We start from the raw sequence: 113288 nt of genomic DNA, 5'->3' as shown, positions 1-113288 counted from the left end.
CAAAAAGAGGTTTGGCTATCGTGTCGCGTTCATGTCGAAAGCGCTGCTAGAACAATGATCGAGGGGGCGAGCGCCCGTCCGGAAGCACTCTTCCCGGCGCGCAGCCCGAAGCGCGAAGCATGACCACGGCACTGTCTCCAGTGCAGCCGAACCGAGAATTCCCGTCCCATGAGCGAGCTCAAAATTTACAACACGCTGGCGCGTGATAAGCAGACCTTTTCCCCGATCGAACCAGGCAAGGTGCGCTTGTACGTGTGCGGCATGACCGTGTATGACTATTGCCACCTCGGCCATGCGCGCGTGATGGTGGTGTTCGACATGGTGCAGCGCTGGCTGCGCAAGTCCGGTTACGACGTGACTTATGTACGCAACATCACCGATATCGAAGACAAGATCATCAAGCGTGCGCAGGAAAACGGGGAATCGATCTACCAGCTGACCGAGCGTTTCATCACGGCCATGAACGAGGATGCCGACGCCCTGGGCGTGCAGCGCCCCGACCATGAGCCGCGCGCCACCGACTACGTGCCGCAGATGCTGGAACTGATCGGCAAGTTGGAGCGCAACGGCCTGGCCTACAAGGCGACCGACGGCGACGTCAATTATTCCGTGCGCGACTTCCCCGGCTACGGCAAGCTTTCCGGCAAGTCGATCGACGACCTGCGCGCCGGCGAGCGGGTGGATGTCAACACCGGCAAGCGCGATCCGCTCGATTTCGTGTTGTGGAAGGCCGCCAAGGAAGGCGAGCCGGACGAAGCCAAATGGGATTCGCAATGGGGCTGTGGCCGGCCCGGCTGGCATATCGAATGCTCGGCCATGTCCAGCGACCTGCTGGGCGACCATTTCGACATCCACGGCGGCGGCCAGGATTTACAGTTCCCGCATCACGAGAACGAGATCGCCCAGTCCGAAGGGGCGCATCGCCACACCTTCGTCAACTACTGGATGCACAACGGTTTCGTGCGCATCGACAACGAGAAGATGTCGAAGTCGCTCGGCAACTTCTTCACCATCCGTGAAGTGCTGCAAAAGTACGACCCGGAAGTGGTGCGCTTCTTCATCCTGCGCGCGCATTACCGCAGCCCGCTGAACTATTCCGATGTCCACCTCGACGATGCCCGCCAGGCATTGACGCGCCTGTACACCGCGCTCAAAGACGTGCCGCCGCAGGAAGGCGCGCTGGATCCGGACGAGGCGCATGCGCTGCGCTTCGCCGAGGCGCTCAACGACGACTTCAACACCCCGGTGGCGGTTTCGGTGCTGTTCGAGCTGGCCAATGAAGTCAACCGCAGCCGCTCGCCGCAGCATGCGCGCCAGTTGAAGGCGCTGGCCGGCGTGCTCGGATTGCTGGAACGCGCGCCGGACGAATTCCTGAAAGGCCGCAGCGGCGCGCAGGAAGACGGCCTGGACGAAGCGCAGATCGAAGCATTGATCGCCGCCCGCAAGGCGGCCAAGCAGGGCAAAAACTTTGCCGAGGCAGACCGCATCCGTGCGGAGCTCACTGCTGCCGGCATCATTCTGGAAGACAAACCGGGCGGGCTGACCGAATGGCGGAGAGCTTGATTTGAATACCATCAGAAAAACAAGCCCGGTCGATCCGACGCTGATCGTCCCCGGCTATTGGGAAGAAGCCAAGGCCGAGCTGATGAAGCGCGACCGCATCATGCGCAAGATCATTCCCCAGTTCGGCGATCTGCAACTGACGGTGCGCGGCGACGCCTTCACCACGCTGGCGCGTTCGGTGATCGGCCAGCAGATCTCGACCAAGGCGGCCAATGCCGTGTGGCAACGCTTTTTGGAGGCCTGCCCCAAATGTACGCCGGCCCAGGTGATCCGTACCGGCCTGGACGGCCTGGCCGCCTGCGGCTTGTCCAAGCGCAAGGCCGAGTACATCCTCGACCTGGCCAACCATTTCAAGGCCAAGACCGTCCATCCCGACAAATGGATCGAGATGGAGGACGAGGCCGTCATTGCCGAAATGATCCAGATCCGCGGGATCGGCCGCTGGACAGCGGAGATGTTTTTGATATTTAATCTGCTGCGCCCCAACGTGCTACCGCTGGACGACTTCGGCTTGCTCAAGGGCATCAGCATCAGTTATTTCTCGGGCGAGCCGGTCTCGCGCAGCGATGCCAGGGAAGTCGCCGCGAACTGGGAACCGTGGCGCACCGTTGCCACATGGTACCTCTGGCGCAGCCTCGATCCGCTGCCGTCGGACTACTGAACGATACAAGGCCGCGAGGGCAGGAGTGGCCGCTGGTGTATACTCCGCTCCTCGCAAGATTGAAGGCAAACCGATGACGAAGCCGTACCCCGCATGGCGCGGGCATCGCGGCATACCATCGGACTTGTTGAACAAAGGAACACAATGAGTAAATCGACAACGACTTTTCTGGGCTTCGAGCAGGCCATCGCCGAGCTGGATGCCAAGATCGAAGAGTTGCGTTTTGTGCAAGACGACTCGGCCGTCGACATCTCCGAAGAGATCGAGCGCCTGGTCAAGAAGAGCCAGCAACTGACCAAGGACATCTACGCCAAGCTCACGCCCTGGCAGGTTTCCCAGATCGCGCGCCACCCGCAACGTCCGTACACCATGGACTACGTGCGCGAAATCTTCACCGACTTCCACGAACTGCATGGCGACCGCACCTTCGCGGACGACCAGTCCATCGTCGGCGGCCTGGCCCGTTTCAATGGCCAGGCTTGCATGGTGATCGGCCACCAGAAGGGGCGCGACACCAAGGAACGCGCCATGCGCAACTTCGGCATGCCCAAGCCGGAAGGCTATCGCAAGGCGATGCGGTTGATGAAGGTCGCCGAAAAATTCAATTTGCCGATTTTTACCTTCGTCGACACCCCGGGCGCGTTTCCCGGCATCGATGCCGAAGAGCGCGGCCAGTCCGAAGCGATCGGCCACAATCTGTATGTGATGGCCGAGCTGAAGGTGCCGCTGATTGCCACCATCATCGGTGAAGGCGGTTCCGGCGGCGCGCTGGCGATCGCCGTGGGCGATTCGGTGCTGATGCTGCAATACGCGACCTATTCGGTGATCTCGCCGGAAGGCTGCGCTTCCATCCTGTGGAAGACCGCCGACCGCGCCGCCGACGCCGCCGAAGCGCTGGGCCTGACCGCGCATCGCCTCAAGGCGATCGGCCTGATCGACAAGATCGTCAACGAACCGCTGGGCGGCGCCCACCGCGACCCCAAGCAGATGGCTTCGCTGTTGAAGCGCGCGTTGTCGGATACGCTGCGCCAGTTCCAGGGGATGAAGACCAAGGAACTGCTGGCCGCCCGCCACGAAAAGCTGATGGCCTACGGCAAGTTCAAGGAACTGAACTCGGCCGAATAACACCGGCCAGGCCTTGCACAGGCTCTGCTACCGAGCGCCAGCGATCCCGGTCGCTGGCGTTTGTCGTTTCTGAGGACGGTTTCCCGGCCGCCCCGCTTGATTACCGATCCTCCCATTTCCAAGGCCATGTCCGATTTCGCCAACCCACCCGATCCTTTGCGTTCTGCGCCCAAAGCGGCGCAGGCCATGCAGCAGGCGCTAGGCGCGTTGCTGGCGGCGCTGCCGGCCGGCGAGCGTCCGGCGGCATTGGCCGTGGCGTACAGCGGCGGCCTCGATTCCTCGGTGCTGCTGGATGCCGCCGCGGCGTTCTGCGCCGCGCATGGCCTGCGCTTGCTGGCGCTGCACGTGCATCATGGATTGAGCCCGAATGCCGACCAATGGCAGCAGCATTGCCAGACGCGCTGCGATGAACTTGGGGTGCCGTTTTTCGCCGAGCGCGTCAGCCTGGCCGGCGTTGCCGACAGCGGCGTGGAAGAGGCCGCACGCGTGGCGCGCTATGCCGCGCTGGGCCGTATGTGCCGCGAACATGGCGCCGGCATCCTGTTGACGGCGCACCATCTGGACGACCAGGCGGAAACGGTATTGCTGCAACTGCTGCGCGGCAGCGGCCTGGCCGGCATGTCGGGCATGGATGCCTGCAATGCCGCTGCGGCGTTGCTGGGCGACGACGCCACCCTGATCGCCCGCCCGTTGCTGGGCATGACGCGCGCGCAACTGGAACAATACGCCGCGGCGCACAGGATCGAGCATATCGAGGACGAGTCCAACGCCGATGTGCGCTATGCGCGCAACGCCTTGCGGCATGGCGTGATGCCGGCACTGGCCAGCGCCTTTCCGGGATTCCAGCAACGCCTGGCGCGCGCCGCCGGACACGCGCAGGGCGCGCAGGAGTTGCTACGCGAGGTCGCGGCGCAGGACCTGGCGCGATGCCGCCATGGCGAACATCTGCTGATGCCGGCCCTGCGCCAGTTGAGCCAGCAGCGCTTCTTCAACCTGATGCGCCACTGGTTCGCCTTGCGCGGCATGCGCATGCCGTCGGCGGCATGGATGCAGGAGATGCGCGCGCAACTGCTGCAGGCGGGCGAGGAGGCGCAACTGTGCGTGTCGCATCCGGACGGCGAGGTGCATCGCTATCGCGACCGCGTATTCCTGGCGCCGCGTCGCACGCCGCCGGCCGAAGGCGAGGTGATTCGCCTGGCATGGAGCGGACAGGCGCAATTGCGCGTCGATGCCTACTACGGCTGGCTGCGATTCGAACGCATCGGGGCCGGCGATGCGCGCCCCGGCATCGATGCGGCATGGTTGGCGCAGCAGCCGTTGGCGGTGCGCGGCCGCGATGGCGGCGAGCGCGTGAAGCTGGCTGCCAACCGTCCGGCGCGCAGCCTCAAGCAACACTTCCAGAGCGCCGACGTGCCGGCCTGGGAACGGCCTTACCTGCCGTTGCTGTTTGCAGCCGATGAACTGGTGTTCGCCGCCGGCATCGGCATGGATTGCGCGCATTTCTCCGCCGGCGGCGAGCGCATCATCATCGGCTGGCAGGCCGACTGAACGGCGCGCGCCGAAGAGAAAAATTCCAGGCGAAAAAATGCCGCATCATGCCTTGCGGCGATGATGCGGCACCCCAGTCATCCCTGACATGGATGGAGCGCGCGACGGCGCTCCGGTGATGCTCTTTGCGTTACCGCTTACTTCTTGGCGCTGTCGGCAGCCGGCTTGACGTCGGTGGCGCCGCCAACCTTTTCGGTTGCCTTCTTGGCGCTCTTCTTGCCAGCCTTCTTCACGTGATGCGCCTTGGCCTTGGCGGCGGTTTCAGCCTTGTCCGCAGGTGCGGCAGCCGGGGCGGCAGCGGCAGGGGCTGCCGCCGCAGCGGCCGGCACGCCGGTCTGGGCGAATACCGGCAGGGTCAGGGCCGACAGCAGGGAAGCGACGATGATGGCTTTGGTTTTCATGGTGTAGTCCTTTCAAGATCCGGATATGTCATCCGTGATGCGTCAATAATGGATAGGTGCTGCGGTGTTGCCGTCGCGGCGCGTCTTCCGTGCGTTGCGCCGCGCTCCGGCGATGCTGCGAAATTACTTGGCCTTGGCGGCGTCGGTTGCCGGCTTGGCTTCGGCGCCTGCGGCTGCCTTCTTTTCATCTTTCTTCTCGGCCTTCTTTCCAGCCTTCTTCGCAACCTTGTGCTTGGCGTGCGAGGTCTTTGCCTTGGGCGCGGCATCGGTCGCGGCAGCCGCAGGGGCTGCGGCCGGAGCGGCGGCGGTGCCGGTCTGTGCGAACACCGGCAGGGCCAGGGCGGTCAGCAGGGAGGCGACGATGACGGATTTGGTTTTCATGGCAGTTCCTTTTGAATGTGGAGGTTTTACGCTCGGCGTCTGATTTCGCGTTTGCCGTGATGATCGCGGCGCCTTACTCCCAATAACGAACTGCCGATCCGGAAGACGACATGAAAGTGTTTCATTTCATCGCGGAAGTGTAAGCAATCGTTGCTGCGTATTTTTCGCCGCCGCGCTGCGTTTTCGTAGCGCCGCTTGCCGGCGGCGAACAGGAATTCGGGGAATCTTTATAATGACGGACTCCCTTACCGCCTCATCGGAATTTCTCATATGGCCTATCAAACCTGGTTCGCATTCTTTGTCGCCGCTTGCGTGATCGCCGTCTCGCCCGGATCGGGCGCGGTATTGTCGATGAGTCACGGCCTGAACTATGGCGTGCGTCGCACCAGCGCCACCATCCTCGGGCTGGAGATCGCGCTGGTGGTGATCCTGGTCATCGCCGGCGCTGGCGTGGGTTCGCTGTTGGTGGCATCCGAAGCCGCCTTCAATACGATCAAGGTGTTGGGCGCTGCCTACCTGATCTATCTGGGCTTTTCGCAATGGCGCGCGCCGGTGGCGGCGGAAAAGCCGGAGGGTGAAGCGCTGGATGCGGCCAATGCCAGTGCGGTGGCCGTGCGCGGCCAGGCCTGGTGGCAGCGTTGCATGACCGGTTTCCTGACCAATGCCACCAACCCCAAGGGCATCGTCTTCATGGTGGCGGTGCTGCCGCAATTCATCGACCACGACCGTCCGCTGTGGCTGCAACTGCTGGTGCTGGCGGTGACCATGGTGGTGGTGGACCTGGTGGTGATGCACGGCTATGCGTTTGCCGCCAGCCGCTTGCAACGCTTTTTCCGCAACCCCAAGGCGATGAAGGTGCAGAACCGCTTTTTCGGCGGAGTGCTGATGCTGGTCGGCGCCGGCCTGTTTTTCTTCAAGCGTACGGCGCACTGAGCGTATGCCGTCCTAAGCGTCGCTTGCAAACGCCGCAGGCAAGGAGTTGCAACGCGGACAGCGGCGTTTTGTGGCGGCCTAAACGACAAGCCCCGGCATGCCGGGGCTTGTCGTTTGCAGCATTGCCGACGGCAGTCGGCGGGTGCTTACTTGCCTTTTTTCAGGCAGGAAGACATGAATGCCTTGCGCTCGTCGCCCTTCTTGCCGGCGGCATCGGCATTGCACTGCTTCATCTTGTCTTGCTGCGTCATGGGTTGGGCGGGCTTGCTGGACAGGCAATCCTTCATGAAGGCCTTGCGTTCGTCGCCTTTCTTGCCGGTGGCGTCCTTGTTACAGGCAGCCATCTTGCTTTGTTGCGCATTCTCCGCCATGGCGGGGGTAGCCAGCAGCAGCGGGGTGGCCAGTGCGAAAGAGGTAATAGCGATCAGCATTTTTTTCATTGGAATCTCCCTGAACAGTGTGGATTCGGGCCTGTTCCCGTCGGAACCTGAGAGGCTGGCTGCTTGCGCTCATGGATCCAATGGTAACGGCCCTTGGGATGCCCGCATGGACCAGCGGTCCGCAGACGAAGGCATTACAGCATGAAAGCTTGCGCCTGCCTAGCGGCAGTATCGCTCAACGCACGCAGGCAAGATCGCCTTCCGGGCAGCCGGACAATGCCTGGAGTTCCCTGGTGCGCTGGCGCGTCTTGTCGGCCAGGCAATTCTGCAGCACCATGCCGCCGGCGGAACCGCCCGCCGCGTTTGAACTTTCGAACCGGCAGGAAAGGTCTCGATACTTGAGCCAGGCCAACTGCACATCGCGGATCTGGTTTTGCTGCGCCGGGCGTAGTTTGGCGCGGTAGGCGAGATAGGTTGCATTGAGTTCGGCGTCGGCCTGGCTGAGATCCTGGCCGGCACAGCCGTTCATGTCGGCCTGGGTGGCGGCCTTGTTGCAATCCAGTGCGTAAGCGCCGGCGCTGGCGCCGCACAAGGGCAGCAGGGCCAGCAGCAGGGCGAAGCGGATGGATGGTGTCATGAATATTTCTCCGGAAAGGCTGGCGCACAGGGGACGGCCGGCATGTTCATGCAGGAAATGAACGGCATCGGTTGGGGGCATGTGCGTCCAACGGGATAAAATCGGGTTTTGCTTGTCTTAGCTTGTGTTAGTGAGTTGTTGTCCGCGCTCTTCTGTGCGCTGCGCAAACTGGTTCTTAGAAGAGCAGGCCGGGCCGAGGTTCTCGGCCAATTGCAACAAGCCGTTTCTGATTGCTGAAAGGAGTGCCGCCAATGGGACTGAGCTGGATGTCCGCCCTCAAACTGATTCCCTGGGGAGACGTGGTGCAAGCCACGCCCGGGATTGTGCGCGGCGCCCGCGATCTCTGGTCGCGCACGCGCCGCGCCAAGTCGGAATCCGACGCGCACGACGGCACGCCGCTGGCGCCAGGCGACACCGCGCAACTGGCCGCGCGCATCGAACAACTGGAAGCTGAACAGCTGGAGGCGAGCCGGCTGATCAACACGCTGGCCGAACAGAACGCCCAACTGGTTGCCACCCTCGATGCGGTACGGCGGCGCACGCGGGCGCTGATGGCTGGTTGCGTATTGCTGGCCGTGGGGCTGGCGGCCTTGTGGCTGCGCTGATTGCCGCACGCTTGTCCCGCCGCCAGCAAGATCGGCGGCATCGTATTACCATAGCGAGGTTTTCAATGGCCTGTTCAACGGCCTGTTCTTGGCCCAGGCTGGCGGCGCAATGCCGTTTCGGTTTTGCCGCTGAAAACCAGAACGCCAGGCCTGTCCGTTTTCGCTGGTTGCGGCGGACGGCTATTTTCCTCCCTCCTGTTTCCGAAAGGACTTTCCCATGCTGAAATCGCAAGGTTACGCTGCACACAATGCAACTTCCCCATTGGCGCCGTTCAGCTTCGAGCGGCGCGAGGTCGGAGCGCACGACGTGCAGATCGACATCCTGTTCTGCGGCGTTTGCCATTCCGACCTGCACATGGCGCGCGACGAATGGAAGGGGACTGCCTTCCCGGTAGTGCCGGGCCACGAGATCGTCGGCCGCGTCGCCAAGGTCGGCGCGCATGTCACCAGGTTCAAGGTCGGCCAGATCGCCGGCGTCGGCTGTATGGTGGATTCCTGCCAGACTTGCGCAAGCTGCGGCGAAGGCCTGGAGCAATATTGCGAGAACGGCTTCACCGGCACCTACAGCGCGCCGGACAAGGTCAGCGGCGGCTATACCTACGGCGGCTACTCCAACAACATCGTGGTCAACGAGAAGTTCGTGCTGTCGGTTTCCGACAAGCTGGACCCGGCCGGCGCCGCGCCGCTCTTGTGCGCGGGCATCACCACCTGGTCGCCGCTGCGCCACTGGAAGGTCGGCCCCGGCCAGAAGGTCGGCATCGTCGGCCTGGGCGGCCTGGGGCACATGGGCGTCAAGCTGGCGCATGCGATGGGCGCGCGCGTGGTGCTGTTCACCACTTCGCCGGACAAGCGGGAAGACGCGCTGCGCCTGGGCGCCGATGAAGTGGTGGTGTCCAAGGACGCGGCGCAGATGGCCGCGCATGCCAACAGCTTCGACTTCATCCTCAATACCGTGGCCGCGCCGCACAATCTGGATGCCTTCATGGTGCTGTTGAAGCGCGAAGGCACCATGACGCTGGTCGGCCTGCCGGAGCATCCGCACCCGTCGCCCTCGGTGGCCAACTTCATCTTCAAGCGCCGCCACCTGGCCGGTTCGCTCATCGGCGGCATCCAGGAAACCCAGGAAATGCTGGATTTCTGCGCCGAGCACGGTATTCACTCCGACATCGAGATCATCAAGATCCAGGACATCAACCAGGCTTACGAGCGCATGCTCAAGAGCGATGTGAAGTACCGCTTCGTGATCGACATGTCGTCGCTGGCAGCCTGAACGACGCAAGCCAAGGAGCGGCGGCCTGCCGGCCTTGTGGCGGCAGGCCGCTTCCTTATTGTTTTGGGTCTCATCGACCTTACTTCGACCTGGAATTGACCACGGCATGTTTGAACAAGCACTGCGCATGACCCGGCGCGACTGGCGCACCGGCGAGTTGCGCTTCCTGCTGATCGCATTGATCGTCGCGGTGGCGGCGCTGTCTTCCGTCGGCTTCTTTGTCGACCGCATGCGCGCGGGCATGACGCGCGACGCCCATCAGTTGCTGGGCGCCGACCTGCTGGTCGCGGCCGACCAGCCGATGCCGGCGCAATGGCTGCAGCAGGCGCAAGAGCGTGGCCTGGCGCAGGCCCAGACGGTCGTGTTCCCCAGCATGGCGCAAGCCGGGAACGGCGAGCAGGCGCGCTCGGTACTGTCGTCGATCAAGGCGGTCACGCCGGGTTATCCGTTGCGCGGGCAGTTGAAGCTGCACGGCGCGGACGGCGCCGACCGGGTTGCCGCCGGCATTCCGCAGGCCGGCACCGTCTGGGTCGATCCGCAGATATTGTCCGCGCTGGATGTGCGCGAGGGTGGCATGCTGAGGCTGGGCGACAAGGATTTCCGCATCGCCGGCATTATTTCGGTGGAACCCGACCGCGGCAGCGCGTTTGTCAATTTCGCGCCGCGCGTGATGCTGGCCGACAGCGACCTGGCCGCCACCAACCTGGTGCAGGTGGGGTCGCGCGTGACCTACCGCTTGCTGCTGGCGGGCGCGCCGGAGCCGGTCAAGGCCTTCCAGCAGGAAGTGGAGCGGCAGATCGAGGCGCAGAAGATGCGCGCCGTGCGCATCGAATCGCTGGAGAACGGCCGCCCTGAAATGCGCGCCACGCTGGATCGCGCCGAGCAGTTCCTGTCGCTGGTGGGATTGTTGTCGGCCATGCTGGCAGCGCTGGCGGTGGCCATGGCGGCGCGCCGTTTCATGATGCGCCATCTGGATGCCTGCGCCATGCTGCGCTGTTTCGGCATGACGCAGAACGAAGTCACGGCGCTGTACCTGATCGAGTTCGTGCTGGTCGGCCTGGCCGCCAGCGCCATCGGCGTGGCGCTCGGCTATGCGGCGCATCTGGCGCTGTTGCAATGGCTGGGCCGCTTCATGCCGACCGCATTGCCGCCGGCCGGCTGGCAGCCGGCGCTGCAGGGTATGGCCACCGGCTTGCTGTTGCTGGTGGGCTTTGCGCTGCCGCCCATCCTGCAACTGCGCAACGTGCCGCACAACCGCGTGATCCGGCGCGAGCAGGGCACGCCGCAGACGCTGACGGTGCTGACCTATGTGCTGGGCACGCTGGTGTTTTCCGGGTTGCTGCTGTGGCAGGCCGGAGACCTCAAGCTGGGCTTGTTGACGGTGGCCGGTTTCCTCGGCGGTTTCGGCCTGTTTGCGCTGGTGGCGTGGCTGTGCCTACGCGCCTTGCGTGGGTTGCGCGGCCTGTTCGACAGCCAGAGCTGGCGCTTCGCCATCGACGGCTTGCAGCGCCGCCCGGCGGCGGCCGTGATGCAGGTGGTGGCGCTGGGACTGGGTTTGATGGCCTTGCTGCTGTTGACGGTGATTCGCGGCGACCTGGTCGGCGCCTGGCAACAAGCGACGCCGCCGGATGCGCCCAACCGTTTCGTGATCAACATCCAGCCCGACCAGCGCGCGGCGGTGACCGGCGCACTGGAGCAGGGCGGGGTCGCCCAGCCGCAGCTGTATCCGATGATCCGCGGCCGCCTGGTGCAGATCAACGGCCGCCAGATCAGCGCGGCCGATTACAAGGAAGACCGCGCCAAGCGCCTGGTCGACCGCGAATTCAACCTCTCGACCATGAAGGACATCCCGCCCGGCAACAGCATCGTGGCCGGCAACTGGTACGACGACAGCAAGCCGGAAGCCTCGGTCGAGCGCGGCCTGGCGCAGACCTTGGGGATCCGGCTGGGGGACCGGCTGCAGTTCGATATCGCCGGCCAGCTGGTGGAGGCGCCGGTGACCAGCCTGCGCAAGCTGGAATGGGGCTCGCTGCGGGTGAACTTCTTTGTGATCATCAACCCGCAAACGATGCGCGATGCGCCGCAAAGCTGGATCACCGCCTTCCATCTGGCGCCGTCGCAGGAAGCGCTGGGCAATACGCTCACGCGCGATTTCCCGAACCTGACCGTGGTCGATATCGGCAACGTGCTGCGCCAGATCCAGGAGGTGGTGGGGCAGGTGATTTCGGCGGTCGAATTCCTGTTCCTGTTCACGCTGTGCTCCGGTGTGCTGGTGCTGTACGCGGCGCTGGCCGGCTCGCAGGACGAGCGCGTGCGCGAGGCGGGCTTGCTGCGGGCGCTGGGCGCGACGCGGGCCGAGCTTTCCCGGGCGCAACGCATCGAGGTGCTGCTGGTGGGTTCGGTGGCGGGTTTGCTGGCGGCCAGCGGCGCGGCCGCCATCGGTTGGGCGCTGGCGCATTACGTCTTCAATTTCGACTGGACGTTCAGCCCGCTGGTATGGATTGCCGGCATGGCCATCGGCGCCGGGTGTTCGGCCCTCGGCGGCTGGGCCGGGCTGCGCCATGTGCTGGGCCGCCCGCCGCTGCAGACGCTGAGGGAGGCGTGATCCGATCCAGGTCAAGATAGCGCCGAAAGCCGCCGCCACGCCGCTTTGAGAGGGCTATACGGGCCAGCGGTGGCGGGCGCGCTGCGGTATCATGGCGGTCTTATGCAAATCGAAGATCCCAATCAGCCGACCACTTTCGACCTGATCGGCGGCGCAGGGAAACTGCGCGAGATGGTCGACCGTTTCTACGACCTGATGGACCTGGAGCCGGAGTTCGCCGGTATCCGCGCGCTGCATCCGCCTTCGTTGGACGGCTCGCGCGAAAAGACCTATATGTTCCTGTCCGGCTGGACCGGCGGCCCCAACCTGTACATCGAGCAGTTCGGCCATCCGCGCCTGCGCGCGCGCCATTTGCCCTTTCCTATCGGCGTCTCGGAACGCGACCAGTGGCTGCGCTGCATGGCGTGGGCGATGCAGGATGTCGGCTTGCCGGAGGAATTGCAAAAGCGCCTGCTGGCGGCCTTTTACCAGACCGCCGACTGGATGCGCAACAAGGCGGAGTAAAACGTCTTGCGCTTGCGCCGCGCGCCGCAATCGCGCACCATGACATATCTTTCTTCCAAGGCCTGTGGCAGCGATGCGCGGGCCGCCATTTCTTTTGCTCCATGACATCCTTTGAACTGATACTCGCCGGCCTGGTGGCGGTCGGCATCGTGCTGCAAATCCTGGTGCTGCTGCGTTCCGGCCGCAAGGACGATAACGGCGCCGAGGCCGCCTTGCAGCAGCTCAAGCTGGACCTGCAACGTCACCAGCAAGATACCGGCGAGCGCATCGAACGCGAACTGCGTAGCCAGGTGCAGGCCAGCGCGCAAAGCACGCGGCAGGAGCTGGGCGCCAATTTCGCCCAGTTGCAGCAGACGCTGGCCACGCAGATCTCCAGCGTGGCGACGCTGCAGAACAACCAGATCGACGGCTTCGCCCAGCAACTGGTCAAGCTCAACGAAACCAATGCCCAGCAGCTCGACGGCATGCGCCAGTCGCTGACGCAGCAGGCGCAGGTCAACCGCGAGGAACAGGCGCTGTCCTTGAAGCGCTTCGGCGATACCCTGAACCAGCAATTGTCGGCGCTGACCGAATCCAACTCCCAGCGCATGGCCGAGGTGCGCGCCACGCTGGAGTCCAAGATCAAGGATCTGCAGAATGACAACGCGCAAAAGCTGGAAGAGATGCGCAAGACCGTGGACGAGAAACTGCATGCCACGCTGGAGCAGCGCCTGGGCGAGTCGTTCAAGCTGGTGTCCGACCGCCTGGACAAGGTGCACCAGGGCCTGGGCGAGATGCAGCAGCTGGCCACCGGCGTGGGCGACCTGAAGCGCGTGCTGACCAACGTCAAGACGCGCGGCACCTGGGGCGAAGTGCAGCTGGAGATTTTGCTGGAGCAGATGCTCACCCCCGACCAGTACGCCAAGAACGTCGAGACCGTGCCGGGCAGCGGCGAGCGGGTGGAGTTCGCCATCCGCCTGCCGGGCGCCAAGGACGATGCGACGCCGGTATGGATGCCGATCGATGCCAAGTTCCCGAAGGAGCAGTACGAGCGCCTGGTGGACGCGGCCGAGCGCGCCGATGCCGACGGCGTGGCGACCGCCAGCAAGGAGCTGGAGCGCGCGGTGCGCGGCGAAGCCAAGACCATCGCCGAGAAATACCTGTCGCCGCCGCTGACCACCGACTTCGCCATCCTGTTCCTGCCGACCGAAGGCCTGTATGCGGAAGTGATGCGCCGTCCGGGCCTGTCGGATGACCTGCAGCGCACGCACCGCGTCACCATCGCCGGGCCATCGACCTTGTCGGCGTTGCTCAACAGCCTGCAGATGGGCTTCCGCACGCTGGCGCTGGAGAAGCGCTCGTCGGAAGTGTGGCAGGTGCTGGGGGCGGTCAAGACCGAGTTCGGCAAGTTCGGCGATGTGCTGGCCTCGACCAAACTTGCGCTGGAACGCGCGGCCAGGAACATCGACCAGGCCGAAACCCGCACGCGCCAGATGACGCGCAAGCTCAAGTCGGTCGAAGCCTTGCCGTCGGAGAGTGCGCAGAAATTGCTGGGAACCGAAGAGCTGGATCTGGGGGACGACGCCGAAGGCGTTTGAGGCCTGGATGGCAAAACGGATGGGAAGAAGGACGGCTTGCCGTCTAATGCCGTTCAGTTAAGCGCTGAACGGCATTTTTGTTTGTGGAGGTTTGTGGAGGCCAGACGCCGTTCGCCCTGAGTAGCTGCGCAGCAGCGTATCGAAGGGCAGGCGAGGCCGCTGATGCTGGCGCGCTGGCTTCGATACGGCCCTGGCGGGCCTACTCAGCCCGAACGGACTCTGTGAATTGGCCTTAACTGAACGGCATTACGGTTTGCTGTTCCTTTTCTATTCTTGGCACTGCATAGGCGCATCAAACCAGGCCGTCAAACACCACCACCGACACTTCTTCCCCTGCTGCCACATCGCCGCGCTCATGTTCCAGCTCGATGATGCAATTGGCATCAGACATCGAGCGCAGGATGCCCGAGCCCTGGGTGCCGGTGAGCCGGACCGACCATACGCCTTGTGCATCGGGCGCGAGAATGCCGCGCTGGTATTCGGTGCGGCCGGTCTTCTTGCGGATGGCGCCGGCCGATCTCACGCGCAGGCGCGGCAGCGGCGATGCTTCGGCGCCGGCCAGGCGCAGCAGGGCGTCGCGCACGAAGAAATAGAAACTCACTGTCACCGCCACCGGATTGCCTGGCAGGCCGAACAGGTAGGCGTCGCGGCCGTTGGAGGCGATACGGCCGAAGGCCAGCGGGCGGCCGGGACGCATGCCGATTTTCCAGAACAGCATGTCGCCCAGGCTGGCCATGGTCTGCTTGGTGTAGTCCGCGGCGCCGACCGAGACGCCGCCGGAGGTGATGACCGCGTCGGCTTCTTCGCAGGCGCTGCGGAAGGCGGCTTCCAGCGCGGCCGGGTCGTCGCCCACCACGCCCAGGTCGAGGATGTCGCAACCCAGGCGCGTGAGCATGCCGTGCAGGGTGTAGCGGTTGGAGTCGTAGACGCAGCCCGGGTCGAGCGGCTCGCCCACCGAGCGCAATTCATCGCCGGTGGAAAAGAAGGCCACGCGCAGGCGGCGCTGCACCGGCACTTCGGCAATGCCGAGCGAGGCCAACAGGCCGATGTCGGAAGGGCGCAATTGCCGGCCGCGCGGCAGCGCCACGGTGCCGATGGCCAGGTCTTCGCCGCGCAGGCGGCGGTTGTCGCCGGGGCGCACGCGGCCGGCGGGGATGGTGACGCCGTGCCGGTCGGCATCGGCGGTCAATTCCTGCGGGATCACGGTATCGCAACCGGCAGGCATGGGCGCCCCGGTCATGATGCGCACGCATTGGCCGCGCAGCACTTCGCCATCGAAGCTGGCGCCGGCATGCACCGCGCCGGCGATTGCCAGGCGCACCTCATTGCCCGCGGCGATATCTTCGCCGCGCATGGCGTAGCCGTCCATGGCCGAATTGTCGTGGGCGGGCACGTCGATGCGGGAGACGATATCTTGCCCCAGCACGCGGCCAAGGGCGCTGCGGATGGCGACTTTTTCTACCGCGTCGATGGGGCGGATGAAATCATGGATGACGCTTTGCGCTTGCGTCACCGTCATGGCATTGGGATCGTAGCCGCTGATGCAACTGATGATGTCGTCGAGGGAGTGCGGGGAAGTCTGGGTCATCGTTCTTGTTCGAGCCGCTGCAGTTCCAGCCCGGTGTTGATATTGCAGAAGGCGCGTTCGTCGGGGAAGTCAACTTCCACGCATTGCAGCGTGGCGAACCAGAATTCCATCTTGCGTTCGCCGGCGGCGAGGTAGGCGTTGAGCGAGGGCAGGGTCGACTTCCTCAGCAGCGAGCATACCGGATGGGCTTGCCTGCTGCCGTCTTTTCCGGTGACGACGAAGGCGGCATCGGCGCCGCTGGCGATCAGTTCATCGGCCAGCCGCGCCACCAGGTCATAGGGGATGAGCGGAGTATCGCAAGGGGCGGTCGCCAGAAACGGCGTGGCGCAGTGCGAGAGACCGCATTGCAGGCCGGCCAGGGGGCCGGGGAAATCGGGGGCGAGGTCGTGCCAGATCGGATAACCGAAGGCGGCATAGCGCTGCTGTGAGCGGTTGGCGTTGACCGCCAGGGTGCAGACCTGCGGCGCCAGCCGTTCCAGCACATGCTGGGCGAGCGGTTTGCCGTGCAGCTCTTGCAGGCCCTTGTCGACGCCGCCCATGCGCGTGCCGCGCCCGCCGGCCAGGACGAGGCCGGTGATATGGCTGGCAACGATGGCAGGTACGGCGGACATGATGCGGTTGGTTGAAAGGGGGGGGGGGGCGAGGCTTAGCCGCCGATGTACGACATTTCGACCTTGCGCCGCGCGCGCGCGTCTTGCTGCTCGCTGCGCAATTCGGAATAGCGGTCGCCGCGCCGATGCCACAGCCGGGCAATGGCGCCGGCGAGCTCGGCATCGCTGCCGCCGTTGCGCACGATGCCGCGCAGGTCGTGGCCTTCGCTGGCAAACAGGCAGGTGTAGACGCGGCCTTCGGTGGACAGCCGGGCGCGCGAGCAATCCTGGCAGAAGGCGTGGGTAACGCTGGAGATGACGCCGATTTCGCCGCTGCCGTCGGCATAGCGCCAGCGTTCGGCGGTTTCGCCGGTGTAGTTGGGATCGGCTTCGACCAGCGGCAATTCGGCGGCGATGCGGCGCACCACCTCGTCGGATGGCACCACCTGGTCCATGCGCCAGCCGTTGGAACTGCCCACGTCCATGTATTCGATGAAGCGCAGGATGGCGGACGTGCCCTTGAAACGGCGCGCCATCGGCAGGATCTCGTGGTCGTTCAGGCCTTTCTTGACCACCATGTTGATCTTGAGCGGGCCCAGGCCGGCGACATGCGCGGCCTCGATGCCTTCCAGCACGCGCGCTACCGGGAAGTCGACGTCGTTCATGCGGCGGAAGTTTTCATCGTCCAGCGAATCGAGCGAGACGGTCACGCGCTTCAGGCCGGCATCCTTCAAGGCCTGGGCCTTCTGCTTGAGCAAGGTGCCGTTGGTGGTCAGCGTGAGGTCGATCTCGCGTCCCTCGGGCGTGCGCAACGCGGCCAGCATCTCGACCAGGCGTTCGATGTTCTTGCGTAGCAGCGGCTCGCCGCCGGTCAGGCGGATCTTGTGCACGCCATGCGCCACGAACTGGCGCGCCACACGGGTGATTTCCTCGAAGGTGAGCAGGGCGGAATGCGGCAGGAACTGGTATTGCTTGTCGAATACGTCCTTGGGCATGCAATAGACGCAACGGAAGTTGCAGCGATCCGTCACGGAGATGCGCAGATCGTGCAGCGGCCGCCCCAATGCATCGGCCAGCAGGCCGACGGGCTCCGCGGGAACCGGCAACAGGGCCGCCCCCAGGCTCAATGGCACGGCTTGCCGATAATCAACGATGGGAATGACGCGCTTGTTCATACGGGCTGGCTGATACAGATGTGTAACGATAGCACGGCTGGCAACACCGAGTAGATGCACAATTGTGCATATTCGCTATTTCCCGCAGGCATGGGCAGACATGGGGCGGCAGCGCTTCCATGCGGCAAGGGACTTTGCCGGCCGTGGCGGCATGCTGGCGCTTGCCTGGCAGCATGGCGCCGGCGCCACTGTATTTGCCTGACGGGTGCTCAACTGTAACCCGTCGCCTCCGATAAAAGAAAAAGGGAGCCGAAGCTCCCTTTTTCATCACTGCTCAAGCCAATCAGCGGCGCGTCTCAACCTGGACCAAAGGTTCGGTCGACTGGGGCGGCAGCGGCTTGCGTTCGCGCGGCACACGGGGCGGCGTCACGAAGTTGGCCGCGGCTGCCTGTGCGGCTTGCAGCTTGACCGGGTCGGTCGTGGCCAGGGTCAGGCCGGCCTGGGACAGCATCTGGTTCAGCGAATCCCACTGTGCCGGATTGCCTGCGGCTTGCGCCGGGGCTTTCTGGACCGGTGCGGCCACGCTTGCCACGGCTGCATCCGGCAAGCTGATCGGCTGCGGCGCCGGCTGGGCGCTGGCGGGTTCGGCGGCTTGCACCAATTCCAGCGGCGCTTCCGATGCGGCCGGGACGGCAGCGGGAGCCTGGACCGGTTCGAAGGCCGGCGCCGGAGCGAAGCTGGCGTCGATGGATTGCGCCGGCGGCTCGATCGGTTCGCTGTGTGCGAATACCGCTTCGGTCGCTTCGGCTGCTGCCGCGGCGACGGCTTCCACCGAATTCACGCCGCTTTCAACCGTGGCTGCGCTTTCAGCAGGTGCCGCAACCGCAGATGTTTCAACGGCAACGGCAGGCGTTGCAACCGGCGGCGCTGGCGGAACCGGCGATGCTGCAAAGGAGGCTTGCGCGATGGCGGCATCGGCCGCTTCGCCAGCGGCGATGTCGGCTTGGCCGATCACTGCTGCGGCAGAGACGTTGTCGGCGCTCTCAACGGCGTCGGCATTGCCTGCTTCCGAACCTTCTTCAATCACGTTGCCGTTTTCGTCGCGTTCGCGGCGATGACGGTTGCGGCCGCCACGACGGCGGCGACGGCGCGGTTCGGCGCCGCCTTCGGAGGCTTCCGCGCCTTCGCCGGCTTCGACCTGTGTGCCTTCAACCTGGACGGCTTGCTCGTCGGATGCGATCGCTGCCGTTGTGGCGGCGACTGCCACTCCCGCGGTGGCGGCGCCGGCTGCCAGTGCGGCTTCCAGCGGCAGGCCATCTTCGGACTTGGCCTCCTTGTTGCGTTCGCCACGCGGGGCGCGCGGTTCACGCGGCTGGCGCGGTTTGCGTTGCTCACGACCTTCACGGCCTTCGCGGCCTTCACGCGGTTCACGAGCTTCGCGCGGCTCGCGGCGATTTTCCTTGTTTTCCAGGCCTTCACGGGCCAGGGCCTCACGCGGCTCGCGCGGTTCACGGCCTTCGCGCGGCGGACGCGGCGAACGTTGCTGCTTGCCTTCGATGGCGTCGCCGGTCTTGAGCTCCGGAGTAGCCTGGTTGCCGTCACGGTTGCGCGCATTGCGCTCGCCGCCGCGTTCATTGCCACGCTCATTGCCGCGTTCGCTGCGGTTGCGGTTACGGCCGTTACGGTCGCGGTTGTTGCGATCGCCTTCGCGCTTGGCCGGCGCCTTGGCTTCGACCGGGGCCGGAGCGGCGACCGGGGCGACAGGCTTCTTGCGGAAGAAGCTGAAGATCTTGCCCAGCAGGCCTGCTTCCGGCGCCAGTGTCGGCGGCGGCACGGGCGCGGGTTCGGGAGCCTTGCGTTCGACGATCGGGGCAGGCTGGTCCGGGGTGATGCCCTTGACCACGGCTTCCTGGCGCGGCTTGAGGTCTTCCTTCTGGCGCTTGCTGTAGCCGATGTCGGTGTCGGCCTGCTCGGCCATGGCGTAGCTGGCTTGGGCGTCGTCCAGGCGCGGATCGTCGTGCTTGATCCGTTCCATCTTGTAGTGCGGGGTTTCCAGGTGCTTGTTGGGGATCATGATGACCGTCACGCGGTGGCGCGTTTCGATCTTCAGGATTTCGCCGCGCTTCTCGTTCAACAGGAAGGCGGCCACGTCGACCGGCGCCTGCACGTGGATGGCGGCGGAGTTTTCCTTCATCGCCTCTTCCTGGATGATGCGCAGGACTTGCAGGGCGGAGGATTCGGTATCGCGGATGTGGCCGGTGCCGTTGCAGCGCGGGCAGGTCACGTGGCTGCCTTCGGACAGCGACGGGCGCAGGCGCTGGCGCGACAGTTCCATCAGGCCGAAGCGCGAGATCTTGCCCATCTGGACGCGGGCGCGGTCATGGTGCAGGGCGTCTTTGAGGCGGCCTTCGACTTCGCGCTGGTTCTTGCTGTTCTCCATGTCGATGAAGTCGATCACGATCAGGCCGCCCAGGTCGCGCAGGCGCAACTGGCGGGCCACTTCGTCGGCCGCTTCAAGGTTGGTGTTGAACGCGGTGGTCTCGATGTCGCTGCCGCGGGTGGCGCGCGCCGAGTTGACGTCCACCGAGACCAGGGCTTCGGTGTGGTCGATCACGATGGCGCCGCCGGAAGGCAGTGGCACGGTGCGCGAGTAGGCGGTTTCGATCTGGTGTTCGATCTGGAAGCGCGAGAACAGCGGCACGTCGTCGCGGTAGCGCTTGACGCGGTGGATCATGTCCGGCATCACGTGGGCCATGAACTGCTGGGCCTGGTCGTGGATGTCGTCGGTGTCGATCAGGATTTCGCCGATGTCGGGCTGGAAGTAGTCGCGGATGGCGCGGATGACCAGCGAGGATTCCTGGTAGATCAGGAAGGCGCCCGATGTCGATTGGCCGGCGCCTTCGATGGCGCGCCACAGTTGCATCAGGTAGTTCAGGTCCCACTGCAGTTCGTCGACGTTGCGGCCGATGCCTGCGGTGCGGGCGATGACGGACATGCCGCCGGGCAGGTCCAGCTTGTCCATGGTTTCGCGCAGTTCCTGGCGGTCTTCGCCTTCGACCCGGCGCGAGACGCCGCCGCCGCGCGGATTGTTGGGCATGAGCACCAGGTAGCGGCCGGCCAGGGAGATGAACGAGGTCAGGGCCGCGCCCTTGTTGCCGCGCTCTTCCTTTTCGACCTGGACGATGATTTCCTGGCCTTCGCGCAGCGCTTCCTTGATGGTGGCGTTGCGCACATCGACGCCTTCCTTGAAGTAGGTGCGGGCCACTTCCTTGAAAGGCAGGAAACCATGGCGTTCTTCGCCGTAGTTGACGAAGCAGGCTTCCAGCGAGGGTTCGATGCGGGTAATGACACCCTTGTAGATGTTGGACTTGCGCTGTTCGCGTCCGGTCGTTTCGATATCGATGTCGATCAGTTTCTGACCGTCAACGATGGCTACGCGCAGCTCTTCCTGCTGCGTAGCGTTGAACAACATACGTTTCATGTTTTCACTCCGGGATCCGAAGATCCTTCAAATGGCGCCGTCCGGTTGCGGAGTCGGCGCCAAAAGTACAGGGGATGTACGCGAGAACGGAAGTGATCGGGAGAGGGAATTGCCTTACTGTGTGGAGTGCAGTTTATAAAGCACTCAAGCACAACGGGGCGCGGATGCGCTGGACGGGAACGCCGGGCAGCGCCGTATCCGCGCCCGGCGTTCCGCAATAAGCGGTCGCACGGTCTGCTGCGGACGGTAAGCTGGTCTGTGGAGCCAAACGATTCATGTTTATATGGGTTGGCGACGGCGATCGGGTTCAACGCATCAACCGGCAAGCTTCGCGGCGATCCGGTTTTGGTTCGCGGCCCGGCCCGGGCAAAGCGCTGCAAATCGCGGCCGGCCATGTGGGCCAACCGCTTGTTGCGCTGCTTGCTGCCAGCGGGCTGTGCGCTGCGATCCAGAATCCGGGGCACCGGATGCGAGTCTTGCCAGACTTTTATCCTGATGATCCAAACAATTCTGTTCCACTTCCAAGTGCGTTATCCGATTGCAACTGCGGTGCAAACTGGACTCGCGCAGGGAAGATGCGTACTCGTTTCGAGGCCTTGTTAATCTGTCGAGCGGCATTTACGGCTGCTTGATCTGGCTTGATCGAGCCGTCGCAGCGCCGTTTTGGGCGTCTGCAGTGCCGCACGTCGTCATTTTCGGGGCCCCCTTCGTCAATTTTGCAATTCGCGAGGCTGACGAAGTCTCCTCTTGTGTAGAATGTTCCTTTTTATTCTACTGACGCGGTTTTTTGACCAGCGTCGAACGATTATATATTCAAAATGAAGGACTTAGCGAGATTTTCTAGGGGGGCTTCTGAATCCGCCAAAGCGGCGGCGGCTCCCCGGAACGCAGCAGGCTCGCACAGCGTCCCTCAAGTGCAGTTGCTGACCATTTCCGAAGAAGACGCCGGACAGCGGATCGACAATTTCCTGCTGCGGATCTGCAAAGGCGTTCCCAAGAGCCATATCTATCGTGTCCTGCGGTCGGGGGAGGTGCGCGTCAACAAAGGCCGCATCGACCAGACCTACCGCCTGGCCGACGGCGATGTGGTGCGCGTTCCTCCAATACGAGTTGCAGAAAAGCAAGAAATTGCCGTTCCTGGCGCCGAATTCCGGATCTTGCTCGAAGACAGCCATATGCTGGTGATCGACAAGCCGGCCGGCGTGGCGGTGCACGGCGGCTCGGGCGTGAGCTACGGCGTGATCGAGCAGTTGCGCGCGGCGCGTCCGCAGGCCAAGTTCCTGGAGCTGGTGCACCGGCTCGACCGCGACACCTCCGGCGTATTGCTGATTGCCAAGAAGCGCTCGGCCCTGACCAACCTGCACGACCAGATGCGCGACGGCGTGACCGACAAGCGCTACCTGACCCTGGTGCGGGGCGATTGGAAGAATGCGCGCCAGCACATCAAGTTGCCCTTATTCAAATACAGTACGCCCGACGGCGAGCGGCGAGTGCGGGTGCAGGCCGACGGCCAGGCGTCGCATACGGTATTTTCCCTGTTGCAACGTTTCGGCGAATTTGCCCTGCTGGAGGCCGAGCTCAAGACCGGCCGCACGCACCAGATCCGGGTTCACCTGTCGTCCAGCGGCTTCCCGATCGTGGGGGATGACAAGTACGGCGATTTCGCGCTGAACAAGGCGCTGCAGAAGGCAGATGGCAAGCGCATCGCCTTGAAGCGCATGTTCCTGCATGCCTGGCAGATCAGTTTTACCCATCCCGACAGCGGCCAGACCGTGACGCTGAAAGCGGCCTTGCCGGCCGAATGCGAGAATTTCCTGCGCAGCCTGCAGGATGTCGGCAGCGATCCGGTATGGTCCGGCGAGTCTGTCGGAGCCGCAGGCGACTGAAGAGCGGTGCCGTGGCGCGCCGGATATGATACTTTCTGGCCGGCATTGGCAATGATGCATGTCTGCCCGGTGATCGTCACGATACCGGCGGGCTTGCCCAGAATGAACGGAAAACATGGCTAGAAAGCAATTCGACCTGATCGTCTTCGACTGGGACGGTACCCTGATGGACAGCACTTCGACCATCGTGCGCTGCATCCAGGCGGCGGCGCGGGATCTGGGGCTGCCGATTCCCGACAAGAGCGCCGCCTCCTACGTGATTGGCCTGGGCCTGCAGGACGCCATGCAGGCGGCCATCCCCGACGTCGACCCGAAATACTACCCGCGCATCGTCGAGCGCTACCGCCACCATTACCTGGGGCAGGACAAGGATCTCACGCTGTTCGACGGCGTGCCCGAAATGCTGGCCGACCTGTCGCAACAAGGCTATTTCCTGGCCGTGGCCACCGGCAAGAGCCGGGTCGGGCTGAACCGCGCGATGAATACCACCGGCCTGTTGTCGGTGTTCGACGCCACCCGTTGCGCCGACGAGACCTTTTCCAAGCCGCATCCGGCCATGCTGCAGGAGCTCACGCGCGAACTGGGGCAGGACATGGGCCGCACGCTGATGATCGGCGATACCACCCACGACCTGCAGATGGCCATCAACGCCAGTGCCAAAGGCGTTGCGGTGGAGTTCGGCGCGCATCCGGTGGCCCAGCTGGCAGCGCTCAATCCGCTGTTTTCCGCCAAATCGATCCGCGAGCTGCACCAATGGCTCACTGACAACGCCTGAGGCCGCATGCACTTCCGATCGGGTGGCGGCATCGTGCCATCGCCTTCCGCCACTGCCAGACCATTGCCGACGCCATGAGCAGCCATACAGAAATCGACATTTGCGCTTCTTCCGAGATCGAGGAGGGCGGCCGCGGCAAGCGCTTTCCGGTGCTGGTGCGCGGCGACGACGCCAGCGGCTTCGTGGTGCGCTATGGCGGCCAGGTGTATGGCTACCTGAACCGCTGCGCGCATGTGCCGGTGGAGCTGGACTGGGCCGAAGGCGAATTCTTTGAATCCAGCGGCCTGTATCTCATGTGCGCAACACATGGCGCGGTTTACGCGCCCGATACCGGAAAATGTGAAGGCGGCCCTTGTACCGGCGCGCATTTGCGTAAGATCATGACGGTGGAGCGGGATGGCCGGATTTACTGGCGTCCGGACGAACTGGTCAAGGCTGCCGGGGCATGAGCCCCGGGGCAATCCGCGAAGGCGCATGAGAAGCGCCTTTCGTTTTGAGTGAGCATATGAGCAATAACGAATTCGAAAATCCCCAATCGCCGCCGCCGGCCGGCGCTACGCCGGCCCCGGAAGCGGCTGCCACGCCCAAGCCCGGTCGCGACGACAAGAAACATATCGGCTGGGAACGCGACGTGCTGGAAAAGCTGGCGCTGTTCGCGGTCAAGGAACAGCAGGCGCGGCGTCGCTGGAGCATTTTCTTCCGCATTGTGATCCTGATGGCCATCGTGTTCGGCATCTGGATGGCCTTCACCTTCGGCAAGACCGAGAGCGAACCGCTGGGCAGGCACACCGCGCTGGTGGAAATCAAGGGCACCATCGAATCCGAAGGCCAGGGCTCGGCCGGGGTGGTGATCCCGGCGCTGGACAAGGCCTTCGCCGCGACCGATTCGGTCGGCGTGATCCTCAAGATCAACAGCCCCGGCGGCAGCCCGGTGCAGGCCGGCATGATCAACGACGAGATCACCCGCCTGCGCAAGGAATATCCGAAGAAGCCGATCTACGTGGTGGTCGAGGAAATGTGCGCCTCCGGCGGCTATTACATCGCTGCCGCGGCCGACCGCATTTACGTCAACAAGGCCAGCCTGATCGGTTCGGTCGGCGTGCTGATGGACGGGTTCGGCTTCACCGGGCTGATGGACAAGCTGGGCGTCGAGCGCCGCCTGCTGACGGCCGGCGAGAACAAGAGCTTCCTCGACCCGTTCAGCCCGCAAAGCGCCAAGCAGCGCGAATATGCCCAGGCCATGCTGGACGAGATCCACCAGCAGTTCATCGACGTCGTGCGCCAGGGCCGCGGCGCGCGGCTGAAGGAAACTCCCGAAACCTTCTCCGGCCTGGTGTGGACCGGTTCCAAGGCGGTCGAACTGGGCCTGGCCGATGGTTACGGCACGGTCGACAGCGTGGCGCGCGATGAGATCAAGGCTGAGGACGTGGTCGACTACACCCAGGCCGAGAAGCTTTCCGAGCGTGTGCTGAAGAAGTTCGGTGTGGCTTTCGGGGCAGGTGTTGCCAAGACCCTGATGTCTGCATCTCCGCCTGCGTTGCGTTGAGCGCTGAGCGCTGAGCGCCGAGAGCGGAAAATGGAAGGCCGGCTGATATTTCAGCCGGCCTCTGTTTTTTTACTCAAACATCCCGTAATCCCGTAATCCCGGATATCTCAATCGGCCAATAACAAGAACACCGTCGGTTTCTTATGGAAATCCGGTCCCTGGCCAGTCGCCAGCGCGGTTTTCCATTGTCCCGCCGTCTGCGTGCGCACCGACTCCGTCGGCAAGCTCAAGTCGGTCGCCACGCACACCAGCGTGTTGCCCTGGCAATGACTGGCTAATGCCTCCAGCATGGCGGCATTGCGGTAAGGCGTTTCGATCAGCAACTGGGTCTGCTTTTCCTTGCGCGAGCGATCTTCCAACTGGCGGATGCGTTTGCCGCGCGCATCGGCATCGGTGGGCAGGTAGCCATTGAAGGCGAAGCTTTGGCCGTTGAGCCCGCTGGCCATCACCGCCAGCAGCAACGACGACGGGCCGACCAGCGGACGCACCTGGATGCCGTGCCGGTGGGCCAGGCGCACCAGGTTGGCGCCGGGGTCGGCCACTGCCGGCACCCCGGCTTCGGAAATCAGGCCGCCGTCGCGCCCTTCAAGCAGCGGCGCCAGCAAGGCCGGCAAGGCCGAGGCGTCGGTGTTGACGTGCAGTTCGGCAATGTCGATTTCCTGGATCGGCTTGGACAGCGCGTGGCGGCTTCCCAGCAGTTTGAGGAAGGCGCGCGTCGTCTTGGCGTTTTCGGCGACGAAATAATCCAGGCGCGCGGCCGCGACTTGCACTTCGCGCGGGATGATGGCGTCCAGTGGGTGCGGCGCGCCATCTTCCCCGGAAGGCATGTCGACAGGGCCGAGAGTGTTGGGAATCAGATAAAGAATGCCCGGCATCGGAGGAAATTGAATAAATTGTATAAAATAATATTTGCGCCGCCATGCTGCATGCGGCATCGTCATTTTACAGGCCACGCGCGGCTTTGCGGGCGGCGGCCATGGAAAGAGGGCACGGACGATGCGCCGTATGGCGCCTGCGGCGCGCCAAAGTGTCATTAAACTGTCACGTAAGCCGATTATCTTGTCTGCTCGGTCAGGGCCGGTCAAATCGTTTTAAGTATTTTTAAGCATCGTCGGGCGATCGCGCCTGCTCGGAAGGGAATGAATGTTTGCAGCGGTAGATCTCGGTTCCAACAGCTTTCGTTTGCATATCGGAAAATATGAAAATGAAGGCATCCGCGTCATCAAGAGCGCGCGCGATCCTATCCGCCTGGCGGCCGGCATCGACAAGAACGGTTACCTCACCGAGCAGGCCTGCAAGAGCGCGCTCGACTCGCTGACCCGTTTCCGTGCCATTTTGCGCGACTACTCGCTGGACGCGGTGCGCGTGGTGGCGACCAATACCCTGCGTGTGGCCAGGAATGCGCACGAGCTGCTGCCCGAGCTGGAGCGCGCCATCGGTTATCCGGTCGAGATCATCTCCGGCGAGGAGGAAGGGCGCCTGATCTACATGGGCGTGGCCGGTGTGCTGGCCGAGCCCAATGAAGAGCGCATGGTGATCGACATCGGCGGCGGCTCGACCGAGGTCGTCCGCGGCCTGGGCGGGCATATCCGCCATGTCGAATCCTTCGGCATCGGCACCGTCAACCAGAGCCTGGCGTTTTTCCCGGATGGCGCGATTACCGCGGTCGCGTTCGAACGCGCGATCCTGTCGGCGCGCTCATATGTGGAGGATGCGGTACACCTGTTCAGTTTCGATGGCGGCGTCAACATCTATGGCTCGTCCGGCACCATACGTGCCATCGCCGACACGATCGCCCGCAACGGCATGGGCGATGGCCGCGTCACCTTGCCCGGCCTGGAAGACCTGATGCAGCGCCTGATCGATTTCGGCCATGTGAGCCAGATCGAGCTGGATGGCATGAAGCCCGACCGCGCCGGCGTCATCATGGGCGGGCTGGCGGTATTGATCGGTTTCATGCAGGAATTCGGCATCGAGGTCGTCACGCCGGTGGAAGCCGGGTTGCGCATGGGCGTGATGTGGGACCTCCAGCTGCGCGCCACCAAGGCGGACCGGCGCGACATGTCGGTGGACGATTTCTGCCGCCGCTTCCATGTCGACGCGGCGCGCGCCCATGGCGTGGCCGACACGGCGCAGGGGTTTTTCCAGCTGCTCAAGCCGGCCACCGATTCCTATGCGCGTTACCTGCACTGGAGCGCCTTGCTGCACGAGGCGGGGCTGGTGGTGTCGCCCACCGGTTACCACAAGCATTCGTCTTACCTGATCGCCAATGCCGACCTGCCGGGTTTCACCACCCGCGAGCAACGCCTGATGAGCACGCTGATCCTGGGGCAGAAGGGCAACCTGAAGAAGATCAGCGAGATGCTGGCCGATGTCGATTTCGCCAAATCGGTGCTGGCGCTACGGCTGGCGGTGATGTTCCGGCATTCGCATATCACGCTTGACCTGGATAAGGTGAAGGTCAAGTTCAAGAGCAAGATCGAGCTGGAAATCCGGCGCGACTATGTCAAGGAGCATCCCAGCATTTCCTTCTGGATCCAGAAGGAACAGGAGTGGTGGGCCGGCATCGGCGTCGATTTCGCGCTGAAGGTATTGGCCTGAGCTGAGAGCGCGGTTTTCTGCTGTGAATACAATCCCCCTGCCGGTCCACGACGGCAGGGGGATTTCGTTTTGGGAAGAGCGATCGAATGTTTTGGAACATTGCGCAGGCATTCCGATTTGAATGGTAATGGTTCTTATTTGTGTTATAGTCGCCGTCGGTTTCCGATGCGGGCCGGCGCAAGCGCCGCATCAATGCCCATATACCAATAACGAGGCATCGCACGATGCCATTTCGCGGATTGCCTCCCACGCCAAAATGAAGCCCGGATACGCCGCGGCATTCGATCAATTTTTTGGAAAAGGATGGTCCATGTTCTCTCGTCAACTCGTGGTCGGCGCTTTGCTGGCCGGTACCGCACTGTCTTCCGTCGCCCAGGAGAAGGTGATCAACCTCTATTCGGCACGCCACTATCAGACTGACGAAGCGCTCTATGCCGATTTCACCAAGACCACCGGCATCAAGATCAACCGCATCGACGGCGACGACGCCGGCATCGTCGCCCGCCTCAAGAGCGAAGGCGCGTCCAGCCCGGCCGACGTGATCCTGCTGGTGGATGCCGCGCGCCTGTGGAAAGCGCAAAGCGAAGGATTGTTCCAGCCGGTCAAGTCCAAGGTGCTCGATGAACGCATTCCGGCCAACCTGCACAGCAAGGAAGGCAGCGACGGCGCCCAGTGGTTCGGCTTCTCGACCCGCGCCCGCGTGATCGTCTACAACAAGGCCAGCGTCAAGCCGGAAGATGTGGACACCTACGAATCGCTGGCCGATCCGAAGAACAAGGGCAAGCTGTGCACCCGCAGCGGCGCGCACCCATACAACGTCTCGCTGTTCGGTTCCCTGCTGGAGCATAACGGCGCCGCCAAGACCGAGGAAATCCTCAAGGGCATGGTCGCCAACCAGGCGCGCCAGCCGGTGGGCGGCGATACCGACCAGATCAAGGCAGTCGGTTCGGGCGAGTGCGGCGTGGCCATTTCCAACTCCTATTACGTGGCGCGCCTGCTGCGCTCGACCAAGCCTGAAGACGTGGCGCTGATGGAGAAGGTCGGCATCGTCTGGCCCAACCAGAAAAGCTATGGCGCCCACGTGAACATCGCCGGCGCCGGCGTGGCCAAGCATGCGCCGCACAAGGCCGAGGCGGTGCAGTTCCTGGAATACCTGGCCAGCGACAATGCGCAGCGCTATTTCGCCGAAGGCAACAACGAATGGCCGGCGGTCAAGAGCGTCAAGACCGATAACCCGGCATTGCTGAAGATGGGGCCGTTCAAGGCCGAAGTGATCAACGTCGGCGCGGTCGGCGCCAACCAGCAGAAGGTGTTGCAGATGCTGGATCGGGTCGGTTACAAGTAACTCCTGACAACGTCTGAGGTTATGGCAGAAGGCCGGCATTTGCCGGCTTTCTTTTTGGGATGAACCTTACGCGGTGCGAAACGGATTGCGCTCGTTGAGCTCGCTCATGTAGTCGTCGATGCCGCCGCTTTCGCGCTGCAGGAAGTGTTCCACCGCATCGTAGAAGCCGGGATGCGCCAGCCAGTGCGCCGACCAGGTTTTTTGCGGCAGGAAGCCGCGCGCCATCTTGTGCTCGCCCTGGGCGCCGCCTTCGAACCAGGCGATCTTCTCGGCGATGCAAAATTCCAGAGGCTGGTAGTAGGCCGTTTCGAAATGCAGGCAGGGCACATGCTCCAGCGCGCCCCAGTAGCGGCCGTACAGCGTGCTGCGGTCGTACACCGTGAGCGAAGAGGCGATGGGTTTGCCGTCGCGTTGGGACACGGTCAGGAGCAGGTTGTCCGGCATGGCCTGGCCGATGCGCAGGAAAAAATCGAGATTGAGATAGGGCGTGGAGTAATGCGCGGCGTAGGTATGGCGGTAGCAGCGGTGGAAGAAGCGCCAGTGGGCTTCCTCGATTTCCTTGCCGTGCAGGGTGAGAAAGCGCACGCCTTGCTCGGCCACCTTGCGCCGTTCGGCCAGGATGTTCTTGCGTTTCTTGCGGTCCAGCGTGGCGGCGAATTCGTCAAAGCTGGCGTAGCCCTCGTTATGCCAGTGGAACTGCACGCCGCTGCGCAGCAGGAAGCCGGCATCGGCCAGCGCCTGGGCCTGCTCCGGTGGCGGATAGAGGATATGGGTGGAGGAGTGCGCCCCGTCCTGCTGCAAGGCTTGCAGCGCCGCCAGCAACGCCGAGCGCGCCGGTTCGTCGCATGCCAGCAGGCGGCTGCCGCGTACCGGCGTGAACGGAATGGCCGACAGCAGCTTGGGGTAGTACGCCAGGCCGTGGCGTTGGTAGGCCTCGGCCCAGGCCCAGTCGAACACGTATTCGCCGTAGGAGTGCGATTTCAGGTACAGGGGCAGGGCGCCGGCCAATTGCTCTTCATGCCAGACGGTCAGGAAATGCGGTTGCCAGCCGGTTTCGGCGCAGGCTGCGCCACTTTCGTGCAGCGCGTGCAGGAAAGCGTAGGAAAGGAAGGGATTGGCTTCATCCTGGACGGCAACCAGGCCGTCCCATGCCGCTTGGCCGATCTCGGCCAGAGAAGAAACGATTCGCGTGCGATAATCCATTGACTGCAATTGAGGTAGCGTTGCCTGTTTCTTCGGTTGCCATTTGCGCTTGCCGCAGCAAGGCATCGAACAGGCATTCTACGCAAAATGAAAAAACGCGTCGCAGGCGCGGCAAACGGATGCCATCAGGCAGCGGAAAATACGACATGCAAAGCGAATTCTTCAATCTGTACAGCCACGGCTTCGCCCGCGTCGCGGTGGCAGTGCCCCAGTGCAAGGTGGCCGATCCCGGCTACAACGCCGCGCGCACCATCGAGCTGGCCGAGCAGGCCGCCGCCGCAGGGGCGGTGCTGGTTTCCTTCCCGGAGCTTGGGCTGTCGGCCTATAGCTGCGAAGACCTGTTCCAGCAGCGCGCCTTGCTGGACGCCTCGCTGCAGGCCTTGCAATCGGTGCTGGACGCCTCGCTGCGCGTGCCGGCCGTGCTGATTGTGGGCATGCCGCTGAAGGTCGACCACCAGTTGTACAACTGCGCCGTGGTGGTGTCTGCCGGCCGCATCCAGGGCGTGGTGCCCAAGAGTTACCTGCCCAACTACAGCGAATTTTACGAGGCGCGCCAGTTCAGCAGCGCCGATTGCGCCGTTACCCGTCGCGTGTACCTGCTGGGCCAGGACGTCGCATTCGGCAGCCAGTTGCTGTTCGACATCCGCAATATCCCCGATTTCCGCTTCCATATCGAAATCTGCGAAGACGTCTGGGTGCCGATCCCGCCGTCTTCCTTTGCCGCGCTGGCGGGCGCGACGGTGCTGGTGAACCTGTCGGCGTCGAACATCGTGGTCGGCAAGTCCGGCTATCGCCACCAATTGGTTTCGCAGCAGTCGGCGCGTTGCCTGGCGGCTTACCTGTATTCCTCGGCCGGCAACGGCGAATCGACCACCGACCTAGCCTGGGACGGCCAGGCGCTGATTTATGAAAACGGCGAACTGCAGGCCGAGTCCGAGCGGTTTGCCGAGCAGGCCCACGTGATCTATGCCGACATCGACCTGGAACGCCTGTCGCGCGAGCGCTTCCACCAGACCACGTTCGGCCAGTCGGTGCGCCGCCATGCCGATGAAGTGCGCAAGTTCGAGGTGGTCGGTTTCGAGGTTGACGTGCCGCAACAGAAGTCCCTGCCGCTCAAGCGCCGCGTGGCGCGCTTCCCCTACGTGCCGGCCAATAATGCGCAGCGCGACGAGCGTTGCCGCGAGGTCTACAGCATCCAGGTGCAGGCGCTGGTGCAGCGCTTGTCTTCCAGCAATATCAAGAAGGTGGTGATCGGCGTGTCCGGCGGGCTCGACTCCACCCATGCGTTGCTGGTGTGCGCCAAGGCGATGGACAAGCTGGGTCTGCCGCGCACCCATATCCTGGCCTATACCATGCCCGGCTTCGCCACCAGCAGCCGCACGCTGGTGCAGGCGCACAAGCTGATGGAGCAGGTCGGCTGCACGGCGCAGGAAATCGACATCCGCCCCAGTTGCGAACAGATGCTGAAAGACCTGGACCATCCATATTCGCGCGGCGAGCCGGTGTACGACATCACCTTCGAAAACGTGCAGGCGGGCGAGCGCACCAACCACCTGTTCCGGCTGGCCAACCACAATGGCGCCATCGTGATCGGCACCGGCGACCTGTCCGAGCTGGCGCTGGGCTGGTGCACCTATGGCGTGGGCGACCACATGTCGCATTACAACGTCAACGCCAGCGTACCCAAGACCCTGATTACCCATCTGGTGCGCTGGGTGGCCGAATCGGCGTCGTTGGGGTTGACGCACCCGGAAGTGCTGATGCAGATCCTGGAAACCGAGATCAGCCCCGAACTGGTGCCGGGCGCCTCGGCCGGCGAGCCCGGCCAGCGCACCCAGGATTTCATCGGCCCCTATGAGCTGCAGGACTTCAACCTGTACTACATCCTGCGCTACGGTTTCACCCCGGCGAAGGTTGCCTTCCTGGCGCATACGGCCTGGCGGGATCGCGAGGCCGGGCACTGGCCTGACGGGCTGCATGGCGCGCATAACGAATACACGCTGGCGCAGATCAAGAAAAACCTGGGCATCTTCCTGTTCCGGTTCTTCAAGACCAGCCAGTTCAAGCGCTCTTGCGTGCCCAACGCGCCCAAGGTCGGCACCGGCGGCTCGCTCTCGCCGCGCGGCGACTGGCGCGCTCCCAGCGATTCCGAGGCAACGGTCTGGATGGATGGACTGGAGCGGATACCGGACGCGGACGCCTGAGCGCCGGTTGCCGCGCATCGGGGGCGCGAGCGATTTTCAGGCGGCCTCCTGCCACCGGAGGTTGAAAGCCGGATGCTCCTGATTGACAATGCAAATGGATGCTGGCCGCCCGCGGTTGCCGGCAGGATGCATAGGGCAGGCATCGGCCAATTAAGCAGAATGTGCGTGCCGCGCAGGTAAGTGCCGATAAAAGTTAACCATCTACTTATAGTTTTTTAGTTAACAATCGATTTTTTTGGACATGTCAAGAGAGGAAGTTATCATGAAACAAGTGACCGCTATTATCAAACCGTTCAAGCTGGACGAGGTTCGGGAGTCTCTGGCCGAGGTGGGAGTCACGGGGCTGACGGTCACCGAAGTCAAGGGTTTCGGCCGCCAGAAGGGCCATACCGAGCTTTACCGCGGCGCCGAGTACGTGGTGGACTTTCTCCCCAAGGTGAAGATCGAAGTGGTGGTCGACGATGGCGTGGTCGAGCCGGCAGTGGATGCCATCATCAAGGCCGCCCGCACCGGCAAGATCGGCGACGGCAAGATTTTCGTACAGGAAGTCGAGCAGGTGATCCGCATCCGGACCGGGGAAACCGGCGCTGACGCCGTCTGACCGAAACCGGCCGCAGGCCGGTTTTTTCTTGCCTCCCGTTCCGGCATGAGGACTGGCTGCTGATGCAGCGATTCTTGCAATAGGAGGGATCATGCCGGGTGCGGCCATTCATGTTGTCGGCATTGCCATCGCAGCGCTTTGGCGGCGGCCGGCATCCGGGCGCGAGGCTGCGCCGGGGCGCCGCTGGCGCATCCTGCTGCTGTGGCTGGCGGCAGCGGCCTGTTGGCCGGCGCAGGCCGAACCGGGCGTCTATCCAAACCGCATCGTCATTGGCCAATCCATCGGCATGACGGGGCCGTTGTCGTCATTGGCAAGGCAATGTGCGATTGGCGCCAAGGCTTATTTTTCCGAGATCAATGCCCAGGGCGGCATATACGGCCGCAAGATAGAAATGGTGAGCCGCGATGACGGTTACCAGGCTGATGTCGCGCGGGCCAATACCGAACGGCTGCTCAATGTGGATCGGGTGTTTGCGCTGTTCGGCCATGCCGGCTGGCCGGGGATCGACGCTTCCTTGCCGGCGATCACCCGGGCGCGCGTGCCGTTCCTGTTTCCCTGCACCGGCGCTCCTTCCTTGTACCGCAATGTCAATCGCTACGTTTTCACGATGCGGGCCAGTTATACCCGCGAATACCGTTACCTGCTGGAGCGCTTCGGCCGCTTCGGCGTCAAGAGCGTGGCGCTGGTCTACCAGAACAATAGTTTCGGCCGGCAACTGTTGTCCGGGTTGGAAGAAGAGGCCGCAGCGCGCTCGATTGCCCTGTCCCCGATCGAAGGCAGCACCGAGGGAAATTTCCCGGCCCTGATACGGCGCATGATGGCCTTGCGTCCCGATGCCGTGCTGCTGGTCAACGGCGACCCGGCGATCAATTCCGCCGTGGTGCGCGGCATGCAGGAAGCCGGCTACCAAGGCCGTTTCTTCGGCGCATCCATCATTGGGGTGCGGGCGCTGGCCGATGCGCTGGGACCGTTGTCGCGCGGCGTGATCATCGCGCAGGTCGTGCCTTCGCCCTGGCAGGTATCCATGCCGCTGGTGGCCGACTATCGCAAGACGATGCTGGGCAGCGGCGTATCTGAATTCTCTTTCGGCAGTATGGAAGGTTTCATCTCGGCGCGCGTGTTCGTCGAGGCCTTGCGCCGCGCCGGCCGCAATCCGACGCGCGAGAAGCTCATCAATGCGCTGGAAAGCATCAACGAGTACAACTTCGACCACCGCGGTTTTCCGCTCAATTTTTCTCCCAACCGGCACGGCGGATCGGACTATGTCGATACCACCGTCATGGCCGGCGACGCCGTTTTCGTCAATTGAATCCATGTTGAATCAGTCAGGAGTGTTGCAGACTTGTTCCAGATTGGAACAAGTCTGGCACACGGCTGCAACACAGCTGCAACATGCGGCGCAAATGGCGCCACATGCCGCCATGGCGCAGGCCCGATGCCAGGAGGGTTTGGCCGGTGGGCGGGCAATGCCGGCGCTGCGGCATCGCGCTGGCATGCGGTTTGCCCCATGTCCGCTTGAACCCCAGGCTGGACGCTTGTCCGGTCATCCGCGCACCTGCGCGGCAAGCGATCCCGCCCGGGTTTTCATTCCTATAAACCCATGGAGACGACATGAATCTGGCAGACATCAGCAAGCTCGGCGTACGCGACCCGTTCAAGCAACGCTACGACAATTTCATCGGCGGCAAATTCATGCCGCCGGTCAAGGGCGAATACTTCGAGAACATCAGCCCCGTGATTGGCCGCGCCTTCTGTGAAGTGGCGCGCTCCAGCGCGGAAGACATCGAACTGGCGCTGGATGCCGCGCATGCGGCCAGGAAAGCCTGGGGCAAGACTTCGCCCGCCGAGCGCGCCAACCTGCTGCTGAAAATCGCCGACCGCATGGAGGCCAACCTGGAGTTGCTGGCCACGGCCGAGACGATCGACAACGGCAAGCCCATCCGTGAAACCCTGGCCGCCGACATCCCGCTGGCGATCGACCACTTCCGCTACTTCGCCGGCGCCATCCGCGCCCAGGAAGGCGGCATTTCATCCATCGACAACGACACCTACGCCTACCACTTCCATGAGCCGCTGGGCGTGGTCGGGCAGATCATCCCGTGGAATTTCCCGATCCTGATGGCGGTGTGGAAACTGGCGCCGGCGCTGGCTGCCGGCAACTGCGTGGTATTGAAGCCGGCCGAGCAGACGCCGGCCTCGATCATGGTGCTGCTGGAACTGATACAGGACCTGATCCCGCCGGGCGTGCTCAACGTGGTGCAGGGCTTCGGCGTGGAAGCCGGCAAGCCGCTGGCCTCCAACAAGCGCATCGCCAAGATCGCCTTCACCGGCGAAACCACCACCGGCCGCCTGATCATGCAATACGCTTCGCAAAACCTGATCCCGGTGACGCTGGAACTGGGCGGAAAGTCGCCCAATATCTTCTTCGCCGATGTGCTGGACAAGGACGACGCGTTCTTCGACAAGGCGCTGGAAGGTTTCGCCATGTTCGCGTTGAACCAGGGCGAAGTCTGCACCTGCCCCTCGCGCGTGCTGGTGCAGGAGTCGATCTATGAGCGCTTCATCGAACGGGCCCTCAAACGCGTGGCCGCCATCAAGCAGGGCAATCCGCTCGACAAGGGCACCATGATCGGCGCGCAGGCGTCGCAAGAGCAACTGGAGAAGATCCTTTCCTATATCGACATCGGCAAGCAGGAAGGCGCCAAGGTGCTGGCCGGCGGCGGGCGCGAAGAACTGGGCGGGGACCTGGGCGCGGGCTATTACGTCAAGCCCACCGTGTTCCAGGGCCATAACAAGATGCGCATCTTCCAGGAAGAGATCTTCGGCCCGGTGGTGTCGGTGACGACCTTCAAGGACGAGGAGGAGGCGCTGGCGATCGCCAACGACACGCTCTATGGCCTGGGCGCCGGCCTGTGGACGCGCGACGGCACGCGCGCTTTCCGCATGGGCCGCGAGATCCAGGCCGGCCGCGTGTGGACCAACTGCTACCACCTGTATCCGGCGCATGCCGCGTTCGGCGGCTACAAGCAGTCCGGCATCGGCCGCGAGAACCACAAGATGATGCTCGACCATTACCAGCAAACCAAGAACCTGCTGGTGAGCTACAGCCCGAAGGCGCTCGGCTTCTTCTGAGGCTGGCGATATGGGCGACGGCGCCGGGCTGCGGCCGGCGCCGTTTTTCACGGCAGGGACAAGAACATGGAGACGGCCATGCAGGCACCGGAACGCGTGAAGGCGACCGAGGCGGCGATCGGGTTGCTGCGCGACCTGAAGCGACGCCACGGCGAGCTGATTTTCTTCCAGTCCGGCGGCTGCTGCGACGGCAGCGCGCCGATGTGCTACCCCGCCGGCGAGTTCACGCTGGGCGACACCGACGTGCATCTGGGCGAACTCGACGGCGTACCGTTCTACATCGGCGCCGACCAGTACGAATATTGGAAGCACACCCAACTGATCATCGACGTGGTCAACGGCAACGGCGGCATGTTCTCGCTGGACAATGGCAGCGGCAAGCGCTTCCTGACCCGTTCTCGGCTATTTACCGACGAGGAGTTCGACGCCTTGCCGCCGTTGGCCAGCCGTTGACCGATTCAACCTCCGCGCGTCTTGATGCGCCGGTAGATGGTGTTGCGCGAAATGCCCAGCGCCTTGGCCGCGGCGCTGACGTTGCCGGCATGCGCCTGCAGGGCGCGCTCGATGGCCGACCATTCGTTGTCTTGCAATGACAAGGCCGCCGGCGCCGACATGGGCATTGGCGTGGCGCGGCCGGGAAGGGCGCCGGCCTCTTCGAGGAAGTCGTCAGGCAGGTGCTGCAGCGTGACGCATCGTTCGCCGTCTGCCATGGCCAGTGCGGTGCGTATCAGGTTGCTTAATTGGCGCAGGTTGCCCGGCCACCGGTGGGACAGCAGCAGATGCCGCACCTCGGCAGCCAGTTGCGGCGCTTGCCCTGCGGATTCGCGCGCGAGGATATGGTCGACGAGCTGCGCCAGGTCGCTGCGCTCGCGCAAGGCCGGCAACCGCACCTGCAAGCCGTTGATGCGGTAGTACAGGTCTTCGCGGAAGGCATGGCTGGCCGCCATGTCGCGCAAGGGACGGTTGGTGGCGCAGACCAGCGCGAACGCCACCGGAATCAGGCGGTTGCTGCCCAGCGGCATCACCGCGCGTTCCTGCAGCACGCGCAGCAGGCGTGCCTGCAGCGCCAGCGGCATGTCGCCGATCTCATCCAGGAACAGCGTGCCGCCATGCGCCTGCGCGATCTTGCCCACGGCCCCTTTGCGCCGCGCGCCGGTGAAGGCGCCGTCGTCGTAGCCGAACAGCTCGGCCTCGATCAGGTGCTCGGGGATGGCCGAACAGTTCACCGCCACGAAGGGGGCGATGCCCGCATGCGCGCCATGCGCCGGTTGCCGGCGCAGCATTTCCTGGTGGATGGCCTGGGCCAGCCATTCCTTGCCGGTGCCGGTCTGGCCGGTAATGAGGATGGGGATGTCGCGGCCGATCGCCTTGCGCAGCTTGTCGATGACATTGCGCATCTGCGCGTCGCCGGTGTCGAGCGACTGCAAGTCCGGCCCCGGCGCGGCCGGCGTTATCCGTTGCGCAGGCGGCGCGGATGTTGCCGTTCGCGCCGGCTCGGCGAGCGCATCGCGCGCGCTCTGGAAGTGCTGTTCCTGCAGCCGCATCTCGGCGCGCGCATGGATCTGGATGCCGTTGTGCAGATACAGCGCCAACAAGCCCGGCATGGCCTTGCGGTAGTGGTCGGAGAGCATCGACACCGGCACGCCGAACAGCGAGCTGAAGGTATGCGATTGCAACGCCCCCAGCGGCAGCCCGAGCTGGAACAGCGCGCTGCGGTTGGCCGCCAGGAAGCGCCCGCCCAGGGTGAAGCTGGCGATGCCTTCGACCAGCGTGCCGACGAATTCCGGGCGGCTGTGGAAATGCACGGTGATGCAATCGGGGAAGCTGCCGGTCAGCAGGTGGTTTTCGATCATCTGCGCCGACATGCGCACCAGCGCCATGGTGTGCTTGTGGAAGCTGCCGCATTCGCCGGAGACGTCCAGTACGCCCAGCACCTTGCCCTGGTGGTCGAAGATAGGCGCGGCCGAGCAGGTCAGGAAGCGGTTGGCGTCGAGGTAATGCTCTTGCGCATGCACGGTGGTCGGCTTCTGTTCGAACAAGGCGGTGCCGATGGCATTGGTGCCGCGCAACTGTTCCGACCAGCGTCCGCCGGCGCCCAGCGCCACCCGGTCGGCCTTGGCCAGGAAGTCGCTGTCGCCCAGCGTATGAAGGATGGTGCCGCTGGCATCCGAGAGGATCACCATGCTGTGGGTATTGCGGATCTGGTCGTAGAGCGTTTCCATCACCGGCCGCGCATGGCCGAACAGGGTATGGTTGGACTCCAGCGTGAGCGCCAGGTCGGGGCGCGAGAGCGTCTCCAGGTCGGGGCGCTGCTGGCGGGTGATGCCATAAGCGGAACTGCGCTGGTGCGAACGCGCGATGGTTTGCAGGTCGAGCAATTGATTGTCGGCCGCAGGCTGCAGCACAGGGGTATTGCTCAGCAGGGACGTGCCGGCATCCGGCCGGTTTGCCTGGTGTTGCATCGTTGTCTCCTTTGGGACCCGAGGTCCTGATCCTCCCTGTTCGATTTCTTATGGATTGGGAAGCGAGGTGGGCCAAGCATAACCGATTAATTCGCGCTTGCCTCCCCCTTGCGCCGCCGATATGGCCGGCCGGCAAGGGAAAATTGAAACAGGGTTTGCAGGCCGGGATGGCAGGGTGCAAAATACTGTATATAAACACAGTATCTCATGCCTCCATCATGTCCAAATCCTCCAGGTTTCCCAGGTTTCCAGAAGGCATCGCCGCTCCCTTCCCGGAACAACCCCAGGCGCCGGCCGACGACGATCCGACGTTGACGCCCGAGTCCTACATCCATCCCAGCCAGGTTGCGCGCAAGGGCCGCGGCGCCGTGACCAATCTGCGCGGGCGCTATGAATCGGTCAGCCGGGAGGCGTTCGACGATGGCTGGCAGGCGATGGCTCAGGCAAGGGAGCGGGAAGGGGCTGACGATATGGACGACGCGGACGAACCTGCGCCCCTGAAAACCATTGTCACCGAAGAAACGGCGAAGTCCATCATCAGCCGCAACAGCTCGCCCGATTTGCCGTTCAGCCTGTCGCTCAATCCCTATCGCGGCTGCGAGCACGGCTGCATCTATTGCTTCGCGCGGCCGTCGCACAGCTATCTGGGCCTGTCGCCGGGGCTGGACTTCGAAAGCCGCCTGTTTGCCAAGACCAACGCGCCGGAGCTGCTGCTGCGCGAACTGGCGCGGCCATCCTATGTGCCCGACACCATCACGGTCGGCATCAATACCGACGCCTACCAGCCGATCGAGCGTGAACTGAAACTGACCCGGCGCGTGCTGCAGGTGCTGCATGACTGGGGCAATCCGGTGGCGCTGATCACCAAGTCTTCGCTCATCGAGCGCGACATCGATTTACTGGCGGCGATGGCGGCCAAGCGCCAGGCCATCGCCGCCGTCACCATCACCACGCTGGACCCGGCCATCGCGCGCACGCTGGAACCGCGGGCGGCCAGCCCCATGCGGCGCCTGCGGGTGATCCGGACGTTGGCCGAGGCGGGCATTCCGGTCAGCGTCTCGATCGCGCCGGTGATCCCGTTCATTACCGAACCGGACCTTGAACGCGTGATGGAAGCGGCCATCGAGGCCGGCGCCGGGCAGGCCGGCTACATCGTGCTGCGCCTGCCGTGGGAGGTGAGCCCGTTGTTCCGGCAATGGTTGCAGGCGCACTTCCCGGAGCGCGCCGCGCGCGTGATGAACCGTATCCAGGACATGCGCGGCGGCAAGGATTATGACGCCAATTTCGCCACCCGCATGCGCGGAGTCGGCGCCTGGGCCGACCTGCTGCAACAACGTTTCGAGAAAGCCAGCCGGCGGCTGGGTTTGACGCACCGTAACCGCGCCTTCGCCACGCTCGACGCCAGCCAGTTCCGGCGGCCGCTGGTGGCGCCGACGGCGCGGCAGCAGGCCGCTACAGGTTCGGGGCAGTTGGATTTGTTCTAGCGCGCATTTCGCTTCTATTGGCCTATTGGTCCATTGGCTGATTGACCTGGTGATGGCATGCGTTCCAAGGACCTGCATGGCCCAGGGGCCGGGATGTTCGCCGTCCCTGATACACTGCGCGCTTTCTTTTGGCGGGCAGGCGGCATGCATACCCTTGAACAATTACGCAGCGGGGCGCTGGCCGGCATCAAACGGCTTTCGCTGTCTTGCGGGCTGCGCGAATTTCCGCGCGAGATTTTCAATCTCGCCGATACGCTTGAGATTCTCGACCTCAGCGGCAACCAGCTCAGTGCCTTGCCGGACGACTTGCCGCGCTTGCATCAGCTGCGCATCATCTTTTGCTCCGACAATGCGTTCACCGAACTGCCTGCCGTGCTGGGCCGCTGCGCGCGCCTGGAGATGATCGGTTTCAAGGCCAACCGCATCGGCCGCGTGCCGGGAGCGGCGTTGCCCGCGGCGTTGCGCTGGCTGGTGCTGACCGACAATCGCATCGAGGCCTTGCCCCCTGAAATCGGCCATTGCACGCGGCTGCAGAAGTTGATGCTGGCGGGCAATCGCCTGCGTTCTCTGCCATCGGAGATGGCGAACTGCCGCCGCCTTGAACTGCTGCGCCTGGCGGTCAACCGGTTCGAGGCGTTTCCGGAGGTGCTGGCGGCATTGCCGCGATTGAGCTGGCTTGCCGTGGCCGGCAATCCATTTTGCGCGGAGTTTGAGGCCGCCGTGGATGGCGCCGCCCAGGCGCCTCCGGTTGAGTGGCGCGATCTTGAATTGCTGCGCAAGCTGGGCGAAGGGGCTTCCGGCGTGATCCACGAGGCGCGTTGGCGCACCGGGAGCGAGGCGCGCGCGGTTGCCGTGAAACTGTTCAAGGGGGAAGTCACCAGCGATGGTTTGCCCCGGCGAGAGATGGCTGCGGCCATCGCGGCCGGCGATCATCAAGGGCTGATTCCCGTGCTGGGGCGGTTGCGGGGGCATCCGGACAGCGCTCACGGTCTGGTGATGCCATTGATTGCGCCCAGCTTCGTCAATCTTGCCGGCCCGCCCAGCCTCGTATCGTGCACGCGCGACGTGTACGCCGAGGAAACCGTCTTTGAATGGCGCCACGCCTTGGGGGTAGCCCGCGATGTGGCCGCCGCAGTGGCCCATCTGCACCGCCGCGGCGTGGTGCACGGCGACCTGTACGCGCACAACATTTTGCATCGGGCGCCGGGCAGCGCATTGCTGGGCGACTTCGGCGCCGCATCCTTGTGCGACCCGGCCGCTCCTTATGCGGCGGCCTTGCAGGCGATGGAGGCAAGGGCGTTCGGCTGTCTGCTGGAAGAATTGCTGCAGCATTGCGCGCTGCCCGGCCTGGAACCCGTTATTGAGCGGCTGGGCCGCTTGCGCGACCGATGCCGTTCCGAAGCGCCTGGCGATCGGCCGGATTTCGACGGCATCGCACGGGAACTGGCGGCGTCGGTGGCCTCACTCGAGCGCTCCAGCTGCGCGGCTTAGCCGGAGACGCGCTCGCTGGACTTGAGCAGCACCACCAGCGCGCCGGCGCCGCCGTCGGCCGCGCGCGCCTGGCAGAAGGCCATCACTTCATCCTTTTGCGCCAGCCAGTTGCGCACCTTGTGCTTCAGCACCGGCTCCTTGTTGACCGAACCCAGGCCCTTGCCGTGGATCACGCGCACGCAGCGCAGGCCGCGTTTCCTGGATTGGCGCAGGAATTCACCCAGGGCCTCGCGCGCCTGGTCGCGCCGGTAGCCGTGCAGGTCGAGCTGGGCCTGGATCACCCAGTTGCCGCGCCGCAGCTTGCTGAGTACGTCGGGGCCGATGCCGGGACGGGCGAAGCTGAGGTTTTCATCGCTGTCCATCAGGGTGTCGACGGTGAATTCGTCGGACAGCGACTCCATCAGCGCGGCCTGCTCGTCGGCCAGATGCTGGCGTGGAATGGGCGGCGGCAGCTCCGGCAGATGGTGCGCCTTGTCGGCCGCCTTGGCGCGCAGCGGCGCCACCTGGCCGATGCTGTTGCGGAAGATATCGGTGTCTTCCCTGAGTTTAGCCTCGTTGCGCAGGCGTTCTGCCTGCGCTTCGGCGCGCGCCTGCTCCTGGGCCTGCAATTGCTTGCGCAGCCCCTTGAGTGCGGAAAAATCCTTGATTGTTGCCATGATGCAGCCCGGTCAAACTTCCCAGCGGGCTACTTTATCAGAACCTGAACAGGTTCTCGGAACGACACCCGAGGTTCAGCCGCAGGCCAGCTTGATGATGACCTTGCCGGGGTCGGTGTGGATGTTGAGGCGAGCGGGGTTGAAGTCCATGGTGGCGGCGTCGCCGGGACGCAGGACACGCACATCGGATGCGCCCGACTCTTGCATGGCTTGGCGCTCGATATAGCCGCTGACATTCTGGCCGATCAGATAGTCGACCTTGGCGGCATCGCAGCCGGCACTGCTGTCGGCGTCATGCGGCTTGGGCTCCTGGGAGGCGCTGCAGGCAGCCAGCAAGGCGGCCAGCGCGAGCGGGGAAAGCAGGGAAAGCAGGAAAAGCCGGGCGGCACGGGGAAAGGCCATGTTTTTCCTTTCTGTTGATAAAAAGCAAAGCCGGTAGAAGCACTGGGCTCCTACCGGCTTTTGGATGAGCGGCCGCTCCGCTAGTTCAGCGCTGGCGAAAGTTTATTCCAGGCCTTCGAGATAACGCTGGGCATCGAGCGCGGCCATGCAGCCGGTGCCGGCGCTGGTGATGGCCTGGCGATAGACGTGGTCTTGCACGTCGCCGGCGGCGAACACGCCTTCGACGCTGGTGGCGGTGGCAAAGCCTTCGGTGCCGGTGCGGGTCTTGAGGTAGCCGTTATGCATCTCCAGCTGGCCTTCGAAGATGCTGGTGTTGGGCTTGTGGCCGATGGCGATGAACAGGCCGTGCACCGGGATATCGGTGATGGCGCCGTCCTGGGTGGACTTGATCCTGATGCCGGTCACGCCGCTGTCGTCGCCGACCACTTCATCGAGCGTATGGTGCCACTGGATGACGATCTTGCCTTCGGTGACCTTGTGCAGCAGGCGGTCGATCAGGATCGGTTCGGCGCGGAACTTGTCGCGGCGGTGGATGATGGTGACCTTGCTGGCGATGTTGGACAGGTACAGCGCTTCCTCGACCGCGGTATTGCCGCCGCCGACCACGGCCACTTCGCGGCCGCGATAGAAGAAGCCATCGCAGGTGGCGCAGGCGGAAACGCCCTTGCCCATGAACGCCTGTTCGGACGGCAAGCCCAGGTACTGGGCCGAGGCGCCGGTGGCGATGATGAGCGAGTCGCAGGTGTATTCGCCGGAGTCGCCGATCAGGCGGAACGGGCGTTCGGACAGCTTGGTGGTGTGAATGTGGTCGAAGATGATTTCCGTGTTGAAACGTTCGGCGTGCTGCAGCAGGCGCTGCATCAGTTCCGGACCTTGTACGCCCAGCGGGTCGCCCGGCCAGTTCTCGACGTCGGTGGTGGTCATCAGCTGGCCGCCTTGCTCGACCCCGGTGATCATCACCGGATTGAGGTTGGCGCGTGCGGCATACACGGCGGCGCTGTAGCCGGCGGGGCCGGAACCGAGGATCAGGACCTTGGCATGTTTGGGCGTGCTCATAAGATACTCTTTGTCTGTTTAATGGGATCGCTCAACCTAGCTTGAGACGAATTCCGGGATTTCAATTCAGGGCCGCAGGGCGGCGGTGCGAACGCGCGAGCGGGAGGCTCGTCAATACTGCGCTGCAAAACGGGTAAGATTATAGACGAAGGCCCCTGTCCAGCTGATGGAATTACGCTATTCATCCGATAGGCCGCGCGGGCCCGGCCGCACCTGCCGTTTGCCGCGCGGGAACTTGTAGAAACGATAATGCCGCCGCGCCCGGAGTCCTGTGCGCGAGCCCCCAAAAGCGCATGACGCCAATCTAATGCCGTTACAATGACGGCTACGCTTTTTTTGCACGGAAGTTATGTCGAAGACGAGTCAAGCCCATATCCGCAACACCAAAGCGCCGGCCCCGCCGATGCCCAACCGCCTGGTGCGGCTGATTTCCGAAGCGCGCTGGCTGGCGCTGACCGCGCTGCTGGTCTATCTGGTCTTGATCCTCCTGACGTACTCCAAGACCGATCCGGGCTGGTCGGTGGCCAGCTCGGTGCCGCGCGCGGCCAACTGGGGCGGCCGCGTGGGCGCCTGGGTGGCCGACCTGATGCTGTACATCTTCGGCCTGTCGGCCTGGTGGTGGTGCGTGCTCCTGGGGCGCTCGGTCTGGAGCGGCTATCGCCGCCTGTCCAACCGCTTCCTGGTGGAAAAGGAAGCCGAGCCCGAACACCGGCAGGAACCGCTGATCCGCGCTATCGGCTTCGTCTTCATGATGACCGGCAGCCTCGGCATCGAATTCACCCGCATGCATCGCCTGGCGCCCAAGCTGCCGCATTCCCCCGGCGGCGTGCTGGGCGAGATGATCGGCACGGCGGTGCAGCCGACCTTCGGCTTCACCGGCGCCACCTTGCTGCTGCTGTTGCTGTTCGGGCTGGGCTTTTCCCTGTTCTTCCATGTGTCGTGGCTGGCCGCGGTGGAGCGCATCGGCGGCGCCATCGAGGATGGCCTGCTGTGGGTGCGCAATTTCTTTGCCGCGCGGGCCGACCGCAAGGCCGGCGCCGAAGCCGCCGTCAAGCGCGAGGAAGTGGTGGTGCAGGAGCGCGCCAAGATCGTCGAGGCGCCGCCGATCCGTATCGAGCCGCAGATCGTCGAGGTGCAGAAATCGGATCGCGTGCAGAAGGAAAAGCAGACCAGCCTGTTCGACGACAGCAATACCGACCTGCCGCCGCTCTCCCTGCTGGATGAAGCGCCGCCGGCGCAACAGACGGTGTCGGTCGAGACGCTGGAATTCACCAGCCGCCTGATCGAGAAGAAGCTCTCGGACTTTGGCGTCGAGGTCAAGGTGGTCGCGGCCTATCCGGGCCCGGTGATCACCCGCTACGAGATCGAACCGGCCACCGGCGTCAAGGGCAGCCAGATCGTCAACCTGGCGCGCGACCTGGCGCGTTCGCTGTCGCTGACCTCGATTCGCGTGGTGGAAGTCATCCAGGGCAAGAATTACATGGGCCTGGAGCTGCCCAATCCCAAGCGCCAGATCGTGCGCCTGACCGAGATCCTCGGCTCCAAGGTCTACAACGACAGCCACTCCAGCCTGACCGTGGCGCTGGGCAAGGACATCGCCGGCAACCCGGTGGTGGCCGACCTGGCCAAGATGCCGCACTTGCTGGTGGCCGGCACCACCGGCTCGGGCAAGTCGGTGGGCATCAACGCCACCATCCTGTCGCTGCTGTACAAGTCCACGCCCAAGCAGGTGCGCCTGATCCTGATCGACCCCAAGATGCTCGAACTGTCGATCTACGAAGGCATCCCGCACCTGCTGGCGCCGGTGGTGACCGACATGCGCCAGGCCGGCCATGCGCTGAACTGGGCGGTGGAGGAAATGGAGCGCCGCTACAAGAAGATGTCCAAGCTGGGCGTGCGCAACCTGGCCGGCTACAACCAGAAGATCATCGATGCCGACAAGCGCGGCGAGAAGATCCCCAATCCGTTCAGCCTGACCCCGGACGCGCCGGAGCCGCTGGAGCAGCTGGAAACCATCGTCATCATCATCGACGAACTGGCCGACCTGATGATGGTGGTGGGCAAGAAGGTGGAAGAACTGATCGCCCGCATTGCACAGAAGGCGCGCGCGGCCGGCATCCACCTGATCCTGGCCACCCAGCGCCCGTCGGTGGACGTGATCACCGGCCTGATCAAGGCCAACGTGCCGACCCGCATCGCCTTCCAGGTATCGTCCAAGATCGACTCGCGCACCATCCTCGACCAGATGGGCGCGGAAACCCTGCTGGGCATGGGCGACATGCTGTACATGCCGCCCGGCACCGGTTTGCCGGTGCGCGTGCACGGCGCTTTCGTTTCCGACGATGAAGTCCACCGCGTGGTGGATCACCTCAAGGCCCAGGGGGAACCGAATTACATCGAAGGCATCCTAGAGGGCGGCGTGCTGGAAGATGCCGAGGGCGGCAGCGGCGCCGGAGCGGGCGCCGGCGGCGGCGAGAGCGATGAACTCTACGACCAGGCCGTGGCGGTGGTGCTGAAGAACCGCCGCGCCTCGATCTCGCTGGTGCAGCGCCACTTGCGCATCGGCTACAACCGCGCCGCGCGCCTGCTGGAGCAGATGGAGCAAAGCGGCGTGGTATCGACCATGCAGTCCAACGGCAACCGCGAGATCCTGGTGCCGGCGGGCAATGACGCCGACTAAGCGGGGACAAGGCGGCGGGCCAAGAGTGGCCGCCTACCTTGTTGCGCAACTGTATGTAAGAACGGAAACGATATGAACAATCCCAGGCATCCCTTGTTTGAAGGAATCGAACGCCGCGGCCGGGCACCAGCCCGGGCGCGCGCCATCAACCTGCGCCGCATCCTCGTGGCGGTTTCGCTGTCGGCGCTGGCCGTGGCCGGCGCCATCGTCTTTACCGCGCTGACGCCGGGCCGGGCCTCGGCGGCCGCGCTGGAGCAGTTCAAGCAATTCGTCGCCAGCACCCAATCGGCCAAGGGCGATTTCACCCAGCGCCTGGTGCGGAACGACAATGGCGCGGCCAAGGTGGTGAACACGTCCAGCGGCGCTTTCGTGTTCTCGCGCCCGGGGAAATTCATCTGGACTTACCAGAAGCCCTATGAGCAGGTGATCCAGGCCGACGGCGAAAAGCTGTTCATCTACGACAAGGACCTGAACCAGGTCACCACCAAGAAACTGGGCAATGCGCTGGGCTCTTCGCCGGCGGCGATCCTGTTCGGCAGCAACGACCTGGAAAAGAATTTCACCCTGAAGGAATCGGGCGTCAAGGATGGCGTGGAGTGGCTGGAGGCGGTGCCCAAGAGCCGCGACACCACTTTCGACCGCATCGGCATCGGCTTCAGGAACGGCATGCCGGTGGCGATGGAGCTGCACGACTCCTTTGGGCAAGTCTCGGTGCTCAGTTTCGACAGCTTCGAGAAGAATCCGCCGCTGAAGGTCAACAGCTTCACCTTCACCATCCCCAAGGGGGCGGACGTATTCAACAACTGAGCAACGACCGGATTGTCGCAGCTCCATGAAAAAGCCCCGCAAGTGTGAACTTGCGGGGCTTTTCCGTGCATGGCCGGGAGGCTTAGTCGCCGTCGGCCATTTTCAGCAGCGGCAGCTTGTCCTTCACGTCCTTCCACTGCGCGTGGTCGGCCATCGGCGCCTGTACCTTGGTAATGGGCTTCCAGCCGGGATGCTTGGCCAGCCTAGCATTGAGGTCTTCGAAATGCGCCAGCGCCACCGGCAGGTCGGTGGCGTTATAGATGGCGCCGACCGGGCATTCCGGCACGCACATCGAGCAGTCGATGCAGCCATCCGGGTCGATGGCCAGGAAGTTCGGCCCTTCGACGAAGCAGTCCATCGGGCAGACGCTGACGCAATCGGTGTACTTGCACTGGATGCAGGAATCGGTAACGACAAAAGGCATGGGATTCTGGAGCGGGCAGGGTGACAACTTGCGCGGACCGGCCGCGCGGCGAACCGGTATTTTAACCGCTAAGCGGAAACGCGCGCCCGGCGCCTGTCGGGGCCACGTCGCGGTGCGCGTACTTGACTCTGCGTTAGACTACTGCCTTTGGCGGCCGATCTACCTGCCGCCGCACCGACTGATTTCAAGATGAACCTGATCCCCCTGGCCGAGCGCATGCGGCCGCAATCCTTCGATGACGTGATCGGCCAGCAGCATGTGCTGGGGCCGGGCAAGCCCTTGCGCGTGGCGTTCGAATCGGGCGAGCCGCATTCGATGATCCTGTGGGGGCCGCCGGGCGTGGGCAAGACGACGCTGGCGCGGCTCATGGCGGACTCCTTCAACGCCGAATTCATGGCGTTGTCGGCAGTGCTGTCGGGCGTGAAGGACATCCGCGAGGCGGTTGAACGGGCCCAGTTGATCCGCGCCAATTCCGGCCGCCGCACCATCCTCTTCGTCGACGAGGTGCACCGTTTCAACAAGAGCCAGCAGGATGCCTTCCTGCCGCACGTGGAAAGCGGGCTGTTCACCTTCATCGGCGCCACCACCGAGAATCCCTCGTTCGAGGTCAACAGTGCGCTGCTCTCGCGCGCTGCCGTGTACGTGCTCAAGTCGCTGACCGAGGACGACCTCGGCGCCATGGTCGAACGCGCCTGCCACGAGGAGCTGGACGGCTTGCAGTTCCAGCCGGAAGCCAGGGAGATGCTGGTCGCCAGCGCCGATGGCGACGGCCGCAAGCTGCTCAATAATCTGGAAATCGTGGCCCGCTCGGCGCAGGCCAAAGGGCTGGCCACGGTGACCGCCGAAGTCCTGGCCGAATGCCTGGGCGATGCGCTGCGCCGCTTCGACAAGGGCGGCGACGCCTTCTACGACCAGATCTCGGCGTTGCACAAGTCGGTGCGCGGTTCCAACCCCGATGGCGCCTTGTACTGGCTCACGCGCATGCTCGACGGCGGCACCGACCCGCGTTACCTGGCGCGCCGCATCGTGCGCATGGCATGGGAAGACATCGGCCTGGCCGATCCGCGCGCGATGACCATCGCCAATGACGCCGCCGCTACCTATGAGCGCCTGGGCTCGCCCGAAGGCGAACTGGCGCTGGCGCAGGCGGTGATCTATCTGGCGGTGGCGGCCAAGAGCAACGCCGGCTACATGGCCTACAACCAGGCGCGCGCCTTCGTCGCCAAGGACAAGTCGCGCCCGGTGCCGGAACACCTGCGCAACGCGCCGACCAAGCTGATGAAGGAACTGGGCTACGGCAAGCTGTACCGCTACGCCCATGACGAACCGGAAGGCTATGCCGCCGGCGAGACCTACCTGCCGGACGGCATTCGCGAACCCAACTGGTACCAGCCGGTGCCGCGCGGGCTGGAAGCCAAGATCGGCGACAAGCTGGCGTACTTGCGCGAGCTGGATCGCCAGGCGCGCAAGAGTTCCAAGTAAGTCCCTAGGCCGGCTTCCTGTTCCAAACCGGGAAATGGCCTTCGATGGTCGCCATGGCGGAAATGATGGCCTGGTAGGTGGCGTCGTTGTCGAAGCCCGGCAGGCGCGCCTTCATGGCGTCCATCAATGCATCCAGCCCTTCGGCGTCATTGGGGACGATGATGCCCTTGGCGCCTGCGCCGCCGTCGCCGCCGATGATCCATTGCGGCAGCGGCAGGAATTCGTCGCTGATGACGATATCGACCCGGTTGACAGCGCTCCAGGCCACGCCTTCGCGCTTGAGGCCATTGACGGTGGTGCGGATTTCCTCGTCGTCGAACTCCACGCTGATCTTGCGCGCCTGCTGCGCGGCCAGCTTGGCCGGGCTGAGTTCGGCCGCTCCTGGCGCGTGCACTTTCCAGCCGGTCTTGCGCTGTTTCGACGGCGCGACGCGATGCTTGATCTGCTGGCCGAACGCGAAGGCGGCGCCGAACGACAGGCCGGCCAGCAAGCCGTAGAACAGGCTGGCGTCATGCGTCATGTAGTGGATACCGGCCCACAGGGCCAGGCCGAAGGCGGCTACCAGGCCGAGGATGGAAAGCGGCAGGGGCGTGGTTTTGGGGGCGTCGTCGGCGTCGGACATGATCGGAATCGGCAAGAGTGGCGGGAAATGGGGCGAATGGTAACCCGTCCCGGCCGCTGTGCGCCATGCGGCGATGCGCATTTATTCCCGGAAACGTTCGGGGAAGCCCCCGGTAAAGCCGCCTGGCTTGGTACAATCCCGTTTTTGAGCGCCAATCCTTATTTGCTATTTGTTCCCATGATCGACATCCAACTTCTCCGTAAAGACATCGACAATGTGGCTGCCCGTCTGGCGGCACGCAAGTTCGTCCTCGACGTCGCCGGTTTTAACGCGCTGGAGGCCGAGCGCAAGCAGATCCAGACCCGCACTGAAGAATTGCAGGGCAAGCGTAACAGCCTGTCCAAGCAGATCGGCATGTTGAAGGGCAAGGGCGAAGACGCCTCGGCGGTGATGGCGGAAGTCAACGGCATCGGCGACGAACTGAAGGCTTCGGCGGCGCGCCTGGACGAGGTGCAGCAGCAGATGAACGCCTTCTTGCAAGCCGTGCCCAACCTGCCGCACGAGTCGGTGCCGGTGGGCAATGACGAATCCGGCAACGTGGAGGTGCGCAAGGTCGGAACGCCGCGCGCCTTCGACTTCGAGGTCAAGGACCATGTCGATGTCGGCGCGCCGCTGGGCCTGGATTTCGATACCGCGGTCAAGCTGACCGGTTCGCGCTTCTCGGTGATGAAGGGCGGCATCGCGCGCCTGCATCGTGCGCTGGCGCAGTTCATGCTCAACACCCACACCGGCGAGCACGGCTACACCGAGTGCTATACGCCTTACATCGTCAATGCCGATTCGCTGCGCGGCACCGGCCAGTTGCCCAAGTTCGAGGCCGACCTGTTCGCCGTCAAGAAGGGCGGCCAGGAAGGCGAGGCGGAAAACGCCGCGCTGTACCTGATCCCGACCGCCGAAGTGCCGCTGACCAACCTGGTGCGCGAGGAGATCGTGGCCGGCGACACGCTGCCGCTGAAGTTCACCGCGCATTCGCCATGCTTCCGTTCCGAGGCCGGCTCCTACGGCCGCGACACCCGCGGCATGATCCGCCAGCACCAGTTCGACAAGGTGGAAATGGTGCAGATCGTGCATCCGGAGAAGTCGTACGAGGCGCTGGAAGAGATGCTGGGCCATGCCGAGGCCATCCTCAAGAAGCTCGGCCTGCCGTACCGCGTGATCACGCTGTGCACCGGCGACATGGGCTTTGGCGCGGCCAAGACCTATGACATCGAAGTCTGGCTGCCGGCGCAGAATACCTATCGGGAGATCTCGTCGGTGTCGAACTGCGAGGCTTTCCAGGCGCGCCGTATGCAAGCCCGTTTCCGCAATGCCCAGGGCAAGCCTGAGCTGCTGCACACCTTGAACGGCTCCGGCCTGGCGGTCGGCCGTACCCTGGTGGCGGTGCTGGAGAACTACCAGCAAGCCGACGGCAGTGTGGAGATTCCGGAGGCGCTGCAGCCTTACATGGGCGGCATCACCAGGCTGGCGCCGGGCGCCTGACCGGGACTGGTGGGATATCGATGGAGCACGGCCGACCTGTAATGGGTCGGCCGTTTTTACATTGGCGTTGCCGTCATGGCGGGTGCAGGGCCGGTGAAAACGTTCTCGCCGGCGGCGTGGCTAGCCGCCGTCATTGAGTGCCCAGGAGAACGCCATCGGGATGCGGCGTTCGATGAACAGGCTGTTGCCGGGCGTCTTCTTGGCCTGTTTCTTGGCCCGGGTCGCTGCCGAGGCGATCTGGTGCGGCGAGGAGTACTGGGCGGGTTCGATCTTCACCGCCCCCAGGGAAATGCTCACCAGCGGATGCAGCACGCGGTTGCCCTGGCGGTCTTCGCTGAAATAGCCGCCGCGTTCGCGGTCTTCGTCGTAATAGAAGGCGCCGGATTCGGCGGTGAAGTTGTCCAGCATGGCGCGGCAGCGCCTTTCCCAGTCCTCGCTTTGGAACATGATCAGGAAGTCGTCGCCGCCGATATGGCCGATGAAGTCATGCTGCGGGTCGCAGCCTTGCTGCAGGATGCGGCCGGTGAGCTGGATCATGTCGTCGCCCTTGCGATAGCCGTAGACGTCGTTGAAGGGCTTGAAGTGGTCCAGGTCGCAATAGCAGATGCAGAACTCGACCCCGCTTTGCAGCAGGTATTCGATGTGGTCGTTGATCGGCACGTTGCCCGGCAACTGGGTCAGCGGGTTGGCGTGGCGTGCGGCGTCGATCTGCATCTGGGTGATTTCGCGCAGCAGGTCGTGGCCGGTGCCCAGGCCCACGTACTGGCCGCGGTCGGTGATGATGAAGCCGTTGGACAGGTGGTGCGACTCGGCCTGCACCAGCAGGTTGGACAGGTCCTGCAGGCTGGTGTCCTGCTCGGTCAGGATGGGGTTGGGATCCATGAAGAAGGCGCAGGACTTCTTGCCGTAGAGCTCGCGGCCGTACAGGCGGGCGAAGCGCTCGACCATGCTGTAGCGGTTGATCAGGCCGATCGGCAGGCCGTTGCTGACCACCGGCAGCGCCTGCAGTTGCGGATCGTTGACGAACATGTCGTAGGCGTGGTCGTTGGTGATTTCCGGCGTGACGTAGCGGGTTTCGCGCAGCAGCTTGAAGACGGTGGCGCTGCGCTTGCCGGGACCGTATTTGTTGGCCGCCAGCGGCACCTTGTCGCGGCGCAGGGTCTTGGTGACATCTTCCGAGATCGATACCGGCGGCTCGGCCATCGGGCGGGCAATGTGGTAGCCCTGGCCGCAGGCGATGCCGAGGTCGCGGATGGTCAGCAATTCGGCCTGCGACTCGATGCCTTCGGCGATGACGATGGAGCCGGATTTCTCGGCGATCTCCTGGATCGAGCGCACGAATTGCAGCTTCATCGGGTCGTGGTTGATGCCTTGCACGAAGTGCATGTCGATTTTGACGTACTCGGGCTGCAGCTCGGACCACAAGCGCAGGCTGGAGAATCCTTCTCCGAGATCGTCGATGGCGATCTGGAATCCCATGTCGCGGTAATGCATGGCGGCATTGCGCAGCAGGGCGTAGTCATAGGTCGGTTCGTTTTCGGTCAGCTCGATGATGATGCGCTGCGGGTTGACGCCCAGGTTCTCGAGGTAGCGCAGGGTTTCGCCCTGGATCGCCTCGGGCTGCATCAAAGCCCCGGGGGTGACGTTGAGGAACAGGTTGCCGGGCAGGCCGGATTGGGCGAAGCGGGTCAGCACGATATGCCGGCACAGGTATTCCATCTGTACCGAGAGGTTGTGCGTGCGCGCCACCTTGAACAGGGCCAGCGGGGAGTGCAGCGGGGTGTTCGAGGGCCCGCGGATCAGGCCTTCGTAGCCGAGGATCTCGCCATTGCGCATGCGTACGATCGGCTGGAACAAGGCCGTCAGCTTGCGCTGGGCGATGATTTCATGCAGCAGCGACAGCATCTGGTCGTCGGCGTTCGGCGGCAGGCTGCCGGCGGCGCGGGCGATCAGCTCGGCCGCTTCGGCGTCGAGCGGAAAAGAGGCATTGGAAAGAGGCGCCATTTGGCTGATCCCGGTATGAAATTGTTCCTGAGAACCTGTCCGGAACCTCGTCGGCTGCCGCAATGCCCCCTCAGGCGGTTTGCGGCGCCGCAAAGCCGCGCCGTGCCGCCGGCCGGGCTGGGTTTTGCGCCTTGCCCCCCATCCTGACACGGCATCGGTTCGACTTCCGTGAGATCCCGAAAAATTTCTAGTTGTGGAAAATAATTTACGGATGCTAGAAGCGATTTATGACAAGACGATGATATGGAAGCGCAAGGGCAACGTTTTTGCATGAAAAAAACTGAGGCTTGGCGTTTGACGCGGCGCTAGTCCTGCGCGCCGGGAGAAGGTGGGGCGAAAATGACGGAGCGGCAATACGCTGGGGGAAATAATTTTAGAGGGATGTTCCTTTCTTAAAAAACTTCTGCTATAGTTGCGAGCTTTGCTGCTTCACGCAGTAAATCGACCGAAGTTAACCGGAGAGGTGGCAGAGTGGTCGAATGTACCTGACTCGAAATCAGGCGTACGGTTTCCCGTACCGTGGGTTCGAATCCCACCCTCTCCGCCAGTTAGCTTGCAGGTTGGAAGCAAAAGTAAGGCCCTGACATCCTCAGGGCTTTATTTTTATGTGCGCCGGTTGCGCTGTTGCCGCCGTCGGCGCGATGGCATTCCGATATGCCGGTATCGCAGCCCTCAAGGGGGATGGACTGCGGCGCCGGCTTTCAGCATCGCCTCCGGTGCGCCGGCGTCTCGAATCGGGCTCCATGCATCGGCGCCTGCCTGCGATGTGTTTTTATCCCCGCTCATACGATCTTTTGTTTATTGCTTGATCGGCCTTGTTGTATTCCTGAAAAATCGCAAGCCTTTGAAGCAGGCCAAAGAAATGTCCTTGACTCGACTGTTCCGGCTGATCTCCATCGCGTTGCTGATGTTGTTTTTGGCGTTGGCGGTATCGCTGGTATGGATTGAGTGGAACATCTACCGGAGCAGCACCAATACCATCCCGGCCTTGAAGCGGTTTCGTCTGGGCCTGATTGCGATGGAGCAGGTATCGATCGAGCGCGGGCCCTCCAATGCCTTCATGGGCGCACGGGACGACGAGCGCGCGTTGCTTTACCGGCGCCTGCAGGCGGCACGGTCGGCCAGCGATGCGGCCCTGGCCGATCTGCGCACCGCCCTGGAAAAGGATCCGGCGCAACATAATTCCAGCATTCTGAAGAAGATCGGGAGGGTGCAGCAGGCCATGGGCCCGGCCCGCGCCGCAGTCGACCGCATCGGCCGGCAACCGCAGGAAAGGCGCAGCCATCCCGAGATCGTGTCCGCAGTCAAGGGCATGGTGGATGTGATCCCGATGCTGGTGCGGATAACGGGGGAACTGGTCGATACCGTCGACCTGGCCGATCCCGATTTGCGCGACGGCCTGTCGGGGGTACGCGCGGCAGCCAGCTTGCGCGAATATGCCGGGCAGGTGGGGTCTTGTTTCACTGCTGCGCTGATCACCCATCGCAGGCTCAACCCGGATGAGGTCATCGAGATCGGCCGGCTTTACGGGCGGATCGAATTGCTGCGTTCGCTGCTGGGCGCGCGGCTGGCTTCTTATTCGTCGCAGCCGCAATTCGTGCAGGGACTGGCCAATCTGGACAGGCAATATTTCGACGACGGCTTCCAGTTCATCGACCACCTTTTGCAGGTGGGCCTGAAGTCCGGGGATTACGGCATTACGCCGGCCGAACTGGCGGCGCGCTACGTGCCGCGGATGAAGGCCATCTTCGATTTGCGCGATATCATCCTGGACGACCTGATGGCCCGGGCCGAGCACCGCAACCTGCAAGCGCGTAATTTGCTGGCCCTGGTCATCGGATTGACCATCGTTGCCTGCCTGTTCTTCCAGTTATTGATGTACATGATCCGCAAGCGCGTGGTGAGCCCGTTGGTCGCTGCCACCGACCTGGTGGTGGGGCTGGCCGATGGCAAGCTGGGGCTGGAGATTCCCGCTGCCAGGCATGATGACGAGATCGGCGGCATGATGCGGGCATTGCGCGTGCTGAAAGAACGTATTCTTGAGCGCAACAGCCTGGCGCGCGAACGCGAAGCGCTGATCAGCCAGTTGCAGACGTCATCCAACACCGATTTCTTGACCGGTCTGTTGAACCGGCGCGCCTTTTTTTCCGATGGCGAGCAGCAGATGCGCGCGGCGCAACGTTATCGGCGCAACTTGTCGGTGGTGCTGTTCGATATCGACCATTTCAAGCGCATCAACGACAGCTACGGTCATTTGTCCGGCGACGCCGTCTTGCGTGGTGTGGCGCAAATCGCCGCGCAATTGCTGCGCAAGGTGGATGTGCTGGCGCGTTATGGCGGAGAAGAGTTCATCGTGCTGTTGCCGGAGGCGGATATCGGCAAGGCTGAAACGGTGGCGCAGAAGTTGCGCGCGGCGCTGGAGGCGAAGGAGTTCGATCTCGATGGCGGCCAGCGCATCAGCATCAGCGCCAGTTTCGGCGTGGCGGCATTGGGTGCGGGACATAGCCTGGAGCAATTGATCAAGCTGGCCGATACCGCGCTGTATTTGGCCAAGGAGCGCGGCCGCAACCGGGTGGAAGTCAGTATTTGATGGCGGACCGGGACGCGGGCGGCCACGGGCGCTGATCTCACGAGGGGCGCAAAATATTTGGCGGGCCGGAGTTGACTCCGGTTTTTTTTGCGGCATATTATGTTCGCGTGAACATTGATTTTGGACGGCAGGGCGCAAGCATTCAAGAAAACCCCGCCGCGGCGGGTAGAACACGATTCCGATCAAAGGAGACAGCCATGATCACGCTAGGGCAGGTTTCGCAATATCAGGACGAAGGTTGGCTGGTGGTGCCCGGCCTTCTCAACGACATCATGCGGCAGCGGATGAAGGATGCGCTGGCGCAGTGGGTGGAGCAATCGCGCAAGGTCAGCGACCATACCGACGTATTCGATCTGGAGCGTGGCCATACCGCCGCCGATCCGCGTTTGCGCCGCATCAAGCAGCCGCACAAGAACCATCCGGTGTTTGAGGAGTTCATCCGTTCCAAGCCGGTGCTGGAAGTGCTGGAAGCCTTGTTGGGGCCGGCTTTCCGGCTGCAAAACTCCAAGCTCAACCTGAAGTCGCCGCGTTTTGGCTCGCCGGTGGAGTGGCATCAGGACTGGGCTTTTTATCCGGCCACCAACGATGACATCCTGGCCGTGGGCGTGATGCTGGACGATACCTCGCTGGAAAACGGCGCCATGTTGGTGGTGCCGGGGTCGCACAAGGGGCCGACCTACGACCACCATGATGCCGATGGCCGTTTCTGCGGCGCGCTCGACCCTAACCAACCCGGGCTGAATCTCGACCGGGCGGTGCCTATCGTCGGCAAGGCGGGTTCGGTCTCTTTCCACCATGTGCGGGCGATACACGGTTCGGCGCAGAATCGTTCGTCCATGTCGCGCAATTTCCTGCTCTATGAAGTTTGCGCGGCCGATGCCTTTCCGCTGATGGGCGTGCCCGATTTCGACGATTTCAACAGCCGGCTGCTGCAGGGCGAGCCGACCATCGTGCCGCGCTTTCGCGATGTGCCGGTGCGCATGCCGTTGCCGCCGGCACTGAACCAGGGGTCGATCTACGAAAACCAGTCGGCCAGCGGCAAGCGTTTCTTCGAACAGGTGGAGGTGCCGCAGCAGGCGGCCGGTACCTGAACCGGCCCTTGCGTTTCATTCCGGGGCGGCACATCGTCCCGGCACGAACCTGGCGCAGCCGATCCAAGCCGGCTGCGCCGGAGGGACGAACTTTTTTGCAGAGGCAAACACCCATGCAAACGTTTCGCGTGTACCAATCGTTATGGGCCATGGAGCGCCGTCGCCCGGATGGGCAGGAATGGACGCTGGAACAAAAGCTGTCCATGATCCGCGACGCCGGTTTCGACGGCGCCGGCGTGCGCTTTGCTGATATCCAATACGCCCGCACCGTCACCGCGTTCCTGCGCGAACATGGCATGAGCTGGCAGGCCCAATGCTATCCGCGCACGGTCGATGAATTGAAGCCCATCATCGAACATGTGCAGGAGCTGGGCGCCGACCACATCAACCTGCAGGCCGATGTGCGGCCCTACACGCTGCAGGAATGCATTCCCTACATCGAAGGCTGGCGCCGGCTGGCCGAGGACGCCGGTATCGCGCTGCATATCGAGACGCACCGCGACCGCATGACCACCGACCTGCTGTTCACCCTGCATCTGCTGGACCGCTTCCCGGACCTGCGGTTGACGGCGGATCTTTCCCACTATGTGGTGGGGCGCGAGTTCGCCTGGCCGATTTCCGCGGAAAACCATGCGCTGATGCACCGGATCATCGATAACGCCTGGGGCTTCCACGGCCGCGTCGCCAGCCGCGAGCAAATCCAGTTGCAGCTGGAATTCAAGCAGCACCGGCAATGGCTGGAGTTGTTCATGGGCTGGTGGGAATACGGTTTCAGGAGCTGGATGGCGCGCGCCGGCGACGACGCGGTACTGACCTTCCTGTGCGAACTCGGCCCGCCCGAATATGCGATGACCGGCGCCGACGGCTATGAGCTGTCGGACCGTTGGGAAGAGGCGCAATTGATGATGCGCATGGTGCGCGAACGATGGGCGCGCTGCGTTTCGGAGCAGGCCAGCGCGCCAGCCATGAACATGCGCAGGCGCGCCTGACGCGCCACTGAGCAAAGCGAATTTACCCAGGAAGCAGCAGGAAGGAGCAACGACGGCGCAGTACATCCCATCGCAGGAAAGACAGGGCCAGTGCCGGACACACGATAAAACAGCCGGCCGGCGCGTCAAGCGCCGCATGCGCCCGTCACCCAACAGGAGACAGACACATGAATACAATCGCAGGTACCCGGGCGCACCCGGTGAACCCCGGCCATGCGCAGGCGCCCGGCCAGGCCTCGACATCGGCGGAGAACCTGAGCGCGGCAGAGATCCGGCAACGCAAGATGGCGCTGCGTTCGTCGGTCATCGGCACCGCGCTCGAGTGGTACGACTTTTTCCTTTACGGCACGGCGGCGGCGATCGTCTTCAATGTGCTGTTTTTCACCAAGCTGGATCCGATGATCGGCACGCTGGCCGCTTTCGGCTCTTACGCGCTGGGGTTCGTGGTGCGCCCGCTGGGCGGATTCGTGTTCGGCCACATCGGCGACAAGATAGGACGCAAGAACGTATTGGTGGTCACGCTCATGATGATGGGCTTGTCCACCACGCTCATCGGCATCCTGCCGACCTATGCCAGCATCGGCATCGCCGCGCCGATTCTGCTGACCTTGCTGCGGCTGGTGCAGGGCTTCGCCGCAGGCGCCGAGTTCGGCGGGGCGGTGACCATGTCGGCCGAATATGCCCCGCCCGACAAGCGCGGCTATTACGCCAGCTGGCCGGGCGTCGGCGTGGCGCTGGGCGTGGTGCTCTCGGCGGGTGCCTTCGCGCTGGTGCGCATGATGCCGGAGGCCGACTTCATGAGCTACGGATGGCGCATTCCTTTCCTGCTTTCCGCGGTCGGCCTGGCGGTGGGGATCTATATCCGCCTGTTCGTGCAGGAGTCGCCCACCTTCGAAAAGATGAAGCAGCGCAAGGCGGTGGCGAAGGCGCCCATCAAGGCGGTCTGGCAGGAGCAGAAGCGCAGCCTGCTGATTGCCATCGGCGCGCGCTTTTCGGAGAACACGGCGGGCTATATCTTCCAGGTGTGGGCCTTGTCGTATCTCACCGCCCAGCTCAAGGTCGAGGCCAGCGTCGGCCTGATGGCGGTGCTGATCGGCGCGGGCATCGGAGCCTTGCTCAATCCGTTTTGGGGAGCGCTGTCGGACCGTGTCGGCCGGCGACCAGTGTATATCCTCGGTATCCTCGTGATGATACTGGGCGCCTTCCCGTTTTTCTGGATGCTGGAGACGCGGGAAACCCCGATGATCATCGGCGCTTTCGTGATGATGATCGTGTTCGGGCTGTATCCGATGTTTTCGGTGCAGGCGGCTTTCTTCGCCGAGTTGTTCCCGCCGCGCATGCGCATGAGCGGCATCTGCTGCGCGCGCGAGCTGTCTTCGGTCATCACCGGCGGCATGGCGCCGGTGATCGCCACGGGCCTGCTGGCGTATTACGGCGGCAGCTATTACCCGATCATCGGCTACATCATGTTCATGGGCGGGGTGGCGCTGGTGGCCTTGCTGGTCGCGCCGGAGACGCGCGGCATCGTGTATGACGAGGAGCAATAGCGCGCGCAAACCGGCAGGGCAATGGAAGCGGCCGGTGCGGTCAAACGTTGGCCGCACCGGCCGTTTTGCCTGAATGGCAATGGCACTGGCAGTGGATCAGGCGCTTTCGCGTTCGACGATGGAATAGCCCAGATCGCATATCGGCTGGGCTACGCCCTGGCCGTTCAAGCGCGCCAGCAGCATTTGTCCTGTGGTCAGGCCGATCTGGTGGCCGCTGATTTGTACCGTAGTCAGCGCCGGCGTGACTTCGGGGGCGATCTCAAGATTGGCGAAGCCGGCCAGCGCAATCTGCCCGGGCACCTGGATGCCGCGCCGGATGCATTCCATCGCGGCGCCGGCGGCGATGACGTCGTTGCTGAAGAAGACAGCATCGACATCGGGGTGCTCCCTCAGCAGCAAGCCGATCGCTTCGCGCCCGGCATGGAGGAAGGAGCCCAGCGGGATCTTGATATGTATCGGCTCCTGCGCGCCCTGCGCCAGCACGGCCTCGCGCATTCCCGAAAAGCGCGCCATGCCGCGCGGATCTTCGCCGCCGATGAAGGCCATGCGGCGGTATCCCTTGCCGGTGAGGTAGTCGCCCATGGCGCGCCCGGCGGCATGGTTGTCGAAGCCGACCAGCATGTCGATGGGGCGTTTGGTCAGGTCCCAGGTTTCCACTACCGGGATGCCGGCTGCCTTCAGGCGCTGGCGCGTACGGGCGGTATGCTGCACACCGGTCAGCACCAGGCCGTCGACGCGGCGGCCGATGAAGGCTTCCACCAGGGCCGTCTCGGCCGTTTCAGAATAATTGGTCTGCCCCAGCAGCAACTGGTAACCCTGTTCGCTGAGCTTTTCCGACAGTCCGCGCACGGTCTCCGCGAAGATCGAGTGGCTGATGGTGGGGACGATGGCGGCGACGATGCGGGTGCGGCGCGAGGCCAGTCCGCCGGCCAGCATGTTGGGGATGTAGCCCATGCTGGCGATGAAGGATTCGACCTTGGCGCGAGTCTCGGGAGAAACCTTTTCCGGCGTATTGATCACGCGCGATACCGTGATGTGCGACACGCCGGCGGCGCGGGCAACGTCTTCCTTGGTGATGGCGCGCACTGGCGCGGGGGCGGCTGTCTCGGTATTCGGTTTTCTTGTCATTGGCTGGATTCGATTGCAGATCCGGATGGCGGGATATCACGCCTCTTTACACACCTTGTTGTCACGCCTATTTGTCGCGTCTGTCTTGCGCCTATCGATGAAACGGATTCCAGCATAACAGCATGGCTTGCCGGAATCAGTTGCGGAAAACCGCAGTTTGCCGCCAGCCGCAATGTCAGTCGCGGTCGTTGAAGGCCGAGATGTGCGACACCTGGAACACGCCGGACAGCGATTGCAGTTCGTTGCGGTGCAACTGCGCCAGCCGTTGCAGGTATTGCTCTCCCAGGTCGGTCAGGCGCACCTGCACCAGGCGTTTGTCGCGGTCATCCGGCGCGCGCGTGACCAGGCCGGCTTTCACGCAACGGGTCACCAGCGCCACCACGCCATGATGCTGGGCCTGCAACCGTTCTGCCAGCTCGCTGATGCTGGCCCATTCGCGGCCGGGGAATCCTTTGATGTGCAGCAGCAGCAGGTATTGCAGCGGCGTGAGGCCTTCGCTTTGGGCGGCATCTTCGGAAAATCGCAGGAAGCGGCGCAATTGGTAGCGGAAGTCGGAGAGCGCTTCGAAGTCTTCCTTCTGCAGGCGGGATGCGCTTTTCATCGGCGGCGCCCATGTCCTGCGGGCATGGAGTCTGTGGTGCGCATGCGCGGCAAGGTAGCCGCATGGCAGGTAGGATCAGACATAAATATCATCTTATGATGTAATTGCGGTTTGGCTGCGCTTCGCCGGTGCGCCGCCGTTGAATGTATGAAAAGACAAAAGACGCCGAAAATCAGATATGCCCGATTCTATCTTGCTGTGGCTTAAAAGTTTCATTCCTCCCAGAAACAACGTTGACCGCTTCGAACGCATGCGCTCCTGCGCGGGGAGCCTGTTCGGCATCCTGCTGGTGGGCTTGGCGAGTTATGCCATCCTGCCGCATGAAGCGCGGACCATTTGGCTGATCGCGCCCATGGGGGCATCGGCGGTGCTGCTGTTTGCGGTGCCATCCAGCCCGCTGGCGCAGCCGTGGTCCATCATCGGCGGCAATCTCAGCGCCGCGCTCATTGGGATCAGTTGCGCCAAATTGGTCCAGGAGCCGGCATTGGCTGCAGCGCTGGCCATTTCGTTGGCCATCGGCGCGATGTTTTTGTTGCGCTGCCTGCATCCGCCCAGCGGCGCCGTCGCCCTGACTGCGGTGCTGGGCGGGCCGGTGGTGCACGAGATGGGCTATCAGTTCGTATTGGCGCCGGTCGGTTTGAATTCGGTGCTGCTGTTGCTGGCGGCATTGTTCTTCAACAACGCCAGCGGCCGCCGCTATCCGCATGCCCAGCAGAGTGCCGCGCCGCATCCGCACCAGACCAGGGACGAATTGCCGATCACCCGGCTGGGTTTTTCGCATGAGGACCTGGACGAGGTGCTCAAGAGCTATAACCAGGTGATCGACATCGGCCGCGACGACCTGGAAGAGATTTTCATGCAAACCGAGATGCGCGCCTATCACCGCCGTTTCGGCGAGACGCGCTGCGCGGCGGTGATGTCGCGCGATGTCGTGGCGGTGGAGTTCGCCACCAGCCTGGACAACGCCTGGCGACTGTTGCAGAAGCATCGTCTGCGGGCGTTGCCCGTGATCGACCGGGGGCGGCATGTGATCGGCATCGTCAGCCGCAGCGATTTTCTTGAGCACGCCGGCGCGCAAGTGCATACCGGCCTGGCTGAGCAATTGCGCAAGCTGTTGCATCGCGTGCCGTTTTCCCATTCGGACAAGCCGGAAGTGGTCGGCCAGATCATGAGCCGGCCGGTGATTTCCGCCGGGGTGGATACGCCGCTGCTGGAGCTGGTGCCGCGCATGGCCGATGGCTTGCACCAGATCCCGGTGCTCGACGCCGAAGGCAAGCTGGCGGGCATGCTGACCCAGTCCGACATGATCGCCGCGTTGTATGAGAAGAATCTGGCGGCCGCGCGTGCGGCATCTGCCGGCGCCGGCTTGCGCAGTGCGGCTTGACAGGGTGGCCGGGGAGGGCGATTCTGCCCGGAACGGTTCCCAGCGATGCGTTGTTGTCGATGCGATATTCTTGAGGGAGGTGTGGTGAGAAAGTGTGCTTTGGCGGTTGCTATCGCCACGATGCTGGTTCTATCCGCTTGCGAGCGTAAGGGGGTTAATCCGCCCAAGCCGACGACATCGGCGTACGTCATGCCTGTGACGGCCTGAAAGGCGCGCCTGGCGGGAGTTATTGGAAAGGTGAATATCTGCTATTGCCACAATAAAGCAGACTCGACGGTGGCGCATCGCTATAGTTGCACCTGTCTCCTCCAATCTCCTCCTTAAGAAATTGGATTCAAGCCCGCAGCCGATTGGTTCGCGGGCTTTTTTTTGCCCGTTTCCCTTGGCGCGGACAGGCGATTTGATGGCGTCCGCGGCGAGCGGGCGCTTCTTGGTAAGATGGCGGCTGTTGCGCGGTCAGTCTGACGCGCTGCGCGCCGACCGGCTGCGCCTTGTGTTTTTCGTTTCAGAACCGTCCAATGTCCCCAACATCTCCGTCTTCCCCGCTTCCTGAGCGGCCCGATACGCCTTGTGTGGCGGTCTGTTCCACCACCTTTGACGACGTCTGCCGCGGTTGCGGGCGCACGGTCGATGAGGTGGCGCAATGGGTTTTCATGAATCCCGAGGAGCGCGAAGTGGTGTGGCAACGCATCCTGGCGCAGGGATATCCGCGCCGCAATTATTAAGTTGCCGGATTGAGTGCCGCGGGGTGGCCGAAAAAGCCGACGCCGGCCTGGCGCAGCATGTCGGTCAGCGCGATCAGCGGCAGCCCGGTAAGGGCGGTGGGGTCGTCGCTTTGTATGCTTTGCAGGATGGCAATGCCCAGGCCTTCGTTTTTTGCGCTGCCGGCGCAATCGTAGGGTTGCTCGATGCGCAGGTAGGCGTCGAGTTCGGCGTCCGGCAAGTCGCGGAATGTCACCAGGGTTTGCACGTTGCGTACTTGCGCGGCGGAGGCGGCATCGGATTGGCGGCCATCCCACAGGCACAATGCGGTGTGGAAGATGACCTGGCGGCCGCGCATTTTCTGCAGTTGTTTCAGTGCGTTGGCATGGTTGCCGGGCTTGCCGATCTGTTCGCCGTCCAGGGTCGCCACCTGGTCCGACCCGATCACCAGCGCCGCGCCGGCCCTGGCCGCGACCGCCGCCGCTTTTTCACGCGCCAGGCGCAAGGCGGTGGCATCGGGCGTTTCACCGGGATGCGGCGTTTCGTCGATATCCGGCACCATGGTGTCGAAGGGCAGGCCGAGGCGGCTGAGCAATTCTTTGCGATAGATCGAGCTGGATCCGAGGATCAGGCGTGTCGGTGTGGCGATAGGGGTGTCTTGCGGCATGGCGGCGGTGTTGTTGTGCGGATATTGATGTGGTCGGAAAGGCAAGATTGCCATCCAAATCCGGCCGAAAAGACGTTGCGCGGCGACAGCCAGGCGACAAATTCGCAGAAAGCGCGCTAACGCTTTGACTGGTAAGGAAATTTTCTGTTATTATCGCAGGTTTTCCGGATTGCAGCTTTGGATATGAATGCACTTGTGATCGACGCGTTCGAGTTTTGCCGGCTGAAACAGCAGGCCCAGGGCGAGATTCCGGTGGCTGAATTAGGTCGTCTGGCGCAAGAGACGGTTGACCGTTCCGGCACGATAAAGTGGGCTCTGGCCGGCGATATCGACAAGCTGGGACAGGCTCGACTTAGTCTGGCAGTGTCGGGTGCGGTTAATCTGATCTGTCAGCGTTGCCTGACGGCATTGCATTTCGAGATTGATTCGAAGTCGCTGCTGGTACTGGCAAAAGATGAGGCACAGGCCGACGCGATCGAGGAACTGGTCGACGATGACGAGATTGATGTCATCGTCGGTTCGGCAACCTTCGACGTAGCCAACCTGGTCGAGGATGAGGCGTTGCTTGCGCTGCCTGTGGCGCCCAAGCACGATGCCTGTCCCGGGGATGGTGTGGCGGCTGAAGCCAAAGGTACTGAGCGGGCCTCCCCGTTTGCAGTGCTGAAGAAGTTGAAGCAGTAATTGTTAGGGGATGTCCGGCAGGTGCCGGGCAGCAGCAGCCGGGTTGATGGAAACCTGAACCCGGTGTGTTAAAATTTTCAATCTTAAGGTTTAGGAGTAATCATGGCCGTTCAACAGAACAAAAAGACCCCGTCCAAGCGCGGTATGCATCGTGCACACGACTTTCTGACTGCACCCCCGCTGGCTGTCGAGCCGACGACTGGTGAAACCCACCTGCGTCACCACATCAGCCCGAACGGTTTCTACCGCGGTCGCAAAGTGCTGAAGACCAAGAACGACGAGTAATCTCATTTATTGAGCTTGCTGTTTTTGGAGAAAAGCGGCGCAATGAGCTTCCATTCCAGGAGGTTCATTTTGCGCCGCTTTTTTATGCCTGCGGCATTCGTGTTTGCGGGCAGGCCTGCCTGCTTGCCGGTACGTCAATTGCGTCCTGGCTTATGCGCGCCATTTTGAATGGTGCCCGATCTTGCCTCATAATGTGGGCTGGCAAGGCTCAGAATCAAATCGATGACCATCAAAATTTCAATTGACTGCATGGGTGGCGATCATGGCCCGTCAGTCACTCTCCCAGCCGCTGCCTCTTTCATCCGTCGTCAATCCGATGCGGAATTGATCCTGGTTGGCCAGGAAAGCGTACTGCAACCGCTGTTGAAAAAGTACAAGCTGGCCGGTGAGCCGCGCGTACAAATCCGCAATGCTTCCGAGGTGGTCACGATGGAAGACCCGATCGAAGTGGCTTTGCGCCGCAAAAAGGATTCTTCCATGCGCGTGGCAGTGACCCTGGTCAAGGAAGGCCAGGCGCATGCCGCGGTGTCGGCCGGCAATACCGGCGCGCTGATGGCGGTATCCCGCTACGTACTCAAAACCCTGCCGGGCGTGGACCGGCCCGCCATCTGCACCATCCTGCCGAACCAGAAGGATGGCCCTACCTACATGCTCGACCTGGGCGCCAACGTCGATTGCGAGCCCCAGCATTTACATCAATTTGCCTTGATGGGTTCGGCCCTGGTGTCGGTGATGGAGGGCAAGCCCAAGCCGACGATCGGCTTGCTCAATGTCGGCGAAGAGGACATCAAGGGCAATGAACTGGTCAAGGAAACCGCAGGATTGCTGCGGGCGGATCATGAGAAGGGTATCCTCAACTTCTACGGCAACGTGGAAGGCAATGACATTTTCGAAGGCACGACCGACCTGGTCGTCTGCGACGGTTTCGTCGGCAACGTCACGCTGAAGGCTTCGGAAGGCCTGGGGCGTTTCGTCAAGTCCGTGCTGACATCTGAATTCAAGAAGGGCCTGATCAACAAGCTCGGCGCGCTTATCGCCTATGGCGCGATCAAGGCGCTGTCGCGCCGCCTCAATCCTTCCCGTTACAATGGCGCCAGCCTGCTGGGACTGAGGGGGCTGGTGTTCAAGAGTCATGGCGGCGCCGACGTGTATGCCTTTGAATGGGCCATCCGCCGCGCGTATGATGCCGCCAAGTACGACGTGCTCTCGCGCATCGGCGCGAGCATGGCGGAATTGATGCCCCAGGGACAGGGGCTCCCGGCCGGGACGGCCGTCGCGGCTGCGGAGCCCGCGGTGGTGCAGGCCTCGCTGCAACAACCGAACTAACAGAGCAAAAAACGGTATGACTATTTATAGCAAAATCGTCGGGACAGGAAGTTACCTGCCGGCCAAGCGCGTGACCAACAACGAACTGGCCGCGCAACTGGCGCAGCAGGGCATCGAGACTTCGGATGAATGGATCGTCACGCGCAGCGGCATTTCCGCGCGCCACTATGCGGAGCCAACCCAGCTTTCCAGCGACCTTGCGCTGGCGGCGGCGCAGCGTGCGCTGGAAGCGGCCGGCATGCAGGCCAACGACATCGACCTGATCATCCTGGCGACATCGACGCCGGACCACCTGGGCGGTTTCCCCAGCACGGCCTGTGTGGTGCAGCACAAGCTCGGCATCACCAACGGCTCGCCGGCGATGGACGTGCAGGCGGTGTGCAGCGGCTTCGTCTACGCGATGTCGGTGGCCGACAGCTTCATCAAGTCCGGCGCGCACAAGAACGTGCTGGTGATCGGCACGGAAGTGTTTTCGCGCATCCTCGACTTCAAGGACCGCACCACCTGCGTGCTGTTCGGCGACGGCGCCGGCGCGGTGGTGATGAGCGCATCGGGCGAGCCGGGCGTGCTGGCATCCAAGTTGCATGCCGATGGCAGCCATGGCCACATCCTGTGCGTGCCGGGCAGCGTCGACAATGGCGCCGTGGCCGGCAGCGCTTACCTGTACATGGACGGCCCGGCGGTGTTCAAGCTGGCGGTGTCGGTGCTGGACAAGGTCGCCCGCGAGACGCTGGCGGCTGCCAAGGTCGATGCTTCCGAGATCGACTGGCTGATTCCGCACCAGGCCAATATCCGCATCATGCAAGGCACCGCCAAGAAACTGGGGCTGCCGCTTGAGAAGATGGTGGTCACCGTCGGCGAGCACGGGAACACCTCGGCCGCTTCGATCCCGCTGGCGCTGGACCAGGCGGTGCGCGATGGCCGCATCAAGCCGGGCCATACCGTCATGATGGAAGGCGTGGGCGGCGGTTTCACCTGGGGCGCCGTGCTTGCCCGAATGTAAGGCGGAAGCGCTGCCCGGGCCGTCGCATGGCGGTTTCATGGGTGGCGTTTCGTTTTCTGTTTCATCCAACCTCAATCAAATCCAAGCATGACAAAATTTGCTTTTGTTTTCCCGGGGCAAGGTTCTCAGGCGATCGGGATGCTCAATGGTTTCGCCGATAACGAAGCCGTTCGCCAGACCGTGGCCGAAGCGTCCGATGCATTGCAGTTCGACCTGGGCAAGCTGATCGCCGAAGGTCCCAAGGAAGACCTCGACCTGACCACCAATACGCAGCCGGTCATGCTGACCGCCGCCGTGGCGTTCTACCGCGCCTGGCTGGCCGCCGGCGGCCAGGCCCCGGCGCTGGTGGCCGGCCACAGCCTGGGCGAATACTCCGCGCTGGTAGCCGCTGGCGTGATCCAGTTCAAGGATGCGGTGCCGCTGGTGCGCTTTCGCGCCCAGGCCATGCAGGAAGCCGTGCCGGTCGGGCAGGGCGGCATGGCGGCCATCCTCGGCTTGTCCGACGACGACGTGCGCGCCGCCTGTGCGGAAGCGGCGCAGTCGGAGGTGGTCGAGGCCGTCAACTTCAACGCGCCGGCGCAAGTCGTGATCGCCGGCCACAAGGGCGCTGTCGAGCGCGCCTGTGAGATTGCCAAGGCCAAAGGCGCCAAGCGTGCGCTGGCGTTGCCGGTGTCGGCGCCGTTCCACTCGTCGCTGCTCAAGCCGGCATCGGATCGGCTGCAGGCCTACCTGGCCAATGTGGCATTCGCCGCGCCGCAGATTCCGGTCATCAACAACGTCGACGTGGCGGTGCTCAATGAGCCCACCGCCATCAAGGATGCGCTGGTGCGCCAGGCGGCCAGTGCGGTGCGCTGGGTCGAGACCATCCAGAAGATGGGCTCCGACGGCATCACCCATGTCATCGAATGCGGTCCGGGCAAGGTGCTGACCGGCCTGACCAAGCGTATCAACGGCGAACTGATCGGCGAAGCCATCGTCGACCAGGCGTCCCTCGAAAAAGTATTGGAGCTGCTCAAGTGAGTGCACAGAATCTGCAAGGACAAGTCGCGCTGGTCACCGGCGCATCGCGCGGCATCGGCCGCGCCATCGCGGTGGAGTTGGCACGGCAGGGCGCCAAGGTGGTGGGTACCGCCACGTCGGAAGCCGGCGCTGCGGCCATCAGCGAATATCTCAACGCCCTGCAGCCGGAGTGCGGCAAGGGTTTGGTGCTCAATGTCAACGATGCCGCCGCTTGTACCGCCATCGTCGAGCAGGTGCAGAAGGATTACGGTTCGCTGTCGATCCTGGTCAACAACGCCGGCATTACCCAGGACCAGTTGGCCATGCGCATGAAAGACGAGGAGTGGGACAGCGTGATCGCCACCAACCTGACCGCCGTGGGCCGCCTGTCGCGCGCGGTGCTGCGCGGTATGATGAAGGCCAGGCACGGCCGCATCATCAGCATCACTTCGGTGGTGGGCGAGGCCGGCAACCCCGGCCAGATGAATTATGCCGCCGCCAAGGCCGGCGTGGCGGGCATGAGCCGTGCATTGGCGCGCGAGATCGGCAGTCGTAACATCACCGTCAACTGCGTGGCGCCCGGTTTTATCGATACCGACATGACCAAGGCGCTGAACGAGCAGCAATCGGCCGCGATCCTGCAGCAGATCCCGCTGGGCCGCCTGGGCGCTGCCGAAGAAGTGGCGGCGGCGGTGGCCTTCCTGGCTTCGCCGCAGGCTGGCTACATCACCGGCAGCACGCTGAATGTGAATGGCGGCATGTACATGGGTTAATCCTGTGCCAAGGGATTGATCTGAATCCTTTTGGCGCATTTTGTTTGAAGTTAAGCTGGACTTGGCGCAATCTTGCCGAGAATAGTTAAAAGTAAATTTTCCCCGCGCAAACCTGCTAAAATGCGCGCACTTTTGTAACCTATCTATCCCTCTGGAGGAACAATATGTCCGATATCGAACAACGCGTTAAGAAGATCGTCGCTGAGCAACTGGGCGTCGCTGAAGCCGACATCAAGAACGAATCGTCGTTCGTTGACGACCTGGGCGCCGACTCCCTCGACACCGTCGAGCTGGTCATGGCCCTGGAAGATGAGTTCGAAATGGAAATCCCTGACGAGCAGGCAGAGAAGATCACCACCGTGCAACAGGCGATCGACTACGCCAAGTCGCAAGTCAAGGCCTGATAAGGGCTTTGGACCCAGTTTGTAGGAGAATTGCTTGAGCCGCACTCGTGAACGTCGTGTAGTCATTACCGGCCTGGGGTGCATTTCACCTGTCGGCAACAATATCGCCGATACGTGGAGTGCCATCAAGGAAGGCAAGTCCGGCATCGCCACCATCACCAAGTTCGACGCTTCGCCATTCACCACGCACTTTGCGGGTGAGGTGAAGGGCTTCAATATCGAGGATTACATCCCCGCCAAAGAAGCGCGTCACATGGATACATTCATCCATTATGGGATGGCAGCCGGTATCCAGGCCATTGAAAACAGTGGTTTGACGGTAACGGACGAGAATGCCGAGCGTATCGGCGTCATGATCGGTTCCGGTATCGGTGGCCTGCCCCTGATCGAAGAAACCCATGCGGAGCTGACTAACCGCGGCCCGCGCCGCATCAGCCCGTTCTTCATCCCGGCCTCGATCATCAACATGATCTCCGGCAACCTGTCGATCAAGTACGGCATGAAGGGCCCCAACCTGGCCATCGTGACCGCTTGCACCACCGGTTTGCATTGCATCGGCGCATCCGCGCGCATGATCATGTACGGCGATGCCGACGTGATGATCGCCGGCGGCGCCGAGTCCAGCGTTTCGCCGCTGGGCATCGGCGGCTTTGCCTCGGCGCGCGCGCTGTCGACCCGCAACGATGATCCCGCCACCGCGTCCCGTCCGTGGGACAAGGACCGCGACGGCTTCGTGCTGGGCGAAGGCGCCGGCGTGATGGTGCTCGAAGAGTATGAGCATGCCAAGGCACGCGGCGCGACGATCTATGCCGAGCTGCTGGGCTTCGGCATGAGCGGCGACGCCTACCATATGACCGCGCCGAACCTGGATGGCCCGCGCCGTTGCGTGCTCAACGCGCTGCGCGACGCCGGCGTCAATCCGGATGAGGTGCAGTACCTGAATGCGCACGGTACCTCGACCCCGCTGGGCGACAAGAATGAAACCGAGGCGATCAAGGCCGCGTTCGGTGACCACGCCTACAAGATGGTGGTCAATTCGACCAAGTCGATGACCGGCCACCTGCTGGGCGGCGCCGGCGGCCTGGAAACGGTGCTGACGGTCTTGGCTGTGCATCACCAGATCTCGCCGCCGACGATGAACATCGTCAATCAGGATCCGGAGTGCGATCTTGATTATTGTGCGAATCAGGCGCGTGATCTGAAAATCGATATTGCCGTAAAGAACTCTTTCGGCTTCGGTGGCACCAACGGTACACTGGTTATCGGCAAGATGTAAAATGCTGTGCCCGGCTTTCAGGTGAAAGCCGGGTTTGTCATTTTGATGGCGTCTTATGTCGACCATAGCAGTCTCTGCGGATATCAAACCTTCCCGTTTGCTTTTGCTGGTCATGGCCTTCGCCTGCCTGTGCGTGGCGTTGATCGGCGTTGCGGTGTGCCTGTTGCTGCCGGGACAATTTTCCTGGCCGCTGCGCGGCATGCTGGCGGCAGTTTGTCTTATCGCTGCGGCCGTTGCACTGTATCTTGTCTTGCGTGGCCGCAAGACCATCTGGCTGCATATATCCGCTACCGGCCAGATCCGCGTTGTGGAGCATCTCATCAGCAGCAGTAGCGCCCGGGCCAAGCCGCAGGTAATGAAGGCCGGCCTGGCCCAGCTGCTGGCTGGCACCACGGTTTGGCCTGGCATGCTGTTTTTGCGCCTGCGCCTGGAAAATGGCAAGACCCGCACCATCCCGATCTTGTCGGACTCTGTCTCCGAGGATACATTCAGGGCGCTGTCCGTGGCATGTCGCTGGTTGATCAGCCACAATATGGCCAAAGCCCAGATGCTGGAAAAATAGGTCGATAAAGCTTGAAAATTGCCAAATCGGAATCATCTGGTTGAGGGCAATAGCCACAGAAAAACAAGGCGATAAAAGAACAAGGAATCCGGTTTGACGACAGAACGCGAAATAGACCAGCTGCTTGTTGAGCGCGTCCAGCGTGGCGACAAGAAGGCGTTCGAGCTATTGGTGGTCAAGTATCAACGCAAGCTGATGCGCCTGGTGTCGCGGCTCGTGCGCGACCAGGCGGAGGCCGAGGACGTAGTGCAGGAAGCTTTTATCAAGGCTTACCGCGCGCTGCCGCAATTTCGCGGCGACTCGGCCTTTTATACCTGGCTTTATCGCATCGGCATCAATACCGCGAAAAATTATCTCGTCACTTTGGGAAGGCGAGCTCCAACTTCTACGGAAGCGGACGCTGAAGAAGCGGAAACTTTTGACGATGGAGATCACCTAAGGGACATCAACACTCCTGAGTCGATGTTGGCCACCAAGCAGATTGCGCAGACGGTCAACGTGGCGATGGAGGCATTGCCGGAAGAATTACGTACTGCCATCACGTTGCGCGAGATCGAGGGGTTGAGCTACGACGAGATTGCAGATGCGATGAATTGTCCGATCGGCACCGTGCGCAGCCGGATTTTCCGTGCGCGCGAGGCAATCGCCGAGAAGTTGCGTCCGTTGCTGGATACGGCAGCAGACAAGCGCTGGTGACGCTGCTGGCAATGTTGTTGATAAGAAGCAAAATAATAAAGCGGGTATGGAACTAAGATTTTTGCCGGGTGACTGCTTATGGATGCCAAAGTAACAACCAGAGAACAGATCTCTACGCTTGCCGATGGCGAGCTGAGTTCTGAAGAGATGACTATTGCCCTCGCGGCTTTGCGTTCGTCGCAAGATGGACGTGAAGCCTGGGAGGTCTACCACCAGATCGGGGATGTCCTGCGCTCCGAAGAAATGGACATCTCGTTGAGTGCCGGCTTTTCGGCCAAAATGAGCGCTTTGCTGGACGCGGAACCTGCGATCGTGGCGCCCCAGGCGTCTGCGGACGTGACGAGGGCGGTTGCTGCCGTGTCGTCCGTGGCTGCCAACGGCGATCACCAGGCGGTGCGCCCGCGTGGCCGGAACCGCTTTTTCCTGCCGGGCGCCGCCGCGGCTGCCGCTGTCGTGGCTGCCGTATTCGTGGCGATGCCGCAGCAGGCTGTCGTGACTGCCGATTCCGGGGCTTCCCCGGTGCAGGTCGCCGTCGCGCCGGTCATCGTGCCGTCGGCGCTTTCGACTGTGTCGGCTGGCGGCGCGGCGGGAGACGGTGCACAAAACGTCACCCAGTTGAGCACGCTGGCCCAGCAAGGTGAAGTCAAGCGCGATCCGCGCATTGACGATTACCTCTTCGCCCACCAGCGCTTCTCGCCATCGTACAGTTCGGCGCAATATGCACGTTCTGCCGCCTTCTCGGTTGGCGCCGATAAATAATATGCGGCGAACAGGGCGTTTGCTCAGGCTACTTCCATTCCTCTCCGCCTTACTCGTACTGTCCGCCCAAGCTGCGGACAGTACGCCACCACCGGCCACGGCGCCATCGGCCTCCTCGGAGGCAGCCCGGGTACAGCTGAAGAAGATCCAGTCCGCGGCGCAGCGCCTCAGCTACTCGGGGACTTTCGTCTATCAGCAAGCCAGCCAGATGCGTACTTCACGCATTACGCACATCCTGGCCGGCAAGAGCGAACTGGAAAAGCTCGAAGTGCTGGACGGCAAGCCGCGTGAATATCTCCGCAACAACGATGATGTCGCCTGCTACATTCCGGACGCCAAGACGGTCCTGGTCGAAAAACGCGTCACGCGCGATGTTTTTCCCGCCATTTTGGGTGCCAATCCGGAAGACCTGGTCAACCATTACAATCTGAGCATGGGCGGGGATGAGCGGGTGGCCGGCCGGGATTGCCAGGCGATCGTGCTGGAGCCCAAGGACAAGCTGCGTTATGGTTACCGCTTCTGGGCCGACAAGAGTTCCGGCCTGTTGCTGCGGGCGCAGACGCTGGACGGCAAGGGGGACGTCGTCGAGCAGATTTCCTTTACCCAGATTGAAATCGGCCCGATCGACCGTGCGCGGATACGTCCCAGCTATGCCGATACGCGTGGCTGGCGCATTGAGAAGGCTGCGATGAGTTCGGTTGACCTGTCGGGCTGGAACGTCACGCCGCCGCCGGGATTTCGCAAGATCCAGGAAGTGCGCAGGCTGATTTCCGATACGGCTGGCGAGGCTGCGTCGCCGGCCCAGAGCCGGGCGGCCGAGCGTGAAGTATCGCAGATTGTGTTTTCCGACGGACTGGCAGCCATTTCGGTGTTTATCGAAGCTGGCGGCCAGAATCGTAATGAGGGGGCAATCCAGCAAGGAGCGCTGAATATCGTCGGCCGGCGCCAAGGCGATTACTGGCTGACTGTGGTGGGGGAAGTACCTGCTGCCGCGATCCGCCAGGTTTCTGATTCGATCGAGCTAAAAACCAAATAGAAGAGAACGTTGCAATGACATCACTGAAGAAAACCATCGTCGGTTGCTCACTGCTGGCAGCCTCTGTTTTTGTGGCCGTTCCCGCAATATCCGCGCCGCCGGCCGTGGTGGCGCCAAGCGTTGCGGCGTTGCCCGATTTTGCCGATATCGTCGACCGCACCGGTCCAGGCGTGGTCAACATTCGCACCACCGAACGTGTGCGTAATGGCGGCCAGGCGCAAGGGGGCATCGACGACCCCGAGATGCAGGAATTTTTCCGCCGTTTCTTCGGCATTCCCATTCCGCGCCAGCAGCAACCGGGCACACCCCGCGGCAATGGCAGGCAGGGTGGCCAAGGCCAGCAGGAAGAGGTGCCGCGTGGCGTAGGATCCGGTTTCATCATTTCGGCGGACGGTTTTATCCTGACCAACGCCCACGTAGTGGATGGCGCCAGCGACGTTTATGTGACGCTGACCGACAAGCGTGAATTCAAGGCCAAGATCGTTGGCGCCGATACCCGCACCGACGTTGCCGTGCTGAAGATCGACGGCAGCAACCTGCCGCGCCTGGCGATGGGCGACTCCGACAAGATCCGCGCCGGCGAGTGGGTGCTGGCGATCGGTTCGCCGTTCGGCCTGGAAAACACCGTGACGGCCGGCATCGTTTCGGCCAAGGCGCGCGATACCGGCGATTACCTGCCGCTGATCCAGACCGACGTGGCGGTCAATCCCGGCAACTCGGGCGGCCCGTTGATCAACCTCAAGGGCGAGGTGATCGGCATCAATTCGCAGATCTACAGCCGCTCGGGCGGCTTCATGGGCATCTCGTTCGCGGTGCCCATCGATGAGGCGCTGCGTGTGGCCGAGCAATTGAAATCCAGCGGCCGCGTCACGCGAGGACGCATCGGCGTGCAGATTGGCGAAGTCACCAAGGATGTGGCCGAGTCGCTCGGCCTGGCGCGTGCGCAAGGCGCGCTGGTGCAGCGCGTCGAGCCGGATGGCCCGGCCGCGAAGGCCGGCCTGGAAGCCGGCGATATCATCCTGAAATACAACGGCGCCGCCATCGAGCGGCCGAGCGACCTGCCGCGCATGGTCGGCGCCACCAAGCCGGGCGCCAAGGCGACCGTGAATATCTGGCGCAAGGGCAGCGCGCGCGACGTCAGCGTGACCGTGGTGGAGCTGGAGGCCGACAAGCCGGCCAAGTCGGCTGACGAGAAGAAGGCCAAGCCGGACAACACCCCGAATGCGCTGGGTCTGGTCGTCAGCGATCTCTCCGAGGCGCAGAAGAAGGAACTCAAGGCGGACAACGGCGTGCTGGTTGAAGCGGCAAGCGGCGCCGCCGCTGCTGCGGGTATCCGTCCCGGCGATGTCGTGCAGCGCCTCAACGACGTCGATATCAGGGACGCCAAGCAATTCAACCAATTGGTGGCCAAGCTGGATCCCAAGAAGCGCGCGGCGGTATTGATCCGCCGTGGAGATTCATCGCAATTCGTGCCGCTGCGGCCTAGCGGCGGCAACTAAGGCCGACAGGCAAAAGCGCGCCGTCGGCGCAAGGGCTGCACAGCGTGGTTTGCAGCCCTTTTTTATTGTCTGAACCGGGTGGGCAAGAGGCAAGATGGCCGATACGCTTCGTTTCGTGATTTATTCCCGCAGTTATTGCCATCTGTGCGATGACTTGCGCCAAGCCTTGCAGGCCAGGCTTGGCGGCCGTGCGGCCGATATCGAGATGGTGGATGTCGATGCGGATGCTGGCTTGGTGGCGCGCTATGACGAACTGGTGCCGGTGCTGATGGCGCAGCAGCGTGATGGCCAATGGTTGCAACTTTGCCATTATTTTCTGGATGAATCTCGCTTGCAGGCCTTTATCGATGGTTTCGACGCCCCAGGCGCCGATGCGCGATAGGATTTTTCATCCGCGAAGAGCACAGGCAGCGCTGGCGGGAATGTCCGGGGCGACAGGAAAGACGCGATTCTCCCTCTGAAATCCGGTAAAATGCCGGGTCGAACAAGCTGTTGCAAAGGCGCTCGGCTGGGACTGCTCCCGCTACAGAGCGCCTTTTTTTATCGTTACCTGTCTGTTAATGAACAATATTCGTAATTTCTCGATCATCGCCCACATCGACCACGGCAAATCCACCTTGGCCGATCGCATCATCCAGCTGTGTGGAGGCCTCTCCAACCGTGAAATGGAAGCGCAGGTGCTGGACTCGATGGATATCGAGCGCGAGCGCGGCATCACCATCAAGGCGCAGACCGCCGCATTGTCGTACAAGGCCAAGGATGGGCAGGTCTACAACCTCAACCTGATCGATACCCCGGGACACGTCGACTTCAGCTACGAAGTCAGCCGTTCGCTGTCCGCCTGCGAGGGCGCGTTGCTGGTGGTGGATGCCTCGCAGGGCGTGGAAGCGCAGACGGTTGCCAACTGCTACACCGCGCTGGATCTCGGCGTGGAAGTGGTGCCGGTGTTGAACAAGATCGACCTGCCGTCGGCCGATCCGGACAACGCCAAGAGCGAGATCGAGGAAGTCATCGGCATCGACGCTTCCGACGCCACGCCGTGCTCGGCCAAGACCGGCCTGGGCGTGGAAGACGTGCTCGAAGCCATCGTCGCCAAGGTGCCGGCGCCCAAGGGCGACGCCGATGCGCCGTTGCAGGCCTTGATCATCGATTCCTGGTTCGACAATTACGTCGGTGTGGTGATGCTGGTGCGCATCGTCAACGGCACCTTGCGTCCCAAGGACAAGATCCTGTTCATGGCCACCGGCGCCCAGCACCTGACCGAAAGCATCGGCGTGTTCACGCCCAAGTCGCAATCGCGCGATGCGCTCACAGCAGGGCAGGTGGGCTTCGTCATCGCCGGCATCAAGGAACTCAAGTCGGCCAAGGTGGGCGATACCGTGACCCTGGCAGGCAAGCCGGCCGCGGCGCCGTTGCCTGGCTTCAAGGAAGTGCAGCCGCAGGTGTTCGCCGGCCTGTTCCCGGTCGAGGCCAACCAATACGACGCGCTGCGCGACTCGCTGGAAAAGTTGAAGCTCAACGACGCCGCCCTGATGTACGAGCCGGAAGTTTCGCAGGCGCTCGGCTTCGGTTTCCGCTGCGGCTTCCTGGGCTTGCTGCACATGGAAATCGTGCAGGAGCGCCTGGAGCGCGAATTCGACATGGACCTGATCACCACCGCGCCGACCGTGGTGTACGAGGTGCAGCAGCGCGACGGCACTTTGCTGATGGTGGACAACCCGTCGAAGATGCCGGAAGTCTCCAAGATCGAGGAAGTGCGCGAGCCGATCGTCACGGTCAACCTGTACATGCCGCAGGAGTATGTCGGCTCGGTCATCACGCTATGCACGCAAAAGCGCGGCGTCCAGACCAACATGAGCTACCACGGCAAGCAGGTGCAGCTGACCTATGAAATGCCGATGGCCGAGATCGTGCTCGACTTCTTCGACCGCCTCAAGTCGACTTCGCGCGGCTACGCCTCGATGGACTACGAGTTCAAGGAATACCGCGCGGCCGATGTGGTCAAGGTCGACATGCTGATCAACAGCGAGAAGGTCGATGCGCTGGCCATCATCGTGCACCGCGCCGCCGCCCAGCACCGCGGCCGCCAAGTGGCGGCCAAGATGCGCGAGCTGATTCCGCGCCAGATGTTCGATGTGGCGATCCAGGCCGCCATCGGCGCCACCATCATCTCGCGCGAGAACGTCAAGGCGATGCGCAAGAACGTGCTGGCCAAGTGCTACGGCGGCGACATCTCGCGCAAGCGCAAGCTGCTGGAAAAGCAGAAGGCCGGCAAGAAGCGGATGAAGCAAGTCGGCTCGGTGGAAATTCCGCAGGAAGCGTTCCTGGCAATCTTACAAGTGGATGAGAAATAACATGCAGGCATTGTTGGGTAACTTCGCACTGATTCTGTTCGTCTTGATGTTGGTGACCGGCGTGGTCTGGTTTGCCGACGTGTTCTTCCTTTCCAAGCAGCGCCGCGCCCGCGCCGATGCCGCATTGGCCGAGTTCGACGCCCGCGTGGCGCGCGACAACGCCGAAGGCATCAAGCGCGAAGGCAATGTGGCCAGCGGCCGCGCCGACCTCCAGGCCAAGCTGCTCAAGCAGCCGGCATGGATCGAATATTCCGGCAGCTTCTTCCCGGTGATCGCACTGGTGTTTTGCCTGCGCTCGTTCCTGTACGAGCCGTTCAAGATTCCATCCAGCTCGATGGTGCCGACGCTGCTGGTGGGCGACCTGATCCTGGTGAACAAATACACCTACGGCATCCGCCTGCCGATCATCAACAAAAAGATCATCGAGATCAACGATCCCCAGCGCGGCGACGTCATGGTCTTTAAATATCCGAAGGACACAACGGTCGATTACATCAAACGTGTTGTAGGCGTGCCTGGTGACAAAATAGTCTATAAAAACAAGCGCTTAACGGTGAATGGTGAAGAAATTTCTTATAAACCGCTGCCGGATTATCTGGATGAAGAAAATCTGACGTACTATAAGCAGTGGCAGGAAAACCTGACCGGCGTGGAGCACAAGATCCTGACGGATGAGCGTGCCCCGAATTTCGTACCCAACCCGGATGCCTTCCCGCATCACGAGCTGTGCACCTATAACGCCGAAGGCTTTGCCTGCACGGTGCCGCAGGGCGAATACTTCATGATGGGCGACAACCGGGACAACAGCCTGGACAGCCGTTACTGGGGATTTGTCCCCGACCGGAACATTGTCGGAAAAGCATTCTTCGTCTGGATGAATCTGGGCGACTTAAAGCGGATCGGCAGCTTCAAGTAAGGCGCGCCGCATCCTGGTAAGAACCTGCTCGCTCTCCCAAGTGGAGAGCGGGCAGGTTCTAAGCAGTTTCCATTGGGCATTTTTGCATTGTGGAGGCAGACCGGAGCAGTTTTCAGCTTTGCTTTGAACCGATCCCGCTGACTAATCAGGCTGGGCCGATGTGCGCAGCGCCTTGCGCGCCACACGGACGGCGAGCCTGAATGACGGATGAGAAAATGGATCCTCAACTCTTGCAACATCGGCTAGGCCACAACTTCAAGGACGCTTCTTTGCTGCAGCAGGCCTTGACGCACCGTAGCCATAGCGCTTTGCATAATGAGCGGCTGGAATTCCTTGGCGATTCGGTGCTGAACTGCGTGGTGGCCTCACTGTTGTTCGATCGTTATGAAAAGATCGACGAAGGCGATCTGTCGCGCTTGCGCGCCAACCTGGTCAAGCAGCAATCCCTCTATGAAATCGCCCAGCGGCTTGAGCTGTCGCAGTTCCTGCGCCTGGGCGAGGGCGAGCTCAAATCGGGCGGTTTCCGCCGCCCGTCGATTTTGGCCGACACGCTGGAAGCGCTGTTCGGCGCGATCTTCCTTGATTCCGGTTTCGACGCGGCATGCGCGGTGATCCGCGCACTGTACCTGCCGGTACTGGAACACGTCGACCCGCGAACCCTGGGCAAGGATGCCAAGACCCTGCTGCAGGAGTTCTTGCAAGGCAAGAAGATCCCGCTGCCGCAATACAACGTCATCGCCACCCACGGTGCGGCCCATAACCAGGAGTTCGAGATCGAATGCCTGGTGCCCAAGCTGGAGATCCAGGTCTTCGGCACCGGCGGCAGCCGCCGTGCTGGCGAACAGGCCGCCGCCAAGCTGGCGCTGGAAGCGGTCCAGCAGGCATTGGTCAAGACTCCGTCGGCCAGCCGCAAGCCGCGCGCGCGCACGACCCAGCTCAAGCTGGCCGGCATCGCCACCATCCAGCCGGATGCCCCGGAGCGGGCTGAACCGCCGGCCAAGGGCCAGCGCCCGGATGCCGCCGAGCGCGGCGCCAGCGCCAAGCCGCTCAAGGGCGACCTGCTCGACAAGGCCGAGCGCCCGGAGAAACCGGAAAGGGTCGAGAAAGCCGAAAAGGCAGACAAGGCGGACAAAGGCGAGAAACAGGACAAGGCCGCGAAAGAGCCGAAAGATGCCAAGGAGGCCCGTCATCTGGCCGCCAGAGGCGACGGCAAGACCGGCGGCGACCGCAACGAAGCGGTGGCAGAACCCATATCGGCAGCCCCGGCTGCCACGCAATCCAAGACAGCATGACAGACACTCCAATGCCCGGCACTGAGCCGGCACCGGCGCCGGGCGATTACCGCTGCGGCTATATCGCCATCGTGGGCCGTCCCAACGTCGGGAAATCGACCCTGATGAACGTCCTGGTCGGCGCCAAGGTCAGCATTACCTCGCGCAAGGCCCAGACCACACGCCATCGCATCACCGGCATCCAGACCATCGGCGATACCCAATACGTCTACGTCGATACGCCGGGCTTCCAGACCCGCCACAGCAATGCGCTGAACAAGACGCTCAACCGCACCGTCACCAACACGCTGACGGCGGCCGATGTGATCCTGTTCGTGATCGAGGCCGGCACGTTCGGCCCGGCCGACAAGCAGGTGCTGGATCTGCTGCCGGCCAATGTGCCGTGCATCCTGGTACTGAACAAGTCGGACCGCAGCAAGGACAAGGCCACGCTGATGCCGTTCGCGCAGGAAGTCGCCTCCCATCGCGATTTCGCCGCCGTGGTGCCGGTCTCGGCCAAGCAGCGTTTCCAGCTGGATCGCCTGCAGGAAGAGATCCGCAAGCTGCTGCCGCACAATCCGCCGATGTTCGACGAAGACGACATCACCGACCGCAGCGAGAAATTCCTGGCCTCCGAGATCGTGCGCGAGAAGGTATTCCGCTTCGTCGGGGAAGAGCTGCCCTACACCAGCACCGTGCTGGTCGAGAAGTTCGAGCAGGAAGGCAACCTGCGCCGCGTGTTCGCCGCCATCCTGGTCGAGCGCGACACCCACAAGGCCATGGTGATCGGCCAGAAGGGCGCGCGCCTGAAGGAAATCTCGACCCAGGCCCGGCTCGACATGGAGCGCCTGTTCGGCGGCCCGGTCTATCTGGAAATCTGGGTCAAGGTCAAATCCGGCTGGGCCGACAACGAAGCCGGTTTGCGCGCCTACGGCTACGAGTGACCTGGCCGGCAGGCGCAGCAGCGCATTCAATGGCATACCGCCGCCCAGCTTGACGCGGCACAACGCATTCAGGACGGATATTTGATGACTACCGTGCTTTCCGAATCCCAGCTTGCCGCCCAGGTTGACGGCGTCGCCGAACAGGCGCTCCATGTTGCGCCGGCCAGGGCCGAAGCCAAAAAGCCCGCGCGCGCACCGGCGCGCAGCCGCGCCGTGCCGGAGAAGGAGCACCGGATCCAGGCGCAGCCGGGCTTCATCCTGCACAGCTACCCCTATAAGGAAACCAGCCTGATCGTCGACGTGTTTTCACGCGACCATGGCCGGGTGGCGCTGGTGGCCAAGGGCGCCAAGCGCCCGCATTCCAAGCTGCGCGGCGCGCTGCAGACGTTCCAGCCGCTCTCGCTGTCGTGGAGCGGCAAGTCCGAAGTGCGCACGCTGACCGACGCGGAATGGGTAGGCGGCCTGCTGCCGCTGGAGAAGTCGGCGCTGCTGTGCGGCTTCTACCTCAACGAATTGCTGGTCAAGCTGCTGGCGCGCGAAGATGCGCACCCGGCGCTGTTCGACCATTACGTGGCCACCCTGAACAAGCTGGCACATGGCGAGAATGCCCCCATCGTGCTGCGCCAGTTCGAACGCTTCCTCCTCAAGCAAACCGGCGTGGCCGGCAACTGGAGCCTGTGCACCGTCAGCTGCAAGACGGTACGGCCGGATGGCGTCTATGTGGTCGATCCGGAGCAGGGCACCCGCCCCGAGCGCCTGTCCGACCGGGCGCCCAAGGTGTCCGGCAAGACCCTGCTGGACATGGAGCGCGAAGACTACAGCGACCCGACTACCCAACTGCAAAGCAAATTCCTGATGCGCTACCTGCTGGCCCACCATCTCGGCGGCGCCCAGCTCAATACGCGCCAGATCCTGATTGACCTGATGCAGCTTTGATTCGGCTGGCACAGGCAAGCCGTTCGCATCCCGGATTGGCGCATGGTTTGATGCGGCCCCACCGGGCATGCGCCGATATGGATAAAATCACCGGTTTCCCGGCGCCGTGCAGGCGCCACTTTGACAGAACCAAGCACACACGATTCCAGACGCCATGAGTTTCCTGCAGCCGGCCGGCCCATCCATTGAACTGGGCATCAATATCGACCACGTCGCCACCTTGCGCAATGCCCGCGGCACGGCCTATCCCGATCCGCTCAAGGCCGCGCTGGAAGCGGAAGAAGCCGGCGCCGACGCCATCACGCTGCACCTGCGCGAAGACCGCCGCCACATCCGCGACGCCGACGTCAAGGCGATCCGTCCGCTGCTGACGACTCGCATGAACCTGGAAGCGGCGGTGACGCGCGAGATGATCGATTTCGCCTGCGTCATCAAGCCGCAGGACGTCTGCCTGGTGCCGGAAAAACGCACCGAGGTGACTACCGAAGGCGGCCTCGACGTGATCGGCCATTTTGCCGAGGTGCAGGCGGCGATCCGCCAGTTGCAACAGGAGGGCGTGCGCGTTTCCCTGTTCATCGATCCCGATCCGCAGCAGATCAGGGCCGCGGCCGAAGCAGGCGCGCCGGTCATCGAACTGCATACCGGCCGCTATGCCGACGCCGCCAGCCAGAAGGAACAGCAGGACGAGCTGGAGCGTATCCAGAGCAGCGTGCTGGAAGGCATCAAGCTGGGCCTGAAGGTCAATGCCGGGCACGGCTTGCATTACACCAACGTGCAGGCGATCGCCGCCATCCCGCAAATCGCCGAGCTCAATATCGGCCATGCGGTGGTGGCGCATGCGGTGTTCGCCGGCTGGCGCAATGCCGTCTCCGAGATGAAGGCGATCATGGTCAAGGCGCGCCTGGCCGCCATCGGCAAGGCCTGAAGGCGGCGCACGCATGATTTACGGCATCGGTACCGACATCCTGCAGATCTCGCGCGTGCAGGCCGCATTGGGCCGCCACGGCGACCGCTTCGCCGAGAAGATCCTGGGGCCGGAAGAAATGCAGAAATACCTGCGCCGCAAGGCCAAGGTCGAAGCGCGCGGCATCCGTTTCCTCGCCACGCGCTTTGCCGCCAAGGAAGCCTTTTCCAAGGCGATTGGCATGGGCATGCGCATGCCCATGACCTGGCGCGCCATGCAGGTGCTGAACGCGCCCAGCGGCAAACCGGTAGCGGTATGCAGCGGCGCCCTGAAGGCGTGGATGGAGCAGCAGGGCCTGTCCGCCCAGGTATCGATTACCGACGAGGCGGAATACGCCGTCGCATTTGTCATTGTGGAGAAGTCATGAGTAAAGCAGGCAAGGCCCTGGGGCCGGTCATGCTGGATGTGGTCGGCACGCGCCTGGAGGCGGACGATATCAAGCGCCTCCAGCACCCGCTGACCGGCGGCGTGATCCTGTTCACCCGCAATTATGAGAATCGCGCCCAATTGGTCGAATTGACCGCGGCCATCCGCCGCGCGCGTCCCGGCATACTGATCGCGGTCGACCATGAGGGCGGCCGCGTGCAGCGCTTCCGCACCGACGGTTTCACCGTGCTGCCGGCCATGGGCAAGCTGGGCCAGGCCTGGGACCGGGACGTGCTGCATGCCGCCAAGCTGGCCACGGCCACCGGCTTCGTGCTGGCCTCCGAACTGCGCGCCTGCGGCATCGACCTGTCGTTCACGCCGGTACTGGACCTCGATTATGGCGAGTCCACGGTCATCGGCGCGCGCGCTTTCCACCGCGACCCGCGTGTGGTCACGCTGCTGGCCAAGAGCCTGAACCACGGCCTGGCGCTAGCGGGCATGGCCAATTGCGGCAAGCATTTCCCCGGCCATGGCTTTGTCGCGGCCGATTCGCATGTGGCTATTCCCGTGGACCAGCGCGAGCTCGACGCTATCCTCGGCGAAGATGCGATGCCCTACGACTGGTTGGGCATGAGCCTGGCGGCAGTGATGCCGGCGCACGTGATCTACCCCAAGGTGGACAAGCATCCCGCCGGTTTTTCGAAGAAGTGGCTGGGCCTGCTGCGCCAGCGTTTCGCCTTCCAGGGCGCCATCTTCAGCGACGACCTCAGCATGCACGGCGCCAGCGTCGCCGGCAGCGCGCTCGATGCGGCGCAGGCCGCCATCGACGCCGGCTGCGATGTCGCGCTGATCTGCAATTCGCCGGACAAGGCCTGGCAGATCCTCAACGGCCTCAAGGGCGGCGCCGATGCCGCCTCGGCGGCGCGCCGCGCGGCGCTGGCGCCGACCTCCGCCGCATTGGACTGGGATGCATTGCAGGCCGATGCGCGCTACCGGGCCGCGCGCGAGCTGGTGCTGTCGCTGTAGTCGCGCCATACGTTTCGCCGTCCAGCCGCCATGCCAGAATCCACCGTTACCCCGCCCGATCCGCGCGAACTCGTGCTGGAGACGGTCGCCCGGCTGCCGCACCTGCCGGGCGTCTACCGCTATTTCGATGCGCAGGACAACGTGCTGTACGTCGGCAAGGCGCGCGACCTGAAGAAGCGCGTTTCCAGCTACTTCCAGAAGACCCTGACCAGTCCGCGCATCGCCATGATGGTCGAGCGCATCGCGCGCCTCGAGACCACCGTCACGCGCAGCGAAGCCGAGGCGCTGCTGCTGGAAAACAACCTGATCAAGACCTTGCGTCCGCGCTTCAACATCCTGTTTCGCGACGACAAGTCCTACCCCTACCTGAAACTCACCGGCCATGCTTACCCCCGCATGGCCTACTACCGCGGCGCGGTCGACAAGCGCAACCAGTACTTCGGACCTTTTCCCAACGCCGGCGCGGTGAAGGAGTCGATCCAGATCCTGCAGAAGGTATTCTTGCTGCGCACCTGTGAAGACACCGTGTTCGCCAACCGCACACGGCCCTGCCTGCTGCACCAGATCCACCGTTGCAGCGGGCCGTGCGTGAAGCTGATCAGCGCCGAGGACTACGCCATCGATGTCGAGAACGCCGCCAAATTCCTGCGCGGACGCCAGGGCGAGGTAATGGAAGCGCTGGAGCAAAAGATGCACGCCTTCGCGGCAGACCTCAAGTTCGAACAGGCGGCCGCGGTGCGCGACCAGATCTCGTCGCTGTCGTCCGTGTTGCACCAGCAGAGCATGGAGACGGTGAGCGACGCCGACATCGACATCATCGCCGTGGTGGTGCAGGGCGGGCGCGCCTGCGTCAACCTGGCGATGGTGCGCGGCGGGCGCCATCTGGGCGACCGCGCCTATTTCCCGACGCAGGTGGACGATGCGCTGGCCACCGGCGAAGAGAGCATCGAAGTGGAAGTGCTCAAGGCCTTCCTGGCGCAGCATTACATCGACAAGTTCATTCCCGCCTCGCTGATCGTCAGCGCCGAGTTCGACGATCCGGCACTGATGGTGGCGCTGATGGAGCAATGCGGCCATCGCATCGCGCTGACCTTCCAGCCCCAGGGCCAGCGTCGCCAATGGCTGGAGATGGCGATCAAGGGCGCGGAGCTGTCGCTGGCGCGGCTGCTGTCGGAGCAGGGCTCGCAGCAAGCGCGCACGCGCGCGCTGGCCGAAGTGCTGGGACTGGAAGGCGAAGACCTGGAAAACCTGCGCGCCGAATGCTTCGACATCAGCCACACCCAGGGCGAAGCGACCCAGGCATCGTGCGTGGTGTTCCACCACCATGCGATGCAGAACGGCGAATACCGCCGCTACAACATCAACGACATCACGCCCGGCGACGACTACGCGGCCATGCGCCAGGTATTGATGCGCCGCTACGAGAAGGTCGCCAACGGCGAAGGCGTGATGCCGGATATCGTCCTTATCGATGGCGGCCGCGGCCAGGTGGAAATGGCGCGCCAGGTGCTGACCGAACTCGGCCTGAACATCAGCCTGATCGTCGGGGTGGCCAAGGGGGAAGGGCGCCGCGTCGGCCTGGAAACGCTGGTGTTCGCCGATGGCCGTCCCTCCCGGGAACTGGGCAAGGAATCGGCTGCGCTGATGCTCATTGCGCAAATCCGCGATGAAGCCCACCGCTTCGCCATCACCGGCATGCGCGCCAAACGCGCCAAGGCGCGCCAGACTTCGCGCCTGGAAGAAATCGAAGGCATCGGCGCCAAGCGGCGGCAGCGTTTGCTGGCGCGCTTCGGCGGCTTGCGCGGCGTGGCCGATGCCAGCGTGGATGAGTTGGCGTCGGTGGAGGGCATCTCGCGCCAGCTGGCCGAAGAGATCTACCGCCAGCTGCATTGAGCTTGCCAAGCGAGGCTTTGCATTGCCCCATGCGCCGCGGACGGGGCGACTCTGCTACTATTCGGTAAAATTTTTTGTGTACGCCGACCCAACACCAACAAGACGTATGCCTTTCAATATTCCCATTTTGCTGACCTGGCTGCGGGTTGCGCTGATTCCGCTGGTCGTCGGCGTGTTCTACCTGCCGGAAATCGGCCTGAACCGCTTTGAGCAAGGCATCGCCTCCACCATCGTGTTCATCGTTGCCGCGCTGACCGACTGGTTCGATGGTTTTCTCGCGCGCCGCTGGAACCAGACTTCGGCGTTCGGCGCCTTCCTCGATCCGGTGGCCGACAAGCTGATGGTGACCGGCGCCTTGCTGGTGCTGGTGCATCTGGGCCGGGTCCATCCCATCATCGCTTTCATCATCATCGGCCGCGAGATCGCGATTTCGGCGCTGCGCGAATGGATGGCCCAGATCGGCGCCTCCAAGTCGGTGGCGGTGAGTTCGCTGGGCAAGATCAAGACCACCGCGCAGATGCTCGCCATCCCCATGCTGCTCTACTACGATACGCTGCTGGGGGTGGTCGACACGCGGCTGTGGGGCGCCATCCTGCTGTTCATCGCGGCGGTGCTGACGGTGTGGTCGATGCTCTACTATTTGCGCAAGGCGATGCCGCTCATCAAGAAGGTGCATGAAAATAGTAATTGATAGTTGACAATTTCAGAGCGCGTCCTATAATAGCGTTCTGTTGTCGATGCGGGAGTAGCTCAGTTGGTAGAGCGATACCTTGCCAAGGTATAGGTCGAGAGTTCGAGACTCTTCTCCCGCTCCAGGTTACTTGGAAAAAAGGAAGCCTAAAAAAGCTTCCTTTTTTTATTGTACGAGGCGCGCACGCATCAGCGATGTGGTCGCAATGAAGGTTGGATCAGTCGATAAGATGTTTGCAAAGAAGTCGTTTGCAAACAACGCGCGTTTTAGGTAGTATGCGTGTCCCCAAGGCGGGGTAGCAAAGTGGTTATGCAGCGGCCTGCAAAGCCGTCTACGCCGGTTCGATCCCGACCCCCGCCTCCAAAACTCCATGCGGGAGTAGCTCAGTTGGTAGAGCGATACCTTGCCAAGGTATAGGTCGAGAGTTCGAGACTCTTCTCCCGCTCCAGATTTCAAGGAGGAAGCCCGCTTCCTCTGGTTGTGCAAACGCAGTACGGTTCCATGCGGGAGTAGCTCAGTTGGTAGAGCGATACCTTGCCAAGGTATAGGTCGAGAGTTCGAGACTCTTCTCCCGCTCCAAATTGTAAAAGAGGAAGCCTGATGGCTTCCTCTTTTCACATCTGCTTCCGGAGTTTCCGGTTTCATCCCCCAGGTTGTCACGCATCCATGCCGCCCCGTCCAGCGGCAGAAAATTGTTTATAGGAAATGTCACGTCGCATAGCATCATTTTTTGAGTGCGGACAACGAAAAGCAACATATCCCCTCCTGCGCGGATGCCCCGGATTGCCAGCGCAGGGTTTCCCATCTACATTGGCAAGTTCAGGCTTGTTGCCTGTCTATCCATATCATTCGGGGGAAACATGGACAGTTTTCAAAAAGAGATTGATGAAAGAACCAATCTCACTGCATCCAACAAGTTCGAGCTTCTGCTGTTCCGTTTGGGGTCGGATGCCTATGGGGAGCGTTCCGAACTGTTCGGCATCAATGTGTTCAAGATCCGCGAAATCGTTCCGATGCCGCCTGTCACCACGGCGGCGGGGACGCAATCGCCGATGCTGGGGATGGTCAACATACGCGGCCAGATCATATCGGTGATCGACCTGCCGGCCGTGGTCGGCTGTGTGCCCAAGACCGGCCTCAACATCCTGCTGGTGACCGAATACGCGCGCAGCACGCAAGCCTTCGCGGTGGAGTCGGTGGATGAGATCGTGCGCCTGGAATGGAGCCAGGTGCTGTCGGCCGAATCCAAGACCGGCGGCAACTTCGTCACCAGCATCGCACGCCTGGACGCCGATAAAGACGCCGGCAGGCTGGCCCAGGTGCTCGATGTCGAACAGATCCTGCACGAGATCATGCCGACCGACCGCAACATGAAAATGGAAAACCTGGGCAAGGGCAGCAAGCATGGCATAAAGGCCGGCACCGTTGCCATCGCCGCGGACGATTCCAAGGTCGCGCGTTCTTTGATCGAGCAGGGGCTGCGCGCCATGGAGATCCCTTTCGAGATGCACATTACCGGCGCCGAGGCCTGGGCCAAGATACAGAAGATGGCGCAGGAAGCGCGCAGCGAAGGGCGGCCGATCACGGACAAGATTTCCTTCGTGCTGACCGATCTGGAAATGCCGGAGATGGACGGCTTTACCTTGACCCGCAACATCAAGCGCGACGAATTCCTGAAAAGTCTTCCTGTGATCATCCATTCTTCGCTGTCGGGTTCGACCAATGAAGACCACGTCAAGAGCGTGGGCGCGGATGCGTATGTCGGCAAGTTCGAGGCCAATGAACTGGCCGCCACGATTTTCGGTGTGCTGGAGCGCGCGTCGGGCTGAGCGGCGAACCTCGCCGGAGGCCGCGGCGGCCATCCAAGGGAGCCCGGGATGGGCTCTTTTGCCAGATGGGAGCGATGTCTTGCCGGCCGCCGCCAGGCGGGCAGGTTGTCCGGCCGGCCGCTGAAAGGGGCCGGCAACGATTGGCCGGGCGCCGGCAATCCTCGCCGGCCGTTGCTCCACCGAATCGAGCCGATCTCTTATACTGTCGCTCTTTCGACTACGCCATGTCGCGCAGCAAGCCGCGACAGGCCCCGCATCCCATGCAGATTCCCGCCATTCCATCGATCCACGATCCCGAGTTGGCGGCGCGGCTCGACCATCGTATCGACGACAAGACCAAGCCGCAAGGCAGCCTGGGCGTGCTGGAGCGGTTGGCGCGCCAGATCGGGCTGATCCAGCGCAGTGAGCGTCCGGCGCTCGCTAGGCCGGCCATCGTGGTTTGCGCCGGCGACCATGGCGTGACTGCGGAAGGAATTTCCGCCTATCCCCAAAGCGTGACCTGGCAGATGGTCGAGAATTTCCTGGCCGGCGGCGCGGCTATCAACGTGTTCGCTCGGCAGAATGACTGCGCATTGCATATCGTCGATGCCGGGGTGAACCATGACTTTGGCGAGCGCCTCGGCCTGGTTGACTGCAAGGTGGCGCCTGGCACCAGAAATTTCTGCGAACAAGCGGCGATGAGCGATCAGGATTGTGCACGCGCGCTGCAGGCCGGCATGCGCTTCGTCGACGGCCTGGACTGCGACGCGCTCGGGTTCGGCGAGATGGGCATCGGCAATACCACCTCGGCGGCGGCGTTGATGGCTGCCTTCACGGGGATTGCGGCCGCCGATTGCGTGGGCGCCGGTACCGGCTTGGATGCCAAGGGCATCGCGCACAAGCGCGACGTCGTCGAGCGCGCCCTGCGCCGGCATGCCGATGCCAGGGCGCCATTGGAGGTGCTGGCGGCATTGGGCGGCTTTGAAATCGCCTTCATTGCCGGCGCCATGCTGCGTGGCGCGCAAAGGCGCATGGTATTGCTGGTCGATGGCTTCATCGTCACCTCGGCCCTGCTGGCCGCGGCGGCTTTGCAGCCCGCGGTGCTGGACTATTGCGTGTTTTCGCATTGCTCCGGCGAAGCCGGCCATCGCCGTATGCTGGACTACCTCAAGGCCCGACCGCTGATGCAACTCGACCTGCGCCTGGGCGAGGGTACCGGCAGCGCGCTGGCATTGCCGCTGTTGCGCGCTGCGGTGAATTTCCTGGAAAGCATGGCGACCTTTTCCGCGGCCGGCGTCAATGGCAAAAATGGCTGAGCATCCGCTGTCCGGGCAACCATATCCTGCGCCCGCCAGCCGTGGCCTGGCGCATCAGCTGCGGCTGTTTTTCATCGCGCTGCAGTTTTTCACGCGCTTGCCGATCCCGCGCTGGGTCGGTTTCCATCCGGACTGGCTGCAGCGCTGCACGCGTTATTTCCCGCTGGTCGGCTGGATCGTCGCCTGGGTGACGGCACTGGTATATGTGCTGGCGGCCCAGTTCTGGCCGCAGGCGGTGGCGGTGCTTTTATCTGTCGCGGCGGGCATCTGGCTGACCGGCGCTTTCCATGAGGACGGCTTTGCCGATGTCTGCGACGGCCTGGGCGGCGGCATCAGCCGGGAGCGTGCGCTGGACATCATGCGCGATTCGCGCGTGGGCGCCTATGGCGCGATCGGCATCGCCATGCTGCTGGCATTGAAGCTGGTGGCGCTGAACGCCATGCTGCCGTTGCAGCTGTTGGCCGCGCTGGGCATCGCCCATCCGCTGTCGCGCTGGTTGGCGACTTGCCTGATCTGGCGGATGGATTACGTGCGCGAAGAGGGCAAGGCCAAGCCGCTGGCGCAGCACATGAAGGGCGGCGAATTCCTGCTCGCGACCGTGTTCGCCGCGTTGCCGGTGATCGGCGTGGCGTATTGGGGACTGATGTCCTGGCAGCGCATCGCCGCCGGCCTCATCTTGGCCGTGGTCGCTACGGCGTGGCTGGCGCGCAAGTTCAGCCGGCGCCTGGGCGGATATACCGGCGACTGCCTGGGCGCCGTCCAGCAATTGAGCGAGACCGCTTTCTACCTGGGTGCGCTGGCCGTGGCTCCCGGCTTTATCGGGAACTGAGCCATGCAACTCCATCTGGTCCGCCATCCGGCGCCCATCCTCGACAAAAGTTATTGCTACGGCAGCAGCGACGTCGCCGTGGCGCCCGACACGCTGGCATCGTGCTGTGAACGCGTCAGCCTGTTGCTGCCTCGCGCAGCGCCGATTATCTCCAGCCCCTTGCAGCGCTGCGCCGACCTGGCGCTGGCCCTGGCGCAGGCGCTGGATATCGAGAGCATCACCCTCGATCGCGGCTTGCAGGAAATGCATTTCGGCACGTGGGAGCTGCGCGCCTGGGACGATATCGCCTGGGCCGAAGTCGAGGCCTGGAACCGCGATCTGCTGCACCATGCGCCCGGCGGCGGCGAGACGCTGCTGGCGGTGGCCCGGCGCGTATGGGATGTTTTCGATGCGCTGCGTCGCGCTGGCGATGCACAAGCCATCGCGGTATGCCACGGCGGTTCGATCCGCATGCTGCGCGCCTGCGCGGCATGGCATGCCGAACACGGCGCCGATGCCGCGCCCGATGCCGGCGCGATGGAGGCGATCGCCCTGCGGGCCGCGGCTGACAAGCGCGATATCGGATTCGGCGAACTGATTACGCTCGAGATCGACGCCTTGGCGCCGGGCTGATTCCGGCCGCCGCCGATCTCAGATATTTCCTTCTCAGATCTTTCCTTCCAGCCGCAGCGACTCCACCGCGAACTTGATCAGTTCGGCCTGGCCGTCGATGTTCAGCTTGCGCTTGATGTTGAGCCGGTGGGTTTCGACGGTGCGCACGCTCAGGTCGAGTTCGCGCGCGATCTGCTTGTTGGATTCGCCGTTGGCGATGTGCTTGAGCACCTCGCGCTCGCGCAGCGTCAACAGGTCGCGTTCCGGCAGCGGTTGGGTCAGCTGGCGCAGCAGTGCGGCGCTGTAATAGATCCCGCCCGATTTCACGGTTTCGATGGCTTGCACGATATCCTGGCTGGGGGCGTCCTTGAGCACGTAGCCGCGGGCGCCGGCCTGGATCGACTGCATCACGTATTCGCCCTTGTCATGCATACTCAGGATCAGCACCGCAATCTCCGGATGGCGGGCGTGGAACTGCGCCGTCAGTTCGATGCCGTTGGTGCCGCGCATGTTGATGTCCATCAGCGCGAGGTCGATATTGCACTGGGCCGCGGCCGCCAGCGCTTCTTCCGCATTGCCGGCTTCGGCCACTACCGCCAGGCCGGGCACCGCTTCCAGCCGGGCGCGCAAGCCGTCGCGCACCAGCGGGTGGTCATCGATCAGCATCACGCGGGTGGGGGCGCAAGGAGCGGGCGCTTGGATGTCAGGCATGGGAGCGTTCAAAAGGAGAGTGGCGGGGAACCAGGGCGGTGACCTGCGTGCCGGCCGGGGATGAGTCCAGGGCGAGTTCGCCGCCCACGGCTTCCATGCGTTCCTGCATGTTGCGCAGGCCGATGCCGCGCCGTGGGTGGTCGTCGACCTGGTCGACATTGAAGCCGGCGCCGTTGTCGCGCACCTGCAGCATCACGAAGGTTTTCCCGCCGTGCAGGCGCACCGTGATCTCGGTGGCGCCGGCATGGCGCGCGATATTGGTCAACGCTTCCTGCGTCACGCGAAACAGCACGGTATTGACGACGTCCGGCAGCGGGCCGATGTCGCCCTCGGCGTCGAAATGGATCGTCGTGCCGGCATCGACGCCGGTGGTTCCGCGCCATTCCCCGCACAGGTGTTCCAGCGCGGCCGCCAGCCCCAGGTCGTCCAGGATGGCCGGGCGCAGGTCGTGCGAGATGCGCCGCACTTCGGCCAGCACGCCGTTGATTTGCCCGGCGGTTTTTTCAAACGCCCCGCGCGCGGCCAGCACCTGTTCCGGCGTGCCGTTGAGGCGGATCAGCGCGGCTTCGATCTGCAGCTTGATCGATACCAGCCACTGGCTGATGCCGTCATGCAGGTCGCGCGAGAGGCGCGCGCGCTCGTCTTCCTGGGAACGCACCACCCGTTGCGCCAGTTGCCGCAGCTTGGCATCGGCGACGCGGTGTTCGCTGATGTTGAGCAGCAGTCCCGACAAGGCCACCGCCAGCGCGCTCAAGACCGCGATGATGGCGATCATCAGCATAGTCTGGTGGACGTGGCCGGAAATCTGGTTGTCGATCTCCGACAGCGCCGCGTCGACATCGTCGAGATAGATGCCCGTGCCGATCACCCAGCCCCAGCGCGGCAAGCCCGCCACGTAACCGAGCTTGGGCGCGACGTTCTTGCTCGATGGTTTTTGCCACAGGTAGCGTTCGTAGCCGCCGCCCTGGTTGGCGCGCTCGATGAGGTGCTGGATGGTCGGGCTGCCCGAGGCGTCGTGCCAGTCCCACATCGCGGTGCCGACCAATTCAGGTTGGCGCGGGTGCATCACGTTGCGGCCGTTCTGGTCGTAGACGAAAAAATAGCCATCGTCGCTGAACTCCAGGTCGGCCAGGATGCGCTTGGCTTCGTTGCGGATCGCCTCATCGCTGCGGCCGGTGCTGTAAAGGTGGCTGACCGCGTGGATGGCCAGATCCACATAGTGCTTGAGTTCTGCATTCTTGCTGGCCAGATAGGCGGCTTCGATCGAAGCGCGCTGCTGGCGCCCCAGTTCCACTGCCTGGTGCCGCACCACCAGTGCGATGGCGGCAATGGCCAGGCACAGCGGGACAATGGCGAGGAAGATGATTTTCTGGCGCAGTTTCATGACGCGATTCTACCGAATGCTTTTTCACATTCGTCGAAAAGAAGGTGCATTTGCAACGCCGGAGCGGCCCCGGCGCCACGTTTTCCACAGGAACGGAAGGCGATTCGATGCCGTTCTCGGTAATTCTACGTAGAGGCTCTGCGTAGTCCTGCGCTTGTGGGGCCGGCCATCGATATCGAATACTACTGCCCGTTTCTCGAATATTTTTTACGCCGCAGAACGAGGACAAAACGGTGGCATCCACCGCGTTCCCGCCGGTGCGAGAAACGCCCGTTCGAGGACGGGACGCGCCAAGGCAAACACACAATAAAACATTCCTATCACCAAGATCCCCTTCGCGGGAGGAGAACAATGAACCGGACTATTTCCAGGCTGGGCTGGCTCGCGCTGGCCCTGGCAGGCGCATGTGCATGCGCCTACGTCGCGTTGCAGCGCGGCGAATCGATCAACGCGGTATGGCTGGTGGTGGCCTCGGTGTGCGTCTACCTGATCGCCTACCGCTTCTACAGCAAGTTCATCGCCGAGCGGGTACTCGGGCTGGACGGCCAGCGCATGACGCCGGCCTACAAGTTCAACGACGGCCTGGATTACGTGCCGACCAACAAATACGTGCTGTTCGGCCATCATTTCGCCGCCATTGCCGGCGCCGGGCCGCTGGTGGGGCCGGTGCTGGCCGCACAGATGGGTTACTTGCCGGGCATGCTGTGGATTTTGGCCGGCGTGGTGTTCGCCGGCGCGGTGCAGGATTTCATGGTGCTGTTCATCTCCAGCCGCCGCGACGGCCGCTCGCTGGGCGACCTGATCAAGTCCGAGCTGGGCCAGGTGCCGGGCGTGATCGCGCTGTTCGGCGCCTTCATGATCATGGTGATCATCCTGGCGGTGCTGGCGCTGATCGTCGTCAAGGCGCTGGCCGAGTCGCCCTGGGGCACCTTCACCGTGGCGGCGACCATTCCCATCGCGCTGTTCATGGGCGTGTACTCGCGCTACATCCGTCCGGGCCGCATCGGCGAGGTGTCGTGGATCGGCTTCGTGCTGCTGATGCTGGCCATCGTCGGCGGCCAGTATGTGCAGGAGCATCCGGCGCTGGGCCACATGTTCACCTTCGACGGCAAGCAACTGACCTGGATGCTGATCGGCTACGGCTTCGTCGCCTCGGTGCTGCCGGTGTGGCTGCTGCTGGCGCCGCGCGATTATCTCTCGACCTTCCTCAAGATCGGCACCATCGCGGCGCTGGCGCTGGGCATCGTGTTCATCGCCCCGCACCTGAAGATGCACGCGGTCACGCGCTTCATCGATGGCAGCGGCCCGGTGTGGTCGGGCTCGCTGTTCCCGTTCCTGTTCATCACCATCGCCTGCGGCGCCGTCTCCGGTTTCCATGCGCTGATCTCCTCGGGCACCACGCCCAAGTTGCTGGAAAATGAAAAGCACGCGCGCTTCATCGGTTACGGCGCGATGCTGATGGAATCCTTCGTCGCCATCATGGCGCTGATCGCCGCTTCCTGCATCGAGCCGGGCATCTACTTCGCCATGAACAGCCCGGCCGCGCTGATCGGCACCACGCCGGAGAATGTGGCCCAGGTGATTTCGCAATGGGGCTTCCACATCACGCCCGAGATGCTGACCCACACCGCGCAGGCGGTCGGCGAGCACACTATCATCTCGCGCGCCGGCGGCGCGCCGACGCTGGCGGTCGGCATGGCGCAGATCCTCTCCGGCGTGACCGGCGAGGCGATGATGGCGTTCTGGTACCACTTCGCCATCCTGTTCGAAGCGCTGTTCATCCTGACCGCGGTGGATGCGGGCACGCGCGCCGGCCGCTTCATGCTGCAGGACCTGCTGGGCGCCTTCATCCCGCCGATGAAGCGCACCGACTCGTGGGCCGCCAGCCTGATCGCCACCGGCCTGTGCGTGGCCGGCTGGGGTTACTTCCTGTACCAGGGCGTGGTCGATCCGCTGGGCGGCATCAATACCCTGTGGCCGCTGTTCGGCATCTCGAACCAGATGCTGGCAGGCATCGCGCTGGTCCTGGCCACCTGCGTGCTGTTCAAGATGAAGCGCGACCGCTTCGCCTGGGTGACGGTGGCGCCGACCGTGTGGCTGCTGGCATGCACCCTGACGGCCGGCTGGCAGAAGGTGTTCGACGACAATCCGCGCGTCGGTTTCCTGGCGCATGCCGCCAAGTACCAGGCCGCGCTGGACGAAGGCAAGCTGCTGGCGCCGGCCAAGTCGATCGAACAGATGCGCCAGGTGATCTTCAACGATTACATCGATGCCGGCCTGGCGGCGATGTTCATGCTGGTGATGGTGAGCGTGCTGGTGTTCGGCATCCGTACCGTGCTCAAGGCGCGTGCGGCCAGTCAGCCCAGCGTGCGGGAAGCGCCGTATGAATCCCTGCCGGCAGCTGCCGTGCAACCGTGACAGGAGCCCGGCCATGAAAATCTCGGGAGCGCTCGCGCAACTGCTGGCCTGGCGCCGCCAGGCCGGTCGCACGCTGAACCTGATGGTCGGCATGCCGGAGTACGACAATTACGTTGCCCACATGAAGCATGCCCATCCCGACCAACGCGCGATGAGTTATGAGGAGTTCTTCCGCGAAAGGCAGGAAGCGCGCTACGGCGGGAAAGGGCGGGTGGGGCGCTGCTGCTGACCAGGCGCGCATCTGGCCGCACAAGCAAGGAGGCTTCGGGCCTCCTTTTTTGTGGGCCGGCGCCGACGCTTGCGCCATGCCGCGCCGAGGAGAGGGGGCTGGCATGACAAAATGGCATCTTTTGCGGCGCCGCAGTTTTATCCGCCGGCGTGTCCAAATTACGGGCAAATTATTGGAAACCCTTGCCGTGAAAGGATGTCCGATACCCGATAACTGCTTGTCCACAGACTTGTTCACAGCTTCTGTGAGTAACTTTTCATCCGGGGGACAGGCCCGCTCAGGATCGGCGCGCATTTGCGTATAATGCCGGGCTGCCGCAGGCCTGTTGATAGCCTGGCATGATTCCTTTCCAACAACGAAACGATGCGACGATTGCTGTTACTGCTGCTGACCTTCCTGCTCCCGCTGCAATTGCTGGCGGCGACGGTTGGCGACCTGCCGCCGGCAATTGCCGGCGGGCAGGAGCAACGTTGCGCGTGGGAACCGGGGGCGGCGGCATTGCTCGGCTCCCACGGTTCCTCCGGTTCTATTGCGGACGGCATCGCCCCGGCGGCCGATGCGGCACAGGACATGCTCGCCGTTGCCATGGGCGCCGTGCTGGCGGCGGAATTGCCGCAACCGGCTGTCTCCGTCTCTGCCGCCGACCAGCCGGGCCTCGGCGACGAGGACGGCGATTTCCCCGCCCCCCAGGCGGAGAGCGAAGACCATACCATGCCGGCGCGCATTGCCACGCCGGACGCCTCCTGGCAACCGTTCCCCCATCTCTTCACGGCCCCGTCGGGCTGGCTGTCCTTCCTGCGCGACCAGTTGCGTCCGCCCCCATTAGCCTGATTTCATTTTTCGTGCGCTGACGGCGTGCGCGGCGGCTGTGCCGCCGGCGCGCCTGCGCATGGTTTCGTCTGCCGCCCATTCCGCACGGGAGCGGGCGCATCATCATTCAATCGGGAAAAACCATGAAACGCATCATCCTGTTCCTCGTCACCAACCTTGCCGTGATGCTGGTGTTGAGCTTTACCGCCAGCCTGCTCGGCATCAATCGCTACCTGACCGCCAATGGCATGAATTTCGGCATGCTGCTGGCGTTCTGTGCGCTGATCGGCTTTGGCGGCTCCTTTATCTCGCTGCTCATGTCCAAGACGATCGCCAAGTGGTCGACCGGCGCGCGCGTGATCGAGCAGCCGCAAAATTCCACTGAACTGTGGCTGGTCAATACCGTCCAAAGCCTGGCCACTCGCGCCCGGTTGCCGATGCCGGAAGTCGCTGTCTATGACGGCCCGCCGAATGCCTTCGCCACCGGCGCCAGCAAAAGCAATTCGCTGGTGGCGGTGTCCAGCGGCCTGCTGCAGGGGATGACCAAGGAGGAGGTCGAGGCGGTGCTGGCGCACGAAGTGGCGCACATCGCCAATGGCGACATGGTCACGCTCACGCTGATCCAGGGCGTGGTCAATACCTTCGTCATGTTCATCGCCCGCGCGGTCGGGTATTTCGTCGACTCGGCCTTGCGCCGCAACAGCGAGCAGTCCGGACCGGGCATCGGCTACATGGTGACCGTGATCGTCTGCGAGATTGTGTTCGGCATCCTGGCCAGCGTCATCGTCATGTATTTTTCGCGCCAGCGCGAATTCCGCGCCGACGCCGGCGCCGCTGCCCTGATGGGTTCCAATGCGCCGATGATCAATGCCTTGCGCCGCCTGGGCGGCATGCAGCCTGACGGCTTGCCGCAGAACCTGCAGGCATCCGGCATTTCCGGCCGCGAGTCGTGGCTGGGCCTGTTCTCCAGCCACCCGCCGCTGGCATCGCGCATCGCCGCGTTGCAGGCGCGCCGTTGATCGGCGCTGCCGTCCGCACGGCGTCGCGCCATGCGCCGTGCGGACGGCCGGAGGCGTCCGTGATAGTCTTTAGGCCGTCGCCGGTGCAGTCTCTGCCGTCTTTTGTGCTGCCGTTCCAAAAAACAATTCAAATCATCCACCTCGAAAGGACCATTGACTGATGCCTCATCACACCCCGCTGATCGCCACCATTGTCGGTGGCCTGGTGCTGGCGTTCATTTTCGGCACCCTGGCCAATCGTTTCAAGATGCCGCCGCTGATCGGCTACCTGGTCGCCGGTATCGCGATCGGCCCGTTCACGCCGGGTTTCGTCGGCGATGCCGACCTGGCGCAGGAGCTGGCCGAGATCGGCGTGATCCTGCTGATGTTCGGCGTCGGCCTGCATTTTTCGCTCAAGGACCTGCTCTCGGTAAAGAACATCGCCATTCCTGGCGCCGTGGCGCAGATCGCCATCGCCACCTTGCTTGGCATGGGGTTGGGATGGGCGCTGGGATGGCCGGTCGGGGAGGGATTCCTGTTCGGCCTGGCCTTGTCGGTGGCCAGCACGGTGGTGTTGCTGACGGCGCTACAGGAGCGGCGCCTGGTGGAAACCAAGCGCGGGCGCATTGCCGTGGGCTGGCTGATCGTGGAAGACATCGCGATGGTGCTGGCGCTGGTGCTGATCCCGGCGTTGAGCGGCATCCTCGGCGGCAAGGGCGAGGCCATGAGCGGCAATGCCTTGCTGCTGACGCTGGGTATGACGCTGGGCAAGGTGGTGGCCTTCGTGGCAGTGATGCTGATCGTGGGGCGCCGGGTGATTCCGTGGGTTCTGGAGCGGATTGCCGATACCGGTTCGCGTGAGCTGTTTCGCCTGGCGGTGCTGGCGATCGCGCTCGGGTTCGCATTGGGTTCGGCGTATGTGTTCGGGGTATCGTTCGCCCTGGGCGCTTTCTTCGCCGGCATGATCTTGTCGGAGTCCGAACTCAGCCACCGCGCCGCGGAAGAGTCATTGCCGTTGCGCGACGCTTTCGCGGTGCTGTTCTTCGTCTCGGTGGGCATGCTGTTCGACCCGTCGATATTGCTGCGCGAACCGTTGCTGGTGTTGGCCACCGTGCTGATCATCGTGGTCGGCAAATCGCTGGCGGCATTGCTGATCGTGCGTATTTTCGGCCACCCGATGTCGACTGCGCTGACCATCTCCGCCAGTCTGGCGCAGATCGGCGAATTCTCCTTCATCCTGGCGACGCTGGGCATTTCGCTGGACCTGCTGTCGCCAATGGCACGCGACCTGATCCTGGGCGGCGCGATTCTTTCCATCCTCATCAACCCGCTGCTGTTTTCGCTGCTGGACCGCCTCAAGGCGCGTCTGGAAGCCCGCGAAGGCGTCGAGGCGCCGGCCGAAGCGGCACAGCAGGCAGTCGATCTCGAAGGCCATGTGGTGCTGGTCGGTTACGGCCGCGTCGGACGTGGCATTGGCGAGCAATTGCGGGCCCAGGGCAGGCCCTTCGTGGTGATCGAGGCGCAGATCGAGAATGTCGAAGCCTTGCGCGCCGAAGGCATCCCGGTGTTGTATGGCAATGGCGCGCAGGCCGATCTGCTGGAGCCGGCCGCCATCGAACGCGCGCGCTGGCTGCTGGTAGCCATTCCCGATGCATTCGAAGCCGGCCAGTTGATCGAGCATGCGCGTGCCGCCAATCCTAACCTGCAGGTGGTGGCGCGGGCCCATTCCGATGCCGAAATCGAGCATCTTGAGAAGCACGGCGCCAACCAGGTAATCATGGGCGAGCGCGAGATTGCCCGCGGCATGCTGGGGGCGCTGGGGCAGGGCGCCTGAGTCCGGCGGACTGGCGGGCGCGCAGGAGCCGGTGGCCAAGATCCATGGCGCTCTGCAGCATTCGCCAGGCCATGATAAAGTCCCGTTTGCCGCGCCGATGGGGTTTGCGCCCGAGGCGCGGCAACAAGTTCTCGGGGCGGGGTGCAATTCCCCACCGGCGGTGATCATGCAGCGCCTGTACGGCGCTGGCATGTAGCCCGCGAGCGCCCGGCATGCCGATTCCTTTCGGCGCCGGGGTCAGCAGACCTGGTGCGATCCCGGGGCCGACGGTCACAGTCCGGATGAAAGAGAACGGGATGCGCGATACCGCGCACGCGCGTAGCGCGTGCGGCCGCGCATTCCCACGCCCTGTTTATTCATCGAACAGGAGTCCTGAACCGTGTCTCAAGCCACATCTCAAGCCGCACCTCAAGCAGTATCGCAAACCGCGTCCCACGCCATCTCCCATCCGCGTTTTTCTGCCGGCCATGCCGACCACGGCAAGCGCATCGCCTTTGTCCAGGCCAGCTGGCACAAGGAGATCGTCGACCAGTGCCGCATTGCCTTCACCGAGGAAATCGCCAGGCTGGGCTGGCCCGCCGACAGCATCGATTTCTTCGAGCTGCCGGGAGCTTTTGAAATCCCGTTGCATGCCAAGGTCCTGGCCAAGAGCGGGAAGTATGCCGGCGTGGTTGCCAGCGCCCTGGTCGTCGACGGCGGTATTTATCGCCATGATTTCGTCGCCCAGTCGGTGGTCTCGGCGCTGATGCAAGTCCAGCTGGAAACCGAAGTGCCGGTTTTCTCGGCCGTATTGACGCCGCATCATTTCCATTCGCATGGCGAGCATCAAACCTTCTTCCATGAGCATTTCTTGGTCAAGGGACGCGAAGCGGCCCATGCCTGCGCGACGACTGTCGCCAAACTGGCAGGAATCAGGGCTGCCGAAGGCGCCAAGCCGTCGTTGAACGCGGCCTGATTGGGCCACGATCCGGCGCGCAGCGGTCAACCAGCCTGTTGCGCGCCGGATCGGATTGCCTGGTGTTAATTTTCCTGATGCTTGTGAAGCATTTGCTTACAAACATTACGCCTTTTCTCTAGCGGGGCATCGCGCCGGAGCATATATTCTGGATACGTATTTCAGAATGGATAAAGGAGCTATCGTGAAAAAGTCGATTCCCATGATTGCCGGCATGTTTGCCATCGCGGCAGTGGCCGGCCTGTCCGCCGCGCCGGCCATGGCCGGGCATGTCTCGATCGGCGTGAATATCGGCGTTCCGGGCGCCTATTACGCAGCTCCGCAGCCGGTATATGTCCAGCCCGCGCCGGTGTATGTCGCGCCGCCGCCGGTGTATGTCCGGCCGGCCCCGGTCTACTATGTGAACCCGGCGCCGGTGTATGTCGAGCGCGACTACTATCGCCGCCATCGCCATTGGCACCGTCCGCCGCCGCCTCCGTACTGGCATCGTTGATGTGCGGCAGGACGGCTGGGTCTGCAATGATCCAGCCTATCAAAAATGGCGGCCCGGGCCGCCATTTTTATTGTCTTCATCACCTGATTTCACCGATGCCGGCCGCCTGAGAGCGGCTATTTTTTCGGTTGCGCTTGATCGTCTTCTTCGGTATCGACCAGCAGGTAACGCTCGGCCGCACTGAAGAAACGGTCATAGAAATCCGGGGAGCGAATGGTTTCGCTGGAGACCCGCACCAGGGAATCGTCGCTGGAGCCGAAAGGCATCGAGACCGACCCTAGCACGCCCACGCCAAGACTGGCGGAGGTGTTGCTCTTCTTTAAGGCGAACCCATCCTGGGTGGCGCTGACGAACATGGTCGAGCTTTTGCCGTTGCCATTGGAGGCGCACACGACATGGAACGCGATTTCCATATGTTTGTCGCTGGCCGGCTGGAAGCTCTTGTTGCCATCCATGGTGTTTTCGGTGGTCTTGCTGATGACATAGCCCTGGCCCAGCAACGCCCGGCGGGCGGCTTCGCAGACCGCCTTTTCGGTGCCGGGGAAACTGCGCGAGAAGGCGCTGGTGTCGCTGAATTCTTCCTGGTGGTAGAACGCGGCCTTGTCGGTGGAACAGGCCGACAGGCCCAAAGAGAACACGGCAATCAGGAGCAGGGGATAAGGAAAGCGCGGGCGGGGCATGCAACAAATCTCCGACAACAGGTGGCCTGAATTGTAAGGGATTCGATGCGCGATGGGTTCGAAGAGTTCGTAAATATCGGTAACGGAGCCGTAAGCGCCAGAAACGATGGCGATCTGCCGTGCATGTGCGCGCTTTCCACTTGTTTGCAGCGTTTTGCCGCCGCGCCGGATGCTGCGATTGCGCGCCAGGCCTGCTATCCTGTTTGGCATCATGTCTGTCGGCGCGCCGGATAAGCGCTTCTCAAGCGCTTTTTCTGCAGAGCTCGCCAAACAATCCTCGGGCGCATCCTATGAATTCATTGCAAACTCTCTTCGGCATCGAACATCCATTGATCCAGGCGCCGATGGCCGGCGTTCAACTGCATGGGCTGGCGGCGGCCGTATCCAACGCCGGCGCGCTCGGCTCCCTGCCTGGCGCCATGCTGGCGCCAGCGGCGCTGGCCGAGGAGCTCGGCAAGCTGGGCGCGGCCACGGATAAGCCCTACAACGTCAATTTTTTCGCCCATACCAATCCTGAGCCCGATGCCGTCCACGAGGAGCGTTGGCGCAGGGCCTTGTCTCCATATTATGAAGAGTTCGGCATCGATGCCTCGTCCATTGCCGCAGGCCCTGGCCGCCAGCCGTTCAGTCCTGAGGTGGCCGATTTGCTGGAGGCATTCAAGCCCAAGGTGGTCAGTTTCCATTTCGGGCTGCCGGCGCCGGAGCTGATGCAGCGGCTGCGCAGCTGGGGCGCGCGCATCATCGCTTCGGCCACCACGGTGGAAGAGGCGAAGTGGCTGGCCGAACGCGGCGTCGATGCCATCATTGCCCAAGGCGTGGAGGCAGGCGGCCATCGCGGCATTTTCCTTTCCGACGACCTGACGACCCAGGTCGGGACATTTTGCCTGGTGCCGCAGATCGCCCGCGCCGTGAAACTGCCCGTGATTGCCGCCGGCGGCATTGCTGACGCTAACGGCGTGGCGGCGGCCATGGCGCTGGGCGCGGCCGGCGTGCAAGTCGGCACAGCCTACATGCTGTGTCCGGAAGCGATTACCGGCGCACTGCATCGCGCCGCGTTGAAGAGCGAACGCGCGCGCCATACGGCCTTGACCAATTTGTTTACCGGACGTCCCGCGCGCGGCATCGTCAATCGTGCGATGCGCGAGCTGGGGCCGATCAGTGCGGAAGCGCCGGCATTCCCGTTGGCGACGTCGGGCATCGCTCCTTTGCGCGCCAAGGCCGAGGCTGCCGGGCGCGACGATTTCACTTCGATGTGGGCGGGACAGAACGCAGACGGATGTAAAGAGATCCCGGCAGCAGAGCTGACGCGAGAGCTGGTGGCGGGGCTGCGAACGGCAGGGCATTGATGTGTTCCGGCGCTGCATTTTAGGCATCGGAGGCGCACGGAAATCAGAACGCATCTAATGCCTGTTGTTGCAATGAGTTCTGCCATTTGGCGGGAATGTCGAAATGCCTCGCCAAATTCCGGCTTGCATGCGTAAAATCGCTTATGAAATTACCGTGCTGTTAGTAAGGCCTAATAATTCAATGGTATCGTTTTCCATCAGAACTATCGTGAATCTGCCCGCGACCCGGACGGATTCGAATAACTTCCTTGTTAAAGATAGCAATGGATAAAAATCAGAAAGTGGAATTGGAGCGCATCCAGAAGGAATTGATTGATGCGCACAACAAGGCTGCCTGGCAAATGGCAGCCACCATCATCAAGGCATCCCTTGTCAAGAACGGCATGGATCAGCCACCTACGGCGGCCGAGCTGGCCGCCCTCAATGCCACCATTACCAATTTGCGCAGCGTGGCCGAAGATGCGCTGGAATTGCTCAAGCGCTGACGGGCGTGTCTCCATGATTCCGGATAACCGGGTTCTTCATCGGTTACCTCTTTCTTGATCGTCCTGCTCGCTTCGCCTCGCATCCGGCGGCCAAGCCGGTGTCAGGCAGCCATCTTTGCCGACGGGCGGTTTTATTCGTGGTTCGGCAAAACAATCGGCGGAACTGCGGCGACTCGCTGCTATAATGCGATCCTTTTTCGGCGGCCAGCGCCGTTTCCACACGCCTGAGTGGTGAAATTGGTAGACACAGCGGACTTAAAATCCGCCGCTTACCCGCGAGGGGGCGTACCGGTTCGATTCCGGTCTCAGGCACCAACTGAAGATTTAAAGAAGTCCAACGATGTTTTTAAGCCCGCGTGTCTGCTGACACAGCGGGCTTTTTGTTGTCCAAGTTTGTCCACGACAGTAGCATTACATCCAAGATTAATACCGTCATTTTTGACGGTATCTCCCTCCCCACCAATTCCAGATACCGTCAAACACGCTATGTCCCTGACTGATACCTTTGTGAAGCAAGTAAAGCCCATTAAATCCAATGGCGACAAATACGCAGATGGCGGTGGCATGTATCTTCTCGTGAAGGCGACAGGGAAATACTGGCGCTTGGACTATCGTCACTTGAACAAACGCAAGACCTTGGCTTTAGGCGTCTATCCCGAAGTTTCTCTTGCCAAGGCTAGAAAGCGCCGGGAGGAAGCTCGCGAACTGCTGGCAGAAGGCATTGATCCCGCCCAAAGCAAGCGAGACATGAAGCAGGCTCAAATCATCGCATCAGGAAACACCTTTGAGATTGTCGCCCGCCAATGGCTTTCCAAGACGGCAGCAAATCGCGCTGCCACCACACAAGAGAAAATCACGAACTGGCTGGAAAGCAACGTGTTCCCGGTCATCGGCAAACAGGCCATTTCAACCATCGGGCCGCGTGACGTTCTCGCCGCCGTCCGCAGAATGGAAGCAAGAGGCGCTATCGACTCCGCGCATCGAGTTAAGCAGATATGCGGCCAGGTTTTCAGGTTTGCAGTGGCTGAAGGAGCAGCCGAACGCGACGTAACCACAGACCTGCGCGGCGCGTTGGCCGCCGTCCCCAAGGGGCACTTTGCAGCCATCACGGAACCCAAGCAGGTAGCGGAACTGCTGCGCGCTATCTACGGATATACCGGCCACCCATACACCGTAGCGGCGCTCAAGCTGTCTCCAATGGTTTTCGTCCGACCGGGCGAGCTACGCGCTGCCGAGTGGTCAGAGTTTGACCTTGATACTGCCGAATGGCGTATTCCTGCCACCAAGATGAAGATGGGGGTAGAGCATCTAGTTCCTCTGCCTACTCAAGCGATAGATGTGCTGCGCGGCCTCCATGCCCTTAGCGGACATGGGCGTTACGTCTTCCCCAGTATCCGAACGGGCGAACGCTGCATGAGCGAGAACACCGTCAATGCAGCCTTGCGGGGCATGGGCTACACCAAAGAAGTGATGACTGCTCATGGCTTCCGGGCGATGGCTCGCACCATTCTGGATGAAGTTCTTGGAGAACGGCCCGATCTCATTGAGCACCAATTGGCTCACGCGATCCGCGATCCTAACGGGCGAGCCTATAACCGGACGTCTCATCTACCCGAACGCAAGCGGATGATGCAGCGATGGGCGGATTACCTAGACACCTTACGTAAAGGTGTAGAGTGATTCAACTGACGCCCTGCCATATTCAATAGCAAACAATTTTAGAGTCCTGGGGGAGATGTACGATTTTGAAGGTGCAGCATCCGTTCGGATAATAGAGGCAAAATGGATACACAGCTGTGTATCCACATGCTACCATTTAAAAATGTCAATTAAAGACTGCGGAATGCGTATCCGGGTGGAAAAGGAGCTGCGCGAAGCATTTGTGCAGGCTTGTCGTGCGCAAAAACGACCGGCTGCCGATGTGCTAAGAGACTTCATGCGCGCATTCACCGAGAAGCAGCAGCAAGGCCAGGTTGACCTGTTCGCCTCCGCCGAACGAAAACAACCCTGATCGTGCGAAATGAATATTTCGCATATTAAACATGTTCTCCGATTTGCAGCACGCGACTCGGAATGTAAGTCATGCGAATTTAAAAGGAAAAAATGAGTTCAAACACCAGCAGTGCAGAGTTGGTCAGAAATGAAAATAGTAAGTTATTAACCTCTGCCACCACAAGCAATCGATATAGCTTTATGACTGGCGCCCAGCATGTCGCTGGACTGATCCAAGGCGATTCAGCCGCCTCTCTTCGACAGCTACCGGCCGACACTTTCAACGTAGCGGTTACCTCGCCCCCTTACTATTGGGTTCGTGACTATGGATATGAAGGTCAACTGGGTCACGAAGAATCCGTCGACGCCTATATAGAAAAACTCATGGTGGTATTCGATGAAGTTAAACGGACACTTCACCCTGAGGGTATGTTTTTCCTAAATATTGGCGATACCTATTATTCCGGTAACGGCCAGCCTCACGGCAGCGATCCCAAATGCTCATCACGTAATTTTTTTCGGACTAAGGTACGACCGGTTGATATGTCTGGCTGGGATATTCCCAAGAAAAGTATGATCGGAATTCCTTGGAAAGTTGCATTTGCCATGCAAGAGCGCGGTTGGACTCTGCGAAGCTCTATTATCTGGAATCGTTGCAACGCGTTTGTCGAACCCACAGCAAGGGATCGACCGCATCGACAATATGAATTTGTATTCATGTTCACCAAGAGTCGTTTTTATAGCTTTGACCGATCAATGCTGGTTGAAGAGGACGTCTGGAACATTCCAATTGAACGGAGTCGCAGAGCAAATCACAATGCGGCATTTCCAACGGAGCTAGTTCGTCGCTGCATTCAAGTAGGCAGCCCAGTTGGTGGGCACGTGCTTGATCCGTTCGTTGGGAGTGGAACAACTATCTTCACCGCTTTAGCAAATGATCGAAATGTTGTTGGAATTGACATGAGTACGGATTATGTTGACTATATCCAATCAGCTCTCGAAGCAGACGGACACGAATCCGCTTCTTGGAAATATTTGCAAGAGCGTCTAAATCAACCATCACCAGCTTGGGGAAGTTGGGTTGGAAATAGAAAAAACTTCCGAAAACCAGGCAAATCAAAAGTGGAGTAACCATTGCGCTATTTTGATATACCAACGATCCAGCAAGCGATCGAAAGACTACAAAACTATAGCGCCAACTGGCTTCTCCCCGCATTCGTATTTGCCGCAAATGATGTTGGCACCGACGCCCTTGTTGACATGTCTAAAAAATTGGGAACCGACCAATTTTTAGATCGGTACTTTAACGGGAGCCGCCTCGACCTCCCCCCCATGTCCCGTGGGAATAACCTGCTAAGGCCCAGACTAAAGGGCATAGCTTGGGACAGGGGGGAGTTCGCTGGCGATTACATCATCCGCCAAGACACCAAAATGTGGGGAAATTTATTCTCCTCACGTGGCTATAGGGAAATGCGACTTCAGGGCCTGATCGAGGGAGAAAAGGCCATCACGATGTTGACGGATGCGTTTCAACCTCGATTTGAACAAGAATTACCTGAAACATTTAGATTTGAAGACTTCTTAATATGGCTATTCGCTTTTGAAGGAATTCCAGATGAAGTTAATGATTGGCCAGCTCTTCTGCGTCATTTATTACAAAATGAACTGGAATTAGCTGACTTCAAGCCAGCGTATAAAGGAAGGTTCAAACTAACAACCCCTGCTGTTCCTTGGCCAGTCCTGCTCAGAGAGCGGCCAACGAATGATCAATTTTTGCAACAACTTGCCCCAAAACTGGTAGCGTTCTTAGCAAATCCTGTACCCATTGCAACGGAAGAAGCTGTCGTTGAGAATAGTGCTGGGCTGAGCCCAGATGATCCTGTATTTGCCACTGTAATGGCGGCCATCCAAGCACAAGAAAGCCTTGCATTTCTGCTCGCTGGGCCTCCGGGCACCGGCAAGACGAGGTACGCCAGACAGTTGGCATTGAGCCTCACAGAAAACGATAATAAGAGAACTTTGTTTCTGCAGTTTCACCCTGCCATCGGATACGATGATTTTGTTGAAGGTTTCCGTCCTATACCAGCAACAGACGGTACTGGAATTCGGTATGAATTAGCTTCTAGGTTATTTTTAAACTTCTGCGAACTAGCGGCTGACAATCCTGAAAAAATGTTTGTTGCCGTTATTGATGAGTTGAATCGTGGGGACGTGGCCCGAATATTTGGTGAGGTACTTACGTATTTGGAAGTTGACTATCGAGATATTGAATTTACATTGCCATTTTCTGGTAAATGCGCAGTGATACCCAAAAATCTTGTTGTCATTGCTACGGCCAACCCCTACGACCGTTCAGTGACGGATTTGGATGATGCGTTGCTCCGCAGATTTTGGGTTATAGAAGTGGATCCTGATGGCGCAGTTCTGAAAAATCACTTACAAAGCGAAGGAGTTCCTCAAGGGACTATTAATCGCACGGTGCATGTTTTCAATATTTTGAATCAGGCTTTCCCAAATGGTTTTGGGCACACAAGCTTTCTTAAAATCCGTTCTCTCGATGACCTAGCACAGGTTTGGAGTGGTCGCGTTCGCTTAGCGCTGAGGCGAGCCTACATGCACGATCGACCAACGTTCGAAGCAACCTCTACAGAGATTGAAGCGTTACTGAAAACGCAAGATGATGCTGGCGAAATGGGCGATCTTCCTCAAACAGGGCAAGAGGCATAGCATTGGCAACAGTGCAAATCGCACGCGCACGAGTCATCGACCTGCATGAGAGGGAAGCGCGAATATTCCCTCGCAGCGACTTGGTTGACTCTCACGGACAGTCACGGCTACTACCTGAGACTCGACAGTTGTCTGCGGTAGAGCTTCGTGAAGTGGTAACCGGCATAGAGCTCAAGGCATTGGGCTTAATTGGCTATTTGCCTCTAACTGCTGAAATAGTACTAAATCTTCGGCCGAAGTTCCCGCTTGAGAACCTGTGGGCAATGCTGACAATTAGCGATGAAACATATGATCGGTTACTTCCAGTTCTGCGTTCATACCAAACATCGAACGTCTCGGCACCACACTTATTGCTTGCAAAAGCGTTCTGCCACTACCTTGAAAAAATTTTGACGGTTGGTGCAGCGCGCGGCTATTACCAAGAGCCCTATCGGGGACATTTCAAACCGAAAGTAAATTTCGGTAGAACAGTTACGAATTTCCTTTCCCGTGGAGATGATGTAAACGTAGTATCTGATACCTTCACGTTCTCGTCGAATCTCCTTGCTAATAGGCTTGTTAAATCGGCGTGCGTCACATTTCTACGCCTCATTCCTCGAAACGCTAGTTGGGATAAAGAGCGTCGATTAATACTTGATGCGCTGCGCACCTTAAACAACATAAATTCTCAGCCAATGCAGTTGGGCGATGAAGCATCGTCGCAGTCACTGCCAATGTGGGTCAGAGATGCCTATGACGGTGCGCTTACAGTGTATGGTGTCATGTCCGGCTTTACTAAAATTGGATTTTCATACGATGCCCAAGGGAGCGAGATGCCTTCGTTCCTTTTTTCACTAGATAGAATTTTTGAGAGCTTTGTCAGAAATACCTTCCGCTCATCGTTGCGAGAAAATTCAATCGCCGTTCTGGATGGCAACGCATCTAGCAATCAGCACCCTCTCTTTGTTGACAATAAACGCTTCCCTATCAAACCGGATTTGATATTTAAAAAAGGTAGAACAGTGCTTGGGATTGGGGAGGTGAAATATAAGCCAAAGATTGAAGAAACGGATAGATACCAAGTCATCAGTCATGTCATTGCGATCGGCGCGCCAGTTGGCATTTGGATTTCTCCCGCCACTAATGGAAATGTGGGACTTGAATACGTCGGTTCAGTTGGCGCCGGCGCTAAGTTTTATCACTATCGATTGGATATCGGTGGAAACATGGCATTGAATTGCGCGAACATGATTCGTGAGGTTTTAGCTCTGTTCCTGTAACGACTCTTGTATAAAGAGAAAGCAAGGGAGCAGTATTTCGCGGCTATAGCATCGCTTTGACCGGAGGTGGCTTGCCCGTGTGCTCCAGGGCTTGACGCTTCTTATGGCCATAGTAATCCAGCTCACCATCCCTTCAGTTGCAATACTTATCCGGGGCATGGTCGCAGCCATGCGCAAACCTGCGCCCTAGTTCCTGCTCACCCCCATACGTGCAATATTAGGCGCTCATCTCGCATGATGAGGCCAATGGCTTTTTCTCGAAGTAGTTCTTCGGCAAGATGAAGGCTAATCAGATTCTGGGGGAGAGTTGTTCTCCCATCTAGCTGCGAGGCACCTTGATCGCGGTCAGCCATACAAATCCCAAAATAGCCATTTACAGGAGGCGCAAGATTTCGCCATCGTCAATGGTAACAACGCAAAGCAAGCGGGTGCCAGTGGCGGCGCCCTGTAAGCCAGCAAAGCAAATTTTTTCAGACATATATCACTAGACTGAGCATTTCCCAAGAACACCTGAGAAGCAGCTCTCCTGAAACTTTGTCTAGGCTGATATATGCATAACTCAATCCATTGTCCGCGCTGCGGTTCGCAGCGCCTTCTTTCCCGCAATTTTGGTCGCAAGGTGGGAAGTACTCTTGGCGCTACTGCTGGTGCCGTAGGGAGTGCCATCGCTGCATTAGGCGGCGCTGAAACTGGTGCTGTGTTGGGGATGGTCGCTGGCCCAGTCGGTTCCGCGCTAGGTGGATTGATGGGCGCGCTGATGGGCGCATTACTGGGTGGCACGGCTGGTTGTGTGGCTGGTGCGGCTGCTGGCAAAGCCATCGATAACAACATACTCAACAACCACGAGTGCCAGGAATGTGGTCACGCCTTTAGCAAGTCCTAAACGCGTGCGTCGCAATTTAAATTCCTACAGTCCTTACGGGGCTGTAGGCATTTTTTGTTGTCAATTTCTCTAGAGGAAAGATCGCATTCAATAATAGCCCTACAAACCCGCATCGATTAGTAAATCAGAAGGTTTGCAATCCATGGCCTTGGCAATTCGAACAATATTCAAAAATGTGACATTTCGTTCGCCGCGTTCAATCTTTCCCATATGGGATCGATCTATCTCAGCAAAATCCGCAAGCGCTTCTTGAGAAAGAGCAGACGCCAGTCTGCGTGCGCGTACTGCCTCGCCGAAATGCACGAGCAGATGATCTTTGTCCTGTTTTGCCGAAACTCTTGCCATGCGTTGAATCGTCGCGCTATGATGCTAAAACGGCCACGGCTTTTACGACCCATTGGAGAAATCAAGGCCAGAATTTTCATTATTCGATTAATAACTTTTAGGAGAAAAAATGCGCCCGTACAACCATGTTTGCGAGGATTGCGGTCATGAATGGGAAGCAGGCCATGAAAATGACCGGCAGGCAGATGCTGCCACTTGTCCGAAATGCGGTTCTGAAGACACTCAAGCAAATCGAGCCGGCTAATCATTGAATACGGTGCTCACGTCTTCTGCCGACTGACCAACGACTAGGCATCAGCTTCCAACCTTTCCCCCACTAACGCCGTCCTAGTGATGGCGTTTTTTTTCTTAAGATGCGCCCACCTCGACTAAGGATGGTTATCAATGGATTTTCTAAATTTCAAAAACAGTCTCGATGAATACCGGTTCTCCTTTGGCTTCGGAGAAAAAGCAAAATCAGCCGCCAAAATCGCAGGTGTTGCAGCCGCCAATACGATTATCTTGACTGGCAAAGTTGTCACAGGGATTGCCGGTCGAAAGGATCGCACAGAGCAACGATTCAAGAATCGTCAAAAATAGACCTGATTATTTTTTGGCCACTCACAAGGAACCACTATGAAATCAACAACCCTGAGTATTCTGCTTTGCATGTTCTGCCTTCCTGCTCTAGCTGTCCAAGGACGCTGGACGGAAGGCTTTGGCCAGGGCAACCTAGAATATTTCGTTGATACCCAAGGGTATCGTCTTTATATCGGCTGCCCTACTCAGGACGGTAGCGCTAATGCTTACGCTTCGGTAGCGCTGAATCAACTCAAGAATAATGCGTCTATCAAGCAATTCACCATCAGTGTAAATGGACATACCTTCAATGGCCCCTTTGACGCCGATAGCCGCGTAGGGACGCAGAATTTCGTCACACTTATCGACGATCTGCGCAAGGCTGACGCCGTGGTTGAATTTTCAGGAAAGAGCATCACCCTCCCCAAGAGCGATGCTGCGAAAGTCCTCCCCGTACAGAAGAAGCTGGAGTGCAACCTCTTTTGAGATATGAAACAGATGGTAGACCCTGATCCACCATCTGTCGTCATGGGTCGAGTATTTCAATCCTAATAGCCGTCAGGTCAGTCAAGGCACCACAAACCCTGACAAATCAAGTTCCGACTTTCTTGGACGACCAACCCTTTTTTTGTTGATAGGCCCCATTTCACTGCGGCCTATCGTGCGGCACTTTTTACTTCGCTTTGCCATTACGTACTGATCCTTCTTCGTCAGATAGGAAATTGCCGTGAGTAGATCACGGATTTTCTTGGAATCGGTGTGGAGAATCATGCCAATCCCGCAGTTCCAATACTGACGTTTATCACGATTGCAGTTGTGATACGCCCCTTTGCCGGGGACGATCTTCTCAGCCCAGTATTTGCCAATTTGGTCTGCCAACCAATCTCCGCTGCGCCGCTCCTGACCATTGAAGAAGAACATCAGATGAAAATGATTTCCTCTATGCTGGCCGTATTCAAGCTTCCAGATCACGCCGATGCTGTTGTTAAATAAACTGTTATTGCGCATGTTATTAAACAAGTGCAGGCGGTCTTTAACCGCCTGCTCGGCAGTAACTCCTTTGGTGTGTGCTTTCGTATAGTAGAGATCAATGCGTAGCACCAAGACCTTGGAACAGTCTCCAATCAACCTCAATGCAAACTTGCTATTGCTGGCGAAATTTCGCTTCGCATTAGCAGAGCGTGATTTAAGCTGACGCTGAAACGCTTCATCGCGATATGCCTTACGGATTTTGTCAATGATTACATTGAATACTTCCGCCGCAATCATTTTTTCTCCGGGACAATAAAATCTTGGTCCCGGCAAGACATCAAAGCGGGTTAGCCCTATCGCCTTCATCGCATCAAAGAACAATTCAACGTAGGGGCTATACACCAGCTTGTCCGAATAGACTTCAATGAAGCTACCCAGCAAGCGAAAGTAATCACGTCCCAAGGTCAATTCACGGACGTAAATCTTCCCATCCTTTTTATTGATCTCGAACCCGTCCTTATCGCACTCGCCGACTGCACGGACAAAATTATCAATACGTTTTAACGTACCCTCCAGCTCGTTCTGTACAACACCATACTCAGAGCGATCTGTTTCCACCAATGCATCCCAGTTATGATCGTTGTCGATTGCCCGATACAGGCAATTAGGTTCAACATCATGAAACTGAAAAAGGGAAGGACGTTTCCAGCATCCTTCCTTTACATCTGACGCAAGAGGCTTGCGGCCTTCCTGCTGGTCGTGGTGAGGGCGCTTGTCATAGCTGATAGAACATCTCCTTTGGTGCGCCATGGAGTACATGCGCATAATCAGATGGCATCAATACACTGATGCCGTACTGTTAGATGGTTTATATAAATAAAGCTATTTATATAGCTTTAATAACCTTGACCTGACCTGAAAAAACTGGTCCGACTTGAAATTTCATATGCTATTGAAAAGGAGAGTCAGACCATGCCGAAAAAGCGATTCACATCCGAAG

The 113288-nt window shown here is 61.9% G+C and carries 103 protein-coding genes, 6 tRNA genes and 1 riboswitch; of the genes, 84 read left to right on the top strand and 25 right to left on the bottom strand.

The window, feature by feature from the left end:
- Positions 1 to 168 precede the first annotated feature (168 nt).
- The 4 genes from cysS (at position 169) to tilS (ending at position 4897) form a co-directional block, all read left to right on the top strand.
- The gene (gene cysS / locus FB597_RS17350; protein ID WP_144770205.1) at positions 169 to 1563 is read left to right on the top strand and encodes a cysteine--tRNA ligase; all 1395 of its coding nucleotides are present in this window, start codon (positions 169 to 171) and stop codon (positions 1561 to 1563) included.
- A 1-nt stretch (position 1564) separates the two neighbouring features.
- Positions 1565 to 2224: a DNA-3-methyladenine glycosylase gene (locus FB597_RS17345; RefSeq protein ID WP_141911234.1), complete on the top strand. Its 660-nt coding sequence runs from the start codon at positions 1565 to 1567 to the stop codon at positions 2222 to 2224.
- 144 nt (positions 2225 to 2368) lie between these two features.
- Entirely contained in the window at positions 2369 to 3349 is a 981-nt protein-coding gene (locus tag FB597_RS17340; RefSeq protein WP_141911236.1) for an acetyl-CoA carboxylase carboxyltransferase subunit alpha, read from the top strand.
- A gap of 186 nt (positions 3350 to 3535) precedes the next feature.
- Entirely contained in the window at positions 3536 to 4897 is a 1362-nt protein-coding gene (tilS, locus tag FB597_RS17335; RefSeq protein WP_186442810.1) for a tRNA lysidine(34) synthetase TilS, read from the top strand.
- A 137-nt stretch (positions 4898 to 5034) separates the two neighbouring features.
- Here tilS and FB597_RS17330 read toward each other — a convergent pair whose 3' ends face one another.
- Together FB597_RS17330 and FB597_RS17325 are read right to left on the bottom strand one after the other, a co-directional pair.
- Positions 5035 to 5298 carry a hypothetical protein gene (locus tag FB597_RS17330; protein WP_144770204.1) on the bottom strand — a complete coding sequence of 88 codons (264 nt, stop codon included), beginning with the start codon at positions 5296 to 5298 and terminating at the stop codon, positions 5035 to 5037.
- 123 nt (positions 5299 to 5421) lie between these two features.
- Positions 5422 to 5679, bottom strand: a complete 258-nt coding sequence (locus FB597_RS17325) for a hypothetical protein (RefSeq protein WP_144770203.1) — start codon at positions 5677 to 5679, stop codon at positions 5422 to 5424.
- A gap of 270 nt (positions 5680 to 5949) precedes the next feature.
- Here FB597_RS17325 and FB597_RS17320 point away from each other — a divergent pair, with 270 nt between their 5' ends.
- On the top strand, positions 5950 to 6612 hold the full coding sequence (locus FB597_RS17320) for a LysE family transporter (protein ID WP_144770202.1): 663 nt from the start codon (positions 5950 to 5952) through the stop codon (positions 6610 to 6612).
- A 146-nt stretch (positions 6613 to 6758) separates the two neighbouring features.
- Here the strand turns inward: FB597_RS17320 and FB597_RS17315 are convergent, their stop codons facing one another.
- Positions 6759 to 7052, bottom strand: coding sequence for a PsiF family protein (locus FB597_RS17315; protein ID WP_141911242.1), 294 nt, complete (start codon positions 7050 to 7052; stop codon positions 6759 to 6761).
- 175 nt (positions 7053 to 7227) lie between these two features.
- Positions 7228 to 7629, bottom strand: a complete 402-nt coding sequence (locus FB597_RS17310) for a lysozyme inhibitor LprI family protein (protein WP_141911244.1) — start codon at positions 7627 to 7629, stop codon at positions 7228 to 7230.
- A 251-nt stretch (positions 7630 to 7880) separates the two neighbouring features.
- Between FB597_RS17310 and FB597_RS17305 the strand changes: the two genes are divergently transcribed.
- The 5 genes from FB597_RS17305 (at position 7881) to rmuC (ending at position 14190) form a co-directional block, all read left to right on the top strand.
- Positions 7881 to 8234, top strand: coding sequence for a hypothetical protein (locus tag FB597_RS17305; protein ID WP_141911246.1), 354 nt, complete (start codon positions 7881 to 7883; stop codon positions 8232 to 8234).
- A 217-nt stretch (positions 8235 to 8451) separates the two neighbouring features.
- Positions 8452 to 9504 carry an NAD(P)-dependent alcohol dehydrogenase gene (locus tag FB597_RS17300; protein WP_141911248.1) on the top strand — a complete coding sequence of 351 codons (1053 nt, stop codon included), beginning with the start codon at positions 8452 to 8454 and terminating at the stop codon, positions 9502 to 9504.
- Positions 9505 to 9610: 106 nt separating this feature from the next.
- Positions 9611 to 12109, top strand: coding sequence for an ABC transporter permease (locus FB597_RS17295; protein WP_144770201.1), 2499 nt, complete (start codon positions 9611 to 9613; stop codon positions 12107 to 12109).
- 102 nt (positions 12110 to 12211) lie between these two features.
- Positions 12212 to 12613 (top strand): group II truncated hemoglobin, encoded by a 402-nt coding sequence (locus FB597_RS17290; RefSeq protein WP_141911252.1) that lies wholly within the window; start codon positions 12212 to 12214, stop codon positions 12611 to 12613.
- A gap of 101 nt (positions 12614 to 12714) precedes the next feature.
- A complete protein-coding gene (gene rmuC, locus FB597_RS17285) occupies positions 12715 to 14190 on the top strand; it encodes a DNA recombination protein RmuC (protein WP_186442809.1) in 1476 nt (491 codons plus the stop codon).
- Positions 14191 to 14482: 292 nt separating this feature from the next.
- Here the strand turns inward: rmuC and glp are convergent, their stop codons facing one another.
- From glp to FB597_RS17265, 4 genes are all read right to left on the bottom strand, one after another.
- Entirely contained in the window at positions 14483 to 15778 is a 1296-nt protein-coding gene (glp, locus tag FB597_RS17280) for a gephyrin-like molybdotransferase Glp (protein ID WP_144770200.1), read from the bottom strand.
- Positions 15775 to 16389 carry a molybdenum cofactor guanylyltransferase MobA gene (gene mobA / locus FB597_RS17275; protein ID WP_141911256.1) on the bottom strand — a complete coding sequence of 205 codons (615 nt, stop codon included), beginning with the start codon at positions 16387 to 16389 and terminating at the stop codon, positions 15775 to 15777. Before mobA ends, glp begins: the two co-directional genes overlap by 4 nt.
- Positions 16390 to 16424: 35 nt before the next feature.
- Positions 16425 to 17543, bottom strand: coding sequence for a GTP 3',8-cyclase MoaA (gene moaA, locus FB597_RS17270; protein WP_144770199.1), 1119 nt, complete (start codon positions 17541 to 17543; stop codon positions 16425 to 16427).
- Between the two features lie 283 nt (positions 17544 to 17826).
- The gene (locus FB597_RS17265; protein WP_144770198.1) at positions 17827 to 20964 is read right to left on the bottom strand and encodes an Rne/Rng family ribonuclease; all 3138 of its coding nucleotides are present in this window, start codon (positions 20962 to 20964) and stop codon (positions 17827 to 17829) included.
- Between the two features lie 818 nt (positions 20965 to 21782).
- Between FB597_RS17265 and rluC the strand changes: the two genes are divergently transcribed.
- From rluC to FB597_RS17245, 4 genes are all read left to right on the top strand, one after another.
- Entirely contained in the window at positions 21783 to 22850 is a 1068-nt protein-coding gene (rluC, locus tag FB597_RS17260) for a 23S rRNA pseudouridine(955/2504/2580) synthase RluC (protein WP_144770197.1), read from the top strand.
- 115 nt (positions 22851 to 22965) lie between these two features.
- Positions 22966 to 23625, top strand: coding sequence for an HAD-IA family hydrolase (locus tag FB597_RS17255; RefSeq protein ID WP_141911263.1), 660 nt, complete (start codon positions 22966 to 22968; stop codon positions 23623 to 23625).
- 74 nt (positions 23626 to 23699) lie between these two features.
- A complete protein-coding gene (locus tag FB597_RS17250) occupies positions 23700 to 24074 on the top strand; it encodes a Rieske (2Fe-2S) protein (RefSeq protein WP_141911265.1) in 375 nt (124 codons plus the stop codon).
- Positions 24075 to 24130: 56 nt separating this feature from the next.
- The gene (locus FB597_RS17245; protein ID WP_144770196.1) at positions 24131 to 25171 is read left to right on the top strand and encodes a S49 family peptidase; all 1041 of its coding nucleotides are present in this window, start codon (positions 24131 to 24133) and stop codon (positions 25169 to 25171) included.
- A 107-nt stretch (positions 25172 to 25278) separates the two neighbouring features.
- On the opposite strand, the gene FB597_RS17240 is transcribed toward FB597_RS17245, so the two are convergent.
- A complete protein-coding gene (locus FB597_RS17240; RefSeq protein WP_144770195.1) occupies positions 25279 to 26046 on the bottom strand; it encodes an SAM-dependent methyltransferase in 768 nt (255 codons plus the stop codon).
- A gap of 268 nt (positions 26047 to 26314) precedes the next feature.
- On the opposite strand from FB597_RS17240, the gene FB597_RS17235 reads away from it, so the two are divergent.
- Positions 26315 to 27772 (top strand): Ppx/GppA phosphatase family protein, encoded by a 1458-nt coding sequence (locus tag FB597_RS17235; RefSeq protein ID WP_141911272.1) that lies wholly within the window; start codon positions 26315 to 26317, stop codon positions 27770 to 27772.
- A gap of 310 nt (positions 27773 to 28082) precedes the next feature.
- Positions 28083 to 29117 (top strand): extracellular solute-binding protein, encoded by a 1035-nt coding sequence (locus FB597_RS17230; RefSeq protein WP_141911275.1) that lies wholly within the window; start codon positions 28083 to 28085, stop codon positions 29115 to 29117.
- Between the two features lie 66 nt (positions 29118 to 29183).
- Here the strand turns inward: FB597_RS17230 and FB597_RS17225 are convergent, their stop codons facing one another.
- Positions 29184 to 30320 (bottom strand): GNAT family N-acetyltransferase, encoded by a 1137-nt coding sequence (locus FB597_RS17225; RefSeq protein WP_144770194.1) that lies wholly within the window; start codon positions 30318 to 30320, stop codon positions 29184 to 29186.
- Positions 30321 to 30466: 146 nt separating this feature from the next.
- On the opposite strand from FB597_RS17225, the gene FB597_RS17220 reads away from it, so the two are divergent.
- The 5 genes from FB597_RS17220 to FB597_RS17200 all read left to right on the top strand — a co-directional run bounded on the left by FB597_RS17220 (position 30467) and on the right by FB597_RS17200 (position 36710).
- Complete coding sequence (locus FB597_RS17220; RefSeq protein WP_144770193.1) at positions 30467 to 32524, top strand: NAD(+) synthase; 2058 nt, start codon at positions 30467 to 30469, stop codon at positions 32522 to 32524.
- A gap of 262 nt (positions 32525 to 32786) precedes the next feature.
- The gene (locus tag FB597_RS17215) at positions 32787 to 33125 is read left to right on the top strand and encodes a P-II family nitrogen regulator (protein ID WP_050466307.1); all 339 of its coding nucleotides are present in this window, start codon (positions 32787 to 32789) and stop codon (positions 33123 to 33125) included.
- Between the two features lie 91 nt (positions 33126 to 33216).
- Complete coding sequence (locus FB597_RS17210; protein WP_144770192.1) at positions 33217 to 34434, top strand: ABC transporter substrate-binding protein; 1218 nt, start codon at positions 33217 to 33219, stop codon at positions 34432 to 34434.
- A 302-nt stretch (positions 34435 to 34736) separates the two neighbouring features.
- Positions 34737 to 36257: an aldehyde dehydrogenase gene (gene adh, locus FB597_RS17205; protein ID WP_144770191.1), complete on the top strand. Its 1521-nt coding sequence runs from the start codon at positions 34737 to 34739 to the stop codon at positions 36255 to 36257.
- A gap of 78 nt (positions 36258 to 36335) precedes the next feature.
- Positions 36336 to 36710, top strand: a complete 375-nt coding sequence (locus FB597_RS17200; protein ID WP_144770190.1) for a DUF779 domain-containing protein — start codon at positions 36336 to 36338, stop codon at positions 36708 to 36710.
- Positions 36711 to 36715: 5 nt separating this feature from the next.
- On the opposite strand, the gene FB597_RS17195 is transcribed toward FB597_RS17200, so the two are convergent.
- Positions 36716 to 38719, bottom strand: a complete 2004-nt coding sequence (locus tag FB597_RS17195) for a sigma-54-dependent Fis family transcriptional regulator (RefSeq protein WP_144770189.1) — start codon at positions 38717 to 38719, stop codon at positions 36716 to 36718.
- 218 nt (positions 38720 to 38937) lie between these two features.
- On the opposite strand from FB597_RS17195, the gene FB597_RS17190 reads away from it, so the two are divergent.
- Positions 38938 to 40203, top strand: a complete 1266-nt coding sequence (locus tag FB597_RS17190; RefSeq protein ID WP_144770188.1) for a PA0069 family radical SAM protein — start codon at positions 38938 to 38940, stop codon at positions 40201 to 40203.
- 144 nt (positions 40204 to 40347) lie between these two features.
- On the top strand, positions 40348 to 41694 hold the full coding sequence (locus FB597_RS17185) for a leucine-rich repeat-containing protein kinase family protein (RefSeq protein WP_144770238.1): 1347 nt from the start codon (positions 40348 to 40350) through the stop codon (positions 41692 to 41694).
- Here the strand turns inward: FB597_RS17185 and FB597_RS17180 are convergent.
- From FB597_RS17180 to trxB, 3 genes are all read right to left on the bottom strand, one after another.
- Positions 41691 to 42350, bottom strand: a complete 660-nt coding sequence (locus FB597_RS17180) for a Smr/MutS family protein (protein WP_144770187.1) — start codon at positions 42348 to 42350, stop codon at positions 41691 to 41693. The two genes, FB597_RS17185 and FB597_RS17180, sit on opposite strands and share 4 nt — an antisense overlap.
- Positions 42351 to 42425: 75 nt before the next feature.
- A complete protein-coding gene (locus tag FB597_RS17175) occupies positions 42426 to 42752 on the bottom strand; it encodes an I78 family peptidase inhibitor (RefSeq protein ID WP_144770186.1) in 327 nt (108 codons plus the stop codon).
- Positions 42753 to 42854: 102 nt separating this feature from the next.
- Entirely contained in the window at positions 42855 to 43808 is a 954-nt protein-coding gene (gene trxB, locus FB597_RS17170) for a thioredoxin-disulfide reductase (protein ID WP_141915969.1), read from the bottom strand.
- A 349-nt stretch (positions 43809 to 44157) separates the two neighbouring features.
- Here trxB and FB597_RS17165 point away from each other — a divergent pair, with 349 nt between their 5' ends.
- A complete protein-coding gene (locus FB597_RS17165; protein ID WP_141915967.1) occupies positions 44158 to 46488 on the top strand; it encodes a DNA translocase FtsK in 2331 nt (776 codons plus the stop codon).
- A gap of 72 nt (positions 46489 to 46560) precedes the next feature.
- On the top strand, positions 46561 to 47295 hold the full coding sequence (gene lolA / locus FB597_RS17160; RefSeq protein ID WP_141915965.1) for an outer membrane lipoprotein chaperone LolA: 735 nt from the start codon (positions 46561 to 46563) through the stop codon (positions 47293 to 47295).
- Between the two features lie 82 nt (positions 47296 to 47377).
- Here the strand turns inward: lolA and fdxA are convergent, their stop codons facing one another.
- Positions 47378 to 47719, bottom strand: coding sequence for a ferredoxin FdxA (gene fdxA, locus FB597_RS17155; RefSeq protein WP_141915963.1), 342 nt, complete (start codon positions 47717 to 47719; stop codon positions 47378 to 47380).
- Between the two features lie 189 nt (positions 47720 to 47908).
- On the opposite strand from fdxA, the gene FB597_RS17150 reads away from it, so the two are divergent.
- Positions 47909 to 49201 carry a replication-associated recombination protein A gene (locus FB597_RS17150; RefSeq protein ID WP_141915961.1) on the top strand — a complete coding sequence of 431 codons (1293 nt, stop codon included), beginning with the start codon at positions 47909 to 47911 and terminating at the stop codon, positions 49199 to 49201.
- Positions 49202 to 49205: 4 nt separating this feature from the next.
- Here FB597_RS17150 and FB597_RS17145 read toward each other — a convergent pair whose 3' ends face one another.
- Positions 49206 to 49823: an anaphase-promoting protein gene (locus FB597_RS17145; protein WP_141915959.1), complete on the bottom strand. Its 618-nt coding sequence runs from the start codon at positions 49821 to 49823 to the stop codon at positions 49206 to 49208.
- A 177-nt stretch (positions 49824 to 50000) separates the two neighbouring features.
- Between FB597_RS17145 and serS the strand changes: the two genes are divergently transcribed.
- The gene (gene serS / locus FB597_RS17140) at positions 50001 to 51302 is read left to right on the top strand and encodes a serine--tRNA ligase (protein WP_141915957.1); all 1302 of its coding nucleotides are present in this window, start codon (positions 50001 to 50003) and stop codon (positions 51300 to 51302) included.
- Between the two features lie 120 nt (positions 51303 to 51422).
- On the opposite strand, the gene FB597_RS17135 is transcribed toward serS, so the two are convergent.
- Positions 51423 to 53306, bottom strand: a complete 1884-nt coding sequence (locus FB597_RS17135; RefSeq protein ID WP_141915954.1) for a GGDEF domain-containing protein — start codon at positions 53304 to 53306, stop codon at positions 51423 to 51425.
- 457 nt (positions 53307 to 53763) lie between these two features.
- Here FB597_RS17135 and FB597_RS17130 point away from each other — a divergent pair.
- The 5 genes from FB597_RS17130 to FB597_RS17110 all read left to right on the top strand — a co-directional run bounded on the left by FB597_RS17130 (position 53764) and on the right by FB597_RS17110 (position 59523).
- Positions 53764 to 53853: transfer RNA gene (locus tag FB597_RS17130), tRNA-Ser, on the top strand.
- Between the two features lie 315 nt (positions 53854 to 54168).
- Positions 54169 to 55896 carry a diguanylate cyclase gene (locus FB597_RS17125; RefSeq protein WP_141915952.1) on the top strand — a complete coding sequence of 576 codons (1728 nt, stop codon included), beginning with the start codon at positions 54169 to 54171 and terminating at the stop codon, positions 55894 to 55896.
- 197 nt (positions 55897 to 56093) lie between these two features.
- Complete coding sequence (locus FB597_RS17120) at positions 56094 to 56987, top strand: phytanoyl-CoA dioxygenase family protein (RefSeq protein ID WP_141915949.1); 894 nt, start codon at positions 56094 to 56096, stop codon at positions 56985 to 56987.
- Positions 56988 to 57100: 113 nt separating this feature from the next.
- Positions 57101 to 57976 (top strand): sugar phosphate isomerase/epimerase, encoded by an 876-nt coding sequence (locus tag FB597_RS17115; RefSeq protein ID WP_141915946.1) that lies wholly within the window; start codon positions 57101 to 57103, stop codon positions 57974 to 57976.
- 167 nt (positions 57977 to 58143) lie between these two features.
- Positions 58144 to 59523: an MFS transporter gene (locus tag FB597_RS17110; protein WP_141915944.1), complete on the top strand. Its 1380-nt coding sequence runs from the start codon at positions 58144 to 58146 to the stop codon at positions 59521 to 59523.
- A gap of 96 nt (positions 59524 to 59619) precedes the next feature.
- Here the strand turns inward: FB597_RS17110 and FB597_RS17105 are convergent, their stop codons facing one another.
- Positions 59620 to 60651 carry a LacI family DNA-binding transcriptional regulator gene (locus tag FB597_RS17105; RefSeq protein WP_141915942.1) on the bottom strand — a complete coding sequence of 344 codons (1032 nt, stop codon included), beginning with the start codon at positions 60649 to 60651 and terminating at the stop codon, positions 59620 to 59622.
- Positions 60652 to 60826: 175 nt separating this feature from the next.
- On the bottom strand, positions 60827 to 61252 hold the full coding sequence (locus FB597_RS17100) for a MarR family transcriptional regulator (RefSeq protein WP_141915939.1): 426 nt from the start codon (positions 61250 to 61252) through the stop codon (positions 60827 to 60829).
- 178 nt (positions 61253 to 61430) lie between these two features.
- Here FB597_RS17100 and FB597_RS17095 point away from each other — a divergent pair, with 178 nt between their 5' ends.
- Positions 61431 to 62636 carry an HPP family protein gene (locus tag FB597_RS17095; protein WP_141915936.1) on the top strand — a complete coding sequence of 402 codons (1206 nt, stop codon included), beginning with the start codon at positions 61431 to 61433 and terminating at the stop codon, positions 62634 to 62636.
- Between the two features lie 518 nt (positions 62637 to 63154).
- The gene (locus tag FB597_RS17090) at positions 63155 to 63361 is read left to right on the top strand and encodes a DUF1289 domain-containing protein (protein ID WP_141915934.1); all 207 of its coding nucleotides are present in this window, start codon (positions 63155 to 63157) and stop codon (positions 63359 to 63361) included.
- On the opposite strand, the gene FB597_RS17085 is transcribed toward FB597_RS17090, so the two are convergent.
- Entirely contained in the window at positions 63358 to 64005 is a 648-nt protein-coding gene (locus FB597_RS17085; RefSeq protein ID WP_141916100.1) for a Maf family nucleotide pyrophosphatase, read from the bottom strand. The genes FB597_RS17090 and FB597_RS17085 overlap by 4 nt on opposite strands.
- 183 nt (positions 64006 to 64188) lie before the next feature.
- On the opposite strand from FB597_RS17085, the gene FB597_RS17080 reads away from it, so the two are divergent.
- From FB597_RS17080 to FB597_RS16925, 32 genes are all read left to right on the top strand, one after another.
- Positions 64189 to 64686: a DUF177 domain-containing protein gene (locus FB597_RS17080; protein ID WP_141915932.1), complete on the top strand. Its 498-nt coding sequence runs from the start codon at positions 64189 to 64191 to the stop codon at positions 64684 to 64686.
- Between the two features lie 102 nt (positions 64687 to 64788).
- Entirely contained in the window at positions 64789 to 64971 is a 183-nt protein-coding gene (rpmF, locus tag FB597_RS17075; RefSeq protein WP_006463510.1) for a 50S ribosomal protein L32, read from the top strand.
- Between the two features lie 222 nt (positions 64972 to 65193).
- Entirely contained in the window at positions 65194 to 66297 is a 1104-nt protein-coding gene (plsX, locus tag FB597_RS17070; protein ID WP_141915930.1) for a phosphate acyltransferase PlsX, read from the top strand.
- A 16-nt stretch (positions 66298 to 66313) separates the two neighbouring features.
- Positions 66314 to 67300, top strand: coding sequence for a beta-ketoacyl-ACP synthase III (locus tag FB597_RS17065; RefSeq protein ID WP_144770185.1), 987 nt, complete (start codon positions 66314 to 66316; stop codon positions 67298 to 67300).
- 87 nt (positions 67301 to 67387) lie between these two features.
- Positions 67388 to 68320, top strand: coding sequence for an ACP S-malonyltransferase (gene fabD, locus FB597_RS17060; RefSeq protein ID WP_144770184.1), 933 nt, complete (start codon positions 67388 to 67390; stop codon positions 68318 to 68320).
- Positions 68317 to 69072, top strand: coding sequence for a 3-oxoacyl-ACP reductase FabG (gene fabG, locus FB597_RS17055; protein WP_141915924.1), 756 nt, complete (start codon positions 68317 to 68319; stop codon positions 69070 to 69072). The genes fabD and fabG overlap by 4 nt, the downstream gene beginning before the upstream one ends.
- Before the next feature lie 164 nt (positions 69073 to 69236).
- Positions 69237 to 69476 carry an acyl carrier protein gene (gene acpP / locus FB597_RS17050; RefSeq protein WP_006463505.1) on the top strand — a complete coding sequence of 80 codons (240 nt, stop codon included), beginning with the start codon at positions 69237 to 69239 and terminating at the stop codon, positions 69474 to 69476.
- Positions 69477 to 69510: 34 nt separating this feature from the next.
- Positions 69511 to 70752 carry a beta-ketoacyl-ACP synthase II gene (gene fabF, locus FB597_RS17045; RefSeq protein ID WP_141915922.1) on the top strand — a complete coding sequence of 414 codons (1242 nt, stop codon included), beginning with the start codon at positions 69511 to 69513 and terminating at the stop codon, positions 70750 to 70752.
- Positions 70753 to 70807: 55 nt separating this feature from the next.
- Complete coding sequence (locus FB597_RS17040; RefSeq protein WP_144770183.1) at positions 70808 to 71314, top strand: protein YgfX; 507 nt, start codon at positions 70808 to 70810, stop codon at positions 71312 to 71314.
- A 93-nt stretch (positions 71315 to 71407) separates the two neighbouring features.
- Positions 71408 to 72010 (top strand): RNA polymerase sigma factor RpoE, encoded by a 603-nt coding sequence (gene rpoE, locus FB597_RS17035; protein WP_050466386.1) that lies wholly within the window; start codon positions 71408 to 71410, stop codon positions 72008 to 72010.
- Between the two features lie 78 nt (positions 72011 to 72088).
- Positions 72089 to 72769: a sigma-E factor negative regulatory protein gene (locus FB597_RS17030; protein WP_144770182.1), complete on the top strand. Its 681-nt coding sequence runs from the start codon at positions 72089 to 72091 to the stop codon at positions 72767 to 72769.
- Positions 72729 to 73805: a MucB/RseB C-terminal domain-containing protein gene (locus FB597_RS17025; protein WP_370454715.1), complete on the top strand. Its 1077-nt coding sequence runs from the start codon at positions 72729 to 72731 to the stop codon at positions 73803 to 73805. Before FB597_RS17030 ends, FB597_RS17025 begins: the two co-directional genes overlap by 41 nt.
- Before the next feature lie 14 nt (positions 73806 to 73819).
- Positions 73820 to 75304 (top strand): DegQ family serine endoprotease, encoded by a 1485-nt coding sequence (locus FB597_RS17020; protein WP_144770180.1) that lies wholly within the window; start codon positions 73820 to 73822, stop codon positions 75302 to 75304.
- Between the two features lie 94 nt (positions 75305 to 75398).
- Positions 75399 to 75686, top strand: coding sequence for a glutaredoxin family protein (locus FB597_RS17015; protein WP_144770179.1), 288 nt, complete (start codon positions 75399 to 75401; stop codon positions 75684 to 75686).
- Between the two features lie 178 nt (positions 75687 to 75864).
- Entirely contained in the window at positions 75865 to 77658 is a 1794-nt protein-coding gene (gene lepA, locus FB597_RS17010) for a translation elongation factor 4 (RefSeq protein WP_141915906.1), read from the top strand.
- A gap of 1 nt (position 77659) precedes the next feature.
- Entirely contained in the window at positions 77660 to 78574 is a 915-nt protein-coding gene (lepB, locus tag FB597_RS17005) for a signal peptidase I (RefSeq protein ID WP_141915903.1), read from the top strand.
- Between the two features lie 215 nt (positions 78575 to 78789).
- Positions 78790 to 79866, top strand: coding sequence for a ribonuclease III (gene rnc / locus FB597_RS17000; protein WP_144770178.1), 1077 nt, complete (start codon positions 78790 to 78792; stop codon positions 79864 to 79866).
- Positions 79863 to 80789: a GTPase Era gene (era, locus tag FB597_RS16995; RefSeq protein WP_141916095.1), complete on the top strand. Its 927-nt coding sequence runs from the start codon at positions 79863 to 79865 to the stop codon at positions 80787 to 80789. Before rnc ends, era begins: the two co-directional genes overlap by 4 nt.
- Before the next feature lie 84 nt (positions 80790 to 80873).
- A complete protein-coding gene (gene recO, locus FB597_RS16990; RefSeq protein WP_144770177.1) occupies positions 80874 to 81725 on the top strand; it encodes a DNA repair protein RecO in 852 nt (283 codons plus the stop codon).
- A gap of 154 nt (positions 81726 to 81879) precedes the next feature.
- Positions 81880 to 82650: a pyridoxine 5'-phosphate synthase gene (pdxJ, locus tag FB597_RS16985; RefSeq protein ID WP_141915898.1), complete on the top strand. Its 771-nt coding sequence runs from the start codon at positions 81880 to 81882 to the stop codon at positions 82648 to 82650.
- A gap of 13 nt (positions 82651 to 82663) precedes the next feature.
- Positions 82664 to 83056, top strand: coding sequence for a holo-ACP synthase (acpS, locus tag FB597_RS16980; RefSeq protein ID WP_141915895.1), 393 nt, complete (start codon positions 82664 to 82666; stop codon positions 83054 to 83056).
- Positions 83053 to 84081 (top strand): beta-N-acetylhexosaminidase, encoded by a 1029-nt coding sequence (nagZ, locus tag FB597_RS16975; RefSeq protein ID WP_144770176.1) that lies wholly within the window; start codon positions 83053 to 83055, stop codon positions 84079 to 84081. Before acpS ends, nagZ begins: the two co-directional genes overlap by 4 nt.
- A gap of 30 nt (positions 84082 to 84111) precedes the next feature.
- Positions 84112 to 85974: an excinuclease ABC subunit UvrC gene (gene uvrC / locus FB597_RS16970; protein ID WP_141915890.1), complete on the top strand. Its 1863-nt coding sequence runs from the start codon at positions 84112 to 84114 to the stop codon at positions 85972 to 85974.
- Between the two features lie 106 nt (positions 85975 to 86080).
- Positions 86081 to 86665 (top strand): CDP-diacylglycerol--glycerol-3-phosphate 3-phosphatidyltransferase, encoded by a 585-nt coding sequence (gene pgsA / locus FB597_RS16965; RefSeq protein ID WP_141915888.1) that lies wholly within the window; start codon positions 86081 to 86083, stop codon positions 86663 to 86665.
- Between the two features lie 48 nt (positions 86666 to 86713).
- Positions 86714 to 86789: transfer RNA gene (locus FB597_RS16960), tRNA-Gly, on the top strand.
- Between the two features lie 165 nt (positions 86790 to 86954).
- Positions 86955 to 87028: transfer RNA gene (locus tag FB597_RS16955), tRNA-Cys, on the top strand.
- Between the two features lie 9 nt (positions 87029 to 87037).
- Positions 87038 to 87113 (top strand) — tRNA-Gly (locus tag FB597_RS16950).
- A 55-nt stretch (positions 87114 to 87168) separates the two neighbouring features.
- Positions 87169 to 87244 (top strand) — tRNA-Gly (locus FB597_RS16945).
- Between the two features lie 281 nt (positions 87245 to 87525).
- Positions 87526 to 88494, top strand: a complete 969-nt coding sequence (locus FB597_RS16940) for a chemotaxis protein (RefSeq protein ID WP_141915884.1) — start codon at positions 87526 to 87528, stop codon at positions 88492 to 88494.
- 260 nt (positions 88495 to 88754) lie between these two features.
- On the top strand, positions 88755 to 89789 hold the full coding sequence (gene cobT / locus FB597_RS16935) for a nicotinate-nucleotide--dimethylbenzimidazole phosphoribosyltransferase (protein ID WP_144770175.1): 1035 nt from the start codon (positions 88755 to 88757) through the stop codon (positions 89787 to 89789).
- Entirely contained in the window at positions 89782 to 90618 is an 837-nt protein-coding gene (locus tag FB597_RS16930; RefSeq protein ID WP_144770237.1) for an adenosylcobinamide-GDP ribazoletransferase, read from the top strand. Before cobT ends, FB597_RS16930 begins: the two co-directional genes overlap by 8 nt.
- 3 nt (positions 90619 to 90621) lie before the next feature.
- Positions 90622 to 91230 (top strand): histidine phosphatase family protein, encoded by a 609-nt coding sequence (locus FB597_RS16925; RefSeq protein ID WP_141915879.1) that lies wholly within the window; start codon positions 90622 to 90624, stop codon positions 91228 to 91230.
- A gap of 33 nt (positions 91231 to 91263) precedes the next feature.
- Here FB597_RS16925 and FB597_RS16920 read toward each other — a convergent pair whose 3' ends face one another.
- Both FB597_RS16920 and FB597_RS16915 read right to left on the bottom strand, forming a co-directional pair.
- Complete coding sequence (locus FB597_RS16920; protein WP_144770174.1) at positions 91264 to 91920, bottom strand: response regulator transcription factor; 657 nt, start codon at positions 91918 to 91920, stop codon at positions 91264 to 91266.
- Positions 91913 to 93304 carry a cache domain-containing protein gene (locus FB597_RS16915; protein WP_144770173.1) on the bottom strand — a complete coding sequence of 464 codons (1392 nt, stop codon included), beginning with the start codon at positions 93302 to 93304 and terminating at the stop codon, positions 91913 to 91915. Before FB597_RS16915 ends, FB597_RS16920 begins: the two co-directional genes overlap by 8 nt.
- A 351-nt stretch (positions 93305 to 93655) precedes the next feature.
- On the opposite strand from FB597_RS16915, the gene FB597_RS16910 reads away from it, so the two are divergent.
- The 7 genes from FB597_RS16910 to FB597_RS16880 all read left to right on the top strand — a co-directional run bounded on the left by FB597_RS16910 (position 93656) and on the right by FB597_RS16880 (position 101041).
- Complete coding sequence (locus FB597_RS16910; RefSeq protein ID WP_141915873.1) at positions 93656 to 95722, top strand: carbon starvation CstA family protein; 2067 nt, start codon at positions 93656 to 93658, stop codon at positions 95720 to 95722.
- Positions 95723 to 95735: 13 nt separating this feature from the next.
- Positions 95736 to 95951, top strand: a complete 216-nt coding sequence (locus FB597_RS16905; protein ID WP_144770172.1) for a YbdD/YjiX family protein — start codon at positions 95736 to 95738, stop codon at positions 95949 to 95951.
- Between the two features lie 363 nt (positions 95952 to 96314).
- Positions 96315 to 96782 carry a hypothetical protein gene (locus FB597_RS16900; protein WP_144770171.1) on the top strand — a complete coding sequence of 156 codons (468 nt, stop codon included), beginning with the start codon at positions 96315 to 96317 and terminating at the stop codon, positions 96780 to 96782.
- Between the two features lie 122 nt (positions 96783 to 96904).
- Positions 96905 to 97780 (top strand): protease HtpX, encoded by an 876-nt coding sequence (gene htpX / locus FB597_RS16895; RefSeq protein WP_144770170.1) that lies wholly within the window; start codon positions 96905 to 96907, stop codon positions 97778 to 97780.
- 160 nt (positions 97781 to 97940) lie between these two features.
- Complete coding sequence (gene ybaL, locus FB597_RS16890) at positions 97941 to 99593, top strand: YbaL family putative K(+) efflux transporter (protein ID WP_144770169.1); 1653 nt, start codon at positions 97941 to 97943, stop codon at positions 99591 to 99593.
- Positions 99594 to 99716: 123 nt separating this feature from the next.
- Positions 99717 to 99890, top strand: a riboswitch (FMN riboswitch).
- A 142-nt stretch (positions 99891 to 100032) separates the two neighbouring features.
- Positions 100033 to 100548 carry a 6,7-dimethyl-8-ribityllumazine synthase gene (locus tag FB597_RS16885; RefSeq protein ID WP_144770236.1) on the top strand — a complete coding sequence of 172 codons (516 nt, stop codon included), beginning with the start codon at positions 100033 to 100035 and terminating at the stop codon, positions 100546 to 100548.
- A gap of 184 nt (positions 100549 to 100732) precedes the next feature.
- Positions 100733 to 101041, top strand: coding sequence for a hypothetical protein (locus FB597_RS16880; protein ID WP_186442808.1), 309 nt, complete (start codon positions 100733 to 100735; stop codon positions 101039 to 101041).
- A gap of 116 nt (positions 101042 to 101157) precedes the next feature.
- On the opposite strand, the gene FB597_RS16875 is transcribed toward FB597_RS16880, so the two are convergent.
- Positions 101158 to 101991 (bottom strand): DUF2242 domain-containing protein, encoded by an 834-nt coding sequence (locus tag FB597_RS16875; protein ID WP_255517205.1) that lies wholly within the window; start codon positions 101989 to 101991, stop codon positions 101158 to 101160.
- Positions 101992 to 102011: 20 nt separating this feature from the next.
- On the opposite strand from FB597_RS16875, the gene FB597_RS16870 reads away from it, so the two are divergent.
- The 8 genes from FB597_RS16870 to FB597_RS16835 all read left to right on the top strand — a co-directional run bounded on the left by FB597_RS16870 (position 102012) and on the right by FB597_RS16835 (position 109530).
- Positions 102012 to 103067 (top strand): nitronate monooxygenase family protein, encoded by a 1056-nt coding sequence (locus FB597_RS16870; protein ID WP_144770167.1) that lies wholly within the window; start codon positions 102012 to 102014, stop codon positions 103065 to 103067.
- Positions 103068 to 103330: 263 nt separating this feature from the next.
- On the top strand, positions 103331 to 103552 hold the full coding sequence (locus FB597_RS16865; protein ID WP_050466415.1) for a hypothetical protein: 222 nt from the start codon (positions 103331 to 103333) through the stop codon (positions 103550 to 103552).
- A gap of 222 nt (positions 103553 to 103774) precedes the next feature.
- A tRNA-Leu gene (locus FB597_RS16860) sits at positions 103775 to 103867 on the top strand.
- 171 nt (positions 103868 to 104038) lie between these two features.
- Positions 104039 to 105232: an integrase arm-type DNA-binding domain-containing protein gene (locus FB597_RS16855; RefSeq protein ID WP_144770166.1), complete on the top strand. Its 1194-nt coding sequence runs from the start codon at positions 104039 to 104041 to the stop codon at positions 105230 to 105232.
- A gap of 142 nt (positions 105233 to 105374) precedes the next feature.
- Complete coding sequence (locus FB597_RS16850; protein WP_144770165.1) at positions 105375 to 105563, top strand: kinase/pyrophosphorylase; 189 nt, start codon at positions 105375 to 105377, stop codon at positions 105561 to 105563.
- 92 nt (positions 105564 to 105655) lie between these two features.
- Positions 105656 to 106675 carry a site-specific DNA-methyltransferase gene (locus tag FB597_RS16845; RefSeq protein WP_144770164.1) on the top strand — a complete coding sequence of 340 codons (1020 nt, stop codon included), beginning with the start codon at positions 105656 to 105658 and terminating at the stop codon, positions 106673 to 106675.
- 3 nt (positions 106676 to 106678) lie between these two features.
- Positions 106679 to 108271, top strand: a complete 1593-nt coding sequence (locus FB597_RS16840; RefSeq protein ID WP_144770163.1) for an McrB family protein — start codon at positions 106679 to 106681, stop codon at positions 108269 to 108271.
- 11 nt (positions 108272 to 108282) lie between these two features.
- On the top strand, positions 108283 to 109530 hold the full coding sequence (locus tag FB597_RS16835; RefSeq protein WP_255517208.1) for an McrC family protein: 1248 nt from the start codon (positions 108283 to 108285) through the stop codon (positions 109528 to 109530).
- Between the two features lie 982 nt (positions 109531 to 110512).
- Here FB597_RS16835 and FB597_RS16825 read toward each other — a convergent pair.
- On the bottom strand, positions 110513 to 110758 hold the full coding sequence (locus FB597_RS16825; protein ID WP_144770160.1) for a helix-turn-helix domain-containing protein: 246 nt from the start codon (positions 110756 to 110758) through the stop codon (positions 110513 to 110515).
- Positions 110759 to 110867: 109 nt separating this feature from the next.
- Between FB597_RS16825 and FB597_RS20605 the strand changes: the two genes are divergently transcribed.
- The 3 genes from FB597_RS20605 (at position 110868) to FB597_RS16810 (ending at position 111802) form a co-directional block, all read left to right on the top strand.
- Entirely contained in the window at positions 110868 to 111002 is a 135-nt protein-coding gene (locus FB597_RS20605; RefSeq protein ID WP_144770159.1) for a hydrogenase maturation nickel metallochaperone HypA, read from the top strand.
- A 140-nt stretch (positions 111003 to 111142) separates the two neighbouring features.
- Positions 111143 to 111337, top strand: a complete 195-nt coding sequence (locus FB597_RS16815; protein WP_144770158.1) for a hypothetical protein — start codon at positions 111143 to 111145, stop codon at positions 111335 to 111337.
- Between the two features lie 36 nt (positions 111338 to 111373).
- A complete protein-coding gene (locus tag FB597_RS16810) occupies positions 111374 to 111802 on the top strand; it encodes a hypothetical protein (protein WP_144770157.1) in 429 nt (142 codons plus the stop codon).
- Between the two features lie 81 nt (positions 111803 to 111883).
- On the opposite strand, the gene FB597_RS16805 is transcribed toward FB597_RS16810, so the two are convergent.
- On the bottom strand, positions 111884 to 113107 hold the full coding sequence (locus FB597_RS16805; protein WP_186442806.1) for an inovirus-type Gp2 protein: 1224 nt from the start codon (positions 113105 to 113107) through the stop codon (positions 111884 to 111886).
- Positions 113108 to 113288 lie beyond the last annotated feature (181 nt).

This window comes from Herbaspirillum sp. SJZ099 (genome assembly GCF_007828355.1).
Classification (GTDB): domain Bacteria; phylum Pseudomonadota; class Gammaproteobacteria; order Burkholderiales; family Burkholderiaceae_D; genus Herbaspirillum.
This window is presented reverse-complemented; position numbering and strand designations above follow the sequence as displayed.

Bases quoted from the DNA above. Each gene is read 5' to 3' on its own strand.
- cysS (WP_144770205.1), top strand. From the start codon at position 169: ATGAGCGAGCTCAAAATTTACAACACGCTGGCGCGTGATAAGCAGACC.
- FB597_RS17340 (WP_141911236.1), top strand. From the start codon at position 2,369: ATGAGTAAATCGACAACGACTTTTCTGGGCTTCGAGCAGGCCATCGCC.
- tilS (WP_186442810.1), top strand. From the start codon at position 3,536: ATGCAGCAGGCGCTAGGCGCGTTGCTGGCGGCGCTGCCGGCCGGCGAG.
- FB597_RS17330 (WP_144770204.1), bottom strand. From the start codon at position 5,298: ATGAAAACCAAAGCCATCATCGTCGCTTCCCTGCTGTCGGCCCTGACC.
- FB597_RS17325 (WP_144770203.1), bottom strand. From the start codon at position 5,679: ATGAAAACCAAATCCGTCATCGTCGCCTCCCTGCTGACCGCCCTGGCC.
- FB597_RS17320 (WP_144770202.1), top strand. From the start codon at position 5,950: ATGGCCTATCAAACCTGGTTCGCATTCTTTGTCGCCGCTTGCGTGATC.
- FB597_RS17315 (WP_141911242.1), bottom strand. From the start codon at position 7,052: ATGAAAAAAATGCTGATCGCTATTACCTCTTTCGCACTGGCCACCCCG.
- FB597_RS17310 (WP_141911244.1), bottom strand. From the start codon at position 7,629: ATGACACCATCCATCCGCTTCGCCCTGCTGCTGGCCCTGCTGCCCTTG.
- FB597_RS17305 (WP_141911246.1), top strand. From the start codon at position 7,881: ATGGGACTGAGCTGGATGTCCGCCCTCAAACTGATTCCCTGGGGAGAC.
- FB597_RS17300 (WP_141911248.1), top strand. From the start codon at position 8,452: ATGCTGAAATCGCAAGGTTACGCTGCACACAATGCAACTTCCCCATTG.
- FB597_RS17295 (WP_144770201.1), top strand. From the start codon at position 9,611: ATGTTTGAACAAGCACTGCGCATGACCCGGCGCGACTGGCGCACCGGC.
- FB597_RS17290 (WP_141911252.1), top strand. From the start codon at position 12,212: ATGCAAATCGAAGATCCCAATCAGCCGACCACTTTCGACCTGATCGGC.
- rmuC (WP_186442809.1), top strand. From the start codon at position 12,715: ATGACATCCTTTGAACTGATACTCGCCGGCCTGGTGGCGGTCGGCATC.
- glp (WP_144770200.1), bottom strand. From the start codon at position 15,778: ATGACCCAGACTTCCCCGCACTCCCTCGACGACATCATCAGTTGCATC.
- mobA (WP_141911256.1), bottom strand. From the start codon at position 16,389: ATGTCCGCCGTACCTGCCATCGTTGCCAGCCATATCACCGGCCTCGTC.
- moaA (WP_144770199.1), bottom strand. From the start codon at position 17,543: ATGAACAAGCGCGTCATTCCCATCGTTGATTATCGGCAAGCCGTGCCA.
- FB597_RS17265 (WP_144770198.1), bottom strand. From the start codon at position 20,964: ATGAAACGTATGTTGTTCAACGCTACGCAGCAGGAAGAGCTGCGCGTA.
- rluC (WP_144770197.1), top strand. From the start codon at position 21,783: ATGAAGGACTTAGCGAGATTTTCTAGGGGGGCTTCTGAATCCGCCAAA.
- FB597_RS17255 (WP_141911263.1), top strand. From the start codon at position 22,966: ATGGCTAGAAAGCAATTCGACCTGATCGTCTTCGACTGGGACGGTACC.
- FB597_RS17250 (WP_141911265.1), top strand. From the start codon at position 23,700: ATGAGCAGCCATACAGAAATCGACATTTGCGCTTCTTCCGAGATCGAG.
- FB597_RS17245 (WP_144770196.1), top strand. From the start codon at position 24,131: ATGAGCAATAACGAATTCGAAAATCCCCAATCGCCGCCGCCGGCCGGC.
- FB597_RS17240 (WP_144770195.1), bottom strand. From the start codon at position 26,046: ATGCCGGGCATTCTTTATCTGATTCCCAACACTCTCGGCCCTGTCGAC.
- FB597_RS17235 (WP_141911272.1), top strand. From the start codon at position 26,315: ATGTTTGCAGCGGTAGATCTCGGTTCCAACAGCTTTCGTTTGCATATC.
- FB597_RS17230 (WP_141911275.1), top strand. From the start codon at position 28,083: ATGTTCTCTCGTCAACTCGTGGTCGGCGCTTTGCTGGCCGGTACCGCA.
- FB597_RS17225 (WP_144770194.1), bottom strand. From the start codon at position 30,320: ATGGATTATCGCACGCGAATCGTTTCTTCTCTGGCCGAGATCGGCCAA.
- FB597_RS17220 (WP_144770193.1), top strand. From the start codon at position 30,467: ATGCAAAGCGAATTCTTCAATCTGTACAGCCACGGCTTCGCCCGCGTC.
- FB597_RS17215 (WP_050466307.1), top strand. From the start codon at position 32,787: ATGAAACAAGTGACCGCTATTATCAAACCGTTCAAGCTGGACGAGGTT.
- FB597_RS17210 (WP_144770192.1), top strand. From the start codon at position 33,217: ATGCCGGGTGCGGCCATTCATGTTGTCGGCATTGCCATCGCAGCGCTT.
- adh (WP_144770191.1), top strand. From the start codon at position 34,737: ATGAATCTGGCAGACATCAGCAAGCTCGGCGTACGCGACCCGTTCAAG.
- FB597_RS17200 (WP_144770190.1), top strand. From the start codon at position 36,336: ATGCAGGCACCGGAACGCGTGAAGGCGACCGAGGCGGCGATCGGGTTG.
- FB597_RS17195 (WP_144770189.1), bottom strand. From the start codon at position 38,719: ATGCAACACCAGGCAAACCGGCCGGATGCCGGCACGTCCCTGCTGAGC.
- FB597_RS17190 (WP_144770188.1), top strand. From the start codon at position 38,938: ATGTCCAAATCCTCCAGGTTTCCCAGGTTTCCAGAAGGCATCGCCGCT.
- FB597_RS17185 (WP_144770238.1), top strand. From the start codon at position 40,348: ATGCATACCCTTGAACAATTACGCAGCGGGGCGCTGGCCGGCATCAAA.
- FB597_RS17180 (WP_144770187.1), bottom strand. From the start codon at position 42,350: ATGGCAACAATCAAGGATTTTTCCGCACTCAAGGGGCTGCGCAAGCAA.
- FB597_RS17175 (WP_144770186.1), bottom strand. From the start codon at position 42,752: ATGGCCTTTCCCCGTGCCGCCCGGCTTTTCCTGCTTTCCCTGCTTTCC.
- trxB (WP_141915969.1), bottom strand. From the start codon at position 43,808: ATGAGCACGCCCAAACATGCCAAGGTCCTGATCCTCGGTTCCGGCCCC.
- FB597_RS17165 (WP_141915967.1), top strand. From the start codon at position 44,158: ATGTCGAAGACGAGTCAAGCCCATATCCGCAACACCAAAGCGCCGGCC.
- lolA (WP_141915965.1), top strand. From the start codon at position 46,561: ATGAACAATCCCAGGCATCCCTTGTTTGAAGGAATCGAACGCCGCGGC.
- fdxA (WP_141915963.1), bottom strand. From the start codon at position 47,719: ATGCCTTTTGTCGTTACCGATTCCTGCATCCAGTGCAAGTACACCGAT.
- FB597_RS17150 (WP_141915961.1), top strand. From the start codon at position 47,909: ATGAACCTGATCCCCCTGGCCGAGCGCATGCGGCCGCAATCCTTCGAT.
- FB597_RS17145 (WP_141915959.1), bottom strand. From the start codon at position 49,823: ATGTCCGACGCCGACGACGCCCCCAAAACCACGCCCCTGCCGCTTTCC.
- serS (WP_141915957.1), top strand. From the start codon at position 50,001: ATGATCGACATCCAACTTCTCCGTAAAGACATCGACAATGTGGCTGCC.
- FB597_RS17135 (WP_141915954.1), bottom strand. From the start codon at position 53,306: ATGGCGCCTCTTTCCAATGCCTCTTTTCCGCTCGACGCCGAAGCGGCC.
- FB597_RS17125 (WP_141915952.1), top strand. From the start codon at position 54,169: ATGTCCTTGACTCGACTGTTCCGGCTGATCTCCATCGCGTTGCTGATG.
- FB597_RS17120 (WP_141915949.1), top strand. From the start codon at position 56,094: ATGATCACGCTAGGGCAGGTTTCGCAATATCAGGACGAAGGTTGGCTG.
- FB597_RS17115 (WP_141915946.1), top strand. From the start codon at position 57,101: ATGCAAACGTTTCGCGTGTACCAATCGTTATGGGCCATGGAGCGCCGT.
- FB597_RS17110 (WP_141915944.1), top strand. From the start codon at position 58,144: ATGAATACAATCGCAGGTACCCGGGCGCACCCGGTGAACCCCGGCCAT.
- FB597_RS17105 (WP_141915942.1), bottom strand. From the start codon at position 60,651: ATGACAAGAAAACCGAATACCGAGACAGCCGCCCCCGCGCCAGTGCGC.
- FB597_RS17100 (WP_141915939.1), bottom strand. From the start codon at position 61,252: ATGAAAAGCGCATCCCGCCTGCAGAAGGAAGACTTCGAAGCGCTCTCC.
- FB597_RS17095 (WP_141915936.1), top strand. From the start codon at position 61,431: ATGCCCGATTCTATCTTGCTGTGGCTTAAAAGTTTCATTCCTCCCAGA.
- FB597_RS17090 (WP_141915934.1), top strand. From the start codon at position 63,155: ATGTCCCCAACATCTCCGTCTTCCCCGCTTCCTGAGCGGCCCGATACG.
- FB597_RS17085 (WP_141916100.1), bottom strand. From the start codon at position 64,005: ATGCCGCAAGACACCCCTATCGCCACACCGACACGCCTGATCCTCGGA.
- FB597_RS17080 (WP_141915932.1), top strand. From the start codon at position 64,189: ATGAATGCACTTGTGATCGACGCGTTCGAGTTTTGCCGGCTGAAACAG.
- rpmF (WP_006463510.1), top strand. From the start codon at position 64,789: ATGGCCGTTCAACAGAACAAAAAGACCCCGTCCAAGCGCGGTATGCAT.
- plsX (WP_141915930.1), top strand. From the start codon at position 65,194: ATGACCATCAAAATTTCAATTGACTGCATGGGTGGCGATCATGGCCCG.
- FB597_RS17065 (WP_144770185.1), top strand. From the start codon at position 66,314: ATGACTATTTATAGCAAAATCGTCGGGACAGGAAGTTACCTGCCGGCC.
- fabD (WP_144770184.1), top strand. From the start codon at position 67,388: ATGACAAAATTTGCTTTTGTTTTCCCGGGGCAAGGTTCTCAGGCGATC.
- acpP (WP_006463505.1), top strand. From the start codon at position 69,237: ATGTCCGATATCGAACAACGCGTTAAGAAGATCGTCGCTGAGCAACTG.
- FB597_RS17040 (WP_144770183.1), top strand. From the start codon at position 70,808: ATGTCGACCATAGCAGTCTCTGCGGATATCAAACCTTCCCGTTTGCTT.
- FB597_RS17030 (WP_144770182.1), top strand. From the start codon at position 72,089: ATGGATGCCAAAGTAACAACCAGAGAACAGATCTCTACGCTTGCCGAT.
- FB597_RS17025 (WP_370454715.1), top strand. From the start codon at position 72,729: ATGCACGTTCTGCCGCCTTCTCGGTTGGCGCCGATAAATAATATGCGG.
- FB597_RS17020 (WP_144770180.1), top strand. From the start codon at position 73,820: ATGACATCACTGAAGAAAACCATCGTCGGTTGCTCACTGCTGGCAGCC.
- FB597_RS17015 (WP_144770179.1), top strand. From the start codon at position 75,399: ATGGCCGATACGCTTCGTTTCGTGATTTATTCCCGCAGTTATTGCCAT.
- lepA (WP_141915906.1), top strand. From the start codon at position 75,865: ATGAACAATATTCGTAATTTCTCGATCATCGCCCACATCGACCACGGC.
- lepB (WP_141915903.1), top strand. From the start codon at position 77,660: ATGCAGGCATTGTTGGGTAACTTCGCACTGATTCTGTTCGTCTTGATG.
- rnc (WP_144770178.1), top strand. From the start codon at position 78,790: ATGGATCCTCAACTCTTGCAACATCGGCTAGGCCACAACTTCAAGGAC.
- era (WP_141916095.1), top strand. From the start codon at position 79,863: ATGACAGACACTCCAATGCCCGGCACTGAGCCGGCACCGGCGCCGGGC.
- recO (WP_144770177.1), top strand. From the start codon at position 80,874: ATGACTACCGTGCTTTCCGAATCCCAGCTTGCCGCCCAGGTTGACGGC.
- pdxJ (WP_141915898.1), top strand. From the start codon at position 81,880: ATGAGTTTCCTGCAGCCGGCCGGCCCATCCATTGAACTGGGCATCAAT.
- acpS (WP_141915895.1), top strand. From the start codon at position 82,664: ATGATTTACGGCATCGGTACCGACATCCTGCAGATCTCGCGCGTGCAG.
- nagZ (WP_144770176.1), top strand. From the start codon at position 83,053: ATGAGTAAAGCAGGCAAGGCCCTGGGGCCGGTCATGCTGGATGTGGTC.
- uvrC (WP_141915890.1), top strand. From the start codon at position 84,112: ATGCCAGAATCCACCGTTACCCCGCCCGATCCGCGCGAACTCGTGCTG.
- pgsA (WP_141915888.1), top strand. From the start codon at position 86,081: ATGCCTTTCAATATTCCCATTTTGCTGACCTGGCTGCGGGTTGCGCTG.
- FB597_RS16940 (WP_141915884.1), top strand. From the start codon at position 87,526: ATGGACAGTTTTCAAAAAGAGATTGATGAAAGAACCAATCTCACTGCA.
- cobT (WP_144770175.1), top strand. From the start codon at position 88,755: ATGCAGATTCCCGCCATTCCATCGATCCACGATCCCGAGTTGGCGGCG.
- FB597_RS16930 (WP_144770237.1), top strand. From the start codon at position 89,782: ATGGCTGAGCATCCGCTGTCCGGGCAACCATATCCTGCGCCCGCCAGC.
- FB597_RS16925 (WP_141915879.1), top strand. From the start codon at position 90,622: ATGCAACTCCATCTGGTCCGCCATCCGGCGCCCATCCTCGACAAAAGT.
- FB597_RS16920 (WP_144770174.1), bottom strand. From the start codon at position 91,920: ATGCCTGACATCCAAGCGCCCGCTCCTTGCGCCCCCACCCGCGTGATG.
- FB597_RS16915 (WP_144770173.1), bottom strand. From the start codon at position 93,304: ATGAAACTGCGCCAGAAAATCATCTTCCTCGCCATTGTCCCGCTGTGC.
- FB597_RS16910 (WP_141915873.1), top strand. From the start codon at position 93,656: ATGAACCGGACTATTTCCAGGCTGGGCTGGCTCGCGCTGGCCCTGGCA.
- FB597_RS16905 (WP_144770172.1), top strand. From the start codon at position 95,736: ATGAAAATCTCGGGAGCGCTCGCGCAACTGCTGGCCTGGCGCCGCCAG.
- FB597_RS16900 (WP_144770171.1), top strand. From the start codon at position 96,315: ATGCGACGATTGCTGTTACTGCTGCTGACCTTCCTGCTCCCGCTGCAA.
- htpX (WP_144770170.1), top strand. From the start codon at position 96,905: ATGAAACGCATCATCCTGTTCCTCGTCACCAACCTTGCCGTGATGCTG.
- ybaL (WP_144770169.1), top strand. From the start codon at position 97,941: ATGCCTCATCACACCCCGCTGATCGCCACCATTGTCGGTGGCCTGGTG.
- FB597_RS16870 (WP_144770167.1), top strand. From the start codon at position 102,012: ATGAATTCATTGCAAACTCTCTTCGGCATCGAACATCCATTGATCCAG.
- FB597_RS16865 (WP_050466415.1), top strand. From the start codon at position 103,331: ATGGATAAAAATCAGAAAGTGGAATTGGAGCGCATCCAGAAGGAATTG.
- FB597_RS16855 (WP_144770166.1), top strand. From the start codon at position 104,039: ATGTCCCTGACTGATACCTTTGTGAAGCAAGTAAAGCCCATTAAATCC.
- FB597_RS16850 (WP_144770165.1), top strand. From the start codon at position 105,375: ATGTCAATTAAAGACTGCGGAATGCGTATCCGGGTGGAAAAGGAGCTG.
- FB597_RS16845 (WP_144770164.1), top strand. From the start codon at position 105,656: ATGAGTTCAAACACCAGCAGTGCAGAGTTGGTCAGAAATGAAAATAGT.
- FB597_RS16825 (WP_144770160.1), bottom strand. From the start codon at position 110,758: ATGGCAAGAGTTTCGGCAAAACAGGACAAAGATCATCTGCTCGTGCAT.
- FB597_RS20605 (WP_144770159.1), top strand. From the start codon at position 110,868: ATGCGCCCGTACAACCATGTTTGCGAGGATTGCGGTCATGAATGGGAA.
- FB597_RS16815 (WP_144770158.1), top strand. From the start codon at position 111,143: ATGGATTTTCTAAATTTCAAAAACAGTCTCGATGAATACCGGTTCTCC.
- FB597_RS16810 (WP_144770157.1), top strand. From the start codon at position 111,374: ATGAAATCAACAACCCTGAGTATTCTGCTTTGCATGTTCTGCCTTCCT.
- FB597_RS16805 (WP_186442806.1), bottom strand. From the start codon at position 113,107: ATGTACTCCATGGCGCACCAAAGGAGATGTTCTATCAGCTATGACAAG.